The sequence below is a fragment of the Bacillus mojavensis genome (assembly GCF_012648005.1).
GTDB lineage: Bacteria > Bacillota > Bacilli > Bacillales > Bacillaceae > Bacillus > Bacillus mojavensis.
Genome location: NZ_CP051464.1, coordinates 3,525,737 through 3,641,079 on the forward strand (window position 1 = coordinate 3,525,737; position 115,343 = coordinate 3,641,079).

At 44.1% G+C, this 115,343-nt stretch carries 120 protein-coding genes and 2 pseudogenes (2 of these 122 running past the window's edge); 31 read left to right on the plus strand and 91 right to left on the minus strand.

Annotation, left to right across the window (positions count from 1 at the left end):
* From HC660_RS18340 to HC660_RS18350, 3 genes are all read right to left on the minus strand, one after another.
* Window positions 1-54, minus strand: the 5' portion of a protein-coding gene (locus HC660_RS18340; protein ID WP_168748934.1) for a tyrosine-protein kinase PtkA. It extends 660 nt beyond the left edge of the window; only the first 54 of its 714 coding nucleotides appear in the window; the start codon lies at window positions 52-54; its stop codon lies beyond the left edge, outside the window.
* Window positions 44-790, minus strand: a complete 747-nt coding sequence (gene tkmA / locus HC660_RS18345; RefSeq protein WP_168748935.1) for a protein-tyrosine kinase activator TkmA — start codon at window positions 788-790, stop codon at window positions 44-46. The genes HC660_RS18340 and tkmA overlap by 11 nt, the downstream gene beginning before the upstream one ends.
* 221 nt (window positions 791-1,011) lie before the next feature.
* Entirely contained in the window at window positions 1,012-1,155 is a 144-nt protein-coding gene (locus HC660_RS18350; protein ID WP_010332161.1) for a YwzD family small protein, read from the minus strand.
* Window positions 1,156-1,358: 203 nt separating this feature from the next.
* Between HC660_RS18350 and HC660_RS18355 the strand changes: the two genes are divergently transcribed.
* Both HC660_RS18355 and HC660_RS18360 read left to right on the plus strand, forming a co-directional pair.
* Entirely contained in the window at window positions 1,359-2,969 is a 1,611-nt protein-coding gene (locus tag HC660_RS18355; RefSeq protein WP_168748936.1) for an SWIM zinc finger family protein, read from the plus strand.
* Window positions 2,956-5,730 (plus strand): DEAD/DEAH box helicase, encoded by a 2,775-nt coding sequence (locus HC660_RS18360; RefSeq protein WP_010332163.1) that lies wholly within the window; start codon window positions 2,956-2,958, stop codon window positions 5,728-5,730. The genes HC660_RS18355 and HC660_RS18360 overlap by 14 nt, the downstream gene beginning before the upstream one ends.
* Window positions 5,731-5,852: 122 nt before the next feature.
* Here HC660_RS18360 and HC660_RS18365 read toward each other — a convergent pair whose 3' ends face one another.
* From HC660_RS18365 to HC660_RS18380, 4 genes are all read right to left on the minus strand, one after another.
* Window positions 5,853-6,710: a Cof-type HAD-IIB family hydrolase gene (locus tag HC660_RS18365; RefSeq protein WP_168748937.1), complete on the minus strand. Its 858-nt coding sequence runs from the start codon at window positions 6,708-6,710 to the stop codon at window positions 5,853-5,855.
* A gap of 5 nt (window positions 6,711-6,715) precedes the next feature.
* On the minus strand, window positions 6,716-7,492 hold the full coding sequence (locus tag HC660_RS18370; protein ID WP_168748938.1) for a transcriptional regulator GlcR: 777 nt from the start codon (window positions 7,490-7,492) through the stop codon (window positions 6,716-6,718).
* Window positions 7,493-7,718: 226 nt separating this feature from the next.
* The gene (ssbB, locus tag HC660_RS18375; protein WP_010332166.1) at window positions 7,719-8,060 is read right to left on the minus strand and encodes a single-stranded DNA-binding protein SsbB; all 342 of its coding nucleotides are present in this window, start codon (window positions 8,058-8,060) and stop codon (window positions 7,719-7,721) included.
* A 77-nt stretch (window positions 8,061-8,137) separates the two neighbouring features.
* Window positions 8,138-8,521, minus strand: coding sequence for a hypothetical protein (locus HC660_RS18380; protein WP_010332167.1), 384 nt, complete (start codon window positions 8,519-8,521; stop codon window positions 8,138-8,140).
* Between the two features lie 173 nt (window positions 8,522-8,694).
* Here HC660_RS18380 and HC660_RS18385 point away from each other — a divergent pair, with 173 nt between their 5' ends.
* On the plus strand, window positions 8,695-9,105 hold the full coding sequence (locus tag HC660_RS18385; RefSeq protein ID WP_010332168.1) for a YwpF-like family protein: 411 nt from the start codon (window positions 8,695-8,697) through the stop codon (window positions 9,103-9,105).
* Between the two features lie 53 nt (window positions 9,106-9,158).
* Window positions 9,159-9,962: a class D beta-lactamase gene (blaOXA, locus tag HC660_RS18390; RefSeq protein ID WP_168748939.1), complete on the plus strand. Its 804-nt coding sequence runs from the start codon at window positions 9,159-9,161 to the stop codon at window positions 9,960-9,962.
* Window positions 9,963-10,043: 81 nt separating this feature from the next.
* Here the strand turns inward: blaOXA and HC660_RS18395 are convergent, their stop codons facing one another.
* The 3 genes from HC660_RS18395 to HC660_RS18405 form a co-directional block, all read right to left on the minus strand.
* The gene (locus HC660_RS18395) at window positions 10,044-10,703 is read right to left on the minus strand and encodes a class A sortase (protein WP_168748940.1); all 660 of its coding nucleotides are present in this window, start codon (window positions 10,701-10,703) and stop codon (window positions 10,044-10,046) included.
* Between the two features lie 94 nt (window positions 10,704-10,797).
* The gene (locus HC660_RS18400) at window positions 10,798-16,779 is read right to left on the minus strand and encodes a SpaA isopeptide-forming pilin-related protein (protein ID WP_168748941.1); all 5,982 of its coding nucleotides are present in this window, start codon (window positions 16,777-16,779) and stop codon (window positions 10,798-10,800) included.
* Window positions 16,780-17,114: 335 nt separating this feature from the next.
* The gene (locus HC660_RS18405) at window positions 17,115-18,191 is read right to left on the minus strand and encodes a response regulator (protein WP_168748942.1); all 1,077 of its coding nucleotides are present in this window, start codon (window positions 18,189-18,191) and stop codon (window positions 17,115-17,117) included.
* A gap of 803 nt (window positions 18,192-18,994) precedes the next feature.
* Between HC660_RS18405 and HC660_RS21145 the strand changes: the two are divergent.
* Together HC660_RS21145 and HC660_RS21150 are read left to right on the plus strand one after the other, a co-directional pair.
* Window positions 18,995-20,257, plus strand: a pseudogene (locus tag HC660_RS21145) (sensor histidine kinase); the annotation flags it as partial.
* A gap of 228 nt (window positions 20,258-20,485) precedes the next feature.
* Window positions 20,486-21,466 carry a histidine kinase gene (locus tag HC660_RS21150; protein WP_244956509.1) on the plus strand — a complete coding sequence of 327 codons (981 nt, stop codon included), beginning with the start codon at window positions 20,486-20,488 and terminating at the stop codon, window positions 21,464-21,466.
* Between the two features lie 59 nt (window positions 21,467-21,525).
* On the opposite strand, the gene mscL is transcribed toward HC660_RS21150, so the two are convergent.
* Both mscL and fabZ read right to left on the minus strand, forming a co-directional pair.
* Window positions 21,526-21,918, minus strand: a complete 393-nt coding sequence (gene mscL, locus HC660_RS18415; RefSeq protein ID WP_010332174.1) for a large conductance mechanosensitive channel protein MscL — start codon at window positions 21,916-21,918, stop codon at window positions 21,526-21,528.
* Between the two features lie 73 nt (window positions 21,919-21,991).
* Window positions 21,992-22,417 (minus strand): 3-hydroxyacyl-ACP dehydratase FabZ, encoded by a 426-nt coding sequence (gene fabZ / locus HC660_RS18420; RefSeq protein ID WP_010332175.1) that lies wholly within the window; start codon window positions 22,415-22,417, stop codon window positions 21,992-21,994.
* A gap of 193 nt (window positions 22,418-22,610) precedes the next feature.
* On the opposite strand from fabZ, the gene rapD reads away from it, so the two are divergent.
* Window positions 22,611-23,675, plus strand: coding sequence for an aspartate phosphatase RapD (gene rapD / locus HC660_RS18425; protein ID WP_010332176.1), 1,065 nt, complete (start codon window positions 22,611-22,613; stop codon window positions 23,673-23,675).
* 21 nt (window positions 23,676-23,696) lie between these two features.
* Here rapD and HC660_RS18430 read toward each other — a convergent pair whose 3' ends face one another.
* The 5 genes from HC660_RS18430 to HC660_RS18450 all read right to left on the minus strand — a co-directional run bounded on the left by HC660_RS18430 (window position 23,697) and on the right by HC660_RS18450 (window position 27,098).
* Complete coding sequence (locus HC660_RS18430) at window positions 23,697-24,506, minus strand: flagellar hook-basal body complex protein FlhP (RefSeq protein ID WP_010332177.1); 810 nt, start codon at window positions 24,504-24,506, stop codon at window positions 23,697-23,699.
* Between the two features lie 32 nt (window positions 24,507-24,538).
* Entirely contained in the window at window positions 24,539-25,351 is an 813-nt protein-coding gene (locus tag HC660_RS18435; protein ID WP_010332178.1) for a flagellar hook-basal body complex protein FlhO, read from the minus strand.
* 159 nt (window positions 25,352-25,510) lie between these two features.
* Window positions 25,511-26,512 carry a cell shape-determining protein Mbl gene (gene mbl / locus HC660_RS18440; RefSeq protein ID WP_168748944.1) on the minus strand — a complete coding sequence of 334 codons (1,002 nt, stop codon included), beginning with the start codon at window positions 26,510-26,512 and terminating at the stop codon, window positions 25,511-25,513.
* A 179-nt stretch (window positions 26,513-26,691) separates the two neighbouring features.
* Entirely contained in the window at window positions 26,692-26,973 is a 282-nt protein-coding gene (gene spoIIID / locus HC660_RS18445) for a sporulation transcriptional regulator SpoIIID (RefSeq protein WP_010332180.1), read from the minus strand.
* A gap of 14 nt (window positions 26,974-26,987) precedes the next feature.
* Window positions 26,988-27,098 (minus strand): protein usd, encoded by a 111-nt coding sequence (locus HC660_RS18450; RefSeq protein WP_081720816.1) that lies wholly within the window; start codon window positions 27,096-27,098, stop codon window positions 26,988-26,990.
* A gap of 222 nt (window positions 27,099-27,320) precedes the next feature.
* Between HC660_RS18450 and HC660_RS18455 the strand changes: the two genes are divergently transcribed.
* Window positions 27,321-27,734, plus strand: coding sequence for a MarR family winged helix-turn-helix transcriptional regulator (locus tag HC660_RS18455; RefSeq protein WP_168748945.1), 414 nt, complete (start codon window positions 27,321-27,323; stop codon window positions 27,732-27,734).
* Window positions 27,735-27,755: 21 nt separating this feature from the next.
* On the plus strand, window positions 27,756-28,952 hold the full coding sequence (locus tag HC660_RS18460) for an MFS transporter (RefSeq protein WP_168748946.1): 1,197 nt from the start codon (window positions 27,756-27,758) through the stop codon (window positions 28,950-28,952).
* Window positions 28,953-29,040: 88 nt separating this feature from the next.
* Here the strand turns inward: HC660_RS18460 and HC660_RS18465 are convergent, their stop codons facing one another.
* The 5 genes from HC660_RS18465 to HC660_RS18485 form a co-directional block, all read right to left on the minus strand.
* Window positions 29,041-30,450 carry a right-handed parallel beta-helix repeat-containing protein gene (locus HC660_RS18465; protein ID WP_168748947.1) on the minus strand — a complete coding sequence of 470 codons (1,410 nt, stop codon included), beginning with the start codon at window positions 30,448-30,450 and terminating at the stop codon, window positions 29,041-29,043.
* Between the two features lie 99 nt (window positions 30,451-30,549).
* Window positions 30,550-32,022, minus strand: coding sequence for an allantoin permease (gene pucI, locus HC660_RS18470; protein WP_168748948.1), 1,473 nt, complete (start codon window positions 32,020-32,022; stop codon window positions 30,550-30,552).
* A gap of 179 nt (window positions 32,023-32,201) precedes the next feature.
* The gene (locus HC660_RS18475) at window positions 32,202-33,563 is read right to left on the minus strand and encodes an MFS transporter (protein WP_168748949.1); all 1,362 of its coding nucleotides are present in this window, start codon (window positions 33,561-33,563) and stop codon (window positions 32,202-32,204) included.
* Window positions 33,560-34,126 (minus strand): hydrolase, encoded by a 567-nt coding sequence (locus HC660_RS18480; protein ID WP_168748950.1) that lies wholly within the window; start codon window positions 34,124-34,126, stop codon window positions 33,560-33,562. The genes HC660_RS18475 and HC660_RS18480 overlap by 4 nt, the downstream gene beginning before the upstream one ends.
* Before the next feature lie 188 nt (window positions 34,127-34,314).
* A complete protein-coding gene (locus HC660_RS18485) occupies window positions 34,315-34,782 on the minus strand; it encodes a hypothetical protein (RefSeq protein WP_044159677.1) in 468 nt (155 codons plus the stop codon).
* A gap of 282 nt (window positions 34,783-35,064) precedes the next feature.
* Between HC660_RS18485 and amtB the strand changes: the two genes are divergently transcribed.
* From amtB to bcrC, 3 genes are all read left to right on the plus strand, one after another.
* A complete protein-coding gene (amtB, locus tag HC660_RS18490) occupies window positions 35,065-36,279 on the plus strand; it encodes an ammonium transporter AmtB (protein WP_010332188.1) in 1,215 nt (404 codons plus the stop codon).
* 11 nt (window positions 36,280-36,290) lie between these two features.
* On the plus strand, window positions 36,291-36,641 hold the full coding sequence (locus HC660_RS18495) for a P-II family nitrogen regulator (protein ID WP_010332189.1): 351 nt from the start codon (window positions 36,291-36,293) through the stop codon (window positions 36,639-36,641).
* Between the two features lie 182 nt (window positions 36,642-36,823).
* Window positions 36,824-37,405, plus strand: a complete 582-nt coding sequence (gene bcrC / locus HC660_RS18500; RefSeq protein ID WP_010332190.1) for an undecaprenyl-diphosphate phosphatase BcrC — start codon at window positions 36,824-36,826, stop codon at window positions 37,403-37,405.
* Window positions 37,406-37,440: 35 nt separating this feature from the next.
* On the opposite strand, the gene HC660_RS18505 is transcribed toward bcrC, so the two are convergent.
* The gene (locus HC660_RS18505) at window positions 37,441-37,863 is read right to left on the minus strand and encodes a VanZ family protein (RefSeq protein WP_010332191.1); all 423 of its coding nucleotides are present in this window, start codon (window positions 37,861-37,863) and stop codon (window positions 37,441-37,443) included.
* Window positions 37,864-37,973: 110 nt separating this feature from the next.
* The gene (gene spoIIQ / locus HC660_RS18510; protein ID WP_010332192.1) at window positions 37,974-38,846 is read right to left on the minus strand and encodes a stage II sporulation protein SpoIIQ; all 873 of its coding nucleotides are present in this window, start codon (window positions 38,844-38,846) and stop codon (window positions 37,974-37,976) included.
* A gap of 140 nt (window positions 38,847-38,986) precedes the next feature.
* Between spoIIQ and HC660_RS18515 the strand changes: the two genes are divergently transcribed.
* From HC660_RS18515 to pseI, 9 genes are all read left to right on the plus strand, one after another.
* Window positions 38,987-39,478: a GNAT family N-acetyltransferase gene (locus tag HC660_RS18515; protein ID WP_168749519.1), complete on the plus strand. Its 492-nt coding sequence runs from the start codon at window positions 38,987-38,989 to the stop codon at window positions 39,476-39,478.
* Window positions 39,475-39,993 (plus strand): DUF5362 family protein, encoded by a 519-nt coding sequence (locus tag HC660_RS18520; RefSeq protein ID WP_168748951.1) that lies wholly within the window; start codon window positions 39,475-39,477, stop codon window positions 39,991-39,993. Before HC660_RS18515 ends, HC660_RS18520 begins: the two co-directional genes overlap by 4 nt.
* A 437-nt stretch (window positions 39,994-40,430) precedes the next feature.
* Complete coding sequence (locus HC660_RS18525) at window positions 40,431-41,435, plus strand: SDR family NAD(P)-dependent oxidoreductase (protein ID WP_010332195.1); 1,005 nt, start codon at window positions 40,431-40,433, stop codon at window positions 41,433-41,435.
* Between the two features lie 19 nt (window positions 41,436-41,454).
* Window positions 41,455-42,399: a dTDP-glucose 4,6-dehydratase gene (locus tag HC660_RS18530; RefSeq protein ID WP_010332196.1), complete on the plus strand. Its 945-nt coding sequence runs from the start codon at window positions 41,455-41,457 to the stop codon at window positions 42,397-42,399.
* 13 nt (window positions 42,400-42,412) lie between these two features.
* Complete coding sequence (gene pseC / locus HC660_RS18535; protein WP_168748952.1) at window positions 42,413-43,609, plus strand: UDP-4-amino-4,6-dideoxy-N-acetyl-beta-L-altrosamine transaminase; 1,197 nt, start codon at window positions 42,413-42,415, stop codon at window positions 43,607-43,609.
* Between the two features lie 11 nt (window positions 43,610-43,620).
* Window positions 43,621-44,379, plus strand: coding sequence for a cytidylyltransferase domain-containing protein (locus tag HC660_RS18540; protein WP_010332198.1), 759 nt, complete (start codon window positions 43,621-43,623; stop codon window positions 44,377-44,379).
* Between the two features lie 13 nt (window positions 44,380-44,392).
* Window positions 44,393-45,484 carry a UDP-2,4-diacetamido-2,4,6-trideoxy-beta-L-altropyranose hydrolase gene (pseG, locus tag HC660_RS18545; protein ID WP_168748953.1) on the plus strand — a complete coding sequence of 364 codons (1,092 nt, stop codon included), beginning with the start codon at window positions 44,393-44,395 and terminating at the stop codon, window positions 45,482-45,484.
* Between the two features lie 15 nt (window positions 45,485-45,499).
* Entirely contained in the window at window positions 45,500-46,084 is a 585-nt protein-coding gene (pseH, locus tag HC660_RS18550) for a UDP-4-amino-4,6-dideoxy-N-acetyl-beta-L-altrosamine N-acetyltransferase (RefSeq protein ID WP_168748954.1), read from the plus strand.
* Window positions 46,085-46,168: 84 nt separating this feature from the next.
* The gene (gene pseI / locus HC660_RS18555; protein WP_010332201.1) at window positions 46,169-47,218 is read left to right on the plus strand and encodes a pseudaminic acid synthase; all 1,050 of its coding nucleotides are present in this window, start codon (window positions 46,169-46,171) and stop codon (window positions 47,216-47,218) included.
* A 238-nt stretch (window positions 47,219-47,456) separates the two neighbouring features.
* Here the strand turns inward: pseI and HC660_RS18560 are convergent, their stop codons facing one another.
* The gene (locus HC660_RS18560; RefSeq protein WP_168748955.1) at window positions 47,457-47,894 is read right to left on the minus strand and encodes a DUF5392 family protein; all 438 of its coding nucleotides are present in this window, start codon (window positions 47,892-47,894) and stop codon (window positions 47,457-47,459) included.
* A gap of 242 nt (window positions 47,895-48,136) precedes the next feature.
* Here HC660_RS18560 and cls (HC660_RS18565) point away from each other — a divergent pair, with 242 nt between their 5' ends.
* Both cls (HC660_RS18565) and HC660_RS18570 read left to right on the plus strand, forming a co-directional pair.
* Complete coding sequence (gene cls / locus HC660_RS18565) at window positions 48,137-49,585, plus strand: cardiolipin synthase (RefSeq protein WP_010332203.1); 1,449 nt, start codon at window positions 48,137-48,139, stop codon at window positions 49,583-49,585.
* Between the two features lie 200 nt (window positions 49,586-49,785).
* A complete protein-coding gene (locus HC660_RS18570) occupies window positions 49,786-50,175 on the plus strand; it encodes a DUF5362 family protein (protein ID WP_168748956.1) in 390 nt (129 codons plus the stop codon).
* Between the two features lie 36 nt (window positions 50,176-50,211).
* Here the strand turns inward: HC660_RS18570 and HC660_RS18575 are convergent, their stop codons facing one another.
* The 22 genes from HC660_RS18575 to HC660_RS18680 form a co-directional block, all read right to left on the minus strand.
* Window positions 50,212-50,853: an NAD(P)-dependent oxidoreductase gene (locus HC660_RS18575; protein WP_168748957.1), complete on the minus strand. Its 642-nt coding sequence runs from the start codon at window positions 50,851-50,853 to the stop codon at window positions 50,212-50,214.
* 68 nt (window positions 50,854-50,921) lie between these two features.
* Entirely contained in the window at window positions 50,922-51,323 is a 402-nt protein-coding gene (locus HC660_RS18580; protein ID WP_168748958.1) for an Rrf2 family transcriptional regulator, read from the minus strand.
* 133 nt (window positions 51,324-51,456) lie between these two features.
* Window positions 51,457-53,166: an urease subunit alpha gene (gene ureC, locus HC660_RS18585; RefSeq protein WP_010332207.1), complete on the minus strand. Its 1,710-nt coding sequence runs from the start codon at window positions 53,164-53,166 to the stop codon at window positions 51,457-51,459.
* Window positions 53,163-53,537, minus strand: coding sequence for an urease subunit beta (ureB, locus tag HC660_RS18590; RefSeq protein ID WP_168748959.1), 375 nt, complete (start codon window positions 53,535-53,537; stop codon window positions 53,163-53,165). The genes ureC and ureB overlap by 4 nt, the downstream gene beginning before the upstream one ends.
* Window positions 53,534-53,851 (minus strand): urease subunit gamma, encoded by a 318-nt coding sequence (ureA, locus tag HC660_RS18595; RefSeq protein WP_010332209.1) that lies wholly within the window; start codon window positions 53,849-53,851, stop codon window positions 53,534-53,536. Before ureA ends, ureB begins: the two co-directional genes overlap by 4 nt.
* Window positions 53,852-53,951: 100 nt before the next feature.
* A complete protein-coding gene (gene urtE / locus HC660_RS18600) occupies window positions 53,952-54,653 on the minus strand; it encodes an urea ABC transporter ATP-binding subunit UrtE (protein ID WP_010332210.1) in 702 nt (233 codons plus the stop codon).
* The gene (gene urtD / locus HC660_RS18605) at window positions 54,650-55,399 is read right to left on the minus strand and encodes an urea ABC transporter ATP-binding protein UrtD (RefSeq protein WP_168748960.1); all 750 of its coding nucleotides are present in this window, start codon (window positions 55,397-55,399) and stop codon (window positions 54,650-54,652) included. Before urtD ends, urtE begins: the two co-directional genes overlap by 4 nt.
* Window positions 55,374-56,444, minus strand: coding sequence for an urea ABC transporter permease subunit UrtC (gene urtC, locus HC660_RS18610; RefSeq protein ID WP_168748961.1), 1,071 nt, complete (start codon window positions 56,442-56,444; stop codon window positions 55,374-55,376). The genes urtD and urtC overlap by 26 nt, the downstream gene beginning before the upstream one ends.
* 10 nt (window positions 56,445-56,454) lie before the next feature.
* Window positions 56,455-57,357 carry an urea ABC transporter permease subunit UrtB gene (gene urtB / locus HC660_RS18615; protein WP_168748962.1) on the minus strand — a complete coding sequence of 301 codons (903 nt, stop codon included), beginning with the start codon at window positions 57,355-57,357 and terminating at the stop codon, window positions 56,455-56,457.
* Between the two features lie 32 nt (window positions 57,358-57,389).
* A complete protein-coding gene (gene urtA / locus HC660_RS18620) occupies window positions 57,390-58,646 on the minus strand; it encodes an urea ABC transporter substrate-binding protein (protein ID WP_168748963.1) in 1,257 nt (418 codons plus the stop codon).
* A gap of 201 nt (window positions 58,647-58,847) precedes the next feature.
* Window positions 58,848-59,036: a stress response protein CsbD gene (locus HC660_RS18625; RefSeq protein WP_026014623.1), complete on the minus strand. Its 189-nt coding sequence runs from the start codon at window positions 59,034-59,036 to the stop codon at window positions 58,848-58,850.
* Between the two features lie 73 nt (window positions 59,037-59,109).
* Window positions 59,110-59,589 (minus strand): hypothetical protein, encoded by a 480-nt coding sequence (locus HC660_RS18630; protein ID WP_168748964.1) that lies wholly within the window; start codon window positions 59,587-59,589, stop codon window positions 59,110-59,112.
* Window positions 59,590-59,769: 180 nt separating this feature from the next.
* Window positions 59,770-60,903, minus strand: coding sequence for a response regulator aspartate phosphatase (locus HC660_RS18635; protein WP_168748965.1), 1,134 nt, complete (start codon window positions 60,901-60,903; stop codon window positions 59,770-59,772).
* A gap of 203 nt (window positions 60,904-61,106) precedes the next feature.
* A complete protein-coding gene (gene moaA, locus HC660_RS18640; RefSeq protein WP_168748966.1) occupies window positions 61,107-62,132 on the minus strand; it encodes a GTP 3',8-cyclase MoaA in 1,026 nt (341 codons plus the stop codon).
* Between the two features lie 13 nt (window positions 62,133-62,145).
* Complete coding sequence (fdhD, locus tag HC660_RS18645) at window positions 62,146-62,934, minus strand: formate dehydrogenase accessory sulfurtransferase FdhD (RefSeq protein WP_168748967.1); 789 nt, start codon at window positions 62,932-62,934, stop codon at window positions 62,146-62,148.
* A gap of 100 nt (window positions 62,935-63,034) precedes the next feature.
* Window positions 63,035-63,196 (minus strand): hypothetical protein, encoded by a 162-nt coding sequence (locus HC660_RS18650; RefSeq protein WP_010332220.1) that lies wholly within the window; start codon window positions 63,194-63,196, stop codon window positions 63,035-63,037.
* 89 nt (window positions 63,197-63,285) lie between these two features.
* Window positions 63,286-63,960 (minus strand): vWA domain-containing protein, encoded by a 675-nt coding sequence (locus HC660_RS18655; protein WP_010332221.1) that lies wholly within the window; start codon window positions 63,958-63,960, stop codon window positions 63,286-63,288.
* 324 nt (window positions 63,961-64,284) lie between these two features.
* Window positions 64,285-64,968 carry a vWA domain-containing protein gene (locus HC660_RS18660; protein WP_010332222.1) on the minus strand — a complete coding sequence of 228 codons (684 nt, stop codon included), beginning with the start codon at window positions 64,966-64,968 and terminating at the stop codon, window positions 64,285-64,287.
* A gap of 424 nt (window positions 64,969-65,392) precedes the next feature.
* A complete protein-coding gene (gene spoIID, locus HC660_RS18665) occupies window positions 65,393-66,424 on the minus strand; it encodes a stage II sporulation protein D (protein WP_010332223.1) in 1,032 nt (343 codons plus the stop codon).
* A gap of 193 nt (window positions 66,425-66,617) precedes the next feature.
* Window positions 66,618-67,928, minus strand: coding sequence for a UDP-N-acetylglucosamine 1-carboxyvinyltransferase (gene murA / locus HC660_RS18670; protein WP_168748968.1), 1,311 nt, complete (start codon window positions 67,926-67,928; stop codon window positions 66,618-66,620).
* A gap of 33 nt (window positions 67,929-67,961) precedes the next feature.
* Window positions 67,962-68,702 (minus strand): YwmB family TATA-box binding protein, encoded by a 741-nt coding sequence (locus tag HC660_RS18675; RefSeq protein WP_168748969.1) that lies wholly within the window; start codon window positions 68,700-68,702, stop codon window positions 67,962-67,964.
* 142 nt (window positions 68,703-68,844) lie between these two features.
* Complete coding sequence (locus HC660_RS18680) at window positions 68,845-69,075, minus strand: DUF1146 family protein (protein ID WP_010332226.1); 231 nt, start codon at window positions 69,073-69,075, stop codon at window positions 68,845-68,847.
* 177 nt (window positions 69,076-69,252) lie between these two features.
* Here HC660_RS18680 and HC660_RS18685 point away from each other — a divergent pair, with 177 nt between their 5' ends.
* The gene (locus tag HC660_RS18685) at window positions 69,253-69,726 is read left to right on the plus strand and encodes a YwmA family protein (RefSeq protein WP_010332227.1); all 474 of its coding nucleotides are present in this window, start codon (window positions 69,253-69,255) and stop codon (window positions 69,724-69,726) included.
* 34 nt (window positions 69,727-69,760) lie between these two features.
* Here the strand turns inward: HC660_RS18685 and HC660_RS18690 are convergent, their stop codons facing one another.
* From HC660_RS18690 to spoIIR, 18 genes are all read right to left on the minus strand, one after another.
* Window positions 69,761-70,159 carry a F0F1 ATP synthase subunit epsilon gene (locus tag HC660_RS18690; RefSeq protein ID WP_010332228.1) on the minus strand — a complete coding sequence of 133 codons (399 nt, stop codon included), beginning with the start codon at window positions 70,157-70,159 and terminating at the stop codon, window positions 69,761-69,763.
* Window positions 70,160-70,182: 23 nt separating this feature from the next.
* Window positions 70,183-71,604, minus strand: a complete 1,422-nt coding sequence (atpD, locus tag HC660_RS18695; RefSeq protein WP_010332229.1) for a F0F1 ATP synthase subunit beta — start codon at window positions 71,602-71,604, stop codon at window positions 70,183-70,185.
* Window positions 71,605-71,629: 25 nt separating this feature from the next.
* A complete protein-coding gene (gene atpG, locus HC660_RS18700) occupies window positions 71,630-72,490 on the minus strand; it encodes an ATP synthase F1 subunit gamma (protein ID WP_168748970.1) in 861 nt (286 codons plus the stop codon).
* 76 nt (window positions 72,491-72,566) lie between these two features.
* Complete coding sequence (atpA, locus tag HC660_RS18705; protein ID WP_010332231.1) at window positions 72,567-74,075, minus strand: F0F1 ATP synthase subunit alpha; 1,509 nt, start codon at window positions 74,073-74,075, stop codon at window positions 72,567-72,569.
* Between the two features lie 16 nt (window positions 74,076-74,091).
* Window positions 74,092-74,637, minus strand: a complete 546-nt coding sequence (locus tag HC660_RS18710; protein ID WP_168748971.1) for a F0F1 ATP synthase subunit delta — start codon at window positions 74,635-74,637, stop codon at window positions 74,092-74,094.
* The gene (gene atpF / locus HC660_RS18715) at window positions 74,634-75,146 is read right to left on the minus strand and encodes a F0F1 ATP synthase subunit B (protein WP_105990810.1); all 513 of its coding nucleotides are present in this window, start codon (window positions 75,144-75,146) and stop codon (window positions 74,634-74,636) included. Before atpF ends, HC660_RS18710 begins: the two co-directional genes overlap by 4 nt.
* Window positions 75,147-75,308: 162 nt before the next feature.
* A complete protein-coding gene (atpE, locus tag HC660_RS18720) occupies window positions 75,309-75,521 on the minus strand; it encodes a F0F1 ATP synthase subunit C (protein ID WP_003151167.1) in 213 nt (70 codons plus the stop codon).
* A gap of 45 nt (window positions 75,522-75,566) precedes the next feature.
* On the minus strand, window positions 75,567-76,301 hold the full coding sequence (gene atpB / locus HC660_RS18725; RefSeq protein WP_010332234.1) for a F0F1 ATP synthase subunit A: 735 nt from the start codon (window positions 76,299-76,301) through the stop codon (window positions 75,567-75,569).
* Between the two features lie 7 nt (window positions 76,302-76,308).
* Entirely contained in the window at window positions 76,309-76,692 is a 384-nt protein-coding gene (atpI, locus tag HC660_RS18730) for an ATP synthase subunit I (protein ID WP_010332235.1), read from the minus strand.
* A 421-nt stretch (window positions 76,693-77,113) separates the two neighbouring features.
* On the minus strand, window positions 77,114-77,743 hold the full coding sequence (gene upp, locus HC660_RS18735; RefSeq protein ID WP_010332236.1) for a uracil phosphoribosyltransferase: 630 nt from the start codon (window positions 77,741-77,743) through the stop codon (window positions 77,114-77,116).
* Window positions 77,744-77,877: 134 nt separating this feature from the next.
* On the minus strand, window positions 77,878-79,125 hold the full coding sequence (gene glyA, locus HC660_RS18740; RefSeq protein ID WP_168748972.1) for a serine hydroxymethyltransferase: 1,248 nt from the start codon (window positions 79,123-79,125) through the stop codon (window positions 77,878-77,880).
* 208 nt (window positions 79,126-79,333) lie between these two features.
* Window positions 79,334-79,876, minus strand: a complete 543-nt coding sequence (locus HC660_RS18745; protein WP_168748973.1) for a TIGR01440 family protein — start codon at window positions 79,874-79,876, stop codon at window positions 79,334-79,336.
* A gap of 12 nt (window positions 79,877-79,888) precedes the next feature.
* Entirely contained in the window at window positions 79,889-80,338 is a 450-nt protein-coding gene (gene rpiB / locus HC660_RS18750; protein WP_003221910.1) for a ribose 5-phosphate isomerase B, read from the minus strand.
* Between the two features lie 157 nt (window positions 80,339-80,495).
* Window positions 80,496-80,948: a low molecular weight protein arginine phosphatase gene (locus HC660_RS18755; RefSeq protein ID WP_168748974.1), complete on the minus strand. Its 453-nt coding sequence runs from the start codon at window positions 80,946-80,948 to the stop codon at window positions 80,496-80,498.
* Window positions 80,949-81,022: 74 nt separating this feature from the next.
* Window positions 81,023-81,580: a manganese efflux pump MntP gene (locus HC660_RS18760; protein ID WP_168748975.1), complete on the minus strand. Its 558-nt coding sequence runs from the start codon at window positions 81,578-81,580 to the stop codon at window positions 81,023-81,025.
* A gap of 77 nt (window positions 81,581-81,657) precedes the next feature.
* Window positions 81,658-82,698: an L-threonylcarbamoyladenylate synthase gene (locus HC660_RS18765; RefSeq protein ID WP_168748976.1), complete on the minus strand. Its 1,041-nt coding sequence runs from the start codon at window positions 82,696-82,698 to the stop codon at window positions 81,658-81,660.
* A 156-nt stretch (window positions 82,699-82,854) separates the two neighbouring features.
* Window positions 82,855-83,298 carry a GNAT family N-acetyltransferase gene (locus tag HC660_RS18770; protein WP_010332242.1) on the minus strand — a complete coding sequence of 148 codons (444 nt, stop codon included), beginning with the start codon at window positions 83,296-83,298 and terminating at the stop codon, window positions 82,855-82,857.
* A gap of 67 nt (window positions 83,299-83,365) precedes the next feature.
* Window positions 83,366-84,040, minus strand: coding sequence for a stage II sporulation protein R (gene spoIIR, locus HC660_RS18775; protein ID WP_010332243.1), 675 nt, complete (start codon window positions 84,038-84,040; stop codon window positions 83,366-83,368).
* A gap of 140 nt (window positions 84,041-84,180) precedes the next feature.
* On the opposite strand from spoIIR, the gene HC660_RS18780 reads away from it, so the two are divergent.
* A complete protein-coding gene (locus tag HC660_RS18780; protein WP_010332244.1) occupies window positions 84,181-84,546 on the plus strand; it encodes a UPF0715 family protein in 366 nt (121 codons plus the stop codon).
* 15 nt (window positions 84,547-84,561) lie between these two features.
* On the opposite strand, the gene HC660_RS18785 is transcribed toward HC660_RS18780, so the two are convergent.
* The 3 genes from HC660_RS18785 to prfA all read right to left on the minus strand — a co-directional run bounded on the left by HC660_RS18785 (window position 84,562) and on the right by prfA (window position 86,861).
* Window positions 84,562-84,849, minus strand: coding sequence for a DUF5316 family protein (locus tag HC660_RS18785; RefSeq protein ID WP_010332245.1), 288 nt, complete (start codon window positions 84,847-84,849; stop codon window positions 84,562-84,564).
* A 73-nt stretch (window positions 84,850-84,922) separates the two neighbouring features.
* Window positions 84,923-85,789, minus strand: coding sequence for a peptide chain release factor N(5)-glutamine methyltransferase (gene prmC / locus HC660_RS18790; protein ID WP_168748977.1), 867 nt, complete (start codon window positions 85,787-85,789; stop codon window positions 84,923-84,925).
* 1 nt (window position 85,790) lies between these two features.
* Window positions 85,791-86,861: a peptide chain release factor 1 gene (gene prfA, locus HC660_RS18795; RefSeq protein ID WP_010332247.1), complete on the minus strand. Its 1,071-nt coding sequence runs from the start codon at window positions 86,859-86,861 to the stop codon at window positions 85,791-85,793.
* Between the two features lie 121 nt (window positions 86,862-86,982).
* On the opposite strand from prfA, the gene gloA2 reads away from it, so the two are divergent.
* Together gloA2 and racA are read left to right on the plus strand one after the other, a co-directional pair.
* Window positions 86,983-87,372, plus strand: a complete 390-nt coding sequence (gene gloA2, locus HC660_RS18800; protein WP_211090776.1) for an SMU1112c/YaeR family gloxylase I-like metalloprotein — start codon at window positions 86,983-86,985, stop codon at window positions 87,370-87,372.
* A 121-nt stretch (window positions 87,373-87,493) separates the two neighbouring features.
* A complete protein-coding gene (racA, locus tag HC660_RS18805) occupies window positions 87,494-88,048 on the plus strand; it encodes a chromosome-anchoring protein RacA (RefSeq protein ID WP_168748979.1) in 555 nt (184 codons plus the stop codon).
* A gap of 35 nt (window positions 88,049-88,083) precedes the next feature.
* On the opposite strand, the gene HC660_RS18810 is transcribed toward racA, so the two are convergent.
* The 11 genes from HC660_RS18810 to spo0F form a co-directional block, all read right to left on the minus strand.
* Window positions 88,084-89,040: an AEC family transporter gene (locus tag HC660_RS18810; RefSeq protein WP_010332250.1), complete on the minus strand. Its 957-nt coding sequence runs from the start codon at window positions 89,038-89,040 to the stop codon at window positions 88,084-88,086.
* 80 nt (window positions 89,041-89,120) lie between these two features.
* The gene (gene malS, locus HC660_RS18815) at window positions 89,121-90,818 is read right to left on the minus strand and encodes an oxaloacetate-decarboxylating malate dehydrogenase (protein WP_029441290.1); all 1,698 of its coding nucleotides are present in this window, start codon (window positions 90,816-90,818) and stop codon (window positions 89,121-89,123) included.
* A 287-nt stretch (window positions 90,819-91,105) separates the two neighbouring features.
* Entirely contained in the window at window positions 91,106-91,693 is a 588-nt protein-coding gene (locus HC660_RS18820; RefSeq protein ID WP_168748980.1) for a thymidine kinase, read from the minus strand.
* An 88-nt stretch (window positions 91,694-91,781) separates the two neighbouring features.
* On the minus strand, window positions 91,782-91,982 hold the full coding sequence (gene rpmE, locus HC660_RS18825; protein WP_003151132.1) for a 50S ribosomal protein L31: 201 nt from the start codon (window positions 91,980-91,982) through the stop codon (window positions 91,782-91,784).
* A 118-nt stretch (window positions 91,983-92,100) separates the two neighbouring features.
* Window positions 92,101-93,384: a transcription termination factor Rho gene (rho, locus tag HC660_RS18830; protein WP_010332253.1), complete on the minus strand. Its 1,284-nt coding sequence runs from the start codon at window positions 93,382-93,384 to the stop codon at window positions 92,101-92,103.
* A 30-nt stretch (window positions 93,385-93,414) separates the two neighbouring features.
* Window positions 93,415-93,576 carry a hypothetical protein gene (locus HC660_RS18835; RefSeq protein WP_032731180.1) on the minus strand — a complete coding sequence of 54 codons (162 nt, stop codon included), beginning with the start codon at window positions 93,574-93,576 and terminating at the stop codon, window positions 93,415-93,417.
* A gap of 213 nt (window positions 93,577-93,789) precedes the next feature.
* On the minus strand, window positions 93,790-94,755 hold the full coding sequence (glpX, locus tag HC660_RS18840; RefSeq protein ID WP_010332254.1) for a class II fructose-bisphosphatase: 966 nt from the start codon (window positions 94,753-94,755) through the stop codon (window positions 93,790-93,792).
* A 31-nt stretch (window positions 94,756-94,786) separates the two neighbouring features.
* Window positions 94,787-96,076 (minus strand): UDP-N-acetylglucosamine 1-carboxyvinyltransferase, encoded by a 1,290-nt coding sequence (locus HC660_RS18845; RefSeq protein ID WP_168748981.1) that lies wholly within the window; start codon window positions 96,074-96,076, stop codon window positions 94,787-94,789.
* A 376-nt stretch (window positions 96,077-96,452) separates the two neighbouring features.
* The gene (gene fsa / locus HC660_RS18850; protein ID WP_024123188.1) at window positions 96,453-97,091 is read right to left on the minus strand and encodes a fructose-6-phosphate aldolase; all 639 of its coding nucleotides are present in this window, start codon (window positions 97,089-97,091) and stop codon (window positions 96,453-96,455) included.
* Between the two features lie 117 nt (window positions 97,092-97,208).
* Complete coding sequence (locus tag HC660_RS18855) at window positions 97,209-98,066, minus strand: class II fructose-bisphosphate aldolase (RefSeq protein ID WP_024123189.1); 858 nt, start codon at window positions 98,064-98,066, stop codon at window positions 97,209-97,211.
* A gap of 180 nt (window positions 98,067-98,246) precedes the next feature.
* Window positions 98,247-98,621: a sporulation initiation phosphotransferase Spo0F gene (spo0F, locus tag HC660_RS18860; RefSeq protein ID WP_003227621.1), complete on the minus strand. Its 375-nt coding sequence runs from the start codon at window positions 98,619-98,621 to the stop codon at window positions 98,247-98,249.
* Between the two features lie 165 nt (window positions 98,622-98,786).
* Here spo0F and HC660_RS18865 point away from each other — a divergent pair, with 165 nt between their 5' ends.
* The gene (locus tag HC660_RS18865) at window positions 98,787-99,308 is read left to right on the plus strand and encodes a DUF2529 domain-containing protein (RefSeq protein WP_168748982.1); all 522 of its coding nucleotides are present in this window, start codon (window positions 98,787-98,789) and stop codon (window positions 99,306-99,308) included.
* 82 nt (window positions 99,309-99,390) lie between these two features.
* On the opposite strand, the gene pyrG is transcribed toward HC660_RS18865, so the two are convergent.
* From pyrG to HC660_RS18885, 4 genes are all read right to left on the minus strand, one after another.
* Complete coding sequence (gene pyrG, locus HC660_RS18870) at window positions 99,391-100,998, minus strand: glutamine hydrolyzing CTP synthase (RefSeq protein WP_168748983.1); 1,608 nt, start codon at window positions 100,996-100,998, stop codon at window positions 99,391-99,393.
* A 240-nt stretch (window positions 100,999-101,238) separates the two neighbouring features.
* Window positions 101,239-101,775: a DNA-directed RNA polymerase subunit delta gene (rpoE, locus tag HC660_RS18875; protein ID WP_168748984.1), complete on the minus strand. Its 537-nt coding sequence runs from the start codon at window positions 101,773-101,775 to the stop codon at window positions 101,239-101,241.
* 182 nt (window positions 101,776-101,957) lie between these two features.
* Complete coding sequence (gene acdA, locus HC660_RS18880) at window positions 101,958-103,097, minus strand: acyl-CoA dehydrogenase AcdA (protein ID WP_168748985.1); 1,140 nt, start codon at window positions 103,095-103,097, stop codon at window positions 101,958-101,960.
* On the minus strand, window positions 103,094-105,211 hold the full coding sequence (locus HC660_RS18885; RefSeq protein WP_168748986.1) for a heterodisulfide reductase-related iron-sulfur binding cluster: 2,118 nt from the start codon (window positions 105,209-105,211) through the stop codon (window positions 103,094-103,096). The genes acdA and HC660_RS18885 overlap by 4 nt, the downstream gene beginning before the upstream one ends.
* Window positions 105,212-105,366: 155 nt before the next feature.
* Between HC660_RS18885 and cls (HC660_RS18890) the strand changes: the two genes are divergently transcribed.
* The 3 genes from cls (HC660_RS18890) to HC660_RS18900 all read left to right on the plus strand — a co-directional run bounded on the left by cls (HC660_RS18890) (window position 105,367) and on the right by HC660_RS18900 (window position 107,895).
* Complete coding sequence (gene cls, locus HC660_RS18890) at window positions 105,367-106,566, plus strand: cardiolipin synthase (RefSeq protein ID WP_168748987.1); 1,200 nt, start codon at window positions 105,367-105,369, stop codon at window positions 106,564-106,566.
* A gap of 12 nt (window positions 106,567-106,578) precedes the next feature.
* Complete coding sequence (uvsE, locus tag HC660_RS18895; RefSeq protein WP_168748988.1) at window positions 106,579-107,541, plus strand: UV DNA damage repair endonuclease UvsE; 963 nt, start codon at window positions 106,579-106,581, stop codon at window positions 107,539-107,541.
* 81 nt (window positions 107,542-107,622) lie between these two features.
* Window positions 107,623-107,895, plus strand: a complete 273-nt coding sequence (locus HC660_RS18900; RefSeq protein ID WP_168748989.1) for a hypothetical protein — start codon at window positions 107,623-107,625, stop codon at window positions 107,893-107,895.
* Between the two features lie 233 nt (window positions 107,896-108,128).
* Here the strand turns inward: HC660_RS18900 and HC660_RS21395 are convergent.
* The 8 genes and pseudogenes from HC660_RS21395 to HC660_RS18935 all read right to left on the minus strand — a co-directional run.
* Window positions 108,129-108,307, minus strand: a pseudogene (locus HC660_RS21395) (dihydrofolate reductase); the annotation flags it as partial.
* 2 nt (window positions 108,308-108,309) lie between these two features.
* A complete protein-coding gene (locus HC660_RS18905) occupies window positions 108,310-110,037 on the minus strand; it encodes an ABC transporter ATP-binding protein (protein ID WP_168748990.1) in 1,728 nt (575 codons plus the stop codon).
* Between the two features lie 88 nt (window positions 110,038-110,125).
* On the minus strand, window positions 110,126-111,628 hold the full coding sequence (gene cls, locus HC660_RS18910) for a cardiolipin synthase (RefSeq protein WP_168748991.1): 1,503 nt from the start codon (window positions 111,626-111,628) through the stop codon (window positions 110,126-110,128).
* Window positions 111,629-111,732: 104 nt separating this feature from the next.
* Window positions 111,733-112,362, minus strand: a complete 630-nt coding sequence (locus HC660_RS18915; protein ID WP_168748992.1) for a YitT family protein — start codon at window positions 112,360-112,362, stop codon at window positions 111,733-111,735.
* Between the two features lie 153 nt (window positions 112,363-112,515).
* On the minus strand, window positions 112,516-113,187 hold the full coding sequence (gene narI, locus HC660_RS18920; protein WP_168748993.1) for a respiratory nitrate reductase subunit gamma: 672 nt from the start codon (window positions 113,185-113,187) through the stop codon (window positions 112,516-112,518).
* The gene (narJ, locus tag HC660_RS18925; protein ID WP_168748994.1) at window positions 113,184-113,738 is read right to left on the minus strand and encodes a nitrate reductase molybdenum cofactor assembly chaperone; all 555 of its coding nucleotides are present in this window, start codon (window positions 113,736-113,738) and stop codon (window positions 113,184-113,186) included. The genes narI and narJ overlap by 4 nt, the downstream gene beginning before the upstream one ends.
* Before the next feature lie 25 nt (window positions 113,739-113,763).
* Complete coding sequence (narH, locus tag HC660_RS18930) at window positions 113,764-115,227, minus strand: nitrate reductase subunit beta (protein ID WP_168748995.1); 1,464 nt, start codon at window positions 115,225-115,227, stop codon at window positions 113,764-113,766.
* Window positions 115,217-115,343, minus strand: partial view of a nitrate reductase subunit alpha gene (locus tag HC660_RS18935; protein ID WP_168748996.1) — the 3' portion only. Its footprint extends 3,560 nt past the window's final position; 127 of the gene's 3,687 nt are visible here — the last part of the coding sequence; its start codon lies off the right edge, out of view; the stop codon is at window positions 115,217-115,219. Before HC660_RS18935 ends, narH begins: the two co-directional genes overlap by 11 nt.

The window sequence follows — 115,343 nt, forward strand, 5'->3', positions numbered from 1 at the left end:
CAGCGCAATGACATTTTTGCGACTCCATGAGCCCTTGCTTTTTCTAAGCGCCAAAATGTCCACTCCCCGCTTTATCAGATTGAATGCCTTTTAAGCTCTTTTCTGTTTTCTGTTCATTGGCAATGGTGGAAACCGTTCCTAATACCGGTATGTCCAGCAATGTTTCGAGCTGCTCTTCCGATTTGATCGTATTATCCAAATGCTCAAGCAGGAAGGCCAGTCCGATGCTTCCTGCCAATCCTGCCGCAAACGCGATGGCGATGTTCAGCAGCGGTTTTGGCGATACAGGCGACGGATGGTCAGAAACCTCAGCTTTTGACAGAATGCTTACGTTGTCAACATTCATAATCGAAGTGATTTTGTCTTTAAAGACAGATGCGACAGTGTTGGCAATGTGAGCCGCCGTTTCCGCGCTCCCGTCTCTGACAGAAATATTGACCACTTGGGAATCCTGCTCACTGGAAACAGTAATTTTTTCATTCAGTTCTTGTGAAGTCATCGACAAGCCCATCTCTTTAATCACTTCGTCTAAAATAGCAGGGCTCTTAATGATGACGTTATACGTATTGATTAATTGAAGATTGGTTTGGACATCGTTAAATTGGACTTCTTTTTGGTCGTTTTTCGATTGATTGACCAAGATCTGAGTTGACTTTTCATAGATGGGTGTAAGTGCGAAGAAACTGATGAATCCGCCGGCAGCAGTCGCAGTTGCGGTTACAATCATAATCAAAAGTATGCGTTTTCTTAACGTTGATAATATGTCTTTTAAACTAATAGATTCTCCCATGATACCTCCAAATCAGCTTAAACATCCTTTTCCATACGATTATACAACGTTAAAACAGCATTTCTCCATCTTTTCACGTGACAATATTCGACAAAAATTTACAAAATCAGTTTTCAGCCTCTATCATGTAAGCGTTCTATTTATTGTCTTGCCAGAGCTGAATCTTTTTCTCCTTCCGGTCATAAATCAGAAAAAAACCCCGCCAAAAACCAGCGGGATTTTTATGTTGCATATCCATTTTTAATATGAGAAATCAAATTTTCAAGCATTTCCTTAGTGGTCATCTCGGATGACTGCTCACCAATATCATGTGCATGCATCAAAATTTTCAGAAATTCTTCTTGATTCAATTTCTTTTCACTCATCATTTTATTCCTTTCAGCTTCCATTAAGTTGAAAACACGATTATTATATGATGCCGGCTCTCGTTTTGCAATCTCTAATACATCATTCGACACATCCCATTTTTTATGTCCTATTTTAGGAAAAACTTTTTCATGCCGTTGTGTTGCGATATAATAGAGAAATTGGATCTTTTTATTACGTGACTCGGTTAGGAGCGATAATCATGCTTCAGAATATGATTTCTAAAGACGATGTGCTGGCATCGGCTGAACAATTAAAAGAGCTTCTTCCTTACAGCGAGGAAAATGTTCAGCTGATCAAAAAAGCCCTTATTTTATATCGGCAGGATTCAGTCTATCGTTTACAAGCAGTGAGTCCGACGGAAGTTACGGCTTACGTGCAGGATGTTGTGCCTGTGCGGGTCACATTGAACTTATTTGTCATAGCCAAAAGCGGCTGTTCATGTCCGTCTGGGAGAATCTGCCGCCATAAGCTGGCTGTTTTTTTATATGTATATGCAATGTTTGAACGAGTGGGAACTTTTACAGAGCACTGGCTGGAGAGGGAAAAGCTTGAAGAAAGCAAAGAGCTCGTCCGGCGACAATTCCAAGAGAAGGTGCTGCCTAATGAAGAGTCGCTTTCAAGCTGGCTTGCTTTTTTCGATTCAGAGTTTTCTCTTTGGCAGGCACGCACGCCTGAAGGCAGCCAAAACATGCAGGGTCTCTATTACGGCTATCTGTCTGCTCTGAAAAAGCATGCCCCGATCAAGCCGGAGCTGAAAAGTCTATATCAGATTCATTCAGCGATCGCGGTGTGGCTTCGCATGTTTACATTGATTGAAGAAGGAAAACTGGACCCCGAGCGCGATTTTTATTCCCTCAATCCTTATGTTGAACAGCTGATGGATACGATCTACAGCTCAATTGATAAATTAAAGACGTACGCACTGTCGTTTGCACTCGATCCTTTTCTGGAGAAAACACCGGATGTCATTCGGAATCTCTTATTGAAGGAGGATATTTTTCAATATGAACGCATCCGCATTTTCGGTGAAATTTGGAGCGCGCTGTTGCCGCGGCCGAAATGGGTGGCGCGTGAGCAAGAGATCCTGCAAAAAGAAGCCGGGCGGCGGTTTTCTCCTGAATTGCAATTCGGGCGTCTGCATCTAGAATTTTTGCAGAAACATGATGATGCGATTTTTGCGGAAACCGACCAATTCCCTCCGGAAGCGCTGCCGTATACGTTCCAATGGCTGAGTGAAATCACCGCGAAAAAGGATTGGAAACGGCTCAAGGCATGGTACCTCCGTATTGAATTGATTGCGATTGGTTATACGAAGCTGGATAAGCCGTTCAAAGAAATTCGCGACGTAATTGGCGAGCTGTTCCTTCTGCTGAACGCGTATGTGAAGCAAACCAATGACCATGCACTGTTTGAACGCTATGCAGCAGGCTGTCTGCCGTATACTTTCACAGAATACAGCCATCATTTGTATGAGAAAAAGCGTTATGCCGAGTGGATTGAAATCCACAGTCTTGTTGGCTTTTCCATCTATGAAATAGATAAAACGATGCTCAAAGAAATTGCGGCGAGCGATCCCGAGGCCCTCATACCCGCTTACCACAGAGAAGTGGCCTTTTTCATCGACCAGAAAAACCGCAGCTCTTACAAGGAAGCGGCCCGGTATTTGAAAAAACTGCGGACGCTCTACAAAAAAGCGAAAAAACTGAAGGTATGGGAACGCTATATTCAGCAGCTGAGCTCACATTACAAGCGCCTGCGCGCCCTTCAAGAAGAACTGCAGAAAGGAAAGTTGATTGATGGCGAGTCTTAAAGAAATACTTATTCACGTCGAACAAATGGAAGACGGGTCATTCACGCTCTCAGCCTTTGATGAGAATGAGCAGCCCCTTCCCTACAGCCACATGAAAAAGCATTTGTTTCAATGGCACGAATCCTCATTTTACGGAACATTCCTTGAGGATGTCAGCTTCATCGGGACAACCGCGGTTTTGCTTTCTCCATGGATGACTGTAGAGCTTCTCGGCAAGAACTCGTTCAACTCATTCAGCTCCGTGCAGCTCACAGAAGAAACGGAACCGCTGATTGAGGCAGCGTCCACCATTTACGAATTTATCGCGGACGGCGATTTCCTGCCTGACTACGAAGCATGGACAAACGGTGTTTTTCGCTGGAAGGATCGGGACAGCATACTGGATGGCTTTACTGCGGAATGGTTTTCAGCCGCGGTGCAGGATTATATTCAATATGACGACGAACTGCGTGAGAAATGGGAAAATATCAAAGAGAAATCACCTGCGGTCACAACATTTCGCGGACATTTTCTGGATGAAGAGGATTTTCTCGAAGGCATCGGCTGGGTTGACGATCAAACCCCGTTTACGGTCGGCCTCCGCTTGAACGAACCAGACTTTGACGGCGATGATTGGAAAATCGAAATGTTTTTACGCGATAAAAAGAGCGGCGCGGTTGTATTTTTTGATGGGCTGAAGAGCCTCAAAAAATCGTGGCAGGCCTACAGCGATAAAATCGCACGGGAGCAGGACCGCTTTCATAGAACGGTTCCGTGGCTGTCATTTGATTCCGGCACCACGCTGATTTCAGAGGAAGAAGCCTGGATTTTCCTGTCAGAGGCAAGTGAGACGCTTGTCGATATGGGCGTTGAAATTCTTCTGCCATCCTGGTGGCAGATTGTCAGAGACAGTAGCATGATGCTTAAAGCAAAGGTGTCTTCCGCCCCGCGCGGCGAGTCATTTGTCGGCATGAATGCGCTGCTTGATTTTAACTGGCGGTTTGCGACAAACGGCATTGAGCTGACAGAGGATGAATTTAACGAGCTTGTCGCGAGCAACAGGCGTCTCGTCAATATTCGCGGGCAATGGGTGAAAATAGATCCTCAGTTTATCAAACAGATGAAACGGCTGATGGAGAAAGCGGAATCAGAAGGGCTCCATATGTCTGATATTCTGGCACGCGAGCTGATGGATCAGCGGGAAGGCGGGCTTGAGGATTCAGACATCATGGATACATCCGCTTTTGCCGGTATTCAATTCGACCTGTCAAAACAGCTCAGATCACTGATTCGAAAGCTGACAACTGCGGAAAATTTGCCGGAGCATGAAGTCAGCCCCTCCTTTCAAGGCACGCTCCGTCCGTATCAGAAATACGGCATGAATTGGCTGCTGTTTCTGCGGCAAAGCGGTTTTGGCGCCTGTCTGGCCGATGACATGGGACTTGGGAAAACCATTCAGATGATCGCGTATTTTCTTCATGTGAAGGAAAGCGGACGGCAAAACACGCCGAATCTGATCATCGCGCCGACATCCGTCCTCGGCAACTGGCAGCGGGAGCTTCAAACCTTTGCGCCCAATCTGTCGGTCGCTCTCCATTACGGCCCTCGCCGTCCGAAGGGAGAAGACTTCACCGGCTATTATGATAACGCGGATGTTGTATTAACCTCCTACGGGCTGTCGCATGCCGATTCTGAAGAGCTTTCTACCGTGACATGGAGCACAATTTGCCTTGACGAAGCACAAAATATTAAAAACGCGCACACGAAGCAATCACGCGCAATCAGAAAGCTGAAGGGCATTCACCATATTGCGCTGAGCGGAACACCGATGGAAAACCGTTTGACTGAGCTATGGTCGATTTTCGACTTCATGAATAAAGGCTATCTCGGCAGTCTGACTGGTTTCCATAAACGCTATGTATTGCCGATCGAAAAGGACCGGGACGAAAAAAGAATCGGACAGCTTCAGCAATTAATCCGGCCGTTTTTGCTGCGGCGGACAAAACGGGATGAGGACGTCGCATTAAACCTTCCCGACAAGCTGGAGCAAAAAGAGTTTATTCCGCTGTCAGCCGAACAGGCGTCTCTCTATGAGCAGCTGGTGAAAGACACTTTTGAACATATGACGTCACTGACAGGCATGCAGCGAAAAGCACTGATCCTCAGCATGCTCGGACGGCTTAAACAAATATGCGATCATCCCGCGCTTTATTTGAAGGAAGACCAAACCGAGCTGCTGGCCGGAAGATCAGTCAAGCTTGAAAAATTGCTTGAGCTGATGACTGCGATCCGCGCCCAAAACGAAAGCTGTCTCATTTTTACGCAATATATTCAAATGGGGAACATGATGAAGCGATTGCTTGAAAAAACCTTCGGCGAACCTGTGCAGTTTTTGAACGGGAGTCTTTCTAAGCAAGACCGCGATACACTCGTTGAGAAATTTCAAAAGAAAGAATACCCGACACTGATTCTATCGCTGAAAGCGGGCGGAACCGGGCTTAATCTGACAGCCGCCAATCACGTCATTCATTATGACAGATGGTGGAATCCGGCTGTTGAAAACCAAGCCACTGACCGGGCATACCGCATCGGGCAAGAGCGATTTGTCCATGTTCATAAAATGATTACAACAGGAACAATTGAAGAAAAAATTGATATGATGCTTGAAACAAAGCAAACACTGAATGACCAAATTATCCAAAGCGAAAACTGGATTACCGAGCTGTCCACAGATGAGCTCGAAGAATTATTCACATTAAGCGCCTCAGCGCAGGCACAATAACCACAAAAAAGCTGGCTCCTAAAAAGAGCCAGCTTTTTTCCGTTCATAGCCGTCACGCCGAATTTCACAGAATCCGTTACGCCGGTTATGTTCAGGATGCACTTTTTTTCGAAAAATAAACTTTACAGCAAATGCCGAATCATATGGGCAACGCCGTGTTCATCATTGGTCAGGGTTACAGCGCCGGCTATCGCTTTGATGTCCTCCCGCGCATTGCCCATCGCTACACCTTTTCCGGCAGCTTCCAGCATGGATTTGTCATTTAAGCTGTCGCCCACGGCTGCTGTTTCATTCATTGGGATGTTAAGCCGCTTTGCCAGTCTTTCCAGCGCCTGCCCCTTGGATGCCTTTTTGGAGGATAACTCAAAGTTATGATCAGCAGAGCTGACAAGTGTCAGATCTTTATCATGCTGGTATCTCTGCCAGCCGGCCTCCAGCTTTTCTTTGAAGAAAGAAAAACCAAGAATGTTGTAAAAATCAATCTGTTTATCCTCCTCAAAGAGCTCTTGAAACGTGTCGATATAAGCGAAGCCCGATTGACTGTATTGCACCTCGGCTGCCTGTATCAGAACAGAAAGATCAGCCTCTGGATTCGCACTTTTGACCCGGTCAAGCTCAACGTCAAGGAGCTGCCTGCCGTTTTGCTGCGTGTAAATGGCTGAGTCTGTAAAAACCTCGTAATAATAGTTTTCTGACTCGAGCCATGAGAGAATGTCATACGCCCGTTTTTTATCGATTGTTTCCGAATGAAAAAGCCTGCCGTCAGGGTCGTGAATGACGGCGCCGTTCGCACTGATGACCCACGTTTTGATCCCGAGCGGTTGAAAAATGGACACGACATCAAAATAAGCGCGTCCCGTTGATACAACAACCTCAATCCCGTCCTGCTGTGCCTGCCGCAGAGCATTTTCATTTTCTGAGCTTACTTGATGTTTGCTGTTCAGCAAGGTTCCGTCTAAGTCGATCGCAATCAATTTCACGTTGATCAGCCCTTTCTTTCATCTTGCTCTGTCACGAGAAGTTCGACGCCATTAAGATCTAGCAAGTCGCAAAACGCCTGATCAGGCAGCCGGTCTGTGATTAAGAGATCAATTTCACTCAGCTCAGCGTACTGATAAAAACCGGTGCTTCCCAGCTTTGAATAATCCGCAAGGGCGATCACCTGCTTCGCCTGCTGAATCATTTTTCGCTTCACCAGCCCATCTTCTTCATGGGCGATCGTAATGCCGTGTTCAGAAATGCCGACAACACCGATCAGCGCTTTATCGACGTGATAGCTTGAAAGCTTTTCAATCACAGAGGCGCCGTACAAAAAACGGTGCTCCTTTTCAAGCTTGCCTCCGAGAAGATAGATCTCAATACCACCTTTGTCTGAGAGCACTTCCGCTAGATTAATGGAGTTGGTGATAACCGTGCAGTCATCTGCATTTAAGTGTTTAGCGCACGCCTGAACGGTTGTAGACGCATCTAAAATAACCCGGTCGCCATTTTGGATCAGCGATGCTGCGAGTTTGCCAATCTTATTTTTTTCCTCGGACACTGTTTTCAGCCGGCCGGAATACCCTTGGATTTTCTGATGCACAGACGGCAGAATGGCGCCGCCTCTTGTGCGGATAATGGCATTCTGTTCCTCCAGCTTCACAAGATCCCGCCTTGCTGTATCTCTGGACACCTGAAGGAGCGTACAGATCTGCTCCGTTGTAATGCGGTTATGCTCTTTTAGATAATCCACAATCGCTACTAATCTTTCTTCTTGGTACACGCCCTCATTCCTTTTTATATGTCGTTATCTTTAAGCGATTATAAGTTTTTATATATGAACAATCAATATTTTTAAGTGAAATTAAGTAAAAATGCATCGTAAGAACCAATTTTTCCTAGAGCAAACAGAAAGAAAAAACCAGTCTGGTCGACTGGTCAATTCAGAGGGGGTGATGCGAAGATAAGTAATCGTGAATGGAATATAAAGCGGGAGGAGCAGGGGTATGTCAATCGGCAGCTTTTTCCCGAGGTTTAGGATCCATAAAACGAACAGTGTCAGCCATCACTTCAGTTACATATACTTTGACACCTTCCGCATTTTCATAGCTCCTTGTCTGAATCCTTCCGCTTAGGCCGACGAGAGAGCCTTTTTGGCAATATAACGCCGTGTTTTCGGCCGTTTTTCTCCAAAGCGTGCAATTGACGTAATCCGCTTCAATATCCCCCGAAGCATTTTTGAAGCTTCGGTTAACCGCGATCGTAATGTGTGTGACTGCCGCGCCTGCGGAAGTGTATCGAAGCTCAGGGTCTTTTGTTAACCGTCCGACAAGCATGACCTGATTGAACATTGCGATTCCTCCTCTCCTTGCGGTTACACGTATTGTAGACGATGCATCGAGAAAAGAAAAACGCCTAAAATTGAATATCAGCCTCTGTTTTTATCTTTCGTTTTCATTTTTCCCTCAGCTAAAAACAGCTTATGTTTTTTCCCTCTAAAGAAATATGTATTTTTTAAAAACCGGAAAAACAATTTAGATGTCAGCCAATGCTGCGTATTCATACAGACATAAGAAGAGCCGTCCCATGCAAACCACTGAAAGCTGAGCTTCTTTTCCGGCAGCGACAGCTGGATTTTGTACTGTTCCATCCCATCGTAAGTTTCGTATAAAAAAATCATCCTCTCTTTCCTATAGAGATGAACCTCAAAAATATCTTTACGGCTTAACATATAAACTTCGCTCGTTGGAACCAAAGGCTGATCCGCCCGAGTGCCGTCAATATAAATTTCCTTTAAATGAAATCGATTCATACACACCTCTCCGTAATCCATAGTCAGTTACAGTATAATGAAAAAATAGAAATTATTAAATGTTGTACCGAACAAAATAAATTGCCCCCAGCATTACAGCGTTTTCACGGAAAAATGAATATGTGTTATAATTCATTTTAAGAATTCTTTGTAAGTAAATGGGGTGAGATAAAATGAAAACCTTTAAACTGGTTGATCTGAACGTGGAACGAGTGGACAAGGAAGAAAAATCAATTGAACAGTTTCCCCTTATTGACGGACTGATTATCAATAAAGAAGACGGCGAAAATCACTGGCTGATTGAAGCGCTTGTTCCGAAGGAGCACATGTCTTTTTTTGACCAGCTTCAAAAAAAGCAAGCTGAGGTCAAAGTATTTGTGACGATTACGAAAAAAAGCAACCGCCCCGCCCAGCTGACTGCAGCTGTGAAGAACATTGCTGAACTCGAAGAAAGCATTTCGGTATTAATTTACGGACAAATGGTGACAAGAAAACAGCAAGGCACTGAAACCATTCTGGAATCTCTTGTGAAAGAGGGCTATACAGGAGCGAAGCTGATCGAGGCGTTTAAACAGAAAATATAAAAGAGAGTGGAAATCATCCCCTCTCTTATTTTACATGTGCTGAGGTGATAGGTATGAGTAAGCGTAAAATTCAAACGGTTTTATTATCACTTATCGGCGCGGCTGTCCTTCTAACATCGAGTTTGCAAACACCTAGAGAAGCTGATGCTGCCGAGAAGAGGCCCAATCTAAGGAAGATGAATGTCGATGAATTCTTCACTGATCACGACGGAACTTTTATTTTACGTGATCTAAAAAACGAAAAAACATTCATCTATGACAATCAACGCGCGAAACAAAGATTTGCGCCGCAATCCACTTTTAAAGTCCCAAACGCGCTCATTGGATTACAAACAGGCGCCGTTAAAGATGAATATGACATCAAATACTGGGACGGTGTAAAACGTGAGCTCGATATCTGGAATCAGGATCACACGCTCGGATCTGCCATGAGATACTCTGTTGTTTGGTATTATCAAGCGATGGCACGAGACATCGGAGAAGATCGAATGAAGGAATGGATTGATAAAATAGCTTATGGCAATCAAGATATCAGCGGAGGCATTGACCAATTTTGGCTGAGCAGCACGCTTAAGATTTCTCCTCTGGAACAGACTGACTTTATGGAAGCCTTATACAAAGAAAAACTGCCATTTGATAAAAGCGTAATGAAAACGGTGAAGCGGATGATGATCCAGGAGGATGAAGATCATTATACCCTTTATGGAAAAACCGGTTCAGGTTCAGGCATCGGCTGGTATGCAGGCTTTGTCAAAACTGAAAACGGAGTGTATAGTTTCGTGACGAACATTGATGGTACCGGCACAGAAGCGAAAAGCATGACAATGGACATATTAAACAAATATATTCTGTATTAGAATAAAGCCTGCCTTTTATCACAAGGCAGGCTTTTTCATTCTCCTATAATCAAATGAAAAATAAATGGTCTACACACATTCTCACATTCCGCTACTCGATCTGTCATTTGTATGACCGACAATCTCAATCAATTTCCCTTTCACTGCGAGACGTCCTTCGGTTTCCACAGCTTTGTCGCATGTGATTAATGTGATTTCCTTTTCTTTTGTATCCTGAATCACATCTGCATCTATTTCAGAAATATTTTTTATTGATGTCACAGAGTACATATAATCGTTTTTGAAATCTGTGATGACAATTTTGGCGCCTTTTTTTATGTTAGCCAGAGGTCCGAATAAAAGGCTCTTCCGCTTCAGGTGATGGCCTGCCAATGGATAGTTTCCCTCGCCCATTTTCTGATCCGGGCGCATTGTAGCCGCTCCGATCAGCAGGTTTTCATTGGTGGTTCCTTTTAATATGGGGAGCTCCAGATCCACACTTTCAATGGTGATCCGGCCGATTATGGCCTTCGGTTCCCGATCGAAGCCCGCATTTATAGCTTCCTTTATCGTGGGCGGCTGAATGGAATTGAAATCAAATTCTGCTTCTTTTTCATTATTTTCTTGCAGCTGCTTCACAGTCAATTCCGACTCATACTGGTTTTTGCTAAGGTAGGCGATGAGACTTCCTTTTATGAAAGGAGAAAAGATAAGCAGCAGGCCGGAAAGAATTAACACCGCTATGATTATCTTTTTATACATACTGTACATCCCTTTCTTTTGCGTCATGCTATGGGGTATGATCTGTTTTAAAAAAGCACCTGATCAAATCTTCAATGATCAGGTGCCATCACATTTAAGCCTTTCTTTGTCTCTTTCTAGAGACATGAGCCATAGCTCCGCCTGCTAAGAGCAGCAGAATGCCGATCATAACCGGCACCGTACTGTCTGTATCACCGGTTTTTGGAAGGGAATTGTCTGTTTTGGTATGGCCAGCTGGATCATCGGCTTTTGGATGTGAATTGTCTGTTTTTACATGACCATCTGTGCCATCGGTTTTTGGATGCTGTCCATCTCCCTTCACATGTTTATCCGGTGTATCATTGCTCGGCGTTGGCGTTTTTAATTTCTGATTAGAAGCAACAATCTCAACAGGTTTTGACTGTCCTTTTTCAATTGTGAAATCGATTGGTGTTTCATCCAGTTTATAGCCATCGGGCGCCTTTGTTTCGATAAGCTGGTAGCGTCCCGGCGCAAGGCCTTTGATAGTGAAATGTCCATTTTGATTTGTTTTCCACAATTTGGGTATATCTTTGCCGTAGCCGTCAGTTTTTACAGGCTTGCCGCTCGCGTCCAATAACTTGAATTCAGCACCTTCCAAAACGGCTTTTTTATCGTCTTGATCCACTTTTGTCAGTTTCACGTCGCCTGGTGTCAGTATGTTCTCTGCGGTGATTTCGACTGGCTTTGTTTCAGTATTGGTGATCTTGAACGATATTGGCGTTTTATTCAAACTGTAATTCGCAGGTGCTTTTGTTTCGATAAACTGATATTCTCCCGCTTTGAGACCGTGTACGGTAATCTGTCCTTTGTCATCCGTGATGAGACCGGATTTCAAAACTTTGCCTTTGGCATCAGTCAGATTGAACTCCGCTCCTTGAAGAACTTTCTCTTTATCATGTTGATCTATTTTTGTAAGAACGACACGGTTCTCGATGTTGACAGCTGTTACTTCAACTTGTTCTGGTTGGCCGTCATGTTCAGCCTTAATGGTGAACGGCACCGGGCTTTCGGATAGGAGATATCCGTCTGGCGCCTGTTTTTCAACAAATTGATAGCTTCCCGGAGCCAAACCGTCAACCTCAATGTTGCCGCCTTCTTTTGAGACAAGGTCATCTCTTACTGTGTTTCCATTGTTGTCAACGATTTTGAAAATGGCACCGGCTACTCCTTTTTCATCTTGGTCTACTTTCGTTAACTGAACGGAGCCTTTATAGTTAATGGCTATCCCGGCATCAGCTGACTTTGGCTTTCCTTCTGCTGATTCGGGGATGGTGAACTCTTTTCTCTCAGTGTTCAGCACATATCCTTCAGGCGCTTTCGTTTCGACAAAGGCGTAGCGTCCAGGTACGAGACCTGAGGCTGTGATCTTTCCATCTTTATCCGAGGTCAGCTCTTCTTGAACCGTATTTCCTTTGTCATCGACAATCTTGAAGACGGCCCCTTCAAGTTTCTGCCCTTCAGCATCTTCCTTCACCAGCTGAACGGAGCCTTTATCGTTAACGGCTATCCCGGCATCAGTTAATTCCGGCTTTCCTTCTGCTGATTCAGAGATGGTAAACTCCTGTTTCTCGGTGTTTAATACATAACCCTCAGGCGCTTTCGTTTCGACAAAAGCGTAGCGTCCAGGTGCAAGGCCTGAAGCTGTGACCTTTCCATCTTTATCTGAGGTCAACTCTTCTTGAACCGTATTTCCTTCCTCATCGACAATCTTGAAAACAGCCCCTTCAAGTTTCTGCCCTTTAGCATTTTCCTTCACCAGCTGCACAGAACCTTTATAGTTAACGACTGCTCCGGCATCAGCTGACTCCGGCTTTCCTTCTGCTGATTCGGAGATGGTAAACTCTTGTTTCTCGGTGTTTAATACGTAACCCTTAGGCGCTTTTGTTTCGACAAAGGCGTAGCGTCCCGGCGCAAGGCCTGAAGCCTCTACTTTTCCGTCTTTATCCGACGTCAGCTCTTCTTGAACCGTATTTCCTTCGTCATCGATAATCTTGAAGACCGCTCCTTCGAGTTTCTGGCCTGCGGCATCTTCCTTCGTTAAATAGGCCCTTCCTTGATAATTGACCATTTCTCCTAATTCTACGTCAGACACCTGATTCTTATCATTCTTTGCGATTGAGAAATGAATCGCTTTTGTATTCACGATAAACCCGGCAGGAGCTTTCGTTTCGGTGAGGCGGTAATAGCCCGCCGGCAAACCATTCATTTCGATTTTTCCGTTTTTGTCGCTTTTGATATCCGTTTCTATCAAAGTATAGGTGCCGTTGCCCGCCTTTTTCTCCAGCTTGAAAACAGCACCAGCTAAAGGATTTTTTTGTTCGTCTTTTTTGATAAGCGTCACCTTGTTCTGTTGATTTACGACTTTGTACAGCGCTCCTGTCTTGGATGAGTTGCTGTCTATCTTAACAGAGACTCCTTTTGCATAAGCATCGCTGATGGTATATCCGTCAGGCGCTTTTACTTCTTTTAATACGTAAGAGCCGTAGCGAATATTTCCGAATGTAAGCTTACCATCGGTACCTGTTGTGCCGTTGCGCAGGAGCTGCTTGGCGTCTTCAGACCATAACTGAAACTCTGCTCCTCCAAGAGCTTTATCGTCCTCTCCTATCTTTAAAATCGTCAGGCTTCCTTTTTCTCCTGATCCGGAACCGTCGCCGCTTGAAATGGCAACAAAGATCGAGCTGCTGTTTTCCTGAGTCTGCTCTTTCACATTTGTTCCTGAAATGGACACCTTATTTTTAACGTGGCCGTTCGTGCCGGCTATGTTAATCAGAGACCGGTATTTGATCACATAGGCACGGTCTATTTGCTTATAGCTGCCTATGAATTGCAGGACAAACGATTGTTCACCTGTTGTATTGTCGGTTTTGATGTCTACCGTGTAGTCTTTGTCTTTTTGAAGCTCGACATCGCCCGCGGTCAGATTTCCGCTGCTGTCTTTGACCACTCCGTTTTCATCATATTTTGCTTGATATACTTTAAAAGACGCTGCATCTAGTATTTGATTATCATCTGGCGTGTCAGTAACTTTCACGTCATCCAGCGTTGATTGGCTAGAGTTGACGTTGATATTCCAATCGATGTAGTTTCCATTTTGTTTGCCGCCTTTGAAAACCAGGCTTCCTCCGTTCACAACCGAAACAGAACCCGTCAACGTGCGGTCTGCATACCCGTCATTATGGTATGTTGCCTTGTTTGTGTACTGATTCTGGTCAATGACCTTTCCTTTGAGCGATGTCTTAAACTCAATCAGGTATGGCACAGAATCGCTCGTTTTAAGGTGTACTGTCAGAGTGCGTTCATTTTTTTCTGAAGGCTCTTCGACCTCATACTTGGAAGGATCAAGGACGTCTCCTTCTGTGATGGAGCCGTTTTTATTGATCGTATAGCTCTTTACCACAACGGAACCCGGCACAAATTGCTGAGGATCTATTATGGCATCTTTTATATAAGAATTTTTTGTCGGTTCGCCATTATAATTGATGCCGACTTTCCACGTGATTTCCTTTGAAACTGCGTTATATGAACCGTTTTTGAAACCATTATTTGAAGTCTGATGATTCGGTGTAAAACCGCTTGATACCTTATTTGTGCGGTCATTGCCGTATTGATCAGTCCATGTTGAATGTGCTGTATTCTTGACGCTTTCGTTAGAATAATCAGCATTGAATGTTGTTGTGTAAGTGATCTTAAACTGACTGTCTGTTTTTTTGTAATCCCCGATCAATGCCAAAGTAAAGCCTTTATTGTCGGGTTTTTTTGTCAATGTGTAGTCTTTGTCTTTCTGCAACGTTTTGTTGTTCGTTGTGTCTTGAATCTTGAACGAGTCATCAATCAAAACCAATCCGCCGCTTTCGAATTGGTCATCCAACGTCCAATTGTTCATCTCATATTTGTTTTTATTAATTGTAATCGTCCAATCAACCGTCTTCTTCTCATAATCAACGTTTGAATACCCTTTAATGAGGTTCTGCTGAATGGCTATTCCAGAAGCTTCTTTAGAATCCCCTGTTCCGGTCACCACGCTATTGGTGTATGTTGTCGATTTATCAATGATCACTCCGCTGTTGACCTTTGTTTGATATGTGATTTTGTAAGCGCTGGTAACGGTTTTATTAAATTTGATTTCAAATCCGCTTCCATTATCGATCAGCGTGTAATCCTCGCCTTCCTTTAAAGGCGTGCCCGCTTGCTCGCTGCCATTCTGTCCAAAGGTAATAGGAATAACCTTCAAGGAATCTTTTACGAGGTGCAAATCGCCAGTTCCAAAAGAATCCTTAATGCTGGCCTTGGATTGGTCGATCTGCTTCTCACCATAGTTGTATGAAAGAGCCCAGCTGAATGTTTGAGATTCTCCATCATATCCGGTCGATGATTTCGCGATCATTTTTCCATATTTGGCCGCAACAGTGGCTTCTGCAGAAATTGGTTCCAGATTGTCTCCGCTGAATGCCGCCTTGTTCGTCAGCGATATATTTCCGCCTTCACTCGGCTTTGCACTATTGTCAATGTCGGTTTCGTACACAAGGCGATAGGCTGAATCAATTGTCCCATCAAATGTGACATTTCCTTTTGAATCAACGCTGTAGCCGGAAGAAACTTCATTTCCTTTGCTGACAGAACCATCAATGTTCACATTGAGTTCATACACTTTAACTGAACGGTAGGTTAAACCCTCTGGAAGGCTTTCCGTGAGTTTGGCATTCTTGACTTGATCTAACTTTTTATTGACATCGACCGTCCATGTTACTTTACCGGGGTTGATGCCTTTATCCAGTGCACCTGATTTATCAATGGTTTTACTCACATTTGGTTTAAAATAAACTGTTGTTTCAGGAGTATCAGAATTCACAGGGAATGGAATCTTCTGTGTTGTCGAACCCGTTATTTTTTTCTCATTGAACTGTGTATTGATAACCAATGTGCCTTTGACATTAGAACTTTCTTTTACCTCGCCGTTAAATGTCATCACCACATGTCCGTTCGTATCAATAGAAAATGTCCCGTATGTGGTGTCTCCGGCGCTTAACGGCAGGTTCACAATGTCATTATGCATAATAAATTCTTTAGGTAAATCAAATTCATATTTATCGCCGGCATTGATTGTTCTTCCAAAATCGTCAGGAATGGCCCAATCAATTGAAATTTTCACCGGAGAATTCGTATCGGCACGATTGCCCTTGTCATATGGCTTTCCGTTTTCGTCCGTCAATGTCACGCCGGTTAAAAGATTTTGCGTGATTTGTTTTTCTTCAGTTTGCAAACTTCTGAAAGCTGATTGACTTGAGGATGACACTTTATTTGAATCTTTATCCTTTGAGGAATCACCGCTCTTAGAGTCGGCTGACGGTTGCTGTTCTTCCTCTTTTTGATCCTTGCTGACTGAAGGTGCAGATTTGTCATCTGTCTCTTTCTGATCACCATCAGTATCAGAAGGGTCGTTTTTTGGCTCTTCCTCCTCGGCATCTGGTGATTCATCTTTCTTAACAGGAATGATCACCTGCTGGGTTTTGCCTCCCCCTAGTTGAAAAAGGGCTGCTACTGTATGTTCATCGTCTTTTGCATCTGCAGTAAACGCGGCTGACAGTGTAATGGTTCCCTTGGCATTCGGAGAATCCGCGAATCCAGTTGTTAATTTTACCGTCATGGTGCTGCTGCCCGCCGGCACTTGATAGCTGCCGATGACCTGATCAGCAGATTTGATTTCACCTTCTGCACCTTTATCAAATGTAAAGTTTTTAGGGATCTCCACATTGATATCCTGTTCACTATCTGTTTCTACATCTTTTTTCAATGACCATTCATATGTCAGTGTCACTTCATCCCCCGGCGTTAATGCCGGTTCGTTTCCTTTTGATCCGTCTACAATCTGGTTCTTGCCGTCCTTGACAGTCACCGAATCGAAGAATTGGCTGTCACTTGACGTTACATCCACAGCCTGTGCGGTAAGAGTATAGCTGGCGATCTGACTGAAGAAGAAAAAGATGGCAAGGCTTATGATCATAACGATCCGCCCGCTTTTTTTCAGCCCTAAGGGAAAACTCCTCGTTCTCAACTTTTCATTCCTCCCTTTCATATCTATTTTTCACTTGCCGATTGATACATGAGACCATAAAACCATGTTCCATCCCCCACAATTAAACTACTAATGCCGAATGAGTTTTAAAACTAAGATTTGCCATCCGAACCAAACTACATTGTATGAAATGGAACTATACAATTTCTGTACAACAAAAAATCATGTATGATTCAAGCGAAATGGATATAATTGGAGATTCGAAGTTTCAGACATATGGCGAGGGCCTTCCCTTTAGGTGTCATGTACAAAAAAAACCAGTGTGCATCGAAAGGCAATCGACACTCACTGGTTTGGGTAAGTTTTCTGCTTCTTTAATTAATCTGATCTTTCATTTGTTTGTAGCGCTGATATTCCTTTATCGCATCTTCTACCTTCCCGTTTTTGTTAAATATCTGCATTTTGTATTGCATAATTTTGTGATCGAAAGGTTCAATTTTCTCAACCTGCAGACAAATGTCCATCGCTTGACTGTAGTTCATTTCATTCATGAAAAAATCAATCAATTCATATGCCTTGCCGATCCACAGTTGGGCAAGACGCGTTTTTTCCGGTTCTGCCCACAAGTAGCCGTACTCCATAAAGTAATGGTTTTCGTATGACATTAACATATCCATGTGCTGGTGTAAGGTAGATGTATTAAGCGGCGGAGCCTCTTTTAGTGATCTTTCCCATTCAACAACATCAATTTTTACTCCTGAAAAACGAAGAATATACCCTGTTTCGGTTTTCTCGATTGATTGGCCGAAAGGAACCTGGCCGATTAATTTCCGGATTTGGTAAATGGTTGAGTAAAGCTGGGTGCTTGCTTTTGAAACATCATAGTTGGGCCAAAAAAGGTCAATTAACAGGTCTTTACTGACGACACGTCCTTGATTTTGAAGTAAAAAAGCATAGATTTCACGCGCCTTGGACGTTCTCCATTTGACCTGTATGTTTGTCTTAACACTATTTAAGGTTTGATAAAACTGCAGGCTTCCAAAACATTGAATGAAATAATGCGCCTCGGTATTTTCTGCAGGTGCCCTGAGCTTGTTATTCGTTCTGATACGTTCAACTGTTGTCTCAAGCCGCTTGTAAATGACAGGCTTCAACAAATAATCAATGGCATTCAGCTCAAACGCTTTGATAGCAAACTCATTATAAGCCGTGATAAAAACGACTTGGACGTTTTCATTCTGCGCTTGAATCGCTTCAGCAAGCTCAATGCCATTAATTCCGGGCATTTCAATATCAAGAAACACCGCATCTATAGCAAGAATCGCCGCATGCTCCAGAGCTTCAATCGGATCTTGAAATGCCGTAATAGATTGAAAGGCGTTTGTCCGTTCAAGCATATTCTTAAAATGAAGCAATGCCAGATGCTCATCATCAACAATTAACGCGTTCAAAAACACATCCCACCCTATATGTAAAATCGAGATATTAGTAAATATCTTCTATTATATCATGCCAAATAGCCCCTTTAATTGGATTCTTTTTCTTGCTATTGTAGCTTTTGAAAGTTTACATTTACAATATTTATAAAAAACAGGAATGTAGAATGAACCTATTAAAAAGGAGCATTGATATGAAAGACAAATTTATTTTCATTTCGATTATTTTCGGTTATGCCGCTTTGTTTATGGCTTTTATAGCGATTGATCATCTTTCTGGATCAACACTTCCTGAAGCAAAGCATGGGGTCATGAACTTGGAGAACTGGGATTTTCAGAAGGATGGGAATGTACAGCTGAACGGAAAGTGGACATTATATCCAAATCAGATTTTATCACCAAAAGAGATTGCTTCAGCAAAAGGAAAAGATCCCCTCTTCGTTGATGTCCCCAGTAATGTGAAGCTGGCCAAGCAAGGTATCAACGTGGATTACGGAACGTACAAGCTGACGATCAAATCAAAGCTAGACAATCAGGTTTTCGGAGTCAGCACGTCGTTTATTTACAGTGCAAATCGCAGCTATTTTAATGGACAAGTCATAGGCCAAAGCGGCAGCCCCTCAAATAAACCTGATTTTACAGCACAAAACAGACCGTATACGAGCTTTTTCCCGCTTCACAAGGGTGATAATGAACTTGTCGTACAGTTTTCGAACTTCGGAAAAACGCCGGGGTGGGGGATCGCAAAGCCGATTACCTTTGGAACCCAGGACCAAATAGTGCGTGAAAACAAAATTTCCTTTCTTAATGATACGGTCATGATTACAGCATTTTTCATTACCGGATTATATTTTCTGGGCTTTTACCTGCAAAGAAAAAAGGATAAACATTTGCTGTTTTTTTCTGTTATGTGCCTTCTGTTTTCATTCATTATTCTGATGATCGGAAAAGAGCGGATTATATTCCTCCTCTTTCCGTCCATTTCATTTTCATTGTTAAATTCAATGAGGGCAATCTCAACTGTGTTTGTCAGTATAGCGGTTTTTCTCTATCTCTATTTTGCTTACAGAGAGATTGTGTCAAAACGTTTTATGCTCATAGCCACTGTTTCTTGCGGGCTGGTCTTAATCATAGATTTTTTAACCGTTGGGTTTATCGGTCACTCCTCATACATACTACATTCCGTGCTAGCCGTTTCGACCCTGGTTTATATCACATATATTTTTACGATCGCAGCGATCCGCAAAATGGAAGGAAGCCTGTATCTGACAATCGCTTCTATATCAATGAGTGCTTTTGTCATTTTAACGACCATCTCCGCTTACACAGGAAAAACGGCTTTTTCTTTTAATTCGATCTATTCATTGCCGACAGTCATTGCGTTGCTGGCGATTGTTCTTCTCATGGCACAGCAATTTGCCGGTGCATTCCGCGAAAATGAAGTGCTGTCGTGGAAATTACTCAGGGTTGACCGGCTGAAGGATGAGTTTATAGCGAAGACATCGCATGAATTTAAAACTCCGCTGAACAGCATTATTAATATATGCCAAACGTTGCTGGCCGGCAAAGGAAAAAGAACGATAGAAGAAGAGAAAGAAAACATGCAGCTTGTTATCCGCATGGGCTACAGGCTGTCCAATCTGGTGAATGACATCCTGGATTTAGAAAAAATAAAGCAAGGCATGCTTCAGATTCACCCGGTGCCTGTTGATATTTATGCTTTAGTTTGTTCGGAAATGAATTTCTATAATCTCTTATCGAGACATAAAAACTTAAATATCATGAATCATATTCCAGACGACCTTCCTTTAGTGCTCGCAGATGAAAACCGCTTCCGCCAAATATTAACCAATTTAGTAGACAATGCAATCAAGTATACAGCGGAGGGCCAAATCACACTTTCTGCTTCAAAACTGAACGATAACATGATCAAGGTGACAGTTACGGATACCGGAAGCGGCATTTCCGAAGCCGATCGCCAAACCATCTTTGAGTCTTTTCAGCAAGCAGAAATGAATAAAGACGACGGAGCCGGTCTTGGCCTCAGTATTGTCAAACAGCTGGTCCAGCTCCAAAACGGGGACATTTGGGTCGAATCAGAAGAGGGAAAAGGGTCGGCATTCCATTTCACATTGCCCATTGTCCATCATGAATCTGTGCCTGAAACCAAAACAAGTCTTCCAGAATTACAATCCGGGCTAGAGATGTCAGGTATCTCTTTAAGCACGCCCTATTACTCTGAGAAAATTGACGCTCCAACCATTCTGATTGTCGATGATAACATTGACAGTTTAAAAATTTTAAGCGATATGCTTGAAGGCGTGCCCTACAATGTAATTGCTGCAAAAAACGGAACGGAAGCATTAGAAGTGGTTTCTTGCACGAAGCTTGATTTGGTGATTCTGGACTTGATGATGCCGGATATGACTGGTTTCGAAGTCTGTACGAAAATTCGTGAACGATTCAGTATGGTTGATCTTCCGGTTCTGATCATTACAGCAGCCATCATCGGCCACGACAAATACAAGGCTTTTCATGCCGGAGCGAATGACATCTTGCAAAAACCTTATCATTACTCTGAATTTATGGCGCGTATCAAAAACCTGATTATGATGAAACATACAGCAAACCAAGCGACAAATATGGAGATGGCATTTCTGCAGTCGCAAATCAAACCACACTTTCTCTACAATGTGTTAAACACCATTATTTCACTCAGTCATTTGGATATTGAAAAAGCGCGAGAGATAACAGCTGAATTTACTAACTATTTAAGAATGAGTTTTGATTTCCAAAATACATCAGCCATCAGTTCATTCAGAAACGAGCTTTCTATTATCAATTCCTATCTCTCCATAGAAAAGACGCGCTTCGGCGATCGGCTGGACATTCTTTTCGATATAGACAAAGACATTGACTTCATCCTTCCGCCTTTAATGATTCAGCCATTGGTGGAAAATGCAGTCCATCATGGCGTAAGCAAAAAAAGAGGCGGAGGATGGGTTAAGCTGACCGTAAAAAAACAAAGCAGGAACGAGTATTACGTCGAAGTTGAAGATAACGGTGTTGGCATTGCGCCGGAAAAACAAAAGAATATCCTGTCTCAAGACTTCGATCGCAGCGTCGGACTCAAAAATATCAACCAGCGGCTCAAGCATTTTTGTGGCAGTGAATTGAACATCCGCAGCATCCCGGATGCCGGCACAGCTGTATCGATGGTCATACACATTACTGAAACAACAGATTCTCCTAAATTCATAAGCACGTCTCCGGATACGGAGGAACAATAAAGAATACGGTAATCCTTGACCTATAAAAAAGACTGCCGCATTCCAGCGGCAGTCTTTTTTTATTCTGGAGATCTTGTCTGCTGCTTCAGCAAGTCCCTGATTTCTTTCAATAACTCTTCTTGCGCATCCGCCGCTTCCTCCTCGGCCTCTTCTTCCGCTTCTTTCTTGCGCCTCAATTGATTCAAAGTCCGAATCATAATAAAAATAGAGAACGATATGATCAAGAAATTCACAATGGTTTGAATGAAGCTGCCGTATTTGACGACCGCATCACCGAATGTAAATGACAGTCCCGAAAAATCAAGCCCGCCCAGAAGCAAGCCAACTAAAGGCATAATGATATCATTAACGAGCGATGTGACGATCTTACCGAACGCGCCCCCTATGACAACACCAATCGCAAGGTCAACAATGTTCCCGCGCATGGCAAAGGTCTTAAACTCTTTCCACATTACAATCACCTGCTTTTTTTGTTTTGAAAGAAAAAAAGACAAATGTGCCGCTGCCCATCTGTCTTTTTTTCACTTACTCGCCAAGGGCAAAAGTCAGTTCCACTTCGCAAACCACTTCGCCGTCAACTTTGGCAACGCCTTTTCCGCGCCCGATTGTGCCTCGCGCACGAATGATCTCAACCTCAAGGTGAAGCTGGTCACCAGGTTTCACTTGTTTTTTAAACCGGCAATTGTCAATGCCGGCAAAGAAAGCTAATCTGCCTCGGTTTTCTTCTTTAATCAGCATAGCAACAGCGCCGACTTGGGCAAGTGCCTCTACGATTAATACGCCGGGCATAACCGGATACTGAGGAAAATGGCCGTTAAAAAATTCTTCATTTGCGGTTACATTTTTATATCCTGCGGCCCGTTTGCCCTCTTCAACTTCCGTAATCCGGTCTACGAGCAAAAACGGATAACGGTGAGGAATAATTTCTTTAATTTGCTGAGTATCAAGCATTCTCTTGACATCTCCTTCATCTGCGTTAGTATGTATAGCAATCATTTATGATCCAATCTGTACATTTGAAAAGTATATTATGAATGAATCTCTTTTTCAACCTGCACCCAAAGTGTAACCAACTGTCAATGAGAGCCGTCAAAAGTTGTGATATGATAATTATAGATTTTACCATTAGCAAAGAGGTAGGAAAATGATTTCAAAGTTTATAGAAAAAAGAATGCAAAAAATGTTAGACGAGTGGTATACCGCTATTGGCAAACGCAAAATGGATGACGCAGCAGCACTTAAAGAGGAAATCGATCAGAACCTTCCGAAGCTTAAAAGGAACACAAAACTTTGGATGCGTTATCAATTGTTCCTCGCACGGCATCAGCTGCTTTATGAAAACCAGGACGGTCTGGATTCATTATTCCATGATTTATATGAACAGGAAGAAAAAATGGATGATGAATTGAAATATTATCTGCACTTTTTCTCAGGATTATATGAAATGGTAAAAACCGCTCCGAAGCATGCGGTGAATGGTTTTAAAAAAGCTGAGCAGCACCTGCACGCGATTCAAAACTCATTTGAAGCCGCTGACTTTTATTATCAGACCGCCGGCGCCTATTACTTGATGAAATCACCGCCGCTTTCCATCCAATATGTTGAAAAAGCTTTAAATATCTACTTGCATCAATTCGGCTATGTAAAAAAGGTGATCAGCTGCAAACTGCTGCTCGCTGTAAACTATATTGATCAAGAACGCTATGATGAGGCTGAACAGCTTTTCAAAGAAATCATCAAGAAAACCCAGCAGTTAAATGACGATAATCTGCTGTGCCATGCTTATTATAATTTGGGCTTTTTAAAAGCAACCGAAAAGAAAGACCATGAAGCACTTCTATACTTTAAAAAGGTATTGAAGAATCAGGAATTTGAAACCAATTCTCCAGTATCCTATCTTCACTGTGTGTATGAATCCGTCAGAGCCCTTTTTAAAACAGAAAAGATCTCAGAAGGAAAAGCGGTTTTGCAAAAAGGGAAAGAATTATCTGAAAAAGTAAACATTCAAACAATTCAATTGAAATTAAAAACACTTGAAGCGCTCTATACGTCTGCTGAAGACCCTTATGATACCTTGCTTGAATATGTGCTTGAACTAGAAAAAATCGAAGCTTGGGTGGATTTAGAGGTGCTGTTGGAGGACATCACGGAATACTACAAAAAAAAGGACGATTTCGAAAAAGCCGCCTTTTTTATACTGCGCGGCTGATTGAAAACGCCCCTCTCTCTATTATCTGACAGAATTAATCAAACCGAGCATCTGATCACCCATTGTGATCGTTCTGCTGTTCAGCTGATAAGAACGCTGAGACGTAATCAAATCTGTCATTTGTTTAGAAATATCCACATTTGACATTTCAAGTGCACCCTGCTGCATGCCGATGTTTTGTCTGTTTGCGCCATTCAGCTCTTCAAAGGCTGCCGCATTATCAATGGAGAAAAGATTATTTCCTTCGGATTTCAGCTCTTGAGGATTGTTCACTTGGATAACTCCGAGATTAAACCGCTGTACTGTATTCCCGTTAGATGCGGTTAAGGTCCCGTTATCATTGACCGTAATTTTTTTCATTGAGCTGTCTATGTTTACTGCATTGCCGTTTTCATCAAGCACGGGATGACCGTTGCCTGTCACGAGCTGAAGCTGGTTGGCATTATCAGCTGAAGGCGACAAATAAAGCGCCCCGTCCCTCGTATACTGGCGATTGCCATTCACGTTAACCTGCAGGTATTGGTAAGGAGACGTAAAGGCGATATCCAGATCGCGCTCCGTCTTCTGAATGCTTCCTTGATCAGATACAAGCCGTGAATTCATCATCGCTCCGACGCCAAGGCGCAAGCCGGGCGGCGTTTTGCGGGATTGTGCCACTTCTTCGTTTTTTTCATCAACCTGATCGAATTGCTGTCTGACGAGCTCAGAGAAATTCGTATCCTTAGCCTTATAGCCGGTTGTGTTGCTGTTGGAAAGGTTGCTGCTGATTGTGTCAATCTGCTGCTGCAGCTGGTTTAAGGTGGTTGATGCCGTTAGCATTGACCTAAGCATAGTTGATGTCCCCCGTTTTTTCTTCCTTTATCTTATATTTTTCCGATTTCATTGGCTGCTTTGTCCATACTTTTGTCATAAGCTTGAATGACCTTCTGGTTTGCTTCAAACGATCTGTACGCTTCAGTCATTTCTGTATAGGCGCTCGTCACATCAACATTCGAAAGCTCAGAAACGCCTTGTTTTAATGAATAAGATACTTGGTTATTGCCAGCCGCGCTCGGCAGGTCATTTCCGTCAGCCGTGCTGTACAAATCATTGCCATCTTTTTTTAGATTTCTGACATCCTCTGCCATTCTGACATCAATCTGTCCGGCTGTTCGTCCGTTCACAGTAACAGTACCGTTTTCAGACACGGTGAAATTTTCATTTTCGACCGTAATCGGCTGTCCTGTCGTTGATAAAATGGCATTTCCGTTAATCGTCAGCTGATTATTCTCATTTAAAGAAAACGTGCTGCTTTTTGAATATCGGACCCCATTCTCCGTTTGAACCGGATAAAAAAGGGCGGCATTTTCATTTGTTTCCGCATGAACCGGAACTTGATTTTCAACCAATGTGATGTCTGTAGGCTGATCCGTCGACTTAAGGCTTCCCTGTGTAAAAAGAGGCTTAAGCTCCTGCATATAAACACCGGTATTAACGGAACCGATTTCTGTTTTCGATGTGCCAGCCGGAGATTTTGATTCAATTCTGCTAAGAAGCATCTCAGGGAACGCGCGCAGCGAGCCTTGGTCTGCTTTATATCCGGATGTATTTGCGTTTGCGATATTATTTGAAAGCATTTCCGTTCTGCGCTCTTGGGCAATCATTGCGGATGTTGCGGTATATAATCCTTTTAACAAGTTTTCCACCTCTAAAATGGCATTTTTTCCAGTTGTCACATAGGAACATTCGTTCTATAATATAAATCAGTATTTTATCCTATTATCGGCATTTCCCATCAATTCGTGAAGAGTTTTCATAAAAAAACCCCATTCTTTTTCAGAATGAGGTTTGAGTGATCAGCTTAGTTTGCGTTTAGGAAGCTTGTCCATATTATCAAGCATAACACCTGTTCCGACTGCCACACAATCCATTGGATTTTCAGCGACAAGCACCGGAACCTTCAGCTCTTCAGCGAGCAGCTGGTCGAGGCCATTTAAGAGCGCGCCTCCGCCGGTAATGATAACGCCGCGGTCAATGATATCAGCGGACAGTTCAGGCGGTGTTCTTTCAAGCACTTGTTTCGCAGCCTGCACAATAACAGCTACAGATTCACGAAGGGCTTCTTCTACTTCTTTGCTGTTTACTGTAATTGTTCTTGGAAGACCGGAAACCATGTCCCGTCCGCGAATGGAAATTTCTTCGTGACGTGCGTCTGGGAAAACTGTTGCGACTTTAATCTTAATATCTTCCGCAGTACGTTCGCCGATCAGCAGCTTGTACTCGCGTTTGATGTAATTTAAGATTTCCATGTCAAACTTGTCCCCAGCCATTTTAATAGAAGAGGAGGTGACAATATCGCCCATTGAGATGACTGCGATATCCATCGTCCCGCCTCCGATGTCTACAACCATGTTACCGCTTGGCTGGAATATTTCCATACCCGCGCCAATAGCGGCAACTTTCGGTTCTTCTTCAAGGTACACATGTTTACCGCCGCTTTTTTCAGCAGCTTCTTTGATGGCTTTTTGCTCAACTGATGTAATATTCGTCGGGCAGCAAATAAGCATGCGCGGTTTTGAGAACAGGCCTTTTACGTTCAGCTTGTTAATAAAATGTTTCAACATTGCTTCTGTTACTTCAAAGTCAGCAATAACTCCGTCTTTCAGCGGGCGAATCGCAACAATATTCCCAGGTGTACGTCCAACCATTCGTCTTGCCTCTTCGCCAACCGCCAGCACTTTGCCGCTGTTTTTATCAAGTGCAACTACGGAAGGTTCATTCAGAACAATTCCTTTACCTTTAACATGGATCAGTACATTTGCAGTACCGAGGTCAATACCAATATCCCTTGCAAACATCTATTTATATCCTCCTTGAAAATCTGTTTCACAGTAAATATCCACATTGTGCCCTAATTATATATATTATCATAAAATATAGAAAAAAAGTTGGAAGCACATTAAGTTCTTTACAAATTTTTGCGGATGATCTACAAACGATTTCCGGAAGACAATGCAGGCTGATTTGCCCTGGGTGATTATGGCTGGCGAACGGGCTCTCCTTCGAGAATTTCATCCTTTTTATACTTGAGTTTTGTTGCTTCTCCTCCTCTTAAATGCCTGATGGATTTATGATAATCGAGTATTTCTTTCACTTCGTTTGCCAAGTCAGGATTGATTTCAGGCAGACGCTCTGTTAAATCCTTGTGTACTGTACTTTTGGAAACACCAAATTCCTTCGCAATGACACGAACGGTTTTCTTTGTCTCCACGATGTACTTTCCTATCTTGATTGTTCGCTCTTTGATGTAATCGTGCACACCACTCGACCTCCCTAAAATGGATGTGAGAAGTGTGAAATGAGATCCGTATTCTGTAAAGAGTCATTCATTATGCAGCTTCTTTGTTGTATGATTTTACAAGTAAGTTTGTGAAATATGCCCACGATCCCTCACCTCAAACACTCTCTTTGTTAGGTTTGTAACAGTGTATTAGCATTCTTTTGGGAATATGCTAAAAACTCAATAAGGACAAGGGGTGAAACGAATTTTTCGGCTTCCGCTAACTATTTCGCGTCACTAAACTTTTATCTTTACATCCGTTCATCGCTCCTGTAAAATGAAAAAGCAATTAGTTACTTAGGTAAGTTTTTTAGAAGGAGACCGAAATGACCTACGTCAACAGACACCTCATTCATCAAATCAACCAAAGCGCCCGCCTGATTGCCAAAAAAGCCAATGAACAGCTGGAGCCATTCGGCCTTTACTCATCTCAATGGTCAGTTTTATATTGTTTGCGTACGATCGGACCAATGACTCAAAAGGAGATTTGGTCCTATTTAAATGTGGAAGCCCCGACCGTAACCCGGACGATTAAACGCCTTGAAGAAAACGGCTGGGTACAGAGACGGCAAGGTGAGGATAAACGGGAAAAACTCGTTGTCCTTACAAAAGAAGCAGAGAAGAAATACGAAGAAATCAATGTGAAAATGCTTAAATTTGAGGAAGAACTGCTCGCAGATTTCCGTGATGAAGATAAAGAAGCGTTTTCTCATTTATTTCATTTGTTCTTACAACAATGAAAATAAGGAAGTGACATACATTTGAAAAAGCCTGAACCAATTTGGACCAAAGATTTCATTATGGTCGTTCTCGTGAACTTGTTTGTTTTTGTGTTCTTTTATACATTTTTGACTGTTCTGCCTATCTATATGATGCAGGAGCTTGGCGGTACTGAATCTCAGGGAGGGCTGTTGATCAGTCTGTTCCTGTTATCCGCCATTTTCACTCGTCCTTTTTCAGGGGCTATTATAGAACGGTTTGGGAAAAAGAGGATGGCGATTGTATCGATGGCGATTTTTGCCCTTTCGTCTTTTCTTTACCTGCCGATTCACAACTTCTATTTGCTGCTTGGATTGCGGTTCTTCCAAGGAATCTGGTTCAGTATTTTAACCACTGTAACCGGCGCGATCGCAGCCGATATCATTCCAGTTAAACGCCGCGGCGAAGGGCTTGGATACTTTGCCATGTCTATGAACCTCGCAATGGCTATCGGTCCGTTTCTCGGATTGAGCCTGGTGAAAATTGTGCCTTTCTCTGTCTTCTTTACAATTTTTGCGGTGTTTATGATTGTCGGGCTGTTTGTTACATTACTCATTAAAGTGCCAAACAGCCTCAGCAGCGGAACGACTGTATTCCGTTTCTCTCTTTCGGATATGTTTGAAAAAGGCGCGCTTAAGATTGCGATTGTAGGGCTGTTTATATCATTCTGTTATTCAACAGTTACAGCATTTTTGTCCGTTTTTGCTAAGTCTATTGATCTATTAAATGTCAGCGGCTACTTCTTTGTTTGCTTTGCTGTTACGATGATGGTTGCGCGTCCGTTTACAGGCAAACTGTTCGATAAAGTCGGAGCGGGGATTGTGATTTACCCTTCAATCCTGATTTTCTCTGTCGGACTTTGCATGCTTGCCTTTACGCACAGCAGCTTGATGCTTCTATTATCCGGAGCTGTGATCGGACTCGGATACGGCTCAATCGTGCCATGCATGCAAACGCTGGCGATACAAAACTCACCGGCACACCGTTCAGGGTTTGCGACAGCAACGTTCTTTACGTTCTTTGACAGCGGAATTGCCGCAGGATCGTATGTGTTCGGATTATTCGTTGCTTCCGCAGGTTTCTCATCTATTTACTTATCAGCGGGTCTATTCGTTCTGATTTCTCTTCTTCTCTATACTTGGAGCCAGAAAAAACCTGCTGTAGCCGACCCTGAAGGAAAAGTGTCGATTGCAGAATAGCTTGTCAGACTGCCGGAATTTGCCGGCAGTCTTTTTTTGCATAAAAAACGGCATTCTGCTCCGTTTAACGGAATAGAATGCCGCTTGTTCATGATTCAATAATCGGACGCGCAGGTGAATCCGGATCTAATGTAAAATCAAAAGACTCTTCGTCGCGATACATCGGATCTGCATAGAGAGAGCCGACATCGTTTTTCGTTGCTTTTTGATAGGACGGAAATGAGTCGTATTCTGTCTTTTTCCACATCCATAAGCCGTCTTTATCTGCTTCCTTATGGTAAACGTTATGATTGACTGTATTTCCTTCATTGGTTTTAAATTCGTTGGCAATAAACAGCCTAGAGTCACTTGCCGTCATAATATTTTTTTCTATTATGTTGTTTTTTGTATCATGCTGCAGCAATAGCTGACCGCCATACAGCCCTTTTGTGTCGTTGCGGAACATCATGTTGTGAGCAATCACAGAACCGGCGGTGCCGCCACGCTCCTTGTCGTATCCGCCGATTGAAATCCCCGTATATGCATTCTGATACACCTTGTTGTCGGTAATCTTTATATCCTCAGCATATTTCCCTTTGTGCTCAGAAGTTGCTTCAATACCGATATCGTTTCTGTATACCGTGTTTTTCCTGATGTCAATACTGCGTCCTCCGTCGACATAGATTCCGCCCGCTGAGTACTCATCTCCATAAGCAGGATTTCCGAAAGTTGAATGATGATAGACAGTATTGTTTTCTACGATGCCGTTCCGCACATAATCGTTTTGATCTGCCGTTCCTTCATATCCGATAAGATCGATGCCAATATTGTTATTATCACGGACCAAATTTCCCGCAATTGTAAAGCCGTCAATGTTTCCGTTTAGCACAACCGCTTCACTCGCTCCGAGTGTCAGCTTTTCAACGGTATTATCCGTGATTTTAATATCTTTCATGCTTCCCGTTCCATACACTGCAATTCCGTGGGCATTGCCCTCATCTGCCGTTGTTTTTATATTCCGAACATGATTACCCTTAATCGTGATATGGCTGCTGGAGCCAGTCACATAAATTCCCATGGCGGTTGCTTCTTCAGATGAAACAGAGAGATTCTCAATCGTTAAACCGCTGATGGTGATGTAGTGTTTATTGTCTATGCCGATTAACGGCGTTTCATATTTTGCGCTCGTAATAGATTTCCCGGTAATCACTGCTTTCTCGTTCTGATAGTTTCGAAACGTGACAGGCTTCCCGTCCGTGCCGCTATGCTTCACTTCAAGCGGTTCATCATACGTGCCTTCACGGATTAATACGGTTGTTCCGGCAACAGCTTCCTTAGCGGCGTGCGCCAGTGTACGAAATGGCTTAGTTTTCGTCCCTTCATTTTGATCATTGCCGTTAGGAGAAACATATAAGCAATTCACTGATTCATGTTCATTTGCTGCCGTCTTATCATAGATTAAAGCGATGATCACAGCAGTTAAAACAACTGCAGCAGAAATAAAAAATGATAGCTTCATATGGGATTCTCATTTCTATTTAGAATGGATTTTCTTCTACCATTATAGGTTATCCATTTATGGAAAACCATCTCAAATCCATTCCACTGCAGAAAACGCTTATTCCGCACGACGCACCTGTTCAGAATCATACTTTCCGACAGCAGATAATACCGGCGGGTGAATCCGCATCAGAGCAATATAGACAAGAAATGATGTCAGTACACCTACAAACCATGAGATGTCATATAAGCCCTTTAATGCGGGGACATACATCCCGATTAATGAGATGAGTGCGCCTAAAAGCGTGGCCGCGAATGCCCGGTAGTTATAGCCTTTAAAATACACATACCGTCCGGTTTCGGAATATAGGTCATCAACCGAGAGCTCCCGCTTGCGAATGATAAAGTAATCAGCCATCATGACGCCTGCCACCGGACCGAGCATGCCGCCGATTAAACCGAGAAACGCATAAACGCTGGTTGCGCTCTCCATGAGCTTCCACGGAACCGTAAATAAAGCGAGCAGGGCTGTGATAAAGCTGCCTCGTTTAAAATTAATATATTTCGGCAAAGCATTCGCAATATCATAAGCGGGAGACACGATGTTTGCTGCGACATTAACTGAAATGGTGGCAATACAGAGCGTAATCACAGATAATACGATGACATAAGGATTATCAAACCTGGCCAAAATATCAACCACGTCCCAAATCGGCTCGCCGAAAGCAACCTGCGAACCGGAGGTCACCGTAATACTGGCAAACGCAAATAACGCGAAGGTTCCCGGCAAGCCGTAAAACTGGCCTTTAATCTGCTCTTTTTGCGTTTCCGCAAACCGTGTAAAATCAGGTATGTTTAAAATTAACGTCGCCCAGATACCTATAATGCCGGTGACTCCGGCAGCAAACGGCCAAAACGTTTCTGAAAACGTGTGAAATTTCCCAGTCTGCGAATAGATCGGCCCGAGTCCTCCGGCTATATCGACCGCCCACCATACCATGCCGCCAAACACCACATAAACTAAAGGACCTGCCCAAACCTCGAAACGCTTAATTGATTCCATACCGTGATGCAATACAAGTAAGTGCACAGCCCAAAAGAATACGAAAGAGAGGAAACCAGACAAGTGGATACCCAGAATATTCCACTCCCCGCCAATCTCTCCCCAGCCGGGCCACATATTTAACAGCAAAATGTTCAGCGCCGTGCTCCCGGCAAAGGTTTGAATACCAAGCCACATAATGGCTGTAAAAGCCCTCAGAAGCGCCGGAATGTTCGCGCCGTAAATTCCGTAAGAAGCCCGGATAATCACAGGAAATGGCAGCCCGTATTTTGTCCCTGCATGCCCGTTTAAAGCGAGTGCGCCAAACAAAATAAGCGAGGCCGTAATAATGATCGCCAGCACCTGCCACGGTGAAAGCCCAATCGCAATTAATCCGCCCACTGTCGCGTAGGTCGGTATATTATGTATGCATCCCATCCAAATGGAGGCGAAGTTCATTGCTTTCCACGTGCGTTTTTCCTGTCCTAAAGGCAGCAGATCCTCATTGCTCAGCCTGTTTGATTGCAGATGGCCCTCTTTTAATTCCATAGCCGGCTCCCCTTTCAGCTTGTCTATCTTCCGTCATATGTATAGTTTTCTAACATCACATGTGACTTAATATAACTGAAAAGTCAGACAAATACATTGGCTATGATACACAAACCTTTTATTCATTTTTGAGCATCCTAAACAAGAAAAGAGACAGACTCGTATATCTGTCTCTTTTCTCATGAACTTGTTTTCATTAAGGCGGTGAATCTCAAAGCCATAAACAAACTCAATCCGCCTACAGCAATAAGGAGCATTCCCATGATATCAAAATGAGCCGCTGTAATCTCTTTACCGAACAGAAGGCCCAGAATCACCGATGACAAAATTGAACCAAGGTAACGGCACGTTTGGAACAGGCCTGAGGTAGTTCCCACCATGTCTGAAGGGCTCGTTTTCAGCATCGCTGCCTGAAGCGCTACGTTTCCAAGTCCGTAACCGATGCCGAGCAGCGACAGGATCAAGCCTTTCCCGATAACCGGAACGCTGATAAAAAAGACCGTTAATAGCACAGCGCCCGCGGTCATCAGAAGCGATCCCGCCAATATCGGCTTAATGACTCCCGATCGATCAATCCACTTGCCTGTAATGGGCGATATAGCGATGCTCATACCCGACATGAACAGCATAAACAGACCGCTCGTTTGGACAGAAAGATGCATTTCATCTTGAAAATAACTCGGCAGCCCGAAAAATAAACAGTAGAAGAATACATTGAGTAAAATAAACTGAACGTATACCGCTGACAGACTTCGCTGCGTTTTAAACAGACGGACATCAATAAACGGCTTCTCCGTTTTCAGCTCACGCCAGACAAATGCGGCAAGCAGAATGACACCAATCACACCTTCTGACATATGTGGGGATGTGCTGAACGAAAGCAAAAAGGACAGGAGCAAAATGATCCCGCCGGCAAACAAAAGGATTCCCGGAACATCTAGCTGCCGGATAACCGCTCTGATCCCCACCCCTTTTTTCTGATCCTTTGGGAACATATACATCCCTAACAGGAAGCTGAAGATAATAAACGGCAGATTGACGATAAAAATCGCCGGCCAGCCGCCCCAGACAATCAAAAAACCGCCGACTGTCGGCCCCAGCGCCGTCATTGCAGATGCAAATATGGACAGAACCGCCATGGCTGAAGCCTGGCGCTCATGTATGTGGTTTCGTATCAGCCCGACTCCCGACGGATAAATCGCACTGCTCCCCACCGATTGAAACAGCCGCATGACCAATAATGTCATAAAGGTTGGCGCAAGCGGCGCCCCGATGGCGGAAACCGCCACAAGAATAAGCCCGAATAAAAACAACCTTTTCCGCCCAATCAAATCGCCAAGCTTTCCCGTCACAGGCTGGGCCACAGCACTCGCCAAATAGAAAGAGGAGATCAGCCAGGAAACCGTCGTAAATGACAGGTGAAACTCATGCTGGATGCTGTGGAGCGCCAGAGAAATCATAGACGAGTTCAGCGGATTCAGCATCGTTCCTGAAGCTACCGCTGTTAAAAAGACAGCACGGTTCTTTTTTGATATTTTCATTTCACTTGTGATAAAAATTCTTCTGTTGTCCGCGATTTGCCGATTCTCGGGAAAATAAAGCGCAGTGTCGCTTCATGCTCTTCCTCACTGAACGTGGACATCGCGTCAGTAATAAAAATCTGCTGATAGCCAAGCTGAAAGGCCTCGCGAGCCGTACTTTCCACTCCGATATTCGTGGCAATGCCGCATAGTACAATGGTATCAATGCCGCGGCGTCTCAGCTGCAAATCTAAGTCCGTGCCGAAAAACGCGCCCCACTGGCGTTTGGTCACTGTGTAATCTCCGTCCTGCACACCGATTTCCGGAACAAATTCCGCCCAGTCCGCCGGCATTTCACCTGAACCTTCCTGCGCCTGTTCATCCGTTTCCGGCTTTAGCGCATCTGCTCCGTCATGGAAGGCTACATTCACAAAGCTGATAAAGCCGTTATGCTTTCGGAATTCGTCAACAAGTTTTTTAGCATTCGGGACAACCTGTCCGCTTTTGTCTATTGGCACAATTCCTTTTTGCAGATCAATGATAACCAATGCTGTGTTTTGAAAATCAATGGTAAGTGTGTTCATTTTGCGTTTCCTCCTGATGCTGGTTAGTGTTTCTCACATCCCATATTTTACTCTTCACTTCACATGAATTCTTGCATGACGCTTGTGAAGTTCTCAGGAGAAGCGCTTATCTCACGATTTTTCTTTTATATAAAAATAAAAGGTGGTGCATACAAACATACCGGCAAGCACTGCGATCATAAAAGTTGTCATAGCTTCGTCACCTGCCTGCCGTTAATTGGCTGCTGATTAAACATGCCCATAAATTTGCGGCGGTCAATCCAAAGCAGAATCAAACACATGATCATTAATATCGTACTGAGATCCTGCACGCCAATATCAAAACAATAGTTAATCATGACGATGTTCACAATAATCGGCATAAATACAACGGCACCTAACGCAGATGTTCTTGGAATCAACAGCAAAACTGCAGCAATGATTTCTCCAAAGCCTATAAATACTTCATAGACATGAGAATAACCAAAAAATGTCCACGCAATTGTAAATCCCTTTCCCTTTCCCACCGCAGCTGCAATTTCAGGTGTTACTCCCCCAAACTGCCCCATGACCACTTTCGCCAGGCCGTACACAACAAAATTAAAGGCCAAAAACAACCGGAATGTCGCCGGAATGGACTTTCTTAACGCTCTCAGCAGCCTGCTGCCTTTATTCATATCGCATCCTCCTCAGTGTATTACATCAACTAATACACTTAATACAGTATATGACATTTTATTTTTTGTCAATTCCCTTTTTTCTCATAAAATCAGAGTTATTTTATAGACACAAAGTCTTGTATAGTAAATACCGTTTTTTCTTCCCTCTTCCACATCGATAACACACACTAAAAAAACATGTTAGGAAATCTAACATGAAAATGTTTTATCATTCTTTTTTCTCTATAATGAAGAAATATAATAATTGCTTTTATTCTGAAAGATACGGAGGAATGAGACATGCAAATGGGCGATACAGTATTTATGTTCTTTTGCGCTTTACTCGTGTGGCTGATGACCCCGGGGTTAGCGTTATTTTATGGAGGAATGGTAAAAAGCAAAAATGTGCTGAGTACAGCAATGCACAGTTTCTCTTCCATCGCCATCGTTTCCATCGTTTGGGTGCTGTTCGGATATACACTTGCCTTTGCTCCAGGCAACTCACTGATTGGCGGACTGGAGTGGGCAGGTCTGAAGGGGGTCGGATTTGATCCGGGTGATTACAGCGACACGATTCCCCATTCATTATTTATGATGTTCCAAATGACGTTCGCGGTTCTGACAACTGCCATCATTTCCGGGGCTTTCGCAGAGCGGATGCGATTCGGCGCTTTTCTTTTATTCTCGGTTTTATGGGTTTCATTGGTTTACACGCCGGTTGCTCACTGGGTATGGGGCGGCGGCTGGATCGGCCAGCTTGGCGCGCTTGATTTCGCAGGCGGAAACGTTGTTCATATTTCTTCCGGGGTGGCTGGCCTTGTTCTGGCCATCGTGCTCGGCAAACGAAAAGACGGCACAGCGTCTTCTCCGCACAACCTCATTTACACCTTCTTAGGAGGCGCCCTGATTTGGTTCGGCTGGTTCGGTTTTAACGTCGGCAGCGCCCTGACATTAAACGATGTGGCCATGTACGCCTTTATTAATACAAACACGGCAGCTGCAGCGGGGATTGCCGGCTGGATATTGGTGGAATGGATCATCAACAAAAAACCGACGATGCTCGGCGCGGTATCAGGAGCGATCGCAGGACTTGTGGCCATTACGCCGGCGGCCGGGTTTGTCACACCGTTTTCTTCTATTATCATTGGCATCATTGGCGGAGCGGTTTGCTTCTGGGGTGTCTTCTCGCTGAAACAGAAATTCGGATATGATGACGCGCTTGATGCCTTTGGCCTGCACGGCATCGGCGGCACATGGGGCGGCATCGCGACAGGATTGTTCGCAACAACTTCAGTCAACTCCGCTGGTGCAGATGGTTTATTCTACGGGGATGCAAGTTTAATCTGGAAACAAATTGTAGCGATCGCCGCAACTTATGTTTTTGTATTTATTGTCACATTCGTTATTATTAAAATTGTAGGCCTCTTCCTTCCCCTACGCGCAACCGAAGAAGAAGAATCACTCGGGCTTGATTTAACAATGCACGGGGAAAAAGCATATCAAGATTCTATGTGAGGAGTGACGCTATGAGCGGTCAAATGTTCAAGGTAGAAATTGTAACGCGTCCGGCAAATTTTGAAAAGCTGAAGCAGGAACTCGGAAAAATCGGAGTCACCTCTCTGACCTTCTCCAATGTTCACGGCTGCGGGCTTCAAAAAGCACATACGGAGCTTTATCGAGGGGTAAAAATAGAAAGCAATGTATATGAACGGTTAAAAATCGAAATCGTGGTCAGCAAGGTTCCTGTTGATCAAGTAACTGAGACCGCTAAGCGGGTTCTGAAAACGGGATCACCGGGTGACGGTAAAATCTTTGTCTATGAAATCGGCAATACGATTAATATCCGCACCGGCGAAGAAGGACCTGAAGCGCTGTAATATCATTAAGAGATTCGGACACTCCGGATCTCTTTTTTTGCGAACAGAAAAAACCCCCAGAAAACGTGTTACCCATTCGAATCCTCTTCAAGCGCCATGATTTCAGACAATCTCTATTTTTATTTGAAACTTTTTCTGAGTAAGATGAGTCTACTTAATATAAAAATGTAAAAGGTGATTATTTGAATTACGAAATATTTAAAGCTATCCATGGATTATCTCATCACAATTCTGTTCTCGATTCCATTATGGTTTTCATAACGGAATACGCGATCGTTGCCTATGCGCTTATCTTATTGGTGATGTGGCTGTTCGGGAACACACAAAGCAGAAAGAACGTGCTGTACGCAGGAATTACAGGAATTGCGGGTCTTGTGATTAATTTCTTGATTACACAAGTTTATGTTGAACCACGCCCTTTCGTCGCTCACACAGTGCATACGCTGATTCCGCACGATGCAGATGCTTCTTTTCCGAGTGACCACACAACGGGAGCGCTAGCTATTTCGATTGCAATGCTTTTCAGAAACCGTAAAATCGGCTGGCCGCTCGTCATCTTCGGGCTTTTGACCGGTTTTTCACGAATTTGGGTGGGACATCACTATCCTGTAGATGTGTTAGGCAGTCTTGTTGTCGCGATCATTATCGGGTTCCTGTTCTTTAGATTTTCAGATCTTCTTCGCCCGCTCGTTGATTTAATCGTCCGAATCTATGAAGCGATTATCAATAAAATAACGAAAAAACCAACCGATCAAAATTTCTAAGATAAAGCCGGCCTCTGAATGGAAGAGCGCCGGCTTTAATATTTTTCATACATCTCATGTCTTTTCCGTTTTGCGAGACCAAATAATCCAATAAACAGGGCAATCCCAACACTGTCAATGAGTACATCCCGGATGCAGCCGTTTCTGCTGAAGAAAAGCTGAATGATTTCTGTAAAAACGGCAAACATGAATGCTCCGGCCGAGGCCCATTTGATATTGTTCCATTGCTTCCACAGCAAATATGTCAGCACGAAGAAAGAAAACGCGTGCCCGATTTTTTGAATTACAGCTTCAGGCGTAGTCAACTGAGCAAAATCCATGTCTAAAAATTGGTATAAATCAGGATGCGGATGAAAATGAAATGTCACTGTCTGCGACACCACCATATCGCTGAAGCTTTCTGTGCAGACAGAGAGTAAAATGAAGAAGGTCCAGCCCGCAAGTAATAGACGATTCATCTAAACAGCCTCCTTTCCAGCAGCATCTTGTGCATGTAAATACATAGACGGCACAGTGAAACAAAAAGTAACAAAAAAAACGCCTATCACACCGATAGACGTTTTCTTCATTAAGACTGTTCAGTGTCTTCTGTTGTACTGCTTTCTTTGGAACCTGATTTGTCAGTTGAATCATCCGTTTTGTCTCCGGATTTTTCTTCAGTTCCTTTTTCAGTTGAACCATCCTTTTTTTCAGATGATTGCTGAATGGATTCTTCTGTTTCCTCAGTTGCAGCTTTCTCTTCTGCAGCTGCCGCTTTTTCTATAGAAGAAACCGGCTTGTCCATAAAGTTCAGCGGGTTCATAGCAACTCCGTCTTTACGGATTTCAAAGTGTACGTGGTTACCGCTTTCTTCGCTGTAAAGGTTCTTGCCAGACTTTCCGATGACCTGATTTTGCTTCACCTTGTCGCCTTGCTCAACACCTACTTCAGAAAGTGATTGATACACAGTAGATAAACCATCAGCATGTTCAATTTCCACAACATATCCCAGCACTGGATCTTTTTCAGCTTTGACAACCGTACCGCTTAGAGAAGCAGAAACATCGAAATCTTTTCCGTCTTTCTCAGCTAAGTCAATTCCTTTGCTTAGGCTGTACGTGTTATTATAGGTAACGAGTGCTGCTTCTTTTTCTTCTTTTGCGGCATCAGTTTCATAGAACTTTTTCACAACAGAAACGTTTTCAGAATCAACAACCGGCATTGCGACATTTTCCATAGACTTTCCTACTTCAACTGCATCGTCGTTGTTGTCATACGCGGAGCTTCCGCCGTTATCAGCTAACTGATCCTTTACCTCATCATTTGATACAGATTGATACCAAAGGACAGCTGTTAAAATGACGGCCGCACTGACTAAGTAAATTGCAGGGAACACCCAGCGTTTACGAAAAAACTGCTGAAGTTTTTTGACTTGAGAAGTTTTCTTTTCTTCCTCTCTCATTGTTTCATCACCTCAGCAACATTCTGAACACTTTTCTGAAAATATATACACTGATATAAAAAACTTTTTTAGATATAGTTTGTGCAGGCTGATAAGAAAGTATGTCATTTTTTTGAGAGGAGAACCAGATACGTATGAACTTGACATTACGTCTTGCTGAAAAAAAGGATATAGAAGCGGTTGTTGCGATTTATAACTCAACGATTGCCTCACGGATGGTAACAGCCGATACTGAACCGGTAACAACGGAAGACCGGATGGCGTGGTTTTTGGGACATACAGACGAACGGCCGCTGTATGTTGCTGAGGATGAAAGCGGGGACGTGGTTGCCTGGATCAGTTTCGAAAGATTTTACGGCAGGCCTGCTTATAATAAAACAGCCGAGATCAGCATATACATTCATGAATCATGCCGCGGCAAAGGCGCCGGAAATCACTTGCTTCAGGAAGCGCTCCGCATCGCGCCGGAGCTTGGCATCCGCTCGCTTATGGCCTTCATTTTCGGACATAATAAGCCTAGCCTGAAGCTGTTTGAAAAGCACGGTTTCAAGGAATGGGGGTTATTCCCCGGCATTGCTGAATTGGACGGCAAGCGATATGACTTAAAAATATTAGGGAGAGAGCTATCATGATTAGTCTTGATAAAGATGAAAACCATATTGAAACTCACCACGAAGAAAACAGCGTGACCGAGCAGGAGAACAACAGCACAGAGGGCGAAAAACGTGAGCTGAGCGCTGCTGCTGTCAAATCGCTTTCAGACATTGCAAAGTGGGGCAAAATCACAGGAATTCTTTTAATTGTCATGGGTGCGCTGGCTGCCCTGTCGGCTTTAATGACAATCATAGGCGCTATTCCAGGCGTCCTGCTCATTATTTCAGGCGTATTTCTGATGCGGTCGGCAAAAGCAGCAAGAGAGGCAAGCGGAAACCTGACCGGCAGTGCGGGTGTAAGCATGCTGGAGAACTACGGGAAATTTATCAAAATGCAATTATTCTACGCTGCATCAAGTATCGCCGTAGGCCTCATCGGAATCATTCTGCTCATTTTCTTCCTCGTATTTGTCGGCATCGCCGCTTTTGAGGATATGGATACGTATGAAGACCCGGATTCCTATTATTATGAAGATGGGCCCGTCTTTGAATAAAGGTGTGGATCTGACCTCCGAAAGAAAGACACGAATAGCAAAGGTATGAGTTCGGTATTGAACCGGACTCATGCCTTTTTATTATGTTCTCCTCAAATTTTCTGCATGAACGTCATTCACCCAGGCACGCTCTTCGGTGTGACATACTTTGTATAGCATCCCTATCTTATATGTTAGAAACAATCAGGACATCTCTCCATTTACATCGCAGGACACAGACAGTTATATGATTTCTCATTCAAAATATTTGTTTCTATTTAGACCATTAAGCAGCTATTCCCCCACCGCCCCGCAGATGTACTCTCTATGTTTTATGGTTTTTCAAAAATAATAGTTGAATCGATTAGGCTAGAGCAAACACAGAGTTTTGTAACAAGCATATACTTCAATAACCGACATTTTTTCATCCATTTAAGAAAAAGGAAGTGGATATACTTGTGTTTTTCAAAGATAAAAAAATACTCATAATTGGCGGAACAGGTACGATTGGAAAAAGTCTTCTAAAACAAATTCTTAAGGATCAGCCAAAGGTTGTTCGTATATTTAGCAGAGATGAATATAAACAATTTATGTTGGAAAATGAAATCGGTCCCAGAAAGGATATTAGATTTTTAATAGGAGATGTGCGAGATTATGACCGGGTGTTAAATGCTATGGACAGCATTGACTACGTCTTCCATACTGCTGCCATGAAGCATGTTCCTGCTTGCGAATACAATCCCTATGAAGCAGTCCTCACCAATATTATAGGAACCAATAATGTCATTAAAGCGGCAGTGGCCCAAAACGTAAAAAAAGTAGTTTTTACAAGTTCAGATAAAGCAATATCACCAACGAATGCATATGGAGCAACAAAACTCACAGCTGAAAGATTAATTTCTGCAGCAGAATACAGTAAGGGAAAAGCTTCGACGGTTTTTTCTTGTGTTCGGTTTGGAAATGTAATTGGTTCAAGGGGTTCCGTGGTTCCCTTGTTTATAGAACAAATCTTAACGCAAAAAAAGGTGACTGTTACGGATTTAAAGATGAATCGCTTTATGATGACACTGGATCAGGCGACATCTTTATTAATTGGTGCACTAAAGGAATCTCAGGGCGGCGAAATCTTCATATTAAAAATGCCTGTCATATCACTGCATGACTTAGTGTCAGTCGTCGTGGAAGAAACATGCAAAAAACAGAATATGAATATTGATGAAATAGAAATACAAGAAATCGGGCTGCGGCCCGGAGAAAAAATGTATGAAGAACTGATGACTTATGACGAGTCGACAATGGCTTTGGAGCTGCCTGACATGTTTGTTATCCCTTCAACTTATGGGGAGAAAAATCATTATACCCAAGCGAAAAAAGCAACTGAAGGGACTTATAGTTCAAATGACCAAAAGCAAATTTCAAAAGAAGAGGTCCTTGCATTATTAAAATCGCAAACATTACTTTAATTCGGGAAGGAAGATGATCATGAAAGTTCTCGTCACTGGAGGAGCAGGTTTTATCGGCAGATGGGTTGTGAAAAAATTATTAGAAGACCGTCATCAAGTATGGGTATTGGATGATTTATCGAACGGGCGTTTAGAAAATATAGAAGACCTGAAAAACGACCCTGGTTTTATCGAATTTATCCATGGTGATATAAAGGATGTAAAAACATTAGAGGATCTTTTCTCGACAAAATTTGATATTTGCTACCATTTAGGTGCAAGCATCAACGTACAAGATAGCATCGACGATCCGAAAACCACATTTGAAAATGACACAATCGGTACTTTTAACATTTTAGAATTATGTAAGCAGCATAATGTAAAAGTTGTTTTTATGAGTACCTGCATGGTATATGACCGAGCTGCATTTGCTGAAGGTATTAAAGAAACAGATCCTATTAAACCCGCTTCACCTTATGCCGGGTCAAAAATCGCGGCTGAAAATATGGTGCTCTCCTATTATCACGCATACGGTCTCCCTGCGGTTGTTATACGTCCGTTTAATACGTATGGGCCTTACCAAAAAACAGGCGGTGAAGGCGGAGTAGTTGCTATTTTTATAAAAAACAAATTGGACGGTAAAAAGCTGCATATATATGGTGACGGCACACAAACCCGTGATCTTTTATATGTAGAGGATTGTGCTGATTTCGTCGTGCAGGCTGGTTATTCCCAAAAAGCAAACGGTGAAATTATAAACGCAGGCCTTGGAAGAGATATATCGATTAATGAATTAGCAGAATTAATTGCAGGCGATAAACAAAACATTCACCATGTAGAGCATATACATCCTCAAAGTGAAATTCCAAAATTGTTATGTAACTACGAAAAAGCAAAAAAAATTCTTAATTGGAGCCCGCAGGTCAGTTTGGAAGAAGGAATAAGAAAAACAGAAGAATGGATTAAGAGTACGAATCTCATTTAATAGGAGAATGAAAATGACCAGTGAGAATAAATTAGCAATGACAGGCGGTAAGCCTGTCAGAGATTCATATCTTCCATACGGCAGGCAATGGTTAGATGAAGATGATATACAATCAGTAGTTGACGTTTTACGGGGAGACTATTTGACGACGGGACCAGCAATCGACTTATTCGAAGAAAAAGTCGCAGACTATGTTGGCAGCCGCTATGCTGTTGCATTTTCCAGCGGAACAGCTGCTTTACACGCGGCTTGCTTTGCTGCGGGAATTTCACAGGGAGACGAAGTCATTACGACACCCATCACATTTGCGGCAAGTGCCAATTGCATTTTGTACATGGGAGCCAAACCGGTTTTCGCAGATATTGATCCGCACACATACAATATTGACCCTGATTCCATTGAAAAGCTGATCACTCCAAAAACAAAGGCTATTATACCGGTAGATTTTACAGGACAGCCGGTGAATCATGATCAGATTCAAAAAATTGCAAAAGCACATAACTTGATCGTTATTGAAGATGCTGCCCATGCATTAGGCGCTTCGTATAAAGAGCAAACAATCGGTTCAATCAGTGATATGACGATGTTTAGTTTCCACCCTGTTAAACATATTACAACCGGCGAAGGCGGAATGATAACAACTAATAATAGAGAATATTATGAGAAGCTGCTCCAATTCCGCAGTCACGGAATTACCCGCGACCCTAAAAAGCTAAGCCAAAACCATGGATCGTGGTACTATGAAATGCACTTTCTTGGATTCAATTATCGGATGACAGATATCCAAGCTTCATTAGGCATCAGCCAATTACAAAAATTAGATGATTTTATTGAAAAACGAAGACATCTTGCCAGGATCTACAACGAAAAATTAAAAACAATCTCCCACATTCATCTCCCAATTCAAGATGCAGCCTCAACTTCCAGCTGGCACCTTTACGTCATTGAGTTAAAGCTAGATTCGCTTAAAGGAAATCGCGATGATATTTTCAACGCTATGCAAAAAGAAAATATAGGTGTTAACGTCCACTATATACCTGTTTATTTACACCCTTATTATCAACGTTTAGGTTATCAAGAGGGCTTATGCCCAAATGCCGAAAAGCTGTATAAAGGAATGATCACCTTGCCTCTGTTTCAATCGATGAACGAAAAAGATGCAGACGATGTTATAAAAGCACTAAAGAAAGTAGTGAATTATTATTCGTAGGAGGTGGTTAGGTGAAAGTAACGGCTATTATCCAAGCACGGATGGGCTCCAGCCGATTGCCGGGTAAAGTGTTGAAAAAAGTGTTGAATAGACCTTTGCTGGAATATCAAATTGAAAGAATCAAAAGAGCAGCACTTATTGATGATATTGTGATCGCCACGACTACAAATGCGATAGATCAACCCATTGTTGAGTTAAGTAAGAGATTGTCTCTTACTTATTATTGCGGGTCAGAAACCGATGTTTTATCAAGGTACTACGAAGCAGCAAAAATAAGCAACGCGGAAAATGTCGTCCGACTAACCTCTGACTGCCCTATTATTGATTATCGTGTGATTGATAAGGTAATAAAATGTTACCTGGATTCAAAGGGCCAATATGATTATGTGTCTAACACCTTACAGCGAACGTATCCCCGCGGAATGGATATAGAGGTTTTTTCAGCTTCTTCGTTAGAGAAAGCTTATCACGAGTCCAGCCTTGACTACGAACGGGAACATGTTACACCCTTTATTTACCTGAATCCAGATCGATTCAGCTTAGCTAATATCACCTATACCGAAAATCAGAAACAGCATAGATGGACTGTAGATACGCACGAGGATTTTTTATTAATCAAAAACATTATTGAAAAACTTTACCCAACTAAACCTGACTTCAGCCTAGAGGATACCCTAACATTATTGAACGAGTTTCCAGAATGGTCATTGCTCAATGCCCGGATAGAACAAAAAGAAATCATCAATGAAGCCGACAATAAATCCAAGTGATTGAGGTGCTGTGATGAACATCCTTTTCAGAACAGATGCTTCAATTGAAATAGGAACAGGTCATGTCATGAGATGCCTCACGCTTGCTCATGCGTTGCGCAAAAAGGGGGCAAATATTATCTTTATTTGCCGAGACTTACAAGGTCATCTAGCGGAGGTCATCCGAGAGAAACAGTTTGATCTCATTATGCTGCCAGAACCTAAAAAGAATGTTTTCATTCCTAAAAAAACTCCGCATTCTAATTGGCTTGGTGTCCCTTGGTATGTTGACGCAGCGGAAACCATTAGCGCGATAAAAGACATGAACAAGGACATCTCCCTCCTTATCATTGATCACTACGCAATTGATATCAATTGGGAGATGAATGCGAAAAAACATGTGAAAAGAATGATGGTGATTGATGACTTGGCTGATCGTTTACATGATTGTGATATATTATTGGATCAGAATCTTTATCATCATTATAAAGATCGTTATGTCAATCTAGTCCCCGAAAGCTGCAAACAATACTTAGGACCAGAATATGTCTTATTGCGAGACGAGTTTTATTCATTTTTACCCCATCACATCAACCGCGATGGACGTGTAAAAAGGATTCTTGTCTTTTTTGGAGGCAGTGATCCCACTAATGAAACGAAAAAGGTGATGAAAGCCTTTCAGCAGCTTTCCCCCCATGATATTGAGCTTGATATCGTGATTGGAAATACCAATACTCATAAGAATGAAATTGAATCCATTTGTAACATCCATGACTATTGCAACTTTCACTGCCAAGTGAATCATATTGCAGAATTAATGTACAATGCTGACCTGGCAATAGGTGCGGGCGGAACGACTACTTGGGAGCGCTGCTATCTCGGCCTTCCAGCAATCGTCATCACCGTCGCTGAAAATCAAGAATCGATTGCTCAAACGCTTGATCAATTAGGCGCGATTAAATATCTGGGACCTAAAGAATCAGTCAATGAATCAGATATCGTCTCAGCCGTTCAAGACATGATGAATAACCCCTTGTCACTCCAACAAATGTCAAGAAAAGCCCGGCTGCTGCTGGAAAAAAATATGGATCATCGCCAGAACCTCTTATTAGAAATTTTAAAGTAAGGAAGGAATAAATCTGTGTTCAAATATTCCCTTAGACCATTAAAAGAAAAAGACTTAGACACAGTTCTCCGTTGGCGTAACGATGAGAGAATCAGAAAATCAATGTACCATGACCAAATAATTAATGAAAAACAGCATCATCAATGGTTCAAGAAAATAAATTCATCCAAAACAGAACATTATTTTATATTTACAATTGATCATAAAGAAACTGGCTTTGTTAGCTTTAAAGATGTTGATGATAACCATAACCACTGCTATTGGGGTTTTTATATCGGAGAGCCCGAGAGTCCAAAAGGTTCTGGCTCTATCATGGGGTTTTTAGCGTTAGAATGGGCGTTTCAAAAGTTGTGTGTTGAGAAAGTATACGGAGAAGTACTTTTGAATAACGAAAGAAGCTTATCATTTCACCAAACATTCGGTTTTTGTAAAGAAGGTCATTTTCGAAACCATATAGTAAGAAATCATCAATATCTTGATGTAATCAGATATGGTCTCTTAAAAGAAGAATGGATTGCAGAAAAGCCGAAAGTGATCCAGAAATTGTCTGAAAAAGGAATAGATATCAAGGACATTGATACGGGTTTTAGTGAACTTTAGACTTTGAACAATCATTTCATATAGATGACATCAAAGTCTATTGTTTTACGGCCGGTATTCCTGTGAATAGAAGGGAGTGCAAAGATGAACGAAATCAATATTGATGGAAGAAGTATTGGCCCGCATCATCCCCCATTTATTATTGCTGAAATGTCCGGGAACCATAATCAATCGTTAGAACGTGCTTTTCACATTATAGAAGCAGCTGCCAAAGCAGGTGCACATGCATTAAAAATACAAACCTATACCGCTGATACGATGACGTTAAATATAGATACGAAAGATTTTAAAATTGAGGATAACGATAGTCTATGGTCTGGCAGTACGCTCTATACATTATATCAGCAGGCTTACACCCCATGGGAATGGCATAAACCCATTTTCGATAAATGCCGGGAGCTTGGAATGATTCCTTTGAGTACGCCATTTGATGAATCGGCTGTCGACTTTTTGGAAGACCTGGGAGTGCCTATATATAAAATAGCGTCATTTGAAAATACTGATATCCCTCTTATCAAAAAGGTGGCTGCTACAGGTAAACCCATTATCATTTCAACTGGAATGGCTACAGTAGCAGAAATTGATGAAACAATAACGGCTGCCAAGGAAGCAGGCTGTAAAGAATTAATCCTTCTAAAATGCACAAGCACCTACCCGGCATCACCAGTAAACACCAATATTTCTACGATTCCTCATATGAAGGAATTATTTAATTGCCAAGTCGGCTTATCAGATCACACAATGGGAACAGGAGTTGCTGTCGCCAGTGTCGCCTTAGGCGCAACTGTGATTGAGAAACACTTCACTTTATCAAGAGCTGATGGCGGTGTAGATTCTGCCTTTTCACTGGAACCACCTGAATTGAAAGAACTTGTCGTTGAAACGGAAAGGGCATGGCAAGCGTTAGGACAGATCACCTATGGACCAACTGACAAGGAAAAAGCTTCGCTTAAATTTCGCCGCTCTATTTATGTAACAAACGATATAAAAGCCGGAGAGATTTTCACCAAAGAAAATATTAAGGTGATACGACCTGGTTATGGTTTGGAACCAAAGTACTTTGATGTAATGATCGGAAAAACAGCAACGAAACATCTTTCAGCAGGGACACCGCTGGGATGGGATTCTATATAGTTTTATCCCCTATTTTTCTATGAAAAGGAATCATGATAATGCTCATAGAAATCGTATACAGCACGGGCCACAGATCTAATTTGATGAAAAGAAAGAATTGCCATGTCTACGTTATCTTCAATAGATATATAAAACACAGAATGAATATCCGGTTGTTTCACACGAATTCGATGAAATGAAAAAACGGCACCCTGATTGTTAGATAAATCCGCTAACAGTCAGGGTGCCGTTTACAGTATTAATACAGCATTTTCTTGCGTCTGTCTTCTTCAGTCAAAAACTCTACAAAGCTCCGCATCGCAAACGGTTCCTCCGTGATCTGGCGCGTATACGTGTTTTTGCGCTCTTCTGAAAGAATTTCGCTCTTTTTGATTCTGTTCAGCATATAAATATGAACGGTCTTTTGGATTTGTTTATGCTGATAGCCCGCTTCTTTAAAAAATGCTAATCCAAGTGCAGCAAGAAGCGCAAAAAGACCGGCGCTGATCAAGGACTCTCTGTCTGCTGAAGCATGAAAAAGGAAAGCAGCCAAATTAAAGAGAGAGAATGCAGCAAGCGGAACAGCAAGAAAACGGTAGATGACAGTTTTCTTCATTAAAGGCTGTACAGCCTTTTGAATTTTTTGCATTTCTGTTTTAATGAACCCCGGCATTTGTTCTATTCTGTAAAAGTTCATTTATTCTCCTCCTTTATTTGATTTTGCAAGGCTTTACGAACGTTATCATATGAGTTTATTTTAACGCAGGTGCAAGCTGGTTTTAAAGAAATCTGCCCGTGTTTTTCACAAAGAATCTGGATCAACACACTTTATTCTTTTAAAAAGTCAGTGTTATAATTTGTAATGGGAATCAGATTGCTGTTATTCATGGAATACTAATGGCAATCTTCTTGATAAATATGAATTAGCGGGGTTACAAAGTGAGTATTTCTTCCATCCTTTTATCACTTTTTTTCATTTTGAATATTCTTTTGGCCATCATTGTCATATTCAAAGAACGGCGCGATGCCAGTGCATCATGGGCTTGGCTGCTTGTTCTTTTCTTTATACCCGTTTTAGGCTTTATTTTATACCTATTATTCGGTCATAATCTCAGACGCAAGCATTTGTTTCAATGGGAGGATCGCAAGAAAATCGGAATCGAAAAGCTGCTGCAGCATCAGCTTGAAGAATTAGAAAACAGGCAATTTCAGTTCAACAACCGGGCAACCTTTGATAATAAGGATTTAATATACATGCTCATCATGAATAATCATGCTGTCTTTACAGAGGATAATTCAGTTGATGTCATTACAGACGGACGTGATAAGTTCCAGCGGCTTTTACATGACATATCAAAGGCAAAGGATCATATCCATCTACAATATTATATTTACAAAGGTGATGAATTAGGAAAAAAATTGCGGGACGCCCTCATTCAAAAAGCGAAAGAAGGTGTGCAGGTCAGGGTTTTGTATGATGAGCTCGGGTCCAGAACGCTACGCAAAAAGTTTTTCAAAAAACTGCGTGAGGCTGGCGGGCATGTGGAGGTCTTTTTCCCTTCAAAACTCAGGCCGATTAACCTTCGGCTGAATTACCGCAACCACCGAAAGCTCGTCATCATAGACGGCATAACCGGTTATGTCGGTGGGTTTAATGTCGGGGATGAATACCTCGGCCTCAATCCGAAGTTCGGCTATTGGCGCGATACCCATATTCGATTGCAGGGAACGGCCGTCCACGCCATTCAGACACGATTCATCCTTGACTGGAACCAAGCTTCACATCATCATACACTCACCTATATTCCGAACCACTTTCCCGATTGCAGCCCAAAGGGAAATGTCGGGATGCAGATTGTTACGAGCGGGCCCGATTCCGAATGGGAACAAATTAAAAACGGCTACATCAAAATGATTTCAAACGCCAAACGTAGCATTTTGATACAAACACCTTACTTTATTCCTGACGCAAGCCTGCTGGATGCATTAAGGATTGCATGCCTGTCAGGCATTGATGTCAACATTATGATACCGAACAAGCCCGACCATGCCTTTGTATACTGGGCCACACTTTCGTATATCGGGGATCTCTTAAAAGCCGGAGCCACCGTCTATATATACGATAATGGCTTTATCCACGCGAAAACAATCGTTGTGGATGACGAAATTGCGTCAGTCGGTACAGCGAATATCGACGTCCGAAGCTTCAGGCTGAATTTTGAGGTTAATGCATTTATTTATGATATCAACATTGCCAAAAAACTGGTTTCTACATTTAAAGAAGATTTGCTCGTATCGAGAAAATACACCTACGAGGAATATCAGCAGCGATCATTATGGATCCGCATTAAGGAATCCGTATCACGGCTGCTGTCGCCGATTTTATAAGATGTGCCAATCCCCCGGTCTTATGGCCGGGGTTTTTCAGCATGGCATCATCACGCATCCCGTAAAAACGCGCGTGACCTTTCCCATCTAGCGTGCCGCTTCAAAATCAAATTCACTATTTTTATTTCTTTATACAAAACTTCTCACAAATAGTGTATAAAAGAAAAGTGAGTATTTTTTTGTAAAGGGGACCCGTGTCAATGAATCCGGAAACGGTCAACAAAACCCTCATCAGTATTTCAAAATGGGGAAAAGCAACAGGCATTTTATTTATTATTATGGGCGCTTTTACTGCGCTTTCAGGCGCGTTCTTTTTTCTTATCGGCGCAGTGCCCGGCGTACTGCAAATCATTTCAGGCATCTTTTTGATGCGGTCAGCAAAAGAAGCAGGCTTAATGGCTGAAAAGCATAGCGGGCAATCTGAAGATTTAATGCTGGAGAACTATGCGAAATTTGTAAAGATGCAAGGGATTTATTTAATCGTGAGCATCGCTGTATCGATCCTGGCGATCATCGCATTCTTCATCTTTCTAATGCTTGGAATCGCTGACGGCATATTCAACGATTATGATACGTACAGCAGCTATTAAGTAAAAAACCCGGAGCTTCCTCCGGGTTTTTTCTTGTTATTCCGCTTCGCTTACTACTGTGAAGCGTTCATTTTTGTGTGACGGATGTTCAAGCTCATCCAAAACAGCAATCGCATAATCGGCATAGCTGATATAACTGTCACCTTTTGCGTTTACGATCACATTGTCTTTTCCTTTTTGGTAAGATCCCGTCCGCTTTCCTGCCGCATCAAAAAACGCCGCCGGGCTGAGGAATGTCCAGGAAATAGAGTCTGCCTTTTGCAGGTCTTTCAGGTTCTCTCCTTGATTTGATGCAGTCGGAAGATATTCTTTCGGGAATTCCGGTGTATCCATTAAACGTGTTGTTTTGGCTTCATCAACGAACAGGCTTCCCGCTCCGCCGACGACAAACAATCTTGTATGTTTTGCATCCTTTAGCAGGTTGATTAATGTTCTGCCTGCTTCAACATGAAGATGTTCCTGGCCAGGCGCAGCTCCAAAAGCGTTCACGAGTGCATCGAAAGGCTTGAGATCTTCCGCTGTCAGTTCAAAAACACCTTTCTCCAAAATCGCTGTGTCCTGCTCTTGCACTTTAGATGCATTTCGGACAATGGCTGTTACCTCGTGGCCTCTTTCCTTCGCTTCTTTCAAAATCAGACTTCCCGCTTTTCCGCTTGCACCGATAATTCCTATTTTCATTTTTTGATTTCCTCCTTATTTGTAACAATTTTAGTTACATGTTGGCGGTGAGAAGTCATCTCTTTTGATCAAAAGAGATGATTCATTACATCTTTTAATGACTTGCTTGCCAGCTCATTTTCCATCGCTTTTTGCACACTTTCAAATGTCTCATCCAGTGCGCACTGAATTTTTTTGCCTACCGGACACTTCGGGTTCGGGTTTTCATGAACCGCAAATAGTTCCTCTTGGTTTTGAACAGCCCGATATACATCTAAAAGAGAAATATCAGCCGGATCTTTTGTGAGGCTCGCGCCCGGCACCCCGGCGCGTGATGTGAGAATATCACCCTTTTTCAGCAGGCTGATCATTCTTCTTACAACAACCGGATTGGTGTTGACACTGTCAGCGATAATGTCCGAAGACGCTTTTTCATCCATCGAAATGAGCGATAAAATATGAATGGCAACAGCAAGACGGCTGTTAATCATGTTTTTTCACCACCGTTGTAACTATAATAGTTACATTTAATTCGTTTGTCAACATATAATATACACTAAATTTGCGCTTCTTGGACATCCGTTTAGTCAATAAAACGGCCGGATGCACTCCGGCCGTGTCTTGTCAGAATAAGAAATATCGTTGTCCCAGCGGAACATAATCGACAGGCTGGCAGGATAATTCTTCTCCGTCAGCAAAGACCTGATACGTTTTCGGATCGACTTCAATCTTCGGCAAAGCAGCGTTTAATTTCATATCCAGCTTGCTCAGCTTGCGGATGTTTTTCACAGGAGAAATTCTTTTTTCCAGCCCTAACCTTTCCGCCACGCCCCTTTCAATGCCCGCCTGGGACATAAACGTAATGGAGGTTGAGCGGTTGGCTTTACCATACGAAGCATACATTTGGCGCATGAACACAGGCTCCGGAGTCGGGATAGACGCGTTTGGATCCCCCATTTGCGCGCGTGCTATCATGCCGCCCTTTAAGACCAATTCCGGTTTCACGCCGAAAAATACAGGATCCCACAGGACAAGGTCAGCGAGCTTACCTTTTTCTACAGAACCGACTTCATGGCTGAGGCCGTGAGTAATTGCCGGGTTAATCGTATATTTGGCAATGTAGCGTTTCGCACGTACGTTATCGTTTCCGTTTTCTCCAGTGAGAGCGCCGCGCTGTTTTTTCATTTTGTCAGCCACCTGCCAAGTGCGGATAATGACTTCGCCAACCCGCCCCATCGCTTGGGAATCCGATGACGTCATGCTGATCGCACCAATATCATGGAGAATGTCCTCTGCCGCAATTGTCGCAGCCCTGATTCTGGAATGGCTGAACGCCACGTCCTCGGGCACCTTCGCGTCTAAATGGTGACAGACCATCATCATGTCAAGGTGCTCATCCATCGTATTGACGGTGTAAGGGATTGTCGGCGTTGTGGATGACGGCAGAATGTTCGCATAAGAGGCGAGCTTCATAATATCCGGGGCATGGCCTCCGCCTGCTCCTTCAATGTGATAGGTATGAATCACCCGCTCACCAATTGCATCAAGCGTGTTTTCCAGAAAGCCCGCTTCATTGATTGTATCCGTATGGATTGCGACTTGAATATCGGCTTCCTCCACAACTTCCATACACGTTTTGATAGCGCTTGGCGTCGTGCCCCAGTCTTCATGAAGCTTCAGGCCGATGGCGCCGGCTTCCACCTGTTCGATCAGCGGCGCTTTATCGGATGCGTTCCCTTTTCCCAAGAAGCCGACATTGATCGGAAATTCCTCGGCCGCTTCCAGCATCCTTGCCATATACCATGCACCTGATGTACATGTCGTCGCTTTGCTTCCTGTAGCGGGCCCCGTTCCGCCTCCAAGAAGAGTCGTCACTCCTGAGGAAAGTGCAACTTCCATCTGCTGAGGACAAATAAAGTGGATGTGCGTATCCACTCCTCCAGCCGTTAAAATTTTGCCTTCCCCGGAAATCACCTCTGTACCCGCACCGATGACCATATGCGGATCGACTCCATCCATGATATCTGGGTTGCCGCTTTTTCCGACACCCACGATCCGGCCGTCCTTTACACCGACATCCGCTTTGACAATGCCTGTGTAATCCAATAACACGACGTTGGTGATCACCAAATCCAAAGCGCCGTCTTTTCCTGTGATGCTGCCGTTTTGGCCCATGCCGTCACGGATCGTTTTTCCGCCTCCAAAGATCATTTCTTCACCATATACAGTGAAGTCCTTTTCGACTTCGATCCATAAGTCCGTATCGCCCAATCTGATTTTATCGCCCGTTGTCGGACCAAACAGCTCCGCGTATTGCTCCCGTGACATTTTCATCGAATCACACCTTCCATCCAGCCGGCTTTCTTTAAGTTGGCTAACGTTTTTTCTTTGCCGCGTTCATCGATATACGTATCGGCCATTCCGTTCAATCCTCTTACTGTTTTTCGTCCTTTGAATTCAACAAGCGTGACCGTTTTCTCCTCACCTGGCTCAAAACGGACCGATGTGCCTGACGGAATGTCGATACGCATGCCGATGGCTTGTTCGCGGTCAAACGATAGCGCACCATTGGCTTCCGCAAAATGAAAATGGGAACCGACCTGAACGGAACGTGATCCGGTGTTTTTCACCGCTATCTCCCGTGTCTGGCGGCCTTCGTTAATCGTAATGGTTCCCTCAGCAATCTGAAATGCTCCCGGCTTCATGACTTCACCTCCGCAGAAATCGGATGGTGTACTGTGACAAGTTTCACTCCGTCAGGGAATGTAGCTTCCACCTGAATGCTGTCCAGCATCTCAGGCACGCCCTCCATGACATCTTTTTCAGTCAATACATGGCGGCCGGCTTCCATCAGCTCCGCCACTCCCTTACCATCGCGCGCACCTTCCATGATAAAACAGGTGAGATAAGCGGCAGCCTCGGGATAATTGAGCAGAACGCCGCGCGCCTTTCGCTGCTTGGCTAATTCTCCCGCTGCAAAAATGAGCAATTTCTCTTGTTCAACAGGTGTCAGTTTCATCTTAGGTCCTCCTTATTATCGTCATTCTAAAGCGGATTGCGTTACATGAATCTCCGGAACGATGCAGGCGGGCCATCACCTCCCTTTTTCAGGATGCTGATCAAACAGTGAGATGCCTTTCAAAACGGCGAGCCGTTTCTTCGTCAGCCTTTCCGTGAGCAACGACCGTTCCCCTGTCCATGACGTAAAGATAGTCAGCACACGTTAAGGCGTTCTCTAAGCTGTGTTCCACCAAAACAACTGCAGTCTCTTCTTTTCTGGAAATTTCTATGATAACTTTTTGAATCAATTCCACGATTGAGGGCTGAATTCCTTCCATTGGTTCATCTAGTAAAATCATTTTCGGATTACCCATCAGCGCTCTGGCAATCGCAAGCTGCTGCTGCTGTCCTCCGCTCAAATCGCCGCCTTTACGGTCGAGCATGTCCTTCAAAACAGGAAACCACTGAAAAATCTCTTCCTTGATCTGCCCTCTCCGCTCCTTCTTAGGAAGCGGTTCTTCTCCGAGCAAAAGATTGTCGCGAACGGTTAAAGCGGGAAAGATGTCTCTCCCCTGCGGCACGTACGCTATTCCTGCTCTTGCCCGTTTTTCCGTCTTTTCGTTTTGAACAAACGTTTGATGAAAACGAATTTGTCCCTGTTTGGCCGGGATCAGGCCGATGATCGTCTTCAGCAAGGTGGATTTGCCGACTCCGTTTCGGCCTAATACAGCGACGATCTGCCCGGGGCGGACTTCCATGCTGAGGTTATGCAAAACCATGGATTGATCGTAACCGGATGTCACATTACTGACCGCTATCATGACGCTCCGCTCCTTCCTAAATACACCGCTGCCACCTCTTCATTGCTTGTAATCTCATCCATCGATCCTTCACAAAGCACTTTTCCTTCATGCATCACCGTCACTTTTCTGGAAAACGAGCGGACAAAATCCATATCGTGCTCCACAATTAAAACGGAACACGTTTTGGCAATTTCCTCTAGGAGAGCCCCGGTTTTATCCCGCTCTTTTCCCGTCATTCCGGCGATCGGTTCATCCAGCAGCAAAAGCTTCGGCTCCATGGCGAGCTGCATGCCGATTTCGAGCCATTGTTTCTGTCCGTGTGACAGGCTGCCGGCTTTTATGTCCCGCTTTCCTTCTAACCCGATCAGCTTCAGGATGTCTGTCACCCTGTCACGCTGTTCTCTTGTCATACGCGCCATCAGCAGGGAGAGAATCGTTTTTTTCTGCTTCATGGCAAGCTCGATATTTTCAAACACGGTCAGCTGCGAAAAGACACTCGGAGCCTGAAACTTTCTGGCGACGCCCATTTTGGCGATCTGATATTCCGGAACCTTTGTCAGTTCTGCCGTTTCTTGAAAAACAACCTCACCCGACTGCGGCTTTGTTTTCCCGCAAATAATATCCAGCATGGTTGTTTTCCCGGCGCCATTCGGCCCAATCAAAAAGTGAATATCACGTTCCTGCACACTGATATCCGCCCCCTGCAGCGCCCAAAACCCATCAAACTGAACCTTCACGTCACGGCAGATAAGTATCGGTTTCATATGCAGCCGCTCCTTTCTTTTTCGAGAAAGAAAGCCGGGTTCCAAGCTTCTCAAACAGTCCGACAATCCCTTTTGGCAAGTAAAGCACGACGATCATAAACAGCGCACCGAGGAAATACAGCCAAATGTCAGGATAATATTCGCTTAAATAGCTTTTCATGCCGTTTGTTAACAGCGCGCCCAGCACAGCTCCGAAAATAGAGTGCCTGCCGCCGATCGCCACCCACAGCACCATTTCCACTGAAGGGATGATGCCCATCATTTCCGGCGAGATCATCCCGTCCTGAAGCACAAACAGCATCCCGGCAATTCCCGCCATCGCAGCGGACACACAGTAAATAAACACTTTAAAAACAGTGGAATGATAACCAAAAAAACGCACCCTGTTTTCTCCTTCCTGAATCGCCTGCAAAAGCCGGCCAAAGCGGCTTCTCGTAAGAAACAAAGCGAATACAACAGTAAGGCCGAGAAAAAAGACTGTGGTAAAATACAGGATCCGCTTCAACGCAGGATCAGCCAAAGAATATTGAAAAATCGTATAGAAGTTGGTAAGTCCATTGGTACCGCCGGTGATTTCTTGGCTGCCGATGAACAGTGTAACCACCACAACGACGACTGCCTGTGATATCAATGAAAAATATACTCCCTTTATATTGTTGCGGAACGTAAAATAGCCGAGCAAAAACGCCAGTAGCACAGGCACAGCCACAGCCGCCGCAATTGCAGCAAAAGGATGGCTGAACAAAGCCCAGATCCACGGCAGTTCGCTGACTCCCGTCCACTCCATAAAATCAGGAATCCCAGATGGTGAGGCTTCTATTTTTAAATACATCGCCATGCAGTAGGCGCCCAATCCGAAAAAGACGCCGTGCCCCAAGCTCAAAATGCCTGTATATCCCCAAATGAGGCAAATGCCGACCGCTACAATCGCAAAGCATAAAAACTTCGCCAACAGCCCCAATCGAAACTCCTGAAGAAAGAACGGAGCGGCGATAAAAAGGGCAAACATCACAAGATACGGACTGAATTGCGAAAACTGCTTCATCCGGCACCCCCTAATCAAGTAATCTCGTTCTGACGCTTGCGAGACCCGAAGGCCGCCATTGCAGAAAGAGAATAATAAACGCAAACACCACAACCTTGGCTATTGTGGCGCTTGCCGAATACTCCACAAATGTACTGAGTAATCCCACCAGCACAGCCCCAATAATCGTCCCTTTTAATTTTCCGATACCTCCTAAAATGACAATCATAAAAGCATCGACCAGATAGGACGAACCGAGAGTAGGCCCGATTGACCCCAGCAATGTGAGTGAGCTCCCCGCAATACCGGCCAGCCCGCTTCCGAGCGCGAAAGCCAATGTATCTGTTTTTCTCACAGATACACCAAGACATGATGCCATGCTCCGATTCAGCGTAACAGCCTGCATCCGCCGTCCCGCAGAGGTTTTAAACAAATAGAATCCGAGCAGCGCCAGTGTAAAAAGAACGAGCGCCAAAATAAACAGCCTTTTATACGGAAAGGTAACGGAAAACAGTGTTACTCCTCCCGTCAGCCATTCAGGAGACTTGACGGCCACATTTGGTGCGCCAAAAATCGATCTGGCCGCCTGCTGCAGGATCAAGCTTACCCCCCATGTTGCCAAAAGGCTGTCGAGCGGACGGTCATACAACCGCCTGACAATCACCTTTTCAATAACAATTCCAATAAACGCCGCAACCGCAAATGCCATGATGATAGCAATTAAAAAATAGTAAGAAAACATAGAAGCCGGCAAATAACTTAAAAACAGCTGCTGAACGACATATGTCGTATATGCCCCCGCCATAATCAGCTCACCGTGCGCCATATTGATTATGTTCATCAAACCGAATGTAACGGCCAATCCAATCGCAATGAGAATCAAAATAGAACCGAGACTGATTCCGTTAAACAATTGCGTTACGATGACAGACATTTTCCGCCTCCTCTCCCGCAAACGGCTTTGATTTATTTAGATAACCCCTTTGCCCAGTCGTACGTTCTTAAATACGGATCAGGTTTTACCGGATCACCTGAATTCCATACTTCTTTAAACTGTCCATCCCCCGTGATTTGCCCGATTCTAACTGTTTTGTAAAGATGCTGTGTTTCCCCATCGATTTTCACCGTGCCGCCCGGGGCCTTGAATGCAATCCCGTCAGCCGCTTTCTTCACTTTATCGATATCAAAGGACTTGGCTTTTTCAACAGCCGCTGCCCAGAGATACACCGCATTATAACCGGCTTCAATCGGATCGCTCGTCACCCGGCTATCGCCGTTCATCTTTTTATAATGCTTCACGAATGTCTGATTTTCGTTTGTATTGGTTGTCTGGAAGTAATTCCACACCGCATAATGCCCTTTTAGCACATCAGGACCGATCCCCCGAATTTCTTCCTCTGCGACACTCGCCGACATGACAGGAATTTCATCAGCTGTCACACCCGCATCTATCAGCTGCTTAAAAAATGCCACATTGCTGTCGCCGTTTAATGTGTTAAAAATAACATCCGGCTGCTTTTCATTGATTTTGCTGACCAGCGTACTGTAATTCGTGTGGCCGAGCGGCGTATACTCTTCACCGACAATTTCTCCCCCAGCGGCTTTTACTTGCGCTTTAATAATTTTATTGGCTGTTCTCGGAAACACATAATCAGAGCCGATCAGAAAGAATGTCTTGCCTTTATTCTTCAGCAGCCAATCGACAGCCGGCACGATTTGCTGGTTTGTCGTTGCTCCGGTATAAAACATATTTGGTGATGACTCCATGCCTTCGTATTGCACCGGATAGAACAGCAGCCCGTTATTTTGCTCCACAACCGGGAGCATCGCTTTGCGGCTCGCTGATGTCCATCCTCCGAAAACAGCCGCCGCTTTGTCCTGCTGAAGCAGCTTTCTCATTTTTTCGGCATATGTGGGCCAGTCAGAAGCCCCGTCCTCCACAACAGGTTCAAGCTTTTTGCCGAGAACGCCGCCTTTTTGGTTGATTTCATGAATAGCCAGCAGCTCTGCATCATGAACGGATACCTCGCTGATTGCCATTGTCCCGCTTAATGAGTGAAGAATCCCAATCTTCACTGCATCCCCGCTGGTGTCAATATCAACTGTTTTTTTCGCATCCACGCTGGCTTCCGACACTTTTTTCGGCGCCGCACATCCCGTGATCAGAATCGTTATAAAAACCATCAGAAAGAAAGCCAGTATTCTAACCCCTTTGCTTTTCATTCACAACCTCCTTTGTCTGATTGAGTCAACTGATGTTATAAAAGTTAACAACTTATGTCATTTATTATATAGAACAGATGCATCACTTTAAAGAATATTTAAAAAATTTAGATACTTTAACCAAATCGATTGTCTTTTTTGTCATATTTATTCACATAAAAAAAAAGGCAAGAAACATTGTTTCTTGCCTTGCCGCTCTGATTAATTTTTATCTGTGAATGTATCCTTCGCTTTACCGATATCTTTTTGGACCTCGCCTTTTGCCTTATCTTTTTTGCCTTCAGCCTTCATATCCGTTTTGTCGGTCATATCTCCAACTTTATCCTTCACTTCTCCCTTGGCTTTATTTAAGCCGCCTTTCATTTTATCTTTTACACTATCGTTACCCATGTGTAATTCTCTCCCTTCATTTATGTGTGTACTTGTTACCTTCCCGATCTGAGCAGCGGTAAACATTTGAATATTATTTATCGATTTCATAACGCTCTCCGTAACGGAGCACCTTGTAGAGCGCCAGCCCGTCAGATGATTTATTTTCTGAGTAACGGACCGGCAGCAGGGCAAAAAACACATAATACGTAGAAAAGTAGACAAACTGATAAAAAAACACATTTGGCTTCAATACACTGTGTATAATGAGCAAATTCACTGCGAAAATGGTGATTAAGTTAAACAGGCAGCCTCCGGCATAAACAAGTGCGTGTGTGAATCGGTTGTCGATCTTCAGTTCGCCGTACCGGCAAAACGAATCCATAAAATAAATGGTTCTGACCTGTATCGGCCCGATCCTGAACAGCTTTTTGCCCATCCCGATATCCAATGAACCCTTCCCGCCAAAAATAAAAGCCATAAAGCTGTGCCCGGCAACATGTATAATAGATACAAGCGGCAGAACGATGAGGAAAGACCACAGAAACTTCACCATATCATCAAATCCAAACATTGAATTCCCCCTCACGCTTGTCATAAACAACGCCATTTCCCATTTCACAAAATCGCGGCTAACCATCCGTTTGTGTTCCAAAACAGTATGTAGCGATTTTTCCTGTTCTCCACGGAAATAAACGTCCCGATGCTCCCCTTTTTTTGTATATAAAAAAAACCATCTGGCGTCAGATGGTTTTTACACTTGATATAAACAGTCTTCCTTCTGGATCAGCGCTCTCATGCTGACCGCTTTTTCATAGAAAAACACCGCATCTTTATAGTTTTCGTGAAGGCTCGAATATGCAGCTGCATCCAGAGCAAATTCCTCAATATACACATACAGGGACTTGGCCTCCATATAATCAAATACCTCTTGAATCATACCCATGTTAACGGATTCCACATATAAGGCCTGCAGAAATTTATATTTTTCCAGACTGAAGCTGTCGTTTCGTTTTCGTGCGATGGCAATCCCTTTTTCATAATAATGCATAGCCGCTTGTTCAGCTTGTTTTTTGAAGAGAACACGCGTTAAGCTGAACAGCGCTTTCGGGAGCTGCTCCAGCTGATGTTCCTCAAAGACGGGCAGCGCTTTTTCAAAGTAGGCAGCCGCCTGATCCAGCTCTCCTTTTTCATCATAACAGTTCCCCATGTTGTAGAGGGCTGATCCGATCAAGCGGGGCTGTCCTTCCAATAAAGCCAAACGATAAGCGTCATCGAGATGCTCAAGCGCTTTTTCATAATTTCTGTAGTCTATATAGTTTCCCGAAATGACAAAGTGGCATTGAATTCTTCTCACCCTGTAAAAATCATGAGCCTTGTAGGTCTCAAGCGCCTGTATCGCATGATTCATAGAAAAGTGGGTCTGCTTCATAATATAAAATACTTCCGCTACTTTAAAATGAAATTCCGCTCTTTCAATATCATCCTCTACAAACGCAAGCATTTTCTCAGCTTTTCGATAGAAAGATATGGCTGAGATGTAATTGTTCTGTTCAAATTCATACATCCCTCTGAACAAATGAAAATAATACTCAGATAATCCCGAGATGCTGTCCTTGCTGCTTTCCAGCCTCTCGATTAATTCACGATATTGGAGCTGAGATTCCTCGTGCAGGTCGGGCTTTACATAATCAAGCATAATTTGATGACGGTAGCTGATCAGCTGATAGTACAACAGAAGCAGCTGATCCTCTTCCATATGTTCTATATCATGATCAATCTCTTCCTTCAGCTGAACGGCATCAGCCACTTGAAATGCTAAAATGTGCTTATACCACTGATTGATTTTAACTCCTACTTGAGATGACGGGATCTCGTAAGCGGCCATGCCTCTCCAACCCTTTCTATGAACTAGTGGTTATATTTTATCATATTGTATGGCTTTGGAATTAAAATTCCTTCCAGTGATTCCTTCTTTTTGCCTATCCTTATATCTTTCGGTTTATGAACGGATTTTTTGCACTTTTTTGCGCATTACAGTTTTTGACACAAAAAAAGCTTACCGGACTTAGCCGATAAGCTTTTATCATATTAACCGCCGATATAAGACATTTCCACTTTCTTTTTCCCCGTTGTTTTTGAAAGCGTCCGGTCAACTGAATATTGGTCTATCCGATTCTTCCATACTGTGCCGATCATCTCTGTCAGCTCGCCATCACTTAATCCCTGCCGAACCGGCGCTCTGAGGTCATATCCGCTTGAAGCGAATAGGCAAGTAAACAATTCACCGCGCGCAGACAGGCGGGCCCTGTTACACGAGCCGCAGAACGCATCAGATACAGAAGAAATCACACCGATTTCACCAGAGCCGTCCAAGTAGCGGAATCTTGAAGCAACTTCCCCTTTATAGTTAGGCTTAATCGGTTCAACCGGCATGTGTTCATTGATTACATCAATGATTTCCGCCTTTGTCATGACATCTTTCTTTTCCCATTGGTTGGTGTTGCCGACGTCCATAAATTCGATGAATCTCAGGATATGCCCATTTTCTTTAAAATAGCGCGCCATAGGCAGTATATCTTTTTCATTGACGCCTCTTTGGACAACCATGTTGATTTTAACGCCGAGCCCCGCTTGTTTCGCCGCTTCAATGCCTTCAAGCACCTTACTGACAGAAACCCCTCGCCCGTTGATCAATTTAAAGCGTTCGTCCTCTAATGAATCGAGGCTGATGGTAACCCTTTTCAAGCCGGCTTCTTTGAGTTTCTCAGCATAAACAGGCAGCAGCGATCCGTTTGTCGTCATCGCAATATCACGGAGACCCGGAATGCGGGCCAGTTTTTTGATTAATTCAGGCATGTCTTTTCTCATGAGCGGTTCTCCGCCGGTCAAGCGGATTTTTCCCACCCCAAACCTGGTGACAAACAGCGTCGCAAGCCGTTCCAATTCCTCAAATGAAAGCAGCTCTTCTTTCTTTAAAAAAGGATAATCCGGGCCAAATAATTCGGCTGGCATACAGTACGTGCATCGGAAGTTGCAGCGGTCTGTAACAGAAATGCGAAGATCTCTGAGCGGTCTGTTCCTTTTATCTAACATCTGGCGAGATTCTGTATTCATTGCGCAGCCCCTCCTATCCCCAAATTCTTTCGGGATGTGTATATACATTAAAAGATCCGTTTCTCACAAAACCGATCGCTGTGATATTTAATTCTTCTGCCATTTGAATCGCAAGCTCTGTCGGAGCCGATTTTGAAATCACAATCGACACGCCGATTTTTGCCGCTTTTAACAGCACTTCTGATGAGATTCTCCCGCTGAAGACAATCAGTTTATCGCGGACGGAAATCCCATTCAGCAGACAATGTCCGTATAATTTATCAAGCGCGTTGTGACGGCCGATATCTGTGCGCATCAAAAGCACTTTCTCCGTATCGCAAAGCGCCGCGTTATGCACGCCTCCCGTCTCCTGAAACGTCCCGCTTTCTTTTTGCATATCCTTCATAAGCGCCAAACAAGTTTCAGGCGAAATCTTGATTTGACTGACAGCCGTCTTGGCGGTTTTGACATCCTGCTGAAAATAAAAATGGCGACCCTTTCCGCAGCACGAGCCGATCACCCGTTTCGTATATTCCTGTTGATCCAATGTCCCAGGATGAACAAGATCGACATACACAAAACCGAGACTTTCATCTATTGTAAACCTTTTAATCTCTTTTTGAAATCGAATAACGCCCTCAGATGCGAGAAATCCGATGACGAGCTCTTTGATATGCTCCGGCGTGCAAACGAGCGTGACAAACTCACTGCCGTTCACCATCACCGTCAACGGATATTCCGTCACCATCCGGTCGGTTTGCCTGCTCATTTCCCCTTGTTCATAACGCCATATCTCCCTGACCGCAGTTACTTTATCATTCAATGTCTCTTCCCCTCCGCAATGTTCCTGCCTTTATATTTTTTCACACTCCTCAAATTTTGTCGAATCCTGTTATAAAAAAAAGAGCCCATTCTAAAGGACTCTACGTTTGGTTATGCTGATTCTTTTTCAGGATCATAAACAGCACAAGAGCTGCGATCAAAGTGAGCATGCTGACAAAAAAGAAAGCTGCCAGTTTCAGAAAAACACCGAGCAATATGAAAACCACGGCCGCTATAAGAAATATCAATCCTAACAATCTCATGTTTTCAACCCCTTTTACCGGTATCATTCCCGCAGGCACTGTTTTTAAACCAATAGAAAAAGGCGCCTGGGGGGCGCCTTTTCATTGGGTTAATCCGTAAATTTTTGTGCTTCTTTTTCCCAGGCCTGCTCGAATTCTTCCGCACTGTCTGCTGAAATATATTCTCCGCCTCCAGCAACAGCCGCCTGTTTCATTTCCGCGTTTCCTTTCACATCAAAGTTGAAGCCGATAATGTTTACAATCGTATCTACATTTGCTTCACGAAGCTTTTCAATTTCATCAGCAGGATTTCCGCCGCATGTTTCTTCGCCGTCAGTAATTAAATACACCACGTTTTTCCCGTCTGCATCAAACGCTTCAAATTCTTTTCTAGTATCAGAAAGCGCTTTGGCAATTGGCGTCCAGCCGGTCGGTTTGATGCCGCTTAATGAATGGTCAAAGAGCGTTCCTTCATATGGATGGAGGCCGTAAATCGTTTCTGTTGTGCTGCATGAAAGAGCCTTTCCGGAAAGTTTATTGTTTCCGGCATGTCCAAAGACACGAAGCATCAGATTTGTATCCTCAGGAAGCAGCTCGGCAAAAGACTTTACAGATTTTTTGGCAATGTCTATCTTTCGTTCTCCTCCTGTTTTTTGAACCATACTTCCGCTTCCATCAAACAGGACAGCTACATTCGTGTCGGCTTTTTTCTCAGCGGCAAAAGACGGGGACGCAATGGAGACAGTCAACAGTCCAATCATACTTGCAGTCAGCAATTTTTTCATGTTTAACTTCCTTTCTTTATCATATTTTCCAACGTCTTGTTGGATTCTTCTTAATGCTAGAATATGAAACCTCAAATTGATATAGGGCAAGCTGCCTTTTATCTCCCTTTTACTCTCTATTCAAAATCGCTGGAAACCTCAATCGTTTTTAGCCATTTCCACCCAAAAAATATAGAAAGAATGTGACACCGTTCATTCTTTTTTCTCCGTGATCAGGAGAGAAAAGCTGAAATCTGCTACTATGCTACAGGCGGGCAGCTGCTTACTTTTGAACGTTTTGTTAAAAACAAAAAAAAGGCTGACCTTTCAGCCTCTTCTTTTTTCTTATTTAGATAACATCAGAGATTGCTGAGTGAAAATTTTCTCAACATCTTTTTGTGTATAAGCAGGGAAATATTCTCCGCCGCCAACTTTAGCAATTGCGTTCAGCTGGCCTTTATACCCTTCTTTATAGTCAAATCCAATTACATTTACTGTGATGTTGTCTTTATGAAGTTCTCTTGCTGTTTTGATCGGGTTGCCGCCGCATGTTTCCTCACCGTCTGTTAGCAGATAAACGACTTTTTCTCCTTTTGCATCAAGCTGATCGAAAGAAGATTTCGCCTCGTTCAGCGCTTTTGCGATCGGTGTCCAGCCAGTCGGCCCGATTGTGTTAAGAGAATTGAGGAAGCTCTGTTCGTTAAAGCTTTGGAAGCCGTATACGTTGCGAATCGCTTCGCATGATTGAACTTTTCCGGAATTTTTATTGTTTCCTTCTGAACCAAACACACTCATTTTCACTTGAGTGTCTGCAGGCAGTGAGCTTGCAAACTTTGAAATTTCTTTTTTGGCTGAATTAAATTTAGATACTCCGTCTATTCTTTTCGCCATGCTTCCGCTGGCATCAAGCAAAACCGCCACGCTTGCCGGAGCTTCAGCCTTCGGTTCTGTTTTTTCAGCAGCAAAAGCAGGTGACGTCAGTCCAAATAGCAATCCTGTCATCATGATCAGTGAAAATCTTTTTTTCATGTTCTTGCCCCTTTTCAAGTTTGTTTCTGCGTGCAGATGTTCAACGCTGAACATAACTAATCGTAATCGACAAAAACGGAGAAATAAATAGGGCGGGCTTCCCCATTGCCTCTGTTTACTTTTGCATAGAAATCTTTGTTTTTATTAGTGATTTCCGCCTAACAGCAGGATGAAAAATCATGATTGTCAGCCTTTCGCCTTTCGTTATATGAGTCTGTCGAAGTCAGTCGATCAATGTGGATTTCTTTACCACAAGCTCAGTGTCAGCAAATATGAAAAAGGAACTGATTCCCTCATCCTCATTTAGACTATAAAATACGCAGAAGGCCTTTAGGCAGTCTTTAGCTGCTTTTAAATAGAAATGGGCTTAGGAACAGAATATGCGCTTATAAACGGCAAAAAAGACGCTTTATGAAGCGTCCTTTTATTTCTTCGCCATATATTTATTCAAAAACGAATCAGCGGTTGAAATCTGTGTTCCTTGATAATAATACTTCACAATCTCATCAACTGTTTTGCCCTCTTTGGCCATAAAATTAGCTCCATACTGGCTCATTCCCACACCGTGGCCAAAGCCTTTCGTGGTAATGGTAATGGTGTCTCCATTTCGTTTCCATTCAAAATCAGCTGAATTAAGGCCAAGCTTTTCGCGTATGTCCCTTCCTTTCAGCTTCTTGCCGTTAATGACGGCTGTTGCCACCTGATGGCCCGGTGTTTCTCCGGTGATCTCTCCGACAGTATTTGACCCATTCAGCTGGACGCCAAGCTTTTGTTCAAATTGTGCCACTGTAAAGGTTCTGGTGGCCTTATACTTCGGGGATTTTTTATCCCAAGAGCTTTTGACGCTTTTTAAATAAGGAATGGCACTTGTCCAATATGCTTCCGCATTTTCTGTATAACCGTTGCTTGTGGAGAAAAAGGAGGCTTCAATCGGCTGGTTGTTGTACGTTAAGATTTTGCCTTGCGTACTGGCAACCGCATCTGTGATTCTTTTCAGCTTTGCTTCATAATCCGCGCCCCACTGTTTCTTCAGCTCCGGTTTGCTTTTGTACACCTGGAACATCTGAGTATCATCGACCAGCGAGCCTTTAGGGGCCTCTACTGCGGAATTTGAGACCATCAGCCTGACAATAAACGTTCTTGCGGCGAGAGCCTGAGCCTTCAGCGCTTCAGGTTCAAAGGTAGCCGGCATTTCGGAGGCGACGACTCCGATGACATACTCTTCAAGCGGAATATCTTCTACGGATTGATTGGCGGTTCGATAGACTGGGATAGAAACAGGCGAAGCTTTCAATGTTTCCGCTCCTTTAGATTCTTGTATCGTGTTGACTGCTGTCTTTCCTGATTCTCCTCTGGCCCCCGCTTCCTTATTATGCTGAAACGGAATCACTAAGAGTGTGGGGACCAAGAGAATCAATGCACATAGTATGGATAGTGTGATTGCGAATTGTTTCATATTTAGCTGCCTCCTGCTCGGGATTCGACTCTAGTCTAGTCTATGGGCAGGGACAAGCTAATATGACTCTCCTTTTGGACAGAAACTTTATTTGTCATTTACGTATTCTTTTTTGCTATTTTGCGCATAATGATGATAATACACTAAAAATAAAAAACCAGTATGCCAGAATGACATACTGATTTTTAATCCTTTATGCGTTTAAGTCTGAGACTACTTCTTTGCTTTCTTGCTCAGAAGCAGTCTCATCGTTTACACGTTCGATGTCTGCGCCAAGACCGGCAAGCTTCTGATGGAAATCAACATAACCGCGGTCTAAGTGTTTCAGTTCAGTAACACGTGTATGACCTTCAGCCACTAACCCCGCAAGAATCAACGCTGCGCCTGCACGCAAGTCAGTAGCTGCAACTTCAGCTCCTTGAAGCTGTACAGGGCCGTTAATAATCACAGAACGTCCTTCAATCTTGATATCACCATTCATACGGCGGAATTCTTCCGCGTGCATAAAACGGTTTTCAAAAACAGTTTCTGTAATCATGCTTGTGCCGCTTGCACGAAGCAGAAGCGCCATCATTTGTGACTGCATATCAGTCGGGAATCCCGGATGTGGCATTGTTTTAATGTCAATCGGTTTCAATTCTTTCGGACCAATTACACGAAGGCCTTCTCCTTCATCCTTAATCGTAACACCCATTTCTTCCATTTTTGCGATTAAAGAAGTGAGATGTTCAGGTACTGCTCCTTTAACTAAAACATTTCCTTCAGTGATTGCAGCGGCAACCATAAATGTGCCCGCTTCAATACGGTCAGGTATAATATGGTGTCTTACGCCGTGAAGCTTATCGACTCCTTCAATTTTGATGGTGCCGGTGCCCGCTCCGCGGATTTTTCCGCCCATGCCGTTGATATAGTTTGCTAAATCAACGATTTCAGGCTCTTTCGCCACGTTCTCAAGCGTTGTTGTTCCTTCAGCTAAAGCAGCTGCCATAATCAGGTTTTCTGTTGCTCCCACACTTGGGAAATCCAGATAGATCTTTGCGCCTTGCAGACGGCCTTTTACTTCAGCTTCAATGAAGCCATTACCGACTTTAATTTCTGCGCCCATTGCTTCAAAACCTTTTAAATGCTGGTCTATTGGTCTAGATCCAATTGCGCATCCGCCCGGAAGCGCTACTCTTGCATGACCTGTACGCGCTAGAAGCGGTCCCATGACAAGCACAGACGCACGCATTTTACGCACATATTCAAAAGGTGCTTCAGTTTGCAAAGCGTATGAAGCATCTACAGTGACTTCATTATTCTCAAAATGCACATCTGCTCCTAAATGACGCAACACTTCATTAATTGTATATACATCGGAGAGCGTAGGTACATCACAAATTACGCTTTTTTCTTCACTTGCTAATAAAGATGCAGCGATAACTGGTAAAACAGCATTTTTAGCGCCTTCAACTTTGACTGTGCCGTTTAACTTTTGACCGCCGCGGACGATGATTTTTTCCAAGGTATTCCCCTCCGCGTCCCTAAATTCTCTATATTAATATTCAGTCGTAACGATTGGTGTGCCAACCGTAACGATATGTTTTCCGCCCATTCCTGCACTTCTAAGTGCAATTTGCAAATTCATTTTATGTTTTGAGGTCATGATAGACTCTTTCCACTCATCTGTATACGCAGAAATAGAAACGAAACTTGGCTCGACTACATGTTCAACAGATCTTGCTTGAAATTCATTTAATAACTGATTTGCTTTTTTTTGCAAAACAATATTCATATTATCATCTAAGTGACCATTTAGACAAGTAAAAATAACTACTTTTTCTTGGAATATCCCGAGTGCCTGCCGTTCAAACTGTTCATATGTATCATTCCAGCTAATCGGTGTCTCAAGACTCATTTGCTCATATAATAAATACGAAGTTGGGTTGTGTTTTTTGAGGGTTGTGACAAGCTGCAGTTTAAAAGAAGTATGATTTTTTTTGTCAGTATACGTGCCAATGGCCTTTACTATTGAATCTTCCTGTGCAAGTGCCCAATTATATTGACGATACTCTGATTTTAAACGTTGCACTTTTTTATAAAATTCTTTTTCGTTCAGAGACATATTTTGTTTTGCATGCAATGTCCACTTATCAATTGACACATTCTGGCGTTCCATTCCCTGTGCAATTTGAGCTAATGGCGTTAACTCACTCGCATGAATCGTATGGAAAACAGCAATGACGAAGCTTAACACAACAGATACAATAATAGCATGGCTTACTTGTTTTTTCTTCATTATGATCTCTCCCCCTAATCTCCAGTTTTACCGGAGGTAAGGGGCGCCATACGTGGAAATCTTCGTCAAAACTCGCGTTATTCCAGGAAGCGTTTTAACCCGCTTCCCCAGCCATTCCCATGTTTTCGGCAATCAAAACCTATCAAAATAAATAGGGAAGCTGCTGTGAATAATTAAGGTAATCTAAAAAGAAGTTTCCGACAGTCGTTCCGATTGCAATGGTCAGCAAAATCATCAGGAGTCTTGCCTGCACGACTTTGCCTTTTCTGATTAACGGATCAATATTGACGGCTTGCAGCGCCCACCAAGTAACCGCGATAAAAATCAAGTGAACGATAATGCCAATTGCAGCCTGCTGTCCCAATACGCTCATCTATCCGCACTCCTTTCATCCATTCTCCGCTTTATACCCTTTCTTATTATATAAGAAGAAGAGATAAAGATGATACATTTTATACAGAACGGAATATTCATCCAAAACTAGGGCTAATCTCCGCTTAAACAGCGGCTCTTTTGCATGGTATACTTTTTTGGAAAGGAGCTGGCAATTATGAATCATTCTTTTTTTCAGCCTGAAAAGCAATATGGTGAGGACTTGCCTGTATTTGAGCAGGAATGGGAAGCAATTGCATTCTATTATGATTATAGACAGTCACAGATTGAAGAACTGAATGAATTGTGTCAGTTTTATAACATTTCTCTCACCCATACGAGAGAAAGCCTAGAAGAGCTTGAAAATCTTTATTTTCAAAGTATACAAGAGCTTTTGCTTGCTGATTGGAATCTTCCTATCGAAGAATTCGAGAAGATGATCAGTGTTTATCTTATAGATTGTGTGATTGCCCACCACGAAGATGCTGAATGGATCGTAAAGCCTTATCCGTATACAGACGGGGCTTATACAATGGGCTTTAGAAGAAACCGTAAATCATGGCATACCGTGAATTGCTGTGACCGGTTATACTTGCGTCAAAAAGAGAGTCAGCCGCTGCTGTCACTGTTTGATTCTCTTGTGCAGTCATAAAAAAAAATCCTTCTCATGAAGAGAAGGATTTTTTTTATTTCCCTGCTACATCCAATCTGTTCAAAGCCCGCTGTAATGCAAGCTCAGCCCGACGAATGTCAGTATCATCTGATTGAGAATTCAAACGCTCCTGCGCCCGCTGACGTGCAGCTTCAGCGCGCTCTTTATCGATGCCTTCCGCTGTCTCAGCAGTTTGGGCAAGGATGGTCACCTGATCAGGACGGACTTCTATAAATCCGCCGCTGACGGCAACCAATTCAGTCTGTCCGTCTTTTTTCAGACGAACAGCACCAATTTTAAGAGGAGCCACGGTTGGAATATGACCTGGCAAAATACCGAGATCGCCGCTTTCGGCTCTCACACTCACCATTTCGATATTCGCATCGTATACTGGGCCGTCGGGAGTAACGATATTGACTTGAACGGTCTTCATGCTTTTACCCTCCTAGGACCAGTTTAAACTTCTACACCCATTTCTTTTGCTTTCTCAATAACTTCTTCGATACGGCCTACAAGACGGAACGCATCTTCAGGAAGATGGTCGTATTTGCCGGCTAAGATTTCTTTGAAACCTTGAACCGTTTCTTTTACAGGCACGTAAGAACCTTTTTGGCCAGTGAACTGTTCAGCCACGTGGAAGTTTTGAGAAAGGAAGAACTGAATGCGGCGTGCGCGTTGAACGATAAGTTTATCTTCGTCACTCAATTCATCCATACCGAGAATCGCAATGATATCCTGAAGCTCTTTGTAACGCTGAAGCGTTGATTGAACTTCACGGGCAACCGCATAATGCTCTTCTCCGACAATTTCTGGAGCAAGGGCGCGTGATGTAGAAGCCAACGGATCAACCGCAGGGTAGATACCCATTTCAGTTAACTTACGCTCAAGGTTTGTTGTCGCATCCAAGTGAGCGAACGTCGTTGCCGGCGCCGGGTCAGTGTAGTCATCGGCAGGCACGTAGATCGCCTGAATAGATGTAACGGACCCAACGTTTGTAGACGTGATACGCTCTTGAAGCTGACCCATTTCAGTTGCAAGCGTCGGCTGATAACCAACCGCAGAAGGCATACGGCCGAGAAGGGCAGAAACCTCTGAACCCGCTTGTGTGAAACGGAAGATGTTATCGATGAAGAACAGTACGTCCTGTCCTTGCTCATCACGGAAATGCTCAGCCATTGTAAGACCTGTCAGTGCAACACGCATACGTGCGCCCGGCGGCTCGTTCATTTGTCCGAATACCATGGCTGTTTTGTTGATTACGCCTGAATCGCTCATCTCGTAGAAAAGGTCGTTCCCTTCACGAGTACGCTCTCCTACGCCGGCGAATACAGAGATACCGCCGTGCTCTTGCGCGATGTTGTTGATCAATTCCTGGATTAATACGGTTTTACCTACACCGGCACCGCCGAACAATCCGATCTTACCGCCCTTGATGTATGGAGCAAGCAAGTCAACAACTTTAATTCCTGTTTCAAGGATTTCAACTTCTGTTGAAAGCTGATCAAATGAAGGAGCCTGTCTGTGAATCGGATCCTTCTTCGCATCCGCAGGAACCGGCTCATTTAAATCAATATTTTCTCCGAGTACGTTAAATACACGGCCGAGTGTCACATTACCAACCGGAACTGAAATCGGCGCTCCCGTATCGACAGCTTCCATTCCGCGCTGCACACCATCCGTAGATGCCATTGCGATTGTACGGACTGTGTCATCGCCTAAATGAAGAGCGACCTCAAGCGTCAAATCAATACCTACTTCGTTTTCACTTCCAGCCGGCTGTGAAATTTTAATCGCATTATATATTTCAGGTAAGTGACCGTCTTCAAAACGTACGTCGACAACTGGCCCTAATACCTGGCTAACGCGTCCTTTCTTCATCGCTATCCCTCCTGACAAAATCTTTCTATTCTAAAGCGGCTGCTCCGCCGACAATTTCCGTAATTTCTTGTGTAATCGCTGCTTGGCGAGCGCGGTTGTAAGAAAGCGAAAGTGAATCGATAAGATCCTTCGCATTGTCTGTCGCGTTTTTCATCGCCGTCATTCTCGCAGCATGTTCACTTGCTTTACTGTCAAGAAGCGCACCGAAGATTAAGCTTTCTGCGTATTGAGGAAGCAAAACCTCCAGAACCTCCTCTTCAGATGGTTCAAATTCATAAGAAGCCGTTCTTTCTCCGCCGCCGCCCAAATCAGATAGCGGCAGAAGTTTTTTCTCCGTCACTTCTTGAGAAATGGCGCTGACATAATGGTTATATACAAGGTGCAATTCATCAAATGCACCGTCTATAAACATTTGAATCGTTTGACGGGCAAGGTCCTTAATTTCTGAAAACGACACTTCGTCTCCAAGTCCTGTTAGCTCGGAAATGATCGGAATATCGCGTTTTTTAAAGAAATCACGGCCCACTCGTCCGATAACGATCACTGCATACTCATCCTTAGACTGATGACGTTCTTGAATGGCCTGATAAGCACTTCGTAAAACCGAACTGTTAAAAGCGCCAGCAAGACCGCGGTCAGATGTAATGACGAGGTATGCCGTCTTTTTCACTTCTCTGCTGAGAAGCATCGGATGTTTCGCGCTGCCGGATACTTTTCCGACATTTGATACAACCTCTTGGATCTTATCCATATATGGCACAAATGATTTTGCGTTGTTTTCAGCACGATTCAGCTTAGCTGCAGATACCATCTGCATGGCTTTTGTAATCTGGCTCGTTTTTTTCGTTGACGTGATCCTTGACTTAATATCGCGTAATGAGGCCAAAGATTTCACCACCTTTTCTCTTCATTTGCGTAAAAAGAGAGAAAAAGAGAACCTTTTTCTCTCATCAGCATTCGAGTTAGTTGCTTGGTGCAAATGTGCGTTTGAAGCCTTCGATTGCAGCTGCGAAGTCTTCATCAGCAGGAAGGTTCCCTGTTTTTGCAATTCCGTCAAGCAGTTCTTTATGGTTTTGGTCAAGGTACATGTAGTACTCTTCTTCAAAACGTCTGATGTCCGCTACAGGAATATCATCAAGATATCCTTTTGTCAGCGCATAAAGAATGGCTACCTGTTTTTCAACCGGAAGCGGCTTGTTCAGATCCTGCTTCAGCACTTCAACTGTACGCGCACCGCGGTTCAGTTTCGCCTGAGTCGCTTGGTCGAGGTCAGATCCGAATTGAGCGAATGCTTCCAGCTCACGGTATGATGCAAGATCAAGACGCAATGTTCCTGATACTTTTTTCATCGCTTTGATTTGCGCGGAACCGCCGACACGTGATACAGACAATCCAGCGTTGATCGCTGGGCGTACGCCTGAGAAGAACAAATCAGATTGCAGGAAGATCTGTCCGTCAGTGATGGAAATAACGTTTGTCGGGATATACGCTGAGATATCTCCGGCTTGAGTTTCTACGAACGGCAGAGCTGTAATTGATCCTGCGCCTTTCGCGTCGCTAAGCTTTGCTGCACGCTCAAGCAGACGGGAATGAAGATAGAATACATCCCCCGGGAACGCTTCACGGCCTGGCGGACGGCGAAGAAGCAAGGACAGCTCACGGTAAGCAGCCGCTTGTTTAGAAAGATCATCGTATACAACAAGAACGTGCTTGCCATTGTACATAAATTCTTCTGCCATTGTAACCCCTGCATACGGAGCAAGGTACAGAAGCGGTGCCGGCTGTGACGCAGACGCCGTTACGACAATTGTATAATCAAGCGCGCCGTGCTTACGCAATGTTTCAACTACGCCGCGGACTGTAGATTCTTTTTGACCGATCGCTACATAAACGCAGATCATGTCTTGGCCTTTTTGGTTTAAGATCGAATCGATCGCAACAGATGTTTTACCTGTTTGACGGTCACCGATGATCAGCTCACGCTGGCCGCGGCCGATTGGAATCAGTGCATCAATTGCTTTAATACCAGTTTGAAGCGGTTCATGAACGGATTTACGGTCCATAACACCAGGTGCCTGGCTTTCGATCGGACGTGTTTTGCTTGTGAGGATCGGGCCAAGACCGTCTACCGGCTGACCTAACGGGTTCACAATACGGCCGATTAACTCTTCACCGACAGGAACCTCCATGATGCGGCCTGTTCTTTTTACTTCGTCCCCTTCACGGATCTCTGTGTAAGGTCCTAAGATAACGATACCTACGTTTGATTCTTCAAGGTTTTGAGCCATACCCAAAACGCCGTTTGAAAATTCAACAAGTTCACCGGCCATACAGTTGTCAAGACCGTGTACACGAGCAATACCGTCACCGACTTGGATGACTGTACCTACGTCATGAACTTCAATTTCAGATTGATAATTTTGTATTTGCTGTTTTATCAGCGTGCTAATCTCTTCAGCTTTGATGCTCACTTAGGTTTCACCCCTTCTATCGATTTTCCCCGGCAAGTTGACGTTCAATGCGATGAAGCTTTCCGCTTACGCTGCCGTCAAAAATCCGGTTTCCAATGCGGACTTTAATGCCGCCTATTAAATCCGTCTGCACTTCATTTCTGATTCTCAGTGAAGCGACTCCGGCTTTTTTTGCAAACACTTGTGATAATGAAGAAATTTCCGCATCCGTCAGTGGTTTAACTGAATATACAATTGCGTCTTCTGTTTGACGGGCCTCATTTGCGAGTTTCACAAACTCATCTGTGAGATCAGGCACAATTGTTGCCCGATGACGGTCAATCAAAAGAAAAATCGTATGGAGCACGGACTGTGATAAAGATCCAAAAGCATTTTGGATGAGCTCTTTTTTCTTTGTGCCCGGCACCTTCGGATGGTTTAACACATCATTTAGCGCTTTTTCATTTTGAAATACTTCTTTTACAACTTTTAGCTCTTCTTCTACCTGATTGAGCTGAGAGGACTCATTGGCAATATCGAAAAGAGCTGATGCATATCGTTTAGAGACAGCTGATCCACTCATCGGCTTTCTCCTACCTCTTTAAGATAGTCCTGGATCAATTTCTCTTGAGCTTGTTCATCCAGTTCTTTTTCGATTACTTTCGACGCAATCATGACAGAAAGAGACGCTACTTGCTCACGGAGAGCAGAAACCGCCTGTTCTTTTTCCTTCACGATTTCAGTTCTGGCTGCTTCTTTCAGACGTTCAGATTCTGCACGCGCAGCCTGAATAATCTCTTCTTTTTGGTTCTCTCCCAGTTTCTTCGCATTTTCGATAAGCGTTTGGGATTCCTGTCTTGCTTCTTTTAACAGAGCGCGCTGCTCATCAATCAGCTGCTGCGCTTCTTTATTTTTTTCTTCAGCAGACGTAATTTCTCCAGCGATATGATCTTCACGCTGTTTCATTATGTTTAATAGCGGCCCTAAAGCGTATTTCTTCAGAAGCGCTAATAAAATTAACATAGCTAACAGTTGGAACAGGATATCTCCGCCGTTAAACGACAGTCCTAGTTCAAGTGGTAATTGAGACATCTACTACGGCAACTCCCTTCTGCAGGTTTTTCTTTGCTGATCCAGCAGCCGCACTTGTCTCTTTTCAGCCGGCAAGGCGGGATGCTTATCAGACATAAAGCAATGGCGAAGGTTCTCTTGGAATGATCTTCGCCATTTTTAGTTCATATAAGGCTTTTATGCTTAGCCAAAGAACGCTAAGAATGCGATAACGACAGCGATAATAGGAAGGGCCTCAACTAATGCGATACCCATGAACATAAGAGTTCTAAGTTCTTTACCTGCCTCCGGCTGACGGGCAATCCCCTCTACCGTACGTGAAACAATCAAACCGTTACCAATACCTGCACCAAGTGCGCCTAAACCAATTGCAATCGCAGCTGCTATTAAATTCATGAAAAAGTTCCTCCTTTAAAATGTTATCCGTTTGGATATAATGTTTTAATGATCATTACTGATTTTATGAGACATGTACACCATCGTCAGCATCGTAAAGATAAACGCCTGGATGGCACCTATAAATAAACTGAATGCCTGCCATGCCAGCATCGGCAGAATGGCGCCGATTGTACCGACAAGTCCGAGAACCACGCTTTGCGAATAGAAGCTTGTCGCTAATCCCGCAAGCAGGCCGAGAAGAATCTCACCGGCGAAGATGTTACCATAAAGCCGCAAACCGAGAGTCAGCGTATTTGCAAACTCTTCTATGATTTTCATCGGGAGCATGAACGGAACAGGTCTCAAATACTCCTTGGAATATTCCTTGAGCCCTTTCATCTTTACACCATAATAATGGGTTAAAGCGACAACCATTACGGCAAGCGTTAATGTAATGGCAGGATCGGCTGTCGGAGATTTCCACCAGAGCTCATGTCCGATTGTGACAGAGAACGGCAGCCCCAGCATATTCGACACAAATATGTACATCAGCAATGTGACACCAAGTGCCAAGAAGTTAGCCCCTGTTTTCAAATCCATTGTACTGCCGATAATATTGCGGACAAAATCAACAATCCATTCCATAAAGTTCTGGGCTTTTCCCGGACGGATCGAAAGCGTTCTTGTGGTAAGGATGGCAATCAATAACACGATCACACTCGCCACAGTAATCATCAGAATGTTTGTCAGATTAAAAGTAAGACCTAGTAATTCAATAGTTCTGTATTCATGATTCAAAGGGTTTTCACCTCTCTTCCATTGATGAACGTTTAAGCTGGATAAAGGAATCTATCATAATGACAGGATAAATTGTCATTAATCCAATAACTGTGCTTGCCATATGAAAATGCTCGGGATATTTATAGGCAACAGCCGCAGCAAGTATCGCATTGCACCACCGCGCTGCGCTCCCAAGGGATCGTATGGACTTGCCTTTCGCAACGGCCCTGTCAAAAGCATTCATTCTTCTGACGAGCAGTAAAAAATTAAACAAACTGAAAACAGTTCCCAGAATAAGGCCTAAAAAAACGGTTTTATACGCTGTTAAACCATAACCCAGTACATACGCTGCTAAAATGAACAATAGATATTTTCGTTGTCTGCTAAATTGTAGCTTGGGATCGTCCATCAACTATCTGTCTCCTGATGAAAAAATAATGTATTTCTTGGATACGGCAAAATCAGCGGTTAACCCTAGTAGAAGACCTTTTTTGTCCGGCAAAACGGGCCTGTTCGAAAAAATCATTCATCCGCAAGCCTTGCAGGGATGCTGTTTCATTCGCTTGAATAAATCCTCATAAAACGGGTTTTCTGGGAGGATTTACATTGGGGATGAGGACTATAATGAAAGCTATGAAAACCTTCTCATAATACCCTCGTTTAGCATACAATAGCCCCTAACATGTGTCAATCTGTTTAAAGTTAAAAAACTTTTTATACTGTAAGCCTCCACAGAATGTTCACATTTTCACCTATAATTGTATAGAGATTCACCGAATAGCAAAAAACTGGATAATAAAAAAAGAAAACCCGTTGGCGGGTTTTCTTTTTTATTTTGTTCCGAACATACGGTCTCCTGCATCTCCGAGACCCGGAACAATATAACCTTTTTCATTTAATTTTTCATCAAGCGCCGCTATGTAAATATCCACGTCAGAATGATGCTTCTGCAATTCTTCCACACCTTCAGGCGCAGCTACGAGACACATGAAACGGATGTTTTTCGCACCGCGTTTTTTGAGGCTGTTAATCGCTTCAACTGCGGAACCGCCTGTAGCCAGCATCGGGTCAACCACGATGAATTCACGCTCTTCCACATCAGAAGGAAGCTTCACATAGTATTCCACGGGTTTTAAGGTTTCAGGATCACGGTACAGACCGACATGTCCCACTTTTGCCGCAGGGATCAGTTTTAAGATGCCTTCAACCATTCCTAAACCTGCTCTGAGAATAGGAACTACCCCCAGTTTTTTCCCTGAGATGACTTTCGATTTTGCAGCCTGAACCGGTGTGTTGATATCCACTTCCTCTAGAGGGAGATCACGGGTAATTTCAAACGCCATAAGCGTGGCGACTTCGTCTACAAGCTCTCTAAAATCCTTCGTGCCTGTCTCTACATTCCGAATATATGTCAGCTTATGCTGAATTAAAGGATGATCAAATACATAAACCTTTCCCATACTGTGTTTCAGCTCCTTTTTTATTGTCCCATCGACAATTTCACACTTCTATTGATTCTACAAAAAAAGACATTGAGTTTCAAGAACATCGTCAAAAAACCCGCCGGGCATAAGCCCGAGCGGGTTTTTCAATCTTAGTAATCTAATTCTTTATATAGAGGGAACTTGCCAGTCAGAGCAGCTACGCGCTGTCTTGCTTCTTCAAGTTTTCCTTCATCTTCGTGGTTTTTCAATGCAAGCGCAATGATGGCACCGACTTCATCCACTGCCTCTCCGTCAAAACCGCGGCTTGTCACAGCAGCTGTTCCGAGACGGATACCGCTTGTTACGAACGGTTTTTCAGGATCGTATGGAATCGCGTTTTTGTTTGATGTAATCCCGATTTCATCAAGCACATGCTCTGCAACCTTACCTGTCAGTCCGAGAGAACGAAGATCAACCAGGATGAGGTGGTTGTCAGTTCCGCCTGAAACGAGCTGAATGCCCTCTTTTGTTAATGATTCTGCAAGACGCTTCGCATTTGAAATCACGTTTTGTGCGTACGTTTTGAAATCATCACGCAATACTTCGCCGAATGAAACAGCTTTTGCGGCAATTACATGCATCAGCGGGCCGCCTTGAATGCCAGGGAAGATGGACTTATCAATTTTCTTTCCGAACTCTTCACGGCAAAGGATCATACCGCCGCGAGGTCCGCGAAGTGTTTTATGTGTCGTTGTTGTAACGAAATCAGCGTAAGGAACCGGGTTTGGATGGAGGCCTGCCGCAACAAGTCCTGCGATATGCGCCATATCCACCATAAAGTAAGCGCCGACTTCATCAGCAATTTCACGGAATTTCTTAAAGTCAATTGTACGAGGATACGCACTTGCTCCTGCCACAATTAGCTTAGGCTTGTGAGCGAGGGCTTTTTCACGCACGTCATCGTAATCAATATGTTGAGTTTCTTTATCTACGCCGTACTCAACAAAGTTATATTGAACACCGCTGAAGTTAACTGGACTTCCGTGTGTTAAATGACCGCCGTGGGAGAGGTTCATCCCAAGTACAGTATCGCCTTGTTCCAAAATCGTGAAATAGACAGCCATGTTTGCTTGTGCGCCTGAATGAGGCTGAACGTTTACATGCTCCGCTCCAAAGATTTCCTTCGCGCGGTCACGAGCGATATCTTCAACGACATCGACGTGCTCACATCCGCCATAATAGCGTTTGCCAGGATATCCTTCAGCGTATTTGTTTGTTAAAACAGAACCTTGTGCTTCCATAACCGCTTCACTTACAAAGTTTTCAGAAGCAATCAATTCGATTTTCGTCTGTTGGCGTTCACGCTCATTTTTAATGGCGTTAAAAACCTGTTCGTCTTGCGCAGGTAAATGTTTCATCAGCGAGATCCTCTCCTATCCGTATCCTGTTCTTTGTTTTTACCACCACTATTGTACATGGTTTTTTAGGCCCATGTAAAAGATTATTTTCAAAAAAACAAAAATTTTATTGGCAAAAACGAATATTTATTACTTAAATTTAATTTAAAGTTCGGAATTTATTTTAGCCGCACAAATGAAAGAAAAGACTGGCCCATGCAGTCCTTTCTCATTCACACTCATAAACTGCCCGCATTCCGCCGATCAGCTTTGGCCGCGTGCGCGCCAATGTCACATGGGCTGCACCGAGACTGTTCTGAGAAATGCGTACAGGAACAGCTACCGGCTTTAAGTGCATGCCGATAAACGTGTCGCCTATATCTATTCCGGCATCTGCCTGAATGGTTTCTACCAGAACAGGAGACTTCATCTGCTTAAACGCGTAAGAAGCCATCGCCCCGCCGGCTTTTGGCACAGGCACTGCGGAAACGGCCGGAAGCCTAAACAGCTCGGCCGTTTCTTCCTCCACTACAAGCGCTCTGTTTAAATGCTCGCAGCATTGAAACGCCAGATGGATTCCCGTTTGTTCCTTCAGCTCTGCAAGTCCGCTGTAGATGCTTGCCGCGATGTCTGTACTGCCTGATGTGCCGATATGGCTGCCGGCCACTTCGCTTGTGCTGCACCCAAGGACAAATATCTGATTTTCTCTCAATCCCGCTTTGTCCTGAAACTCCGACAGCATCGTCTTCCATGTTTGTGTGATCTCACTCATAGAACAGCACCCCTACAGGTTTTTCTCTTCATAGTCCGAGATTTTTCCGATGCGGGTCTGATGTCTTCCGCCAGTAAATTCAGTGGTCAGCCAGATTTTCGCAATTTCCCGTGCCAAACCGGGTCCAATCACGCGTTCGCCCATCGCGAGGATATTTGTATCATTATGTTCTCTCGTCGCCTTTGCACTGAATGTATCATGTGCCAGCGCACAGCGGATGCCTTTGACTTTATTGGCGGAAATACTCATGCCAATGCCTGTCCCGCAAATTAAAATCCCTCTGTCTACTTCACCGCTTACTACTTTCTCGGCCACCGGAAAAGCGTAGTCCGGATAATCGACAGATCCGCTGCCGCAGTCACAGCCCATATCAATATACTCAATTTGCAATTCGTCCATTAGTTCTTTGATTTCGTTTCGAATATGGACGCCGCCATGATCCGATGCTATGGCTACTTTCATCAGCTTTTCCTCCCAGCGTATGTAATGCGGCCCGCCCGCTTTGTTGACCGCGCAGCCTGTCCGCTCTTTGATTCACACCATATCGATGTGCTTTTCACTATATTCTACTCCTTCACGCAGGATTTGCAAATGACCTGTTTGCAGATTCTCTGACAAGTTATTTACCGTCATTTTTCAATTGTTCTGCAAGCTGCTGAAGAAGCGCTTCAAGCTCATCTCTCGTTTCTTTATAGATCTCAATGGTGCCGCCAAACGGGTCTATAATATCGCCCCGGCTGCCTGTCACGTATTCTTTTAGCGTAAACACTTTATCACGATAACGTTCGAATTGGCTGACGATGACCTGTTTGTGCTGGTGGGTCATTGCCAGAACCAAATCTGCCGCTTCCATATGTTCTTCAGTTAATGGCGAAGAAACATGATTAAGGGCAATGCGTTTTTCAAAAAGCGCTTCGACCGCGTGAGGCGACGCTTTTCCGTTAGGTGAGGCAAATACGCCTGCCGAGCGGACGCTGACATCCAGCCCTTCCGTTTCAGCGATTGATTTAAAAAGCGCCTCAGCCATTGGACTGCGGCACGTATTTCCAGTACAGACAAAAATGATGTTCATGTCAGTCACCCCTTGTTTTTTCTATTATATATGAAGAAAAAAGAAACGGCGACATCGTTTCTTTTATTGGTATATTAAATTGGCAAAAGCAGCTTAAGGCCAAATACGATTAATATGGTTCCCCCGAGCGCTTCACTGTATGAGCCGAGCCAGGACTGCACTTGTTTTCCGATCAGCAGGCCCAGCCAAGTCAACATCATGCTGAAAAGCCCAAACAGGGTAATGGTGAGAAGCGGGTGCGAGCCGTATATTCCTAGGCTCAGACCGACGGAGAAACTATCGAGGCTGACGCCGACTGCAAATAACAATAAGCCAGGCCCAGCCGGCGACATCAAACGTTCTTCTGACTGTTTAAAAGATGCGATCACCATTTGAACACCGAGAACAAACAGCAGTGAACCCCCGATATATACTGCTACCATACCGAGGAGCCCTGACAGCATATTTCCCGCCGCCATCCCTCCGAGAGGCATGATGACGTGAAAGAGACCGATAATGAACCCAATATAGAATATCTGTTTTTTTCTGAGTTTGACCATACCCATTCCGAGGCCCACAGAAAAAGCATCCATTCCTAAAGCAAACGCCATAATGCTTAAGGTAATCAGTTCGCCTATAAACATATCCGACATCACATACATAACCCCCTTGGACACGCCCGCTTTTTTAGCCTATGCATGTCCAAAAAGGGTTAGAACTTCTGACTGTGTCAGCGAATCACTCTTCCTCCGGCTGCTTTCATCAGCCTGTTCATAATAGCAAGTCCGACGCCTGTGTCAGGAAACGATTCTGCAATAATAAAATTAACCTTTTCTTCATCAAAACTGCGCAGTGCATCATAAAGAGCTGCCGCGACTGTTTCAAGCTGATCTCTTCTGCCGCAGCTCTTAACATAGTCAGCTGAATAAAAATCTGCGTTTTCTTCTGTCGTCAGGACGCCGACCCGTTTTCCGCCCCGCTGATATTCTTGAATGAGCGTTTGAATGCGCTCAGGGCTGCCTTCAGAAATAACAAGCGGCGCTGACGGCGCGTAATGTGTATATTTCATTCCCGGAGAAATCGGCTTCTCATTTTGATCGGCAAGCCCTTTATCCACAAGAATCGGTCCGATTTCAGCTTCTATTTGTTCTTTTGTAATGCCGCCCGGACGAAGGAGCACAGGAATGTCGCCCGCACATGAAAGTACGGTTGATTCGACACCGATTCCAGTAGCTCCCCCATCCATTATTCCAGCTATGCGGCCCTCCAAGTCGTGAGCCACGTGTTCAGCCTTTGTCGGGCTTGGTTTGCCCGATAAATTAGCACTCGGCGCTGCAATCGGGAGACCCGCGGCACGGATGAGTGCCAGAGCCAGAGGATGATCAGGCATTCTGACGGCCACTGTATCCAGTCCTGCGGTTACACGGGGTGACAGCGCACCAGGTGTACAAGGTAAAATAAGTGTAAGCGCCCCTGGCCAAAAGTGCTTCATTAATATTTTCGCTTTTTCTGGCGCCGGACCGGTTAAGCCGTCAAGCTGGCTGATATCCGCAATGTGGACAATCAGGGGATTATCACTCGGCCGCCCTTTCGCTTCATATATTTTTTTGACAGCATCTGTACTTTTCGCATTTGCGCCGAGACCATATACAGTTTCTGTCGGAAAGGCGACAACCTCATTTTCCCGGAGCAAAGCGGATGCTTGTGTAATTTGTGGATCATTTGTGGATAACTCCCCAGTTACATCCACAAACCATCTTTTCGTTTTCATTTCTGACCAAACTCCTTATTCACAACAATAAAACGATCGTTTTACGCGTGTAATCCTTTTGAAAGTATAAAAGATGTCCTGTAATAAAACAAGCGTTATCCACAAATTGTGGACAACGCATATAAAGAAGTGGATAAGTTTGTGCATAAATCTCACTTATCCAGATGCTTTTTTCATTAAGACGGCCCCTTCCGCTTGCCTTGATTCACAGAAATGATCCGAGGCAAACAGCTCTTCCGGCACACTCTCCGCCCGTTCAAATCCCATCGCCCCCAGGAAATCAGCTGAAGAATGCTGATTGGCTACCAAATATACCGTTTTGATCTCATGCTTTTCACAAAGCACCTCCATGCTTTGAAAGAGCGACACAATATGACCTTGGTGAAGCTTGTCCGATATCACAAGTGAGCGAAGCAGGGCTTGATCGCAGCTGATTTTTTCGATACCTAGACAGCCGGCTATGTTCTTCTCGCTGTCCTCCAGCATCAGAAACTGCGTGAACCCTTCCCTTACGCCCTCATGATTCGTTTTGGCCTGTTTTAAAAATTCCTCAAGTATGTCTCCGTCCTTTTCCCTTGCCACCCGCAGTTGATAAAACATTCGTTCACCCCGTTTTCAGCGTTCTTTCTTCCAATCTATGAGGCAAATCTATTTTTAGACCTGGTGATTAAGAAAAAAGATCGGAAAACCATTCTACAACGAAGAATTTCACTTCTGTATCGTCTTCTTTCTCTTTCTCATCTTCTTTTTCAGCTTTTTCCGCTTTGGCTGTTAAGTCCTCAAGAGCTTTTTCCGTTTGTTTTTTTGAGGCTTCTTTATCTTCTTGTTCTTTTACGGCTTCTCCGTTTGAAAAATCAAGAAAGCAGAGCGGCGGGAATAATACACACCACCAATTCGCGCCTTCACCGTTACCAAGCGTGATCAGGATGGCTTCGTATTCTCCAGCAGGATATACCATGCTGCCGTAAAGCTTTGTCGGAAATGAGATTTTGTCAAAATCAACAGATATCGATTGGCTGGCGCCTTCTTTTTCCATGGTTTCTTTTGCAATTTCCTTGATCTCAGGCAGCTTTGAGCGGATCAAACGCCGCGCTTCTTCAATAGAAGTAATATCCTTAACCCATGTTGTGATTTCTTTATTGACGGCGTCTCTGATACGACGCTTTAATTCTTGGTCCTCGTCACGATCGCTGTTTGCCAATATTCTCAGGCGAATCGCCTCGTCCGGAATGACAACCGGCTCATTTTCAGATTGCTGTGCCGTCTCTTCTTTCGCCAACCCTACGAGTGCCCCAGATAATAAAAGAAACATATATATACAAATGATAACTGTTTTTTTCATCGGTCCCCACCGTTCCTCTCCGTGCTTTGTATCTAGCCCTATTATGGACAAGGAACGTATGGAGTAAACCTGCAGCGGCAAAAAAATCTAGCAAGCTTTGAATCTAATTTATGGTACGATAGTGTTTTAGGAGGTTTAAAATGAAATATCATTACACAGTGCTGCTGTCAGCGTTCACGATGTCAGTTCTTTATTCGATTATTTACATTCATTCCTTTATTATAGCTGCTCTCGTAACGATGGCCTTTTATTTCTTATTTCCTTACCTACTATTCGCGCTGCCGCTTCAAATCATGATGAATAAAAAGCCGAAACGGTTCAGCCCTTTGTACTTGCTGTATTATCTTGCCGCGGCGTTTATCGCCAACGCGATCATCTTTGGCGTGCTGCAGCCTTCCGGGCAATCCCTTCTTCAAAATACAGCTTTTTACATCTTCGCTGTATTAACAGCTGTTGTCTACTGGATATGGGATTCTGTTTTGCTGCAAAAAAAGGAAGCCTCTTAAGGGCTTCCTTTTTCATTAGATCAAAACGGTCAATAGATAACATAGAATAGAAGGTATGGCAGCAACAAAGAAAGCAGCTGATATTTTCAAACGGGCTGTCCGGCCTTCTTTGGTTTCTGAATGATAATTTGCCCGCTGGTCGCTTCCGCTTACAGCCAAACCCGATGTCACAATGGCAAGCCCGATCAAAACAAGAGATGCAATGCCGAAAATGAATTCATAAGAAATCGCATGCGCAAAAATCGAACCCACCATACTTTCAATGGCAATAAGTAAAATTCCTGCTGTCAGGGCCTTTTTCATCTTTTACATCCCCTTTGCTGGTGTTAAAACAGCTTGATGGTCCCGTTCTTATCTCAACTCACCAGCAAGCTGCTTATTTATTCTTATGAATTACCGCGCATATGGTTCTGTCTTTTCCGTTAATATCCTTCAGGACTTCAACTTCCGCATCCTTAAACGCATGCAGAATCAGCTCTTTTACAGCTGCGCCCTGCTTCCACCCGATTTCAAAGACGACAAGCGCGGTATTCTTCATCACCAGCGGAATGGCTTCCATAAACCGCTTATAAAATTTCAGCCCGTTTCCGCCGTCAGTGAGAGCATGCAAAGGTTCATGGAAACGGACAGTCTCAGATAAATCGGCCATTTCTTCTTCAGAAATATACGGAGGGTTTGAGACAATAATATCCGCTTTTTTTCCTGCCTTAATAAAGGGTTCAAGCAGGTCGCCTTGAAGAAAATGCACCTCCGCTCCGAGCTTTTCAGCGTTGGCTAAAGCAACGTCCAGCGCCTCTTTGGAGATATCAATCGCTGAGACAGAAAAGTTTTTGTTTTCCAGTGCAAGCGTGACGGCTATTGCGCCGCTTCCGGTGCCGACATCTACCACATCGAGCTGTTCTCCTTCAGAAAAGACACTTCTATATTTCTCAAGAAGATGGTAGACAACCTCTTCCGTTTCCGGACGCGGGATCAGCACGTCATCATTTACTATAAATTCACGGCCGTAAAAAAACTCTCTTCCGATAATGTACTGAACCGGTACGCCCTCTTTGTGCATATCGACGTGGCGTTCAAAGCGATACAGTTCATCTTCGCCAATCGGTTCCTGTAAGCTGGCGAGCAGCTTGCTTCTATCCATTCCGGTATCATAAAGCAAAAGCAGCTCAGCTGCATTTTCTTCTCTTCCCGCTTCCGTTAAATAAGAAGAAGCCCATTTCAGGGCTTCAAATATCGTCTTCATCTTAACTATCCGCCTGCTGAAGCTTGCTTGCCTGATCTTCTACGATCAGTGCTTCAACCACTTCGTCCAGTTTTCCTTCAAGAATCTGATCAAGCTTTTGAATGGTCAGGCCGATTCTGTGATCCGTCACACGGTTTTGCGGGAAGTTGTATGTGCGGATACGCTCAGAGCGGTCACCTGATCCGACAGCCGATTTTCGTGTTTGATCATATTCAGCCTGTGCTTCCTGCTGAAATTTATCATAGATTCTGGCGCGGAGAACCTTCATCGCTTTTTCTTTGTTCTTGATTTGAGATTTTTCATCCTGACATGATACGACAACGCCTGTCGGCAAATGCGTCAGACGAACGGCAGACATTGTCGTGTTCACGCTTTGTCCGCCCGGTCCGCTAGAAGCAAACGTATCAACGCGGATATCCTTCTCATGAATGTCAACCTCTACCTCTTCGGCCTCAGGAAGACATGCTACTGTTGCAGTAGATGTATGGATACGGCCGCCTGATTCTGTTTCCGGAACACGCTGTACACGGTGAGCGCCGTTTTCATACTTGAGCTTAGAATATGCGCCGCTGCCCGTAATCATAAAGATGATCTCTTTGTAGCCGCCCGTTCCGGTTACACTTGCTTCCATGACCTCGGTTTTCCAGCCTTGAAGCTCGGCATAGCGGGAATACATTCTGTACAGGTTGCCTGCAAATAAAGCGGCTTCCTCTCCGCCTGCCGCTCCGCGGATCTCCATGATAACGTTTTTATCATCATTAGGATCTTTCGGGATCAGGAGCACCTTCAGACGTTCTGACAGTGTTTCAGTTTCTTTCTGGAGTTCAGAAATCTCTTCCTTCACCATGTCGCGCATCTCAGCATCAAGCTTATCCTCAAGCATCGCTTTTGCATCAGCCAGCTGTTCTGACGCATCTCTGTATTGTCTATATACGTCAACTGTTTCTTGTATATCAGATTGCTCTTTCGAATATTCTCTAAGCTTTTTGGGATCGTTGACAACTTCTGGATCGCTTAAAAGCTCATTTAATTTTTCATATCGTTCTTCGATTGACTTTAAACGGTCTAACACGGTCTTCACCTCTGTTTTCCTGTGCGTAACATTCTCATTATAGTATAGGGACTATCGCCAGTCAAAAGCATTTCAATCCCAGTTAAAAAAGCCTCCTCTGCTATACTGAAAAAGAGGAGGGATCGTATTGTTTACATCTATACATCATATTGCAATCATATGCTCAGATTATGAAAAGTCGAAAGCTTTTTACGTACATAAGCTCGGTTTTCAGGTGATACAAGAAACATACCGAGAAGAGCGCGACTCCTATAAGCTAGATTTGTCGCTCAACGGCACGTACGTCATTGAGCTGTTTTCGTTCCCTGATCCGCCCGCACGTCAAACCCGGCCTGAAGGTGCAGGGCTCCGACATCTTGCCTTTACGGTCAGCAGCTTAGATCAGGCTGTTCAGGAGCTTCACGAAAAAGGAATCGAGACAGAACCCATTAGGACAGACCCGCTGACAGGCAAGCGGTTCACCTTCTTTTTTGATCCCGATCAACTTCCGTTAGAGCTGTATGAGCAATAATGGTTTTTGAGGAAAAAAGGGGGATGCCCACTTTCTTTGCCGAATCTTTTCTTGTTTTGTCTAATGGGAAGGGAACCGCTCCCCATGGTCGAATACCTAGCTAAAAAGGAGGTATGGGATCATGAATACAAATATGGTAGCAAGTGAACTCGGCGTCTCCGCAAAAACAGTGCAGCGGTGGGTGAAGCAGCTGAACCTTCCGGCTGAACGGAACGAGCTCGGACACTATTCGTTTACGGCTGAAGATGTGCAAATCCTGAAATCTGTTCAAAAACAAATTTCTGAAGGCACGGCGCTTCAGGATATTAATGTGCCGCGGAGCAATAAGAAGCGCACAGGCTTCCTTGTCCAAAAAACAAACAGTGATACAGAGAAAAGAATCGAACAGCTCGAACAAAAGCTGGACACCTTATTACAGCAAAAACAGGAAGAAAACGGGCTGCTGGCAAGAATTGAGGAATTGGAACGCCAGCTTAAACAAAAAGCCGATGAAGGCGTATCCTATCAGCTTCTGCAGCACAGAAGAGAAATCGATGACATTCTTGCCGACCTGCAATCAATGACCTCACAAATGAAAGAATTCACCGCTCAGCCGACCCCTGAGACTGCTGCTTCATCCGAAAAAATAAAAACAAGAAAAAAACCGCTGCTGTCACTGTTTAAATTTCAAACGTAAAGTAAAAAAGCTCCCCGTAAAGGGAGCTTTTTTGATTACGCAGTAAGCGCAATAATAATTGGAAGTGAAATCAATGACAGAATCGCACTGATCACAAACGCAGTCGCAGTTTCTTCCTCTTGTTTCTCGAAACGAGTCGCAATCATGGCTGCAACGGCAGAACCAGGGAATGCAACAAGAAGGATTGCTTTTGTTGTTTGGTCAGCTGGAAGTCCGACTGCAAGAGCAATCAGGAACATTAACGCAGGCTGAACCGCAACTTTTAGTAACGCAATACCGATAGCCGGCAGACTGAGTTTAATCTTACGAATACCAACGGTAACACCGACAGCAAAGAGAGCAACACCAGATGTTGTACTACCAAGCTGATCAAGCATTTTAACACCCAGCTCAGGAAGAGTGACACCGCAAAGCACTAGAATCATACTGATTAAAGGAGCTGCAGCAAGAGGCTCGGAAAGACCATGCAGAATGGATTTACCTGTCATCTTCCAAAAACTGTCGCCGCTCTCTCCGTTTTTCTTAGAAGACTCGCCCACTGTAGCTATAATAATCGCAAGCGGATCAAGAATCGCGTTAACAACGATACCTGTTACAGCGATCGGAATCGCAACCTCTTGCGCACCGAACAAGCTTCCCAATACAGGAATACCCATAAATGCGAATGTCGGCTGTGCAGAGTTCAAAGAAAACACGGATGAGTTCGTTAAATCATACTTAAAGACAAATCTGCAAACCAATAAAATGATGATATAGAAACCAACAATCCCGATAAGTAAAGAAACCATTAATGGAACTTGTGATAAAAATTCACTTCTGGAAGTTGTCAAAATACCAGCGATAAAGTGAGCTGGAAGTGCGTATTTCGTTACTAACGTACTTACCCCTTTTGCTGACTTGGCATCATAACTTCCGAAATGTCCTGCAAACCAACCCAGCACGATAACAAAGAAGATCGGTGCCAGGAGGATTAAGATATCTAAGATGCTCAAAATATTCTCCTCCAAATCCTATGTCCGTATACTTTAGCTTTATACAAAGCTTTCCCTCGGACAGAAAAATTACACGCTTATTATTTTGCGATGACTTTTTTGTATTCAGGTGTCCACATTGCATCAAGAACAGCTTGTTTTACATCTTCAGGCTGACGATTTGCTACGCCGTCTTTAATCGCTGCTTCAGCTACAGCAATGGCAACTTGAATAGATACTTCTTGAAGCTTGTCGATGCTTGGAAGCAATCCAGCTCCAGGTGTTTCAAAATCAACCATTTCAGCAATCGCATCAGCTGTTGCAGCAAACATAGCAGGTGTAATAACACGCGCTTCAGCTACGATTGAACCAAGGCCAAGACCAGGGAATGCGAATGCGTTGTTAGATTGTCCGATTTCATAAGAAACGCCATTGTACTCTACATTGTCAAATGGGCTTCCTGTTGCTACAAGCACTTTTCCGTCAGTCCATTTGAACAGATCTTCAGGAACAGCTTCTGCAAGATGAGTCGGGTTAGACATCGGCATGATCACCGGACGGTCTACGTGAGATGCCATCTCTTTCACAATTTCCTCTGTGAACGCTCCTGAAACCCCTGAAGTTCCGATTAAGATCGTTGGTTTCGCTTGGCGAACCACTTCATCGAATGGAATTTGACCTTTTTCATCGCGTTTCCAGTCTTTCACTTCTGCTGCACTGCGAAGGTAAGGTTTTTGGAAATCAAGGATGCCTTCCATATCGTCTGTTAACAGGCCTCTGTAATCAAGTGTGAAGAACGCTTTGTTCGCTTCTTCTTCAGATAATCCAGCAAGCACCATTGTGTCACGGATCTGGTCAGCAATACCGATACCAGCTGAACCTGCACCGAAGACAACTACACGCTGATCTTTAATAGATGCGCCTGTTTTCTTCATAGCAGCAAGCACACCAGCTAGTGTAATTGCGCCTGTACCTTGAATATCATCGTTGAATGTCAGGATTTCGTTGTTGTATTTTTTCATGATATTGCGCGCGTTTTTGTTACCAAAGTCTTCCCAGTGAAGAAGCGCTTTAGGGAAGAATTTAAGCGCAGCTTTTACATACGCATCAACGAATTCTTCGTAACGTTCATCAGAGATACGTTCATGATGGTTACCAATATATAAAGGATCATTTAAAAGTTTTTCGTTGTTTGTACCGACATCAAGCACTACAGGAATAACACGGCTAGGGTCAATACCAGCTGCAGCAGTGTAAACAGCCAATTTACCGATAGCGATGTTAATACCGCCTACTCCCCAGTCACCGATACCAAGGATACTTTCAGAGTCAGTTGCAACGATAAGATCAATATCGCCTGCTGTCGCATGAAGGTTTTCAAAAGCCTTTTCAATACCGTCAATGTTGTCGATTGACAAGTAGATACCTTGAGGTCTTCTGTATTCATGGCTGTATTCTTGAATGGCTTCACCAACTGTTGGTGTATATACAACAGGAAGCATTTCACGCAGGTGATTTTGCAGCAATTTATAGAAAAGAACTTCATTGCGGTTAGCAAGATCATTTAAGTAAACATTTTGACGAAGGCGGTCTGGCTGAGCTTTAAATTGCTCGTATGCGCGTTTTGCTTGTTGATCAAGAGAAAGTACAGTTGGCGGAAGAAGTCCTTCTAAGCCAAGTTCTTGTCTTTCTTCTAACGTAAAAGCAACACCTTTGTTTAAAGTAGGAATAGACAAAACTTCTTTTCCTCTTAATGTTGTTTCTAAATGGCCTTCCTTAGTTTTTTTTATGTTATTCAAGCAAATCTCCTTCTTTCTTGAAATAGTTAACCAGGTTAAGTAATAACTCATCTAAAAATAACCGATCATGATCTTTATGCGACTTTGTGACAATTATTCGAACAATGTCTCAAAACTATTTACATTACGTTAGTTATTTTATGCCTGTCAAAATCAAAATTCAAGGGAAGAAAATTACTTAATTTTTTAATACACTTATTTAAATTTTTTAATTGATTGTTATCAGAATATATAAAAAACACCAGCTTTTCAGCCGGTGCTTTCTATCTTTTTACCCATGTTTTGCATTAGTTTTTAGATTTTCCCGGAACTTCGTGGTGGTGTCTGCATCTTGCTTCATAGGATTCAGACGCCCCCACCAGAATGACCGGATCATCATAAGAAGCCGGCTTTCCGTCAATGAGCCGCTGTGTTCTGCTTGCCGGTGATCCGCAGACGGAACAGACGGCCTGCAGCTTCGTCACACTTTCAGCGATGGCCATAATATCCGGCACAACGCCGAACGGCTCTCCTCTGAAGTCCATATCAAGACCTGCTGCGATCACACGATATCCTTTATCGGCAAGTGCTGATAAAACATCAATGATCGCCCGATCGAAGAATTGAACCTCGTCAACTGCGATCACATCCGTGCTCTCACTGATATGATCCCAAATGTCCGCAGCCGAAGAAATGGCATAGCTCGTCATAGATGTTCCATTATGGGAGACAACAGCATCTTCGCTGTATCGATTATCAATCACAGGTTTAAAGACCCTGACCTCCTGCTTGGCGTAAGTTGCTCTCTTCACTCTTCTGATCAGCTCTTCAGATTTCCCCGAGAACATACTGCCGCAAATCAGCTCAAGCCACCCGCTTTGCTTCATTATGTACATTGGCTCTGCTCCCCTCTCTCTGCCAGCTGTGTTTTTGACATACAAAAAACAGGCAAGAACTGCTTCTTGCCTGTTGAAAAATCTATTATTACTTAAGACCGTATTTTTTATTAAAGCGATCAACACGACCATCAGCAGAAGCGAATTTTTGACGGCCAGTGTAGAATGGGTGGCATTCAGAGCAAATCTCAACGCGTACCTCTTCTTTTACTGAGCCTGTTTCAAATTCATTTCCGCAAGCGCATTTAACTGTTGCTTTTTTGAAATTAGGATGAATTCCTGCTTTCATTGTATCCATCTCCTTCCGCCCTGAATCCCGTGTGGAAACAGAGTTATTATTTCGGAGCATTGTCCGAAACGCATATGAGAAAATTATATCAGTGATTTACTTCTTTTGCAAATAGATTTTATCTTCTGGCTGATGATAGATTTGCCTGCTTCCATTCTTGATTGAGAATATCGAAAAATTCCTGGTTTGTTTTGGTTTTTTTCATTTTTCTCATGAATTTTTCCGCGAAATCAGGCGAATCTGACATCGTTTTGCGGATAGACCATAAACGGTCAAGATGCTCTTTAGGCACAAGCAGCTCTTCCTTACGCGTTCCAGAACGGCGAATATCGATTGCAGGGAAGATGCGGCGTTCTGCCAGAGAGCGGTCAAGATGAAGCTCCATGTTGCCCGTTCCCTTGAATTCTTCATAGATTACATCATCCATACGAGATCCTGTATCAACAAGAGCAGTGGCGAGGATCGTTAAGCTTCCGCCTTCTTCAATATTTCTCGCTGCCCCGAAGAAACGCTTCGGACGGTGGAACGCTGCCGGGTCAATCCCTCCGGACAGTGTTCTTCCGCTCGGCGGAATCACTAGGTTGTAGGCACGGGCAAGGCGTGTGATACTGTCCATCAGGATAATAACGTCTTTCTTGTGCTCAACGAGGCGCATAGCGCGTTCAAGCACAAGCTCGGCTACTTTGATATGGTTTTCCGGCACTTCATCAAACGTCGAGCTGACGACATCCCCAGCAACAGAACGCTCAATGTCCGTAACCTCTTCCGGTCTTTCGTCGATCAATAGGACAATCAGCTCTGCTTCAGGCTGGTTCGCTGTAATGCTGTTGGCGATTTCCTTCAGCAGCATCGTTTTCCCGGCTTTCGGCGGCGCTACAATCAAGCCGCGCTGGCCAAAGCCTACCGGCGCCATCATGTCCATAATTCTTGTAGACAAGAAATTCGGTTTTGTTTCGAGCACCATATGGCGGTCTGGATAAAGTGGAGTAAGGGCTGGGAAGTGAACACGCTCTTTTGCGGATTCCGGATCATCTCCATTTACTGCTTCAACGTGCAAAAGTCCATAATAACGCTCATTTTCTTTTGGCGGGCGAACCTTGCCGGATACTTTGTCTCCATTCCGCAAATCGAAGCGGCGGATTTGTGAAGCTGAGATGTAAATGTCTTCAGAGCTTGGAGAATAGTTGATCGGTCTCAGGAAGCCAAATCCCTCTGATTGGATGATCTCAAGAACACCTTCCATAAACAAAAGATCTTCCTGTTCTGCATTCGCTTTCAGAATAGCGAAAATCAGTTCTTTTTTTGTCAGTTTGCTGTAGTAGGAGATTTTATAATGTCTTGCAAGTTCATATAGCTCTTTTAATTTCATATTTTCCAAAGAGGAAATAGATACGTCTTTCATAAAAACACCACGCTTTTCATAGTCAATATCTTACTTTACACATGTAATCTGCTGCTTTTGCACAACATCCGCCAAAGCACATTCTTTTTTTAACATAAAGGAACTTCTATCGGTAACACTTCCACCCATGATCGGCGCTTTTGTTAAAAGGATTGTCTTAATGAGTTTTGAAGGAAGCGAGGACAAAAACATGAGAAGATCAATACTTATATCGTCTGATGCGGTAGAAATTGAAACTTTCCTAGTGCTTAAAAGAAGGAATTACGCAGTTAAAAATCGCAGCACTCTTTATTTTTACCTTATTTCAAAAAATTATTCAACTGAAATAAGGTTTTGACACGCAATTGATAGGGTTGTCTCTTATTTGCAAAAGAAAAGCGGGTCAACACCCGCTTTTTCTCTTTGTTATGGACGGATTACGAGATTTGGTTTTTTCTTCAGGCTGTGTCTGCCGTCAACAAAACGGACAGTGCCTGATTTCGCACGGATGACCAAGCTTTCAGTCGTGCCGACAGATCCTTTGAATTGAACGCCTTTTAACAGCTCCCCGTCAGTTACGCCGGTAGCCGCAAAAATAGCGTCATCGCCTCTCACAAGGTCTTCCATACGCAGCACTTTGCTTAAATCAAGTCCCATTTTGTTGCAACGTATGATTTCTTCCTCGCTTTGCGGAAGAAGTTTACCGATAATTTCTCCGCCTAGCGCTTTTAACGCGACAGCAGATAGGACGCCTTCAGGAGCTCCTCCTGATCCGAACAGGATGTCTACGCCTGTGTGGTCGAAAGCCGTATTGATGGCGCCTGCGACATCCCCATCATTGATCAGTTTGATTCTGGCGCCGGCCTCACGAAGCTCAGAAATGATTTTTTCGTGTCGATCGCGGTTTAAAATGGTAGCAACGACGTCCTCGACGTCTTTGTTTTTCGCTTTTGCTACCGCTCTAAGGTTATCAATGACTGGAGCTTCAATATCAATGCAGCCCACCGCTTCCGGACCGACTGCGATTTTCTGCATATACATATCTGGAGCATTTAAAAGCGTGCCGTGGTCAGCAACTGCAATAACAGTCAGCGCGTTCCAGCCGCCGCTTGCTAAGATGTTTGTGCCTTCGAGAGGATCAACAGCGACATCGACGCGCGGACCGTACCCGTTTCCGAGTTTTTCCCCGATATAAAGCATCGGCGCTTCGTCCATTTCTCCTTCTCCGATCACAACAGTTCCTTTCATCGGGACTGTATCAAAAACGTCTCTCATTGCGCTTGTTGCCGCTTCATCAGCCTCGTCTTTCTTTCCCCTGCCCATCCATCTTGCAGATGCTAATGCCGCAGCTTCAGTCACACGAACCAATTCCATTGATAAACTTCTTTCCATCTCAACACGATCTCCTCTCGCAAATAACCAATTAAGAATTTTGCAGCTGTTCTATCTCTTCATCAGTCATTCTCTCGCGCCAGATTGTGGCTCCCAAACCCTCTAGTTTCTTCTCTAGGCTGCTGTATCCGCGATCAATATGCTCCAGACCTGTAATTTCTGTGACACCGTCGGCCATCAGCCCGGCAACCACTAAACAGGCTCCGGCCCGCAGATCGCTCGCCTTCACCTTAGCGCCTTGAAGCTCGACAGGACCAGTGATGATTGCAGATCTGCCCTCTACTTTCATATTAGCGCCCATTCGTCTCAGTTCATCAATATGTTTGAATCTCGCCGAATAGATGGTGTCAGTCACGACGCTTGTCCCTTTTGCTCTCGTCAAAAGCGCCGTCATCGGCTGCTGCAAATCAGTCGGAAATCCCGGATATACTAGGGTTTTTACATCAACCGGCTTAAGATTTTTCTGCCCTCCGACAATGAGCAGCTGATCGTCGCTTGTCTCAATGTGAAAGCCCATTTCTCTCAGTTTTGCTGTTAAGGACTCAAGGTGAGTCGGGATGACATTATCAATGATGACCTCTTTGCCCATCGCAGCTCCTGCAATCATAAATGTTCCGGCTTCAATTCTGTCCGGAATGATCGTATGTTTGCAGCCGTGCAGTTCCTTTACGCCATCGATTCGGATGACGTTGGTTCCAGCACCTTTGATTTTTGCGCCCATGCTGGTCAGCAATGTCGCGACATCAATAATCTCCGGCTCTTTCGCAGCGTTTTCGATGATGGTTTTTCCTTCTGCCAAAACAGCCGCAAGCATAATGTTAATCGTTGCCCCGACGCTTACGACATCTAAATAAATACGTGCGCCTCTCAGCCTTTCAGCGCGCAAATAAATCGCGCCCTGTTCATTGGTCACTTCAGCTCCGAGCGCTTCGAAACCCTTGATGTGCTGGTCAATCGGACGGGGGCCCAGGTGGCAGCCGCCAGGCAATCCGATGACGGCCTGTTTAAAGCGGCCGAGCATCGCCCCCATTAAATAATAAGACGCGCGCAGTTTTTTCACTTTTCCGTTAGGAAGCGGCATGCTGATCATTGATGTGGGGTCGACAATCATTTCCCCATTCTCAAAATGCACATTGCCGCCAATTTCCTGTAACAGGTCACGCAGCGTTTCAATATCTGAAATCTCAGGAAGCCCTTCTATTGTCACCTCGGAATTTGCCAAAATGGTTGCTGGTATTAATGCAACAGCACTGTTTTTAGCGCCGCTGATGTGTACTGTACCGTTTAACGAGTCACCGCCGGCAATATTCAACTTTTCCATGATAGTCTCCTTCCATAAGAAGATAGCTGCGGAGCTAAATAAAATGGCATTTTATTCTGTCTCTGCAAATAAAGCTCATGTCCAAAATCTAGCCAATTCGAAGAGAAAGAATACAACACATTGTAAAATATCAGGAAGAAAATAGCGAAGCTTTGCGGGGGCATAGGTTTCAAAAAAATCGACAGAGACCCGCCGGCTAAAGAGAATCTTCGTCATCCGGCAAAAGCAGCACGCAACCCTCATTCCGATATCAGCTTCTGCAGCCCAATGATTCCTTCTCTGTAAGCGGCGTGCATCTGAAGGTCCGCTGGATCAGGACGGTGAAAAGCAAAGGCCGCGGCAAACAGACACTACACTCTGTTTGCCGCCGCTTGAATTACTTGTTCCAGTCTGCCAAGAATTGCTCGATTCCTTTGTCTGTTAACGGGTGCTTTGTCAGCTGATAAATGACTTTAAGCGGCATTGTGCCGATATGAGCCCCTCTTAATGCAGCTTCAGTTACATGCTGAGGATGGCGGATTGACGCCGCAATGATTTGCGTATCAAGCCCGTGGATATCAAAAATCTGCTTGACTTCTGAAATCAGGTCAAGCCCGTTATGGCCGATATCATCTAAGCGGCCTAAGAATGGAGATACATAGGTAGCGCCCGCTCTTGCAGCAAGAAGCGCTTGGTTTGCATTGAAGATCAATGTGACATTTGTTTTGATGTTTAAGTCAGTAAGTGCTTTTACGGCTTTTAAACCGTCAGCCGTCATCGGGATTTTCACCGTGATGTTCGGAGCGATTTTCGCCAGTTCTTTTCCTTCCTCGATCATTTCCTCAGCTTTCAGAGAAATAACCTCCGCGCTTACAGAGCCCGGAACGACTTCTGTGATTTCACGAAGGCGGTCATGGAATGATACGTTAGCTTCTTTTGCTACTAAACTAGGATTCGTTGTTACACCGGCAAGAACTCCTAATTCATACGCTTCTTTAATCTCATCGATATTGGCTGTATCAATAAAAAATAACATTTACAAAAGCCTCCCTGAGTAAGAATTTTCAGAACTGTGAATATGATTGCGCTTTCTAAAGATAGACGGAAAACCGCCTGTCAAGCTGTCAGGCGGCTATAAAAAGTTCCAATTGAATTAAGCTTGGTTTGAAGAACCAAATTCACGCATTTTACCGATAACAGTTTCTTTAATCGCTTCGCGAGCAGGTCCAAGGTATTTACGAGGATCGTACTCGTCAGGCTTAGCTGCCAACGTTTCGCGAACAGCTTTTGCAGAAGAAATTTGGTTTTCAGTATTTACGTTGATTTTAGCTGTACCAAGTGAGATTGATTTTTTGATGTCAGCAGTCGGAATTCCAGTACCGCCGTGAAGAACGAGCGGAAGACCAGTTGAATTTCCGATCTCTTCCATTTCTTTGAAGCCAAGGTTTGGCTCACCTTTGTAAGGGCCGTGAACAGAACCTAATGCAGGTGCAAGGCAGTCGATGCCAGTGCGCTCAACAAGCTCTTGGCACTCTTTAGGATCAGCGTAGATTACGCCTTCAGCGATAACGTCGTCCTCTTGTCCGCCGACTGTTCCTAGCTCAGCTTCTACAGATACACCGTGGAAATGAGCAAGCTCAACAACTTTAGAAGTTGTTGCTACGTTTTCTTCAAATGGATGGTGAGAAGCGTCGATCATTACAGATGTGAAACCTGCATGAATCGCTTTCGCACAAGATTCAAAGCTTGAACCGTGGTCTAAGTGGATCGCAACAGGAACTGTCACTTTGTACTCTTCCATTAGTGCTTTTACCATAGCTACGACTGTTTTGAAGCCGCCCATGTAGCGTCCCGCACCTTCGGAAACACCAAGGATCACTGGAGATTTTTCTTCTTCAGCTGCTTGTAAAATCGCTTGAGTAAACTCAAGGTTGTTTAAGTTAAATTGTCCTACAGCATAACCTTTTTCTTTAGCTGTATTCAACATTTCCGTCATTGAAACTAAAGGCATGTCGAATGTCCTCCTTATGTAGCCTGATTGTCTTCTAGCGAAAAAAGCTTTCCACCCTAGCATGACCCATAATTTGCTGTCATATGTAAATACACAGATCGCTTTTTCTCCATAACTAGAATACCAACTTTTCGACAAATCGGCAACACAATGACCTCATTCAATTGTTTCTTCTTTTTGTCAGTTAGACTTCAGGGGCAGATATTTTTTGACGGCGTCTCTGATTTCGTCGATGTCAAACGGCTTCGCAAAGTGCGTCAATGCGCCCAGTTCCTTTGATTCTTGGATCATATCGAGTTCTCCGTAAGCCGTCATGATGATCACGCGGATGTTTTCATCAATGACCTTCATCCGTTTTAAGATTTCGATTCCGTCCATACCCGGAATTTTCATATCTAGAAGGACAAGGTCCGGGCGTTCTTTTGTCACGATATCAAGCGCTTGAAGGCCGTTCGCAGCCTGAAATGTCTGATAGCCCTCTTTATTGAACACTTCGTTAAGCAAAATACGTATTCCGTATTGATCATCAACGATTAAAATTTTTTCATTCATCATTTTACACCCCAATATTATGATTTTCGTCAAAAGTAAGCAGTAGTTTATGTATTCTGTTTGATTTTCCTATTTCCTTTAATTATAATAGTCTACTTTACGACATTTTCTGAGCATTTTCTCTTTTGTTGTATACTGTTATTGTACGTTATAAAGGAGGATTCACTTATGTTGAAAATATTTACAACACAGTTAACAGGTATTTTTTCCCGCATTCAGGATAAGGAATCTGACGCGATTGAAGATGGGGCGCGATTGCTCGCTCAAGCGGTGATCAGCGGGCATTCCATCTATATATACGGGGCTAATGAGCTTCAGGGCATCTTACTTGAGGCAACCGAAGGCAAAGAACCGCTTCCTTCCGTCAAAGCGTTTCCCGATAACGCTGATGATGTGACAGAAAGCGACAGGGTGCTGATGTTTTGCTCAGGGACAGGTACAGATGAAGAACAGGCGCTCGCGAAAGAGCTTTATGAAAAAGGCGCGGGGGTCGTCTGCATATCACCGGCATCCAAAGACAGCGCCGGAATCGAACAATATTGCGATGTGCATATTGATTCAAAGCTGAAAATGCCGCTTGTTCCCGATGAAGACGGCACCCGCTATGGCTTCCCTTCATTAATGACAGCATTGTATGTCTACCATGCTCTATCATTTACATTAAAAGAAATTCTGCAAGAGTATGCATAATCACTTATTGTACATGCTGTATCTTGCCGGAAACAAATAAAAAAGACTTGTCCGCTTTTGACAAACGGCAAGTCTTTTTTTATTACTTCTGATTTGCAGCTTCAACAGACGCTCCGATAAAGCCTTTGAATAATGGCTGAGGTCTTGTCGGTCTAGACTTGAACTCTGGGTGGAACTGAGAAGCCACGAACCAAGGATGGTTTTTCAGCTCGATAATTTCAACAAGGCGTCCGTCCGGGCTGGTGCCTGAGAATACAAAGCCTTGGTCTTCCATTTGCTGTCTGAATTCGTTGTTGAATTCATAACGGTGGCGGTGACGCTCGTACACCACTTCATCCTGATACACTTCAAATGCTTTCGTGCCCTCTTCAAGCTTACAAGGGTAAAGGCCGAGGCGAAGTGTTCCTCCAAGATCTTCAACATCCTTCTGTTCAGGAAGAAGGTCGATAATCGGGTATTGAGTTGACGGATCAATCTCAGCAGAGTGAGCGCCTTTTAAGCCTAATACATTTCGGGCATACTCAATAGATGCAACCTGCATACCTAAGCAAATGCCCAGGAACGGAATGTTGTTTTCGCGCGCATATTGTGTCGCAATGATTTTTCCTTCAACACCGCGGTCTCCGAAGCCGCCCGGTACAATAATACCGTCTGTGCCGCTAGTAAGCTCTCCGATGTTGCTTTCTGTTACTTCCTCAGCGTTAATCCATTTCACTTTTACATCTGTGTCAAACGCGTAGCCCGCGTGACGAAGTGATTCAACGACAGAGATATAAGCGTCAGGAAGCTCAACATATTTTCCGACAAGTCCGATTGTGATTGTTTGAGACAGGTTGCTGACCTTGTTCACAAGCTCTTTCCACTCGGACATTTCCGCCTCTTTGCATGCCAATTGCATGTGCTCGCAAACAAGCTTATCTAGTCCTTGTTTTTGAAGCTCAAGCGGAATGGCATAGAGGTTGTCCGCATCTTCACATTCAATAACCGCTTTTGTATCGATGTCGCAGAATAAAGCGATTTTGTCCTTCATATCTTGAGAAATCGGCATTTCTGTACGAACAACGATAATGTTTGGCTGAATGCCCAGGCTTCTTAATTCTTTTACGCTGTGCTGTGTCGGTTTCGTTTTCAGTTCGCCGGCAGCTTTAATGTAAGGCACAAGTGTACAGTGGATGTACATCACGTTTTCACGGCCGATGTCACTCTTCATTTGGCGGATGGCTTCAAGGAATGGCAGGGATTCGATGTCTCCTACAGTACCGCCGATTTCTGTAATCACGACATCCGCGTTTGTTTCTTTACCCGCACGGTATACGCGGTCTTTCAGTTCGTTTGTGATGTGCGGAATAACCTGCACTGTTCCGCCGAGGTAATCTCCGCGACGTTCTTTTTTAAGAACTGTTGAATAGATTTTCCCTGTTGTTACGTTGCTGAATTTATTCAGGTTGATGTCGATAAAACGCTCATAGTGCCCCAGGTCTAAGTCTGTTTCAGCGCCGTCATCTGTTACGAATACTTCACCGTGCTGGTACGGGCTCATCGTTCCCGGATCAACGTTGATGTATGGGTCGAATTTTTGAATTGTGACGTTCAGTCCGCGGTTTTTCAGCAAACGCCCTAATGAAGCTGCTACAATACCCTTTCCAAGTGAGGATACGACTCCCCCAGTTACAAAAATATATTTCGTCATTTCGTTTGCTCCTCTCTTCGCTCTAAGCTACATTTCTTAAAATGTACCGTTTTATAAAAAATCATTTAGCCTTTTAAATGATTTATAAGAAAAATGAGGGGTGAAAATAAGAAAGCTCCCTTTCAATTTCTTGAAAGGGAGCATAACGTTCTATGTTCTCTCTTCGTTTTTGAAGAGCCCAAAATACATACTACCTAGTTCGACTATGAAAGTCAAGATCGATTTGGGGATGAAATTCTTTTACGATTTTTTATCCTCATCGCCTTCATCATAGTCATCATCATCATCATCTTCTTCATCGTCATCAATGAGATCCTCGTCAATTTCGAGCTCGTCATCGTCGTCTTCATCGATATCGTCAAACTCATCAGCATCGAGATCAAGTTCTTCCTCAACCTCAGCTAAATCGAGGTCGTCTTCGTCAACCACTTCAAATTCATCAAGATCAAGATCTTCTTCGACGGCTTTTTTGGCTTTTTTCTTTTTCGCCTTAACTGTCGGCTGTGTTTCTTCATCTAGCTGATCGTACGGATACCAGCTGCGAAGACCCCAATTCTGGTCAGAGAGCGCCAAGAAACGGCCGTCAATGTTTAAATCTGTATAAAATTGTGCGATGCGGTCTCCTAACTCTTCTTTTTTCACGCCGAGCAATGATGCAATTTCATTTAAAAGCTCCTGAAAAGGAACTGGTTTTTTATGATCTTCAAATAATTCGTGAGCGATTTCAACTAAAGCCATTTCCTTTAGCTGTTCCTGTGAATATTGTTTGATACCCAAGGTCGGACACTCCCTTTCTATTACTTATATGTATCTGTTTTATCAATAATGAAAGCGATATTGTATCGTTCTTATACAAACCATACCTCTCATTATAAACAAAATAAAACAGAATATGCTACCCTTAACAGCGTTAATTTAAATAATTTTACAAGAGTGATCCGACTGATAGATATTTTGCCTTATTCTGCGAGCATTCTGGAGATAACCAGCCTTTGAATTTCTTGGGTGCCTTCGTAGATTTGCGTAATCTTCGCGTCGCGCATATAGCGTTCTACCGGATAATCCTTCGTATAGCCATAGCCGCCGAAAATCTGTACAGCTTCGGTCGTGACCTTCATCGCCGTATCCCCTGCTAGCAGTTTGGACATGGCGGAGGCTTTTCCATACGGAAGGCCTGACGATTCCAGCCATGCCGCTTGGTAGGTCAATAGCCTTGAAGCTTCTATCATTGTCGCCATATCTGCAAGTTTAAAAGCTATGCCCTGCTGCTCGGCGATCGATTTGCCGAACTGTTTTCTTTCTTTTGCGTATTGAAGCGCCGCATCAAGCGCTCCCTGGGCGATGCCAACAGCCTGTGCCGCGATGCCGTTTCTTCCCCCGTCCAGCGTCTTCATCGCGATTTTGAAGCCTTCTCCTTCTTCACCGAGAAGATTTTCTGCGGGAACGACACAGTCTTCGAAGATGATTTCTGTTGTCGGAGAAGAACGGATGCCTAGTTTCTTTTCTTTCTTGCCTGTCAAAAATCCTTCAAAATCCTTTTCAACAATAAAAGCAGAAATGCCTTTTTTCTTTTTTTCAGCGTCAGTGACTGCAAATACAATGTAAATATCAGCGGCGCCGCCGTTTGTGATAAACACTTTTGATCCGTTTAATACATAGTCATCACCGATTCGCTCAGCGGTTGTTTTCATCCCGCCGGCATCTGAACCGGAGCCTGCTTCAGTCAAAGCGAAAGCCCCGATTTTCTGCCCAAGCGCCAGCTGTGTTAAGTATTCTGACTTTTGTTCTTCTGTGCCAAATGCAAACAGCGGCCAGCCGCAAAGCGAAATATGGGCGGAAAGCGTCACGCCGGTGGAGGCGCAGACTTTTGACAGTTCCTCCACCGCTATGACGTATGCCAGATAGTCACTTCCGATTCCGCCGTAAGCTTCAGGCCACGGAATCCCTGTTAATCCTAAATCCGCCATTTCCCGAAACAGGTCACGATCGAAGCGTTCTTGTTCGTCACGTTCTGCCGCTGTCGGTGCAACCTCATGCTTCGCAAAATCTCGAACCAATTTCCGAATCATTTCGTGTTCTTCTGTTAATGAAAAATTCATCGCTTTTCCCCCATTGTCATATCAGCGCCCAAGACAGATTGAGCCAGAAGCTCCGCGACATCATACGTTTTGACACGTTCTTCCGCTTCTTTTGCCTTTGTGCCGTCCCCAAGCATCGTGAGGCAGTACGGACAGCCGGAGCTGATTACTGACGGATTGACTGCCAGCGCTTGCTCTGTTCTGGCGACATTAATCCTGTTTCCTGACTCTTCCTCCATCCACATTAAGCCACCGCCAGCTCCGCAGCACATGCCGGTTTCCCGGTTTCTCTCCATTTCAATAAGCTGCACGCCCGGAATGGCTTTTAGAATCTCTCTCGGCGGATCATAGACTTCGTTGTACCGTCCCAAATAGCACGAGTCGTGGAAGGTGATCGTTTCATGAACTGGGTGCTGCGGTTTTAATTCCCCTCTCTTTACCAGATCAGCCAGCACTTCCGTATGATGATATACTTCGCCTTCAAAACCGAAATCTGGATATTCGTTTTTAAATAAATTGTATGCGTGCGGGTCAATCGTAACAATTTTTTTCACATTATTTTTTTCGAATTCTGAGATATTCTTTTCGGCCAGTTCTTGAAATAAAAATTCATTTCCGAGGCGGCGCGGAGTGTCCCCTGAATTTTTTTCTTTGTTGCCGAGGATCGCAAAGGTCACACCTGCTTGGTTCAGCAGTCTTGCAAAGGAGATGGCGATCTTTTGGCTTCTGTTGTCGTACGAACCCATGGAACCGACCCAGAAAAGGTATTCGAATTCTTTTTCCTCTTTTTTCAATTCTTTTACTGTCGGAATCTCGGCATCTGGAGCTGCGTCGCGCCAATTTTCACGTTCCTTGCGGTTGAGGCCCCACGGATTGCCCTGTCGCTCAATACTCGTCATTGCCCGCTGTGCGTCACTGTCCATTTTTCCTTCAGTCAGCACGAGATAGCGGCGGAGATCAATAATTTTATCAACATGCTCGTTCATGACGGGGCACTGATCCTCACAGTTTCGGCAAGTGGTGCAGGCCCAAATTTCTTCTTCGGTAATGACGTCGCCGATTAAGCTCGGATTGTAATCAAGCGCGGCGGCGGCTTCCCGCGATCCGCTCCCTGAGGCTGCCGCTGCCAGCTGGTTCCCTCTCGTATGGCTGAATGCTGCAGCCGGCACCCATGGCGAGCGCGAAGTGACGGCAGCACCTTTTTCTGTGAGGTGGTCCCTGAGGCGTAAAATTAAATCCATCGGCGACAGCATTTTTCCGGTGCCTGTCGCAGGGCACATATTGGTACAGCGGCCGCACTCGACACACGCATACAGATCAATCAGCTGGGACTGCCTGAAATCCTCAATTTTTCCTGCTCCGTAGCTTTCTTTTGTTTCGTCAGTGAAATCAATTTTTTCGAGCTTTCCTGACGCTTCAAGTCTGCTGAAAAAGACGTTGGCAGGACCGGCGATTAAATGAGCGTGCTTTGACTGCGGCACATACACTAAAAAGCTCAGTAAAAACAGGAGGTGCACCCACCATGCGATATAGAAAATCACCGCAGCACCCGTCTCCCCGATGCCGCCAAGCAGAAACGCGATTCCTGTGGCGATTGGCTCGCTCCAAGAAAGCCCGTGATCATGCCAGATTAGATTCATTGCGTTCCCTAGTAAAACCGTCAGCATTAAACCGCCGATAAAAATGAGAACAAGTCCAGCTTTAAAGCCTCGTTTCAGCCTGACGAGCTTTTCGATATACCGTCTGTAAAATGCCCAGCCAACCGCAACTAAGATCAGAAACGTAACGATTTCCTGAAAAAAAGTGAAGGCGGGATAGATTGGGCCAAGCGGCAGATTTTGATCCGGGACCAGACCTTTGATGATAAAATCAATCGCTCCGAACTGAACCAATATAAAGCCGTAGAAAAACACGACGTGAATGATCCCGCTTTTCTTATCCTTGAGCAGTTTTTTCTGTCCGAATACATTCACCCATATGGCCTGAAGCCGTTCCTTGATCCGCTTATCGAATTGTTCCTTTTGGCCAAGCCTGATGTAAGCAACCCTTGTTTTGACCAAATAAACAAACAAATAAACAGCGTAAGCGGTTACAATCAGAAATAATAATGCATTAACAATAAGAAAGCCGCTCATTCCAATTCCCCCTTTTTACTGATGAAAACCGTGATCCCCTGCCCCAGAATCTGTATAAGGTTATCTTTATGATAAATAATGAATGAGTGTTCAGTCAATAATTAAATTCCCTCTGTTCGGGCACAATATCTACTACTACGGAAAGGAGTGCCGGGATGAAGGTATTTTTCGTGATTCTCATTATTGTCATCATACTATTGGCTATAATCCTGCTGGATATCTTTATAGGCCGCGCCGCTTACAGAAAGAGAGCGTACGAGCCTGTTTTTACAAAAAAGAAAAGTGATATCGAATTAATTCACTGCGGCGCTGACCTTGTTGAACGGATGATGCAAGATATACGCGATGCCGTCTCTTCTGTTCACGTGATGTTTTTTATTATGAAAAACGATGAGGTCAGCCACAATATGTTTACACTGCTGAAAACAAAAGCCCAGGCCGGTGTTTCGGTTTATTTGCTTCTGGATTGGTCGGGCAGCCAAAAAATTAAAAAACCGGCGCTGGAGACGATGAAAAACGCCGGCGTTCACGTTCATTTTCTGAACCGGCCTCGTTTCCCTTATTTCTTTTTTCATATACAAAAACGAAATCACCGGAAAATTGCTGTGATAGACGGAAAAGTCGGCTATGTCGGCGGGTTTAACATTGGTGAGGAATACCTTGGCAAGAAGGCGAAGTTCGGCAATTGGGAGGATTATCATCTGCGTATGACGGGCGAAGGTGTCCGCGATCTGCAAACGCTTTTTACAGCCGACCTGAAACGAAATACCGGCTCAGCCGAACTCGGTCCGGATGTTTGGCCCGAACTTCCGCAAGGGAATATCCCTCATAAGATTTATGCGACTGACGGCTATGCTCTTGAAAAAACGTATTTGGCAAATATCGCAAGGGCGAAAAAGCGTATTACGATTTGCACGCCTTATTATATTCCGACTAAACCGCTTCAGCAGGCTTTGGTCAAAGCAAGAAAAAACGGTGTGGATGTTACGTTGATTGTGCCCATGAAATCTGATCACCCTCTGGTCAGAGAAGCTGCTTTTACATATTATTCGGAGCTGCTTGATGCCGGCTGTCTCATCTACCGTTTTTACCAAGGGTTTTATCATGTGAAAGCCTTGATCATTGACGATCACTTCAGCATGATCGGCACAGCCAATTTTGATCAGCGAAGCCTGTTTTTAAATGAAGAGGTAAACGTTGAAATCGATGATGTTGCATTTACAAAAGAAGTCTATGCCACGATTGAAGAGGATATTAAAAAGTCGGACCTGCTGACAACAGAAAATTTCAAAAAGCGCACGTTCAGGCAGCGCCCGGCGGAATGGCTCGGTAAAGCATTATCTTATTTTTTATAAAGGAGAGTTCCTATGATTTTCAGATTCGGGTTCGTCTCAAATGCGATGAGCCTTTGGGATGCGTCTCCCGCCAAAACACTGACATTCGCCCGTTATTCAAAGCTGCCCGAGGATGAGAGAAAAGAAGCCCTTTTGGCTGCGACAAAAGCTAACTTGCGCAATACAATGAGAACCCTTCACTACATCATCGGCCACGATATTCCATTGTACCGTTTTTCCAGCTCAATTGTGCCGCTGGCCACTCATCCTGACGTAATGTGGGACTTTGTGACGCCATTTCGCAAGGAGTTCCGTGAGATTGGGGAGCTTGTGAAAAAATACAATCTGCGCACAAGCTTTCATCCTAACCAATTTACCCTGTTTACGAGCCCTAAGGAATCTATTACAAAAAATGCTGTAACCGATATGGCTTATCACTACCGCATGCTTGAAGCAATGGGGATTGCAGACCGCTCGATTATCAACATCCATATCGGCGGCGCTTACGGAAACAAAGAAAACGCTCTGAAACAATTTCATCAAAACATAAAACTGCTGCCGGAAGAGATCAAGCAGCGGATGACGCTGGAAAATGACGATAAAACGTATACCACGGAAGAGACGCTTCAGATCTGTGAGCTAGAGAATGTTCCGTTTGTCTTTGATTTTCACCATTTTTACGCCAACTCGGATGATCATGCGGACCTGAATGAAGCACTTCCGCGGATGATCAACACATGGCAGCGGATCGGATTGCAGCCGAAGGTCCATCTTTCCTCCCCAAAGTCGGAGCAAGCGGTGCGCAGCCATGCGGATTATGTAGATGCCAACTTTTTGCTGCCGCTTTTGGAGCGCTTCAGGCAATGGGGAACCAATATTGATTTCATGATCGAGGCGAAACAGAAGGACAAGGCGCTTCTCCGGCTGATGGATGAATTGAGCTCAATCCGCGGCGTGAAACGGATTGGCGGCGGTGCTCTGCAATGGAAAACATAAGTATAAAAAAAACAGGTTTACAGTTTGTACACATTGGGAACATACGCTATATAAGACAAGAATCGATGGAGGAGAAAGAACATGAAAAACATCAAGTCTCTAAAGGTAGCCGCACAGGCATTCACTTTAAGAAATTTGATTCATCTTTATAAAATGTGCCATTCCGGAAGCCACGAGGTGTATATTTACTCAAAGAAAACAATGTGCAAAATCAAAAACTTAATCGAGCTGGAGACATTCCGCATGGCTCATAATGAAAAGGAATATCTGATTGTGGTTGAAGGGACAAAAGCATCTCAGCTGGTTGAAAAGTTTCAGAATATGATCGAGCCCGCTGAGAGAGAAGCGCTCTAACTTACATAAAAAAGGATAGACAGTGATGTCTATCCTTTTCCTTATGCTCGTTTATGATGGAGCTGCGCCGCCTGTCCAAATCGTTTCATATCGGTAAACCCAGCTTTGTTTCGGTATTTTGTTCATGAAACAGCGGGATGCCGGTCCCTATTACAACGGGAATAACAGTGATGATGGAATCGTCGATGGCGTCCTCTTTCAAAGGTGTTAAGCGGCCGTGAATGCCTGACGTCTTCGCTGATAAGCGTCACGTGTTCATCGTGATAGTGTCGGACGTTCCCGTAAAACGCAGCATGTTTTATCCCCGTACAGAATATTGGGTGTAAGGATTTTAATATGTTCATACGTGCTCCGTCCTAATATGACAGTATCAACGGTAATAAAATTCACTGTACCCGTTATCACCCTTGCCTCCTATTGCTGCACCATCTCTCCGAACTGTGCTTGATGCAGTCTGCTGTAAATACCGCCGGCTTCGATCAGTTCCTGATGCCGCCCCTGTTCCTCGATACCGTTTTTTGTCACGACGACAATTCTGTCCGCGTGTTTAATCGTCGCCAGTCTGTGGGCGATCACCAGCGTCGTGCGCCCCGCCGACAATTCTTGAAGCGCCTTTTGGATCGCCGCTTCTGTTTCTGTATCAAGAGCAGAAGTTGCTTCATCAAGAATCAGGATAGATGGATTTTTCAAGAACATCCTCGCAATTGAAAGGCGCTGCTTTTGCCCGCCGGAAAGCTTTACGCCGCGCTCTCCGATGACGGTGTTCAATCCATCCGGCATGTTATTGACAAGTTCTTCTAAGTGAGCCTGCTTTACAGCTTGCCAGATTTCCTCTTCTGATGCGCCCAAACGGCCATATGCAATATTCTCTCTCAGTGTGCCCGAGAATAAGAAAACGTCCTGCTGCACAACGCCAATCTGCCCGCGCAAGGAAGACAGCGTCATGTCTTGAATGCTGACGCCATCAATGGTAATGTCACCCTCCGATGCTTCATAAAAGCGCGGAAGCAGACTGCAAAGCGTTGATTTCCCCGCTCCGGACGGTCCGACAAACGCTACCGTTTCCCCCGCCCGTATGGTCAGGTTAATGTCATGAAGGACATGTTGATTCTCATCATAGCCAAACGAAACATGCTGATAGCAAATATCGCCTTTCAGCCCGGAAACGTCTCTCGCCTCAGGAGAATCCTGAATATCCGGCTCTGTCTCCATCAGCTCCATGTAGCTTTTAAAGCCGGCAATTCCCCTCGGATACATTTCAATAATGGCGTTAATTTTGTCAATCGGCCGAAACAGGACATTAGTTAACAGCACAAACGCTACAAATTCTCCGTATGACAAGGAGCCGCGAATCACAAACCATGTTCCGCATAAGAGGACAAACAGCGTGACAAACCGTGTCAGCATATAGCTGATGGAACCGTTTTTCGCCATGATTTTATAGGATGACAGCTTAGTGATCCGGAACCGCTGATTGTTGACAGCAAAGCGCTCTTTTTCAAACGATTCATTGCCGAACGCCTGAACGAGCCGGATGCCGCCGATATTATTTTCTACCCGCGCGCTGAAGTCTCCGATATCCTTGTTCAGCGTCGTAAACGCTTTGGTCATTTTTTTGTTGAAGTAAAGCGCCAGCCAAATGACAATCGGCATGATAATAAACGTCAGCAATGCCAGCTGCCAGTTAATAAACAGCATAACCCCGAACGCCCCGAGAATCGTCATAATGGCGATGAACAAATCTTCTGGACCGTGATGGGCGACTTCGCCGATGTACATTAAATCGTTCGTCAGCTTCGACATTAACGTTCCCGTCTTGTTGTTGTCGTAAAATTTGAAGGACAGCTTTTGCAGATGGTCAAAAAGCGATTTTCTCATATCGGTTTCGATATTGATTCCGAGCATATGCCCCCAATACGTGACGACATATTGGAGAGCCGAACTGAGCGCGTAAACGACAAACAATCCGATTGAGGTCGCGATGATCAGGCCCCAGTCTCTCCCCGGAAGCAAGGTATCAATGAAATAGTTGACGATCAAAGGAAAACTCAGCTCCATTAAGCCTCCTGCAATCGCCGAGAAAAAGTCGAGAAAGAACAATGTTTTATATGGTTTATAATACGCAAAAAATTGCCGCAGCACTCTATCTTCCCCCAATGCATCAATAACTGATAAGATTTCTCAATTATACTATACACGGGCTGTATGAAAAGACAGTATTACTTTTTTCTTACAGAACGCTTGAAAAGAGTCGGGCAACTGACTCCTTTGTCCGATCAGCCATTCCTCTTTTATAAAAACCGACAGGACTAAGTTTCTCACTTTCCATCATATCCTCTTCGAAATGGTCTTCCAGGGTGCGGATTGCTTCGGCATCCGTGAAGAAAACATTCACCTCAAAATTGAGCTGAAAGCTGCGCATATCCATGTTTGCGGTTCCGACTGAGGCGATATCGCCGTCAATGATTATCACTTTTTGATGCATGAAGCCTTTTTGATATGAATATACCTCAATCCCCTCCAGAAGCAGCTCAGGGAAATACGATCTCGACGCGTATTGCGTTAAAAAGCTGTCATTCGTCTCCGGCACCATAATCCGCACCTGGACCCCTTTTGTCGCCGCGGCTTTCAAAGCCGTGCGGATGGATTCATTTGGGACAAAATAAGGTGTGGCAATCCACACAGATTTCTGCGCTGTAGAGATCATTTCATAGTAGAGGTCACTCATGCTCTCCTTCATGTCAGGCCCTGTCGCGACGATTTGATAAATGCCTCCTCCCTCCACGGGAACTGGCGTATTGTATTCTTTTTGATCAATTAATACTTCATTAGAGACATATTCCCAATCCAGCATAAAGATGGCGTGAAGCGTTTGCACAATTTCTCCTTCCAGCCGCAGATGAGTGTCTCTCCAAAAACCGATGCCCGGGTCTCTGCTGATATATTCCTTCCCGACATTCAATCCGCCGACAAAGCCAATTTTCCCGTCTATGATCACGATTTTACGGTGATTTCGAAAATTTAATTTCTGATTGAAGAACCCGTATTTCAGCGGAGAAAAAGGAATGATGTCCACACCCGCTTTTCTCATTTTCATAATATCTCTACTTGCCAATTTGATGCTGCCCGCAGCGTCATACAAAAAACGTACCTCGACACCCTGACGCGCCTTCTCCATCATAATCTCCATCATGCCGCGGCCAAGCATGTCCGATTTGAACATATAGTATTCGATATGCAGATAAGATTTTGCTTTCCGCATTGCCTTGAAAATATCAGGAAAGGTTTCTTCCCCGTTTTTCAAAACCTTTACCTTGCTTTTCGTGTTGATATTCATATGTGAAGCCCTGATGGAATAGGTAAAAAACCTTTCTTGATTGTCCTTCAATCCGGTCACTTCAGGCGTTTCCTCCATGTCAAACTGCTTCCGAAGCTTCTCCCTGTTGTACATTCGTTTTGTTTTAAACAGCTTTCCTTTTACATACAGCTGTCCGGAAAACAGATAAAACATGTAGCCCGCGATCGGAAAAAAGACAAGAATATGTATCCATAACAGCGTGTGCTGTGATGTTCGGTTTTCAAGGATTAACGAATAAATGCTGAACAAAATAATACCGGCATAGCAAAGCAATCCTCCGTAAAACTCAAGTCTGGAAACCGGAAAAACCCATATGATGTATGCCCCAATGAGCATGATATATAAAAAGAAAAACTCCAGTCTCCTTTTCAGCATTTGTCCCCTCTCCAATCCGATCCGATTACCTTCGTATTTCCTCTTATTTCTAACCTTTAAACCTTTCTATGAAAAAAGCCTCTCCGCACACGGGGCGGAAAGGCTTATGATGATGCTTCCTGTGATTGGCCGGGTGTGATGTTCTGGAGCAAAGCCGGATTGAGGGAGTAGCTGCTTTTGATTTTATTTTTGAAGAAGCTGACGATCAGGCCCGTGACCGCAATCGACACTAAAGAGAAGAGCCCTTTCAGCAATCCGACGGAGACAATGCCGACCAGCACTACGCCAAAATCGAAGAGGAAATTCACCGTACCCGGATTCCAGCCATAGCGCTTTTGCAAAAATAAAGCGAGAATATTAGCACCGCCAAGGGATGCCTGATGATAAAACATGAGCGACAGGCCGAACCCGATTAATGCTCCGCCGCAAATCGCGCCGGCAAACGGTGAAAAAGAGACAGACGGCAGCCAGTGATCAACGCTTGTAAACAGAGTCAGCGCTGTGACTGCAAATACAGTGGATAGGGTGAATTTGACGCCCATTCTGATGAGAGAAAATACATAAAACGGGATATTGATCAGAAAGAAGATTATGGCAAACGAGGAGTGAAACAAGTATGTCAGGCTTAGTGACAGTCCGGCTGTCCCGCCGGTTAATACGTGAGAATGTCTGAGTGTCAGGACCCCGGCGCCTGTCATAAGACAAGCAGTGAAAATGAGTAACATCCGCTTCATTCTTCACTCTCCTTTTTCACATGTTATGTCCAAATACAAACATAACAGGATCCCTGGCTGCCCAGCCATTACCTTGGCAGAAAATATCTTATGTTTTTATTTTTTCATCAAACGATTTATCATAAAAAATCCCCCTCTTTGAGGGGGGGATTTTTACAAACGTTTCCGATACACGACATAGCTTCGTGTCAAATACTTGAGCGGCAGACTGAACACGTGAACTAATCTCGTAAATGGCCACAGGATAAAAACGATGTATCCTATCATGATATGAAGCTTAAACCATAGGGGGACACTCTCCATCAAGGAGGCGTCAGGCCTGAACAAAAAGATCTCCCTGAACCACGGCCCGATTGTTGTCCGATAATCAAATCCTCTCGAATCAATATTGAGAAACGTGGCGGCAACGCCTGTCAACATCATGAACAGCAGCAGGATGAGAATAAGGATATCCGATGGCGAACTGGTTTTGCGGATTCTTTTGTCAAACAGCCTTCTGTACGTCAGAATGAAAAGTCCGGTACATGCCGCAACCCCAGCCGGCAGGCCTGCGCCAATCGCCATTTTGTGATAAACATGCTCTGAAATGCCAATGGAGGTGTACAAGGCTTCCGGCATCAGAATTCCCATGAGATGTCCGCCGATAACGCACAGCATGCCCCAGTGAAAAAGTATGCTGCCCGCCGCGAGTTTTTTCTTTTCTAACAGCTCGCTTGATTTCGCCGTCCAGCCAAATTGGTCATGCTGGTAGCGGTAAATATGGCCGCCGATAAAGATCGTTAAAACAATGTATGGCATTACGCCCCACAGGATCTGCCCGCTCATGCCTGAACAGCCCCTTCAACGCTTTCACACACGCCGATGTTTTCCAGCGCGGCCAGCAGCACGTGCAGCAGCTCAGCATATATGCTCTTATTTTTTTCGAGGCGGGATGCCAGTTCCCTCACATTGGACCTATATTTCTCAAACACGCTTCTCGCTGCTTCAATCTCCGCAACTGCTGCAAATTCCAGCATAAGCGGCAGGTAATCAGGCAGCTCTTTGTCAGTCTGCAGGAAGCCTGATTGCTGGTATGTGTTTTTTAAATGCAGCAATTCAACGCCGCGTTCTCTTTGCTCACCTGAATGAAAGTAAGTGACGTACATATTCGTTTTTTTTCCGAAGTCAAACGTATAGACATAGTGGTCAATCAGCGCTTCTGGTGAAAAACAGGCTAACGCCTCTAAAAAGCGCAGCAGCTTCTCACGGATTTGCCGATTGCCAATTTCATGAATCAGAGCCTTCCAATCGGGAAGCTCAGCTCTCCACTCTTCATCCGGATACGAAAGAAGACAGGAAAGAGCAGAGAATGCGATTTGCCGATCTGTGGTGTTCATCTGTTTACACCTCATTTATCAAAAGTTAGAAACAAGAGCCCGGGCCGCCGGAAAATGATAAGCCGCAGCTCCCTTGTTCAGTGTATAAATCAGAAATGTCTTCACGGTGGCTGCTCGGAATCACAAAGCGGTCATCATATTTGGCGATCGCAAGCAGCCGATACATGTCTTCAATTTGCTGTGCTGTTAAGCCGACGCTGGAGATCAGTGCCGGGTCGATGGATTTATTCGTCTGGACCGATCTCATATACTGGCGCATGACAGACATTTTCTTTAATGTCGACCGAATATGATCTGTATCACCTGCCGTTAATAGCTGCGCCAAATAGTCAATCGGAATTCTCATTTGGTCAATAGCCGGAAAAATGTCTTCCGCTGTTTGCCGGCTTCCCTCTCCTTCAAAGACATTCATGATCGGGCTCAAAGGTGGAATGTACCAAACCATCGGCAGCGTACGGTACTCAGGATGAAGCGGCAGCGCAATCTTCCATTCGATGATCATCTTATAAATGGGCGATTGCTGTGCAGCCTCTATCCATTCTGTCGGGATGCCCTGTTCTTTTGCTTGTTTAGCAACCTCGGGATCATTCGGATCAAGAAACACTTCTAATTGAGAATGATAGAGATCCTTTTCATTTTCAGCAGATGCCGCTTCCTCCACCTTATCCGCGTCATACAGCATGACGCCCAAATAACGGATTCTCCCCACGCATGTCTCAGAGCAGATGGTCGGCAGTCCCGCCTCCAAACGCGGAAAGCAGAGGGTGCATTTTTCGGCTTTGTTCGTTTGCCAGTTAAAATACACTTTTTTATAAGGGCAGGATGAAACACAGTATCTCCATGAACGGCATGCGTTTTGATCCACGAGTACAATACCGTCTTCCTCCCGTTTGTACATGGCACCGGACGGACAAGAGGACACGCACGCCGGGTTGATGCAATGCTCGCAGATACGCGGAAGATACATCATAAAAACTTCATCGAATTCCGTTTTAATAGACTCCTCCATCTTTTGAACGTTTGGATCTTCAAGCCCCGTAATGTGGCCGCCCGCCAGATCATCCTCCCAGTTCGGCCCCCATTCAATATTCATAAAATCTCCCGTCAGCGACGATTTTGGCCGCGCTACAGGCTGGTGTTTTTTCTGCGGACTGTTAGTCAGCGTTTCATAATCATAGTTCCAAGGCTCGTAGTAATCATCAATGGTTGGCTGATTCGGATTATAGAAAAGATTTGCAAGGCGGTTGGTTTTCGGGCCTGATTTCAGCTCGAGCTTTCCTTTTTTTAAGGTCCAGCCGCCTTTATATTTGTCCTGATCCTCCCATTGCTTCGGGTAGCCGATACCCGGCTTTGTTTCTACATTATTGAAATACATATATTCGGCACCGGAACGGTTTGTCCATGTGTTTTTGCAGGTTACGCTGCACGTGTGGCAGCCGATGCATTTATCTAAGTTCATGACCATTCCGATTTGCGCTTTAATCTTCAAGCCAATCGACCTCCTTCAGCTTGCGGATGACCACATTCAGATCACGCTGATTCCCCGTAGGTCCGTAGTAGTTAAAGCCGTAGCTGAGCTGGGCATAGCCGCCGATCATCTGTGTC

What these genes read in the sequence shown, in the direction of transcription:
- tkmA (WP_168748935.1), bottom strand. Translation starts at nt 790, where the DNA reads ATGGGAGAATCTATTAGTTTAAAAGACATATTATCAACGTTAAGAAAA.
- HC660_RS18350 (WP_010332161.1), bottom strand. Translation starts at nt 1,155, where the DNA reads ATGAGTGAAAAGAAATTGAATCAAGAAGAATTTCTGAAAATTTTGATG.
- HC660_RS18355 (WP_168748936.1), top strand. Translation starts at nt 1,359, where the DNA reads ATGCTTCAGAATATGATTTCTAAAGACGATGTGCTGGCATCGGCTGAA.
- HC660_RS18360 (WP_010332163.1), top strand. Translation starts at nt 2,956, where the DNA reads ATGGCGAGTCTTAAAGAAATACTTATTCACGTCGAACAAATGGAAGAC.
- ssbB (WP_010332166.1), bottom strand. Translation starts at nt 8,060, where the DNA reads ATGTTCAATCAGGTCATGCTTGTCGGACGGTTAACAAAAGACCCTGAG.
- HC660_RS18380 (WP_010332167.1), bottom strand. Translation starts at nt 8,521, where the DNA reads ATGAATCGATTTCATTTAAAGGAAATTTATATTGACGGCACTCGGGCG.
- HC660_RS18385 (WP_010332168.1), top strand. Translation starts at nt 8,695, where the DNA reads ATGAAAACCTTTAAACTGGTTGATCTGAACGTGGAACGAGTGGACAAG.
- blaOXA (WP_168748939.1), top strand. Translation starts at nt 9,159, where the DNA reads ATGAGTAAGCGTAAAATTCAAACGGTTTTATTATCACTTATCGGCGCG.
- HC660_RS18395 (WP_168748940.1), bottom strand. Translation starts at nt 10,703, where the DNA reads ATGTATAAAAAGATAATCATAGCGGTGTTAATTCTTTCCGGCCTGCTG.
- HC660_RS21150 (WP_244956509.1), top strand. Translation starts at nt 20,486, where the DNA reads ATGCTTGAAGGCGTGCCCTACAATGTAATTGCTGCAAAAAACGGAACG.
- mscL (WP_010332174.1), bottom strand. Translation starts at nt 21,918, where the DNA reads ATGTGGAAAGAGTTTAAGACCTTTGCCATGCGCGGGAACATTGTTGAC.
- fabZ (WP_010332175.1), bottom strand. Translation starts at nt 22,417, where the DNA reads ATGCTTGATACTCAGCAAATTAAAGAAATTATTCCTCACCGTTATCCG.
- rapD (WP_010332176.1), top strand. Translation starts at nt 22,611, where the DNA reads ATGATTTCAAAGTTTATAGAAAAAAGAATGCAAAAAATGTTAGACGAG.
- HC660_RS18430 (WP_010332177.1), bottom strand. Translation starts at nt 24,506, where the DNA reads ATGCTTAGGTCAATGCTAACGGCATCAACCACCTTAAACCAGCTGCAG.
- mbl (WP_168748944.1), bottom strand. Translation starts at nt 26,512, where the DNA reads ATGTTTGCAAGGGATATTGGTATTGACCTCGGTACTGCAAATGTACTG.
- HC660_RS18455 (WP_168748945.1), top strand. Translation starts at nt 27,321, where the DNA reads ATGACCTACGTCAACAGACACCTCATTCATCAAATCAACCAAAGCGCC.
- HC660_RS18465 (WP_168748947.1), bottom strand. Translation starts at nt 30,450, where the DNA reads ATGAAGCTATCATTTTTTATTTCTGCTGCAGTTGTTTTAACTGCTGTG.
- pucI (WP_168748948.1), bottom strand. Translation starts at nt 32,022, where the DNA reads ATGGAATTAAAAGAGGGCCATCTGCAATCAAACAGGCTGAGCAATGAG.
- HC660_RS18475 (WP_168748949.1), bottom strand. Translation starts at nt 33,563, where the DNA reads ATGAAAATATCAAAAAAGAACCGTGCTGTCTTTTTAACAGCGGTAGCT.
- HC660_RS18480 (WP_168748950.1), bottom strand. Translation starts at nt 34,126, where the DNA reads ATGAACACACTTACCATTGATTTTCAAAACACAGCATTGGTTATCATT.
- HC660_RS18485 (WP_044159677.1), bottom strand. Translation starts at nt 34,782, where the DNA reads ATGAATAAAGGCAGCAGGCTGCTGAGAGCGTTAAGAAAGTCCATTCCG.
- amtB (WP_010332188.1), top strand. Translation starts at nt 35,065, where the DNA reads ATGCAAATGGGCGATACAGTATTTATGTTCTTTTGCGCTTTACTCGTG.
- HC660_RS18495 (WP_010332189.1), top strand. Translation starts at nt 36,291, where the DNA reads ATGAGCGGTCAAATGTTCAAGGTAGAAATTGTAACGCGTCCGGCAAAT.
- HC660_RS18505 (WP_010332191.1), bottom strand. Translation starts at nt 37,863, where the DNA reads ATGAATCGTCTATTACTTGCGGGCTGGACCTTCTTCATTTTACTCTCT.
- spoIIQ (WP_010332192.1), bottom strand. Translation starts at nt 38,846, where the DNA reads ATGAGAGAGGAAGAAAAGAAAACTTCTCAAGTCAAAAAACTTCAGCAG.
- HC660_RS18520 (WP_168748951.1), top strand. Translation starts at nt 39,475, where the DNA reads ATGATTAGTCTTGATAAAGATGAAAACCATATTGAAACTCACCACGAA.
- HC660_RS18530 (WP_010332196.1), top strand. Translation starts at nt 41,455, where the DNA reads ATGAAAGTTCTCGTCACTGGAGGAGCAGGTTTTATCGGCAGATGGGTT.
- pseC (WP_168748952.1), top strand. Translation starts at nt 42,413, where the DNA reads ATGACCAGTGAGAATAAATTAGCAATGACAGGCGGTAAGCCTGTCAGA.
- pseG (WP_168748953.1), top strand. Translation starts at nt 44,393, where the DNA reads ATGAACATCCTTTTCAGAACAGATGCTTCAATTGAAATAGGAACAGGT.
- pseI (WP_010332201.1), top strand. Translation starts at nt 46,169, where the DNA reads ATGAACGAAATCAATATTGATGGAAGAAGTATTGGCCCGCATCATCCC.
- HC660_RS18560 (WP_168748955.1), bottom strand. Translation starts at nt 47,894, where the DNA reads ATGAACTTTTACAGAATAGAACAAATGCCGGGGTTCATTAAAACAGAA.
- HC660_RS18570 (WP_168748956.1), top strand. Translation starts at nt 49,786, where the DNA reads ATGAATCCGGAAACGGTCAACAAAACCCTCATCAGTATTTCAAAATGG.
- HC660_RS18575 (WP_168748957.1), bottom strand. Translation starts at nt 50,853, where the DNA reads ATGAAAATAGGAATTATCGGTGCAAGCGGAAAAGCGGGAAGTCTGATT.
- HC660_RS18580 (WP_168748958.1), bottom strand. Translation starts at nt 51,323, where the DNA reads ATGATTAACAGCCGTCTTGCTGTTGCCATTCATATTTTATCGCTCATT.
- ureC (WP_010332207.1), bottom strand. Translation starts at nt 53,166, where the DNA reads ATGAAAATGTCACGGGAGCAATACGCGGAGCTGTTTGGTCCGACAACG.
- ureB (WP_168748959.1), bottom strand. Translation starts at nt 53,537, where the DNA reads ATGAAGCCGGGAGCATTTCAGATTGCTGAGGGAACCATTACGATTAAC.
- ureA (WP_010332209.1), bottom strand. Translation starts at nt 53,851, where the DNA reads ATGAAACTGACACCTGTTGAACAAGAGAAATTGCTCATTTTTGCAGCG.
- urtE (WP_010332210.1), bottom strand. Translation starts at nt 54,653, where the DNA reads ATGATAGCGGTCAGTAATGTGACATCCGGTTACGATCAATCCATGGTT.
- urtD (WP_168748960.1), bottom strand. Translation starts at nt 55,399, where the DNA reads ATGAAACCGATACTTATCTGCCGTGACGTGAAGGTTCAGTTTGATGGG.
- urtC (WP_168748961.1), bottom strand. Translation starts at nt 56,444, where the DNA reads ATGAAGCAGTTTTCGCAATTCAGTCCGTATCTTGTGATGTTTGCCCTT.
- urtB (WP_168748962.1), bottom strand. Translation starts at nt 57,357, where the DNA reads ATGTCTGTCATCGTAACGCAATTGTTTAACGGAATCAGTCTCGGTTCT.
- urtA (WP_168748963.1), bottom strand. Translation starts at nt 58,646, where the DNA reads ATGAAAAGCAAAGGGGTTAGAATACTGGCTTTCTTTCTGATGGTTTTT.
- HC660_RS18625 (WP_026014623.1), bottom strand. Translation starts at nt 59,036, where the DNA reads ATGGGTAACGATAGTGTAAAAGATAAAATGAAAGGCGGCTTAAATAAA.
- HC660_RS18630 (WP_168748964.1), bottom strand. Translation starts at nt 59,589, where the DNA reads ATGTTTGGATTTGATGATATGGTGAAGTTTCTGTGGTCTTTCCTCATC.
- HC660_RS18635 (WP_168748965.1), bottom strand. Translation starts at nt 60,903, where the DNA reads ATGGCCGCTTACGAGATCCCGTCATCTCAAGTAGGAGTTAAAATCAAT.
- moaA (WP_168748966.1), bottom strand. Translation starts at nt 62,132, where the DNA reads ATGAATACAGAATCTCGCCAGATGTTAGATAAAAGGAACAGACCGCTC.
- HC660_RS18650 (WP_010332220.1), bottom strand. Translation starts at nt 63,196, where the DNA reads ATGAGATTGTTAGGATTGATATTTCTTATAGCGGCCGTGGTTTTCATA.
- HC660_RS18655 (WP_010332221.1), bottom strand. Translation starts at nt 63,960, where the DNA reads ATGAAAAAATTGCTGACTGCAAGTATGATTGGACTGTTGACTGTCTCC.
- HC660_RS18660 (WP_010332222.1), bottom strand. Translation starts at nt 64,968, where the DNA reads ATGAAAAAAAGATTTTCACTGATCATGATGACAGGATTGCTATTTGGA.
- spoIID (WP_010332223.1), bottom strand. Translation starts at nt 66,424, where the DNA reads ATGAAACAATTCGCAATCACACTATCCATACTATGTGCATTGATTCTC.
- HC660_RS18675 (WP_168748969.1), bottom strand. Translation starts at nt 68,702, where the DNA reads ATGAAGAAAAAACAAGTAAGCCATGCTATTATTGTATCTGTTGTGTTA.
- HC660_RS18680 (WP_010332226.1), bottom strand. Translation starts at nt 69,075, where the DNA reads ATGAGCGTATTGGGACAGCAGGCTGCAATTGGCATTATCGTTCACTTG.
- HC660_RS18685 (WP_010332227.1), top strand. Translation starts at nt 69,253, where the DNA reads ATGAATCATTCTTTTTTTCAGCCTGAAAAGCAATATGGTGAGGACTTG.
- HC660_RS18690 (WP_010332228.1), bottom strand. Translation starts at nt 70,159, where the DNA reads ATGAAGACCGTTCAAGTCAATATCGTTACTCCCGACGGCCCAGTATAC.
- atpD (WP_010332229.1), bottom strand. Translation starts at nt 71,604, where the DNA reads ATGAAGAAAGGACGCGTTAGCCAGGTATTAGGGCCAGTTGTCGACGTA.
- HC660_RS18710 (WP_168748971.1), bottom strand. Translation starts at nt 74,637, where the DNA reads ATGAGTGGATCAGCTGTCTCTAAACGATATGCATCAGCTCTTTTCGAT.
- atpF (WP_105990810.1), bottom strand. Translation starts at nt 75,146, where the DNA reads ATGTCTCAATTACCACTTGAACTAGGACTGTCGTTTAACGGCGGAGAT.
- atpE (WP_003151167.1), bottom strand. Translation starts at nt 75,521, where the DNA reads ATGAATTTAATAGCAGCTGCGATTGCAATTGGTTTAGGCGCACTTGGT.
- atpI (WP_010332235.1), bottom strand. Translation starts at nt 76,692, where the DNA reads ATGGACGATCCCAAGCTACAATTTAGCAGACAACGAAAATATCTATTG.
- upp (WP_010332236.1), bottom strand. Translation starts at nt 77,743, where the DNA reads ATGGGAAAGGTTTATGTATTTGATCATCCTTTAATTCAGCATAAGCTG.
- glyA (WP_168748972.1), bottom strand. Translation starts at nt 79,125, where the DNA reads ATGAAACATTTACCTGCGCAAGACGAACAGGTTTTTAACGCCATTAAA.
- HC660_RS18745 (WP_168748973.1), bottom strand. Translation starts at nt 79,876, where the DNA reads ATGAGTGAGATCACACAAACATGGAAGACGATGCTGTCGGAGTTTCAG.
- rpiB (WP_003221910.1), bottom strand. Translation starts at nt 80,338, where the DNA reads ATGAAAGTAGCCATAGCATCGGATCATGGCGGCGTCCATATTCGAAAC.
- HC660_RS18755 (WP_168748974.1), bottom strand. Translation starts at nt 80,948, where the DNA reads ATGAACATCATTTTTGTCTGTACTGGAAATACGTGCCGCAGTCCAATG.
- HC660_RS18760 (WP_168748975.1), bottom strand. Translation starts at nt 81,580, where the DNA reads ATGTCGGATATGTTTATAGGCGAACTGATTACCTTAAGCATTATGGCG.
- HC660_RS18765 (WP_168748976.1), bottom strand. Translation starts at nt 82,698, where the DNA reads ATGAAAACGAAAAGATGGTTTGTGGATGTAACTGGGGAGTTATCCACA.
- HC660_RS18770 (WP_010332242.1), bottom strand. Translation starts at nt 83,298, where the DNA reads ATGTTTTATCAACTGCGGGTGGCAAGGGAAAAGGACGGAGACATACTT.
- spoIIR (WP_010332243.1), bottom strand. Translation starts at nt 84,040, where the DNA reads ATGAAAAAAACAGTTATCATTTGTATATATATGTTTCTTTTATTATCT.
- HC660_RS18780 (WP_010332244.1), top strand. Translation starts at nt 84,181, where the DNA reads ATGAAATATCATTACACAGTGCTGCTGTCAGCGTTCACGATGTCAGTT.
- HC660_RS18785 (WP_010332245.1), bottom strand. Translation starts at nt 84,849, where the DNA reads ATGAAAAAGGCCCTGACAGCAGGAATTTTACTTATTGCCATTGAAAGT.
- prmC (WP_168748977.1), bottom strand. Translation starts at nt 85,789, where the DNA reads ATGAAGACGATATTTGAAGCCCTGAAATGGGCTTCTTCTTATTTAACG.
- racA (WP_168748979.1), top strand. Translation starts at nt 87,494, where the DNA reads ATGAATACAAATATGGTAGCAAGTGAACTCGGCGTCTCCGCAAAAACA.
- HC660_RS18820 (WP_168748980.1), bottom strand. Translation starts at nt 91,693, where the DNA reads ATGTACATAATGAAGCAAAGCGGGTGGCTTGAGCTGATTTGCGGCAGT.
- rpmE (WP_003151132.1), bottom strand. Translation starts at nt 91,982, where the DNA reads ATGAAAGCAGGAATTCATCCTAATTTCAAAAAAGCAACAGTTAAATGC.
- rho (WP_010332253.1), bottom strand. Translation starts at nt 93,384, where the DNA reads ATGAAAGACGTATCTATTTCCTCTTTGGAAAATATGAAATTAAAAGAG.
- HC660_RS18835 (WP_032731180.1), bottom strand. Translation starts at nt 93,576, where the DNA reads ATGTTTTTGTCCTCGCTTCCTTCAAAACTCATTAAGACAATCCTTTTA.
- glpX (WP_010332254.1), bottom strand. Translation starts at nt 94,755, where the DNA reads ATGGAAAGAAGTTTATCAATGGAATTGGTTCGTGTGACTGAAGCTGCG.
- HC660_RS18845 (WP_168748981.1), bottom strand. Translation starts at nt 96,076, where the DNA reads ATGGAAAAGTTGAATATTGCCGGCGGTGACTCGTTAAACGGTACAGTA.
- fsa (WP_024123188.1), bottom strand. Translation starts at nt 97,091, where the DNA reads ATGTTATTTTTTATTGATACAGCCAATATCGATGAGATTAAAGAAGCG.
- HC660_RS18855 (WP_024123189.1), bottom strand. Translation starts at nt 98,066, where the DNA reads ATGCCTTTAGTTTCAATGACGGAAATGTTGAATACAGCTAAAGAAAAA.
- spo0F (WP_003227621.1), bottom strand. Translation starts at nt 98,621, where the DNA reads ATGATGAATGAAAAAATTTTAATCGTTGATGATCAATACGGAATACGT.
- HC660_RS18865 (WP_168748982.1), top strand. Translation starts at nt 98,787, where the DNA reads ATGTTGAAAATATTTACAACACAGTTAACAGGTATTTTTTCCCGCATT.
- pyrG (WP_168748983.1), bottom strand. Translation starts at nt 100,998, where the DNA reads ATGACGAAATATATTTTTGTAACTGGGGGAGTCGTATCCTCACTTGGA.
- acdA (WP_168748985.1), bottom strand. Translation starts at nt 103,097, where the DNA reads ATGAATTTTTCATTAACAGAAGAACACGAAATGATTCGGAAATTGGTT.
- HC660_RS18885 (WP_168748986.1), bottom strand. Translation starts at nt 105,211, where the DNA reads ATGAGCGGCTTTCTTATTGTTAATGCATTATTATTTCTGATTGTAACC.
- cls (WP_168748987.1), top strand. Translation starts at nt 105,367, where the DNA reads ATGAAGGTATTTTTCGTGATTCTCATTATTGTCATCATACTATTGGCT.
- uvsE (WP_168748988.1), top strand. Translation starts at nt 106,579, where the DNA reads ATGATTTTCAGATTCGGGTTCGTCTCAAATGCGATGAGCCTTTGGGAT.
- HC660_RS18900 (WP_168748989.1), top strand. Translation starts at nt 107,623, where the DNA reads ATGAAAAACATCAAGTCTCTAAAGGTAGCCGCACAGGCATTCACTTTA.
- cls (WP_168748991.1), bottom strand. Translation starts at nt 111,628, where the DNA reads ATGCTGAAAAGGAGACTGGAGTTTTTCTTTTTATATATCATGCTCATT.
- HC660_RS18915 (WP_168748992.1), bottom strand. Translation starts at nt 112,362, where the DNA reads ATGAAGCGGATGTTACTCATTTTCACTGCTTGTCTTATGACAGGCGCC.
- narI (WP_168748993.1), bottom strand. Translation starts at nt 113,187, where the DNA reads ATGAGCGGGCAGATCCTGTGGGGCGTAATGCCATACATTGTTTTAACG.
- narJ (WP_168748994.1), bottom strand. Translation starts at nt 113,738, where the DNA reads ATGAACACCACAGATCGGCAAATCGCATTCTCTGCTCTTTCCTGTCTT.